The 112,954-nt window shown below is 38.6% G+C and carries 94 protein-coding genes, 1 tRNA gene, 1 other RNA gene and 1 pseudogene; 53 read left to right on the forward strand and 44 right to left on the reverse strand.

Features of this window, described 5'->3' with window-relative positions; genetic code table 11:
• Positions 1–966: 966 nt before the first annotated feature.
• Positions 967–1,329: a hypothetical protein gene (locus BGP15_RS16875; RefSeq protein ID WP_286768317.1), complete on the reverse strand. Its 363-nt coding sequence runs from the start codon at positions 1,327–1,329 to the stop codon at positions 967–969.
• A 235-nt stretch (positions 1,330–1,564) separates the two neighbouring features.
• On the opposite strand from BGP15_RS16875, the gene BGP15_RS16880 reads away from it, so the two are divergent.
• The 6 genes from BGP15_RS16880 to BGP15_RS16905 all read left to right on the forward strand — a co-directional run bounded on the left by BGP15_RS16880 (position 1,565) and on the right by BGP15_RS16905 (position 7,247).
• The gene (locus tag BGP15_RS16880) at positions 1,565–2,185 is read left to right on the forward strand and encodes a recombinase family protein (protein WP_286768316.1); all 621 of its coding nucleotides are present in this window, start codon (positions 1,565–1,567) and stop codon (positions 2,183–2,185) included.
• Positions 2,186–2,464: 279 nt separating this feature from the next.
• Positions 2,465–2,992 (forward strand): hypothetical protein, encoded by a 528-nt coding sequence (locus BGP15_RS16885; RefSeq protein WP_286768315.1) that lies wholly within the window; start codon positions 2,465–2,467, stop codon positions 2,990–2,992.
• Positions 2,993–3,096: 104 nt separating this feature from the next.
• Positions 3,097–3,732, forward strand: coding sequence for a hypothetical protein (locus tag BGP15_RS16890; RefSeq protein WP_286768314.1), 636 nt, complete (start codon positions 3,097–3,099; stop codon positions 3,730–3,732).
• Positions 3,733–3,787: 55 nt separating this feature from the next.
• Complete coding sequence (locus tag BGP15_RS16895; RefSeq protein ID WP_286768313.1) at positions 3,788–4,324, forward strand: hypothetical protein; 537 nt, start codon at positions 3,788–3,790, stop codon at positions 4,322–4,324.
• Between the two features lie 1,151 nt (positions 4,325–5,475).
• On the forward strand, positions 5,476–5,790 hold the full coding sequence (locus BGP15_RS16900) for a hypothetical protein (protein ID WP_146753017.1): 315 nt from the start codon (positions 5,476–5,478) through the stop codon (positions 5,788–5,790).
• 431 nt (positions 5,791–6,221) lie between these two features.
• Positions 6,222–7,247: a hypothetical protein gene (locus BGP15_RS16905; RefSeq protein WP_070570481.1), complete on the forward strand. Its 1,026-nt coding sequence runs from the start codon at positions 6,222–6,224 to the stop codon at positions 7,245–7,247.
• Between the two features lie 130 nt (positions 7,248–7,377).
• Here the strand turns inward: BGP15_RS16905 and BGP15_RS16910 are convergent, their stop codons facing one another.
• Together BGP15_RS16910 and BGP15_RS16915 are read right to left on the reverse strand one after the other, a co-directional pair.
• Positions 7,378–7,830 (reverse strand): SRPBCC family protein, encoded by a 453-nt coding sequence (locus tag BGP15_RS16910; protein WP_070570483.1) that lies wholly within the window; start codon positions 7,828–7,830, stop codon positions 7,378–7,380.
• Between the two features lie 4 nt (positions 7,831–7,834).
• Entirely contained in the window at positions 7,835–8,503 is a 669-nt protein-coding gene (locus tag BGP15_RS16915) for a DinB family protein (protein WP_070570487.1), read from the reverse strand.
• 267 nt (positions 8,504–8,770) lie between these two features.
• On the opposite strand from BGP15_RS16915, the gene BGP15_RS16920 reads away from it, so the two are divergent.
• Positions 8,771–10,756: a glycoside hydrolase family 97 protein gene (locus BGP15_RS16920; RefSeq protein WP_286770215.1), complete on the forward strand. Its 1,986-nt coding sequence runs from the start codon at positions 8,771–8,773 to the stop codon at positions 10,754–10,756.
• A gap of 99 nt (positions 10,757–10,855) precedes the next feature.
• On the opposite strand, the gene BGP15_RS16925 is transcribed toward BGP15_RS16920, so the two are convergent.
• A complete protein-coding gene (locus BGP15_RS16925; protein WP_286770216.1) occupies positions 10,856–13,219 on the reverse strand; it encodes a glycoside hydrolase family 127 protein in 2,364 nt (787 codons plus the stop codon).
• 236 nt (positions 13,220–13,455) lie between these two features.
• Between BGP15_RS16925 and BGP15_RS16930 the strand changes: the two genes are divergently transcribed.
• Together BGP15_RS16930 and BGP15_RS16935 are read left to right on the forward strand one after the other, a co-directional pair.
• Positions 13,456–14,046: an LOG family protein gene (locus tag BGP15_RS16930; protein ID WP_070570493.1), complete on the forward strand. Its 591-nt coding sequence runs from the start codon at positions 13,456–13,458 to the stop codon at positions 14,044–14,046.
• Positions 14,047–14,152: 106 nt separating this feature from the next.
• Entirely contained in the window at positions 14,153–14,281 is a 129-nt protein-coding gene (locus tag BGP15_RS16935) for a hypothetical protein (RefSeq protein ID WP_286727312.1), read from the forward strand.
• Positions 14,282–14,558: 277 nt separating this feature from the next.
• Here BGP15_RS16935 and BGP15_RS16940 read toward each other — a convergent pair whose 3' ends face one another.
• The 9 genes from BGP15_RS16940 to BGP15_RS16980 all read right to left on the reverse strand — a co-directional run bounded on the left by BGP15_RS16940 (position 14,559) and on the right by BGP15_RS16980 (position 24,810).
• The gene (locus BGP15_RS16940) at positions 14,559–15,353 is read right to left on the reverse strand and encodes a (Fe-S)-binding protein (RefSeq protein WP_112374414.1); all 795 of its coding nucleotides are present in this window, start codon (positions 15,351–15,353) and stop codon (positions 14,559–14,561) included.
• A 7-nt stretch (positions 15,354–15,360) separates the two neighbouring features.
• A complete protein-coding gene (locus tag BGP15_RS16945) occupies positions 15,361–16,659 on the reverse strand; it encodes a 4Fe-4S dicluster domain-containing protein (protein ID WP_112374402.1) in 1,299 nt (432 codons plus the stop codon).
• Between the two features lie 193 nt (positions 16,660–16,852).
• Positions 16,853–17,527, reverse strand: a complete 675-nt coding sequence (locus BGP15_RS16950) for a TetR/AcrR family transcriptional regulator (protein ID WP_286770217.1) — start codon at positions 17,525–17,527, stop codon at positions 16,853–16,855.
• 361 nt (positions 17,528–17,888) lie between these two features.
• On the reverse strand, positions 17,889–18,455 hold the full coding sequence (locus BGP15_RS16955) for an OmpH/Skp family outer membrane protein (RefSeq protein WP_286770218.1): 567 nt from the start codon (positions 18,453–18,455) through the stop codon (positions 17,889–17,891).
• Positions 18,456–18,558: 103 nt separating this feature from the next.
• Positions 18,559–19,092: an OmpH/Skp family outer membrane protein gene (locus tag BGP15_RS16960; protein ID WP_046671928.1), complete on the reverse strand. Its 534-nt coding sequence runs from the start codon at positions 19,090–19,092 to the stop codon at positions 18,559–18,561.
• A gap of 419 nt (positions 19,093–19,511) precedes the next feature.
• On the reverse strand, positions 19,512–22,076 hold the full coding sequence (gene bamA / locus BGP15_RS16965) for an outer membrane protein assembly factor BamA (RefSeq protein ID WP_286754281.1): 2,565 nt from the start codon (positions 22,074–22,076) through the stop codon (positions 19,512–19,514).
• Positions 22,077–22,189: 113 nt separating this feature from the next.
• Positions 22,190–22,927, reverse strand: coding sequence for an undecaprenyl pyrophosphate synthase (uppS, locus tag BGP15_RS16970; protein ID WP_046671941.1), 738 nt, complete (start codon positions 22,925–22,927; stop codon positions 22,190–22,192).
• Between the two features lie 289 nt (positions 22,928–23,216).
• Positions 23,217–24,101 (reverse strand): NAD kinase, encoded by an 885-nt coding sequence (locus BGP15_RS16975; protein ID WP_112374400.1) that lies wholly within the window; start codon positions 24,099–24,101, stop codon positions 23,217–23,219.
• Between the two features lie 46 nt (positions 24,102–24,147).
• A complete protein-coding gene (locus tag BGP15_RS16980) occupies positions 24,148–24,810 on the reverse strand; it encodes a CBS domain-containing protein (RefSeq protein ID WP_046671932.1) in 663 nt (220 codons plus the stop codon).
• A 254-nt stretch (positions 24,811–25,064) separates the two neighbouring features.
• Between BGP15_RS16980 and glsA the strand changes: the two genes are divergently transcribed.
• Positions 25,065–25,898: a lyso-glycine lipid O-acyltransferase GlsA gene (gene glsA / locus BGP15_RS16985; RefSeq protein ID WP_046671933.1), complete on the forward strand. Its 834-nt coding sequence runs from the start codon at positions 25,065–25,067 to the stop codon at positions 25,896–25,898.
• Positions 25,899–25,903: 5 nt separating this feature from the next.
• Positions 25,904–26,863, forward strand: coding sequence for a glycine N(alpha)-acyltransferase GlsB (gene glsB / locus BGP15_RS16990; protein WP_046671934.1), 960 nt, complete (start codon positions 25,904–25,906; stop codon positions 26,861–26,863).
• A gap of 61 nt (positions 26,864–26,924) precedes the next feature.
• Here glsB and BGP15_RS16995 read toward each other — a convergent pair whose 3' ends face one another.
• The 4 genes from BGP15_RS16995 to BGP15_RS17010 all read right to left on the reverse strand — a co-directional run bounded on the left by BGP15_RS16995 (position 26,925) and on the right by BGP15_RS17010 (position 31,142).
• The gene (locus BGP15_RS16995; RefSeq protein WP_115047842.1) at positions 26,925–27,665 is read right to left on the reverse strand and encodes an MIP/aquaporin family protein; all 741 of its coding nucleotides are present in this window, start codon (positions 27,663–27,665) and stop codon (positions 26,925–26,927) included.
• Between the two features lie 9 nt (positions 27,666–27,674).
• Complete coding sequence (gene glpK, locus BGP15_RS17000; protein WP_070569218.1) at positions 27,675–29,174, reverse strand: glycerol kinase GlpK; 1,500 nt, start codon at positions 29,172–29,174, stop codon at positions 27,675–27,677.
• A gap of 34 nt (positions 29,175–29,208) precedes the next feature.
• Positions 29,209–30,786, reverse strand: coding sequence for a glycerol-3-phosphate dehydrogenase/oxidase (locus tag BGP15_RS17005; protein ID WP_115047844.1), 1,578 nt, complete (start codon positions 30,784–30,786; stop codon positions 29,209–29,211).
• A 221-nt stretch (positions 30,787–31,007) separates the two neighbouring features.
• Entirely contained in the window at positions 31,008–31,142 is a 135-nt protein-coding gene (locus BGP15_RS17010) for a hypothetical protein (protein ID WP_262511802.1), read from the reverse strand.
• 95 nt (positions 31,143–31,237) lie between these two features.
• On the opposite strand from BGP15_RS17010, the gene BGP15_RS17015 reads away from it, so the two are divergent.
• Positions 31,238–31,744, forward strand: a complete 507-nt coding sequence (locus tag BGP15_RS17015) for a thioredoxin family protein (protein ID WP_236586101.1) — start codon at positions 31,238–31,240, stop codon at positions 31,742–31,744.
• Positions 31,745–32,293: 549 nt separating this feature from the next.
• On the opposite strand, the gene BGP15_RS17020 is transcribed toward BGP15_RS17015, so the two are convergent.
• Complete coding sequence (locus BGP15_RS17020; RefSeq protein ID WP_046675638.1) at positions 32,294–33,685, reverse strand: arginine decarboxylase; 1,392 nt, start codon at positions 33,683–33,685, stop codon at positions 32,294–32,296.
• Positions 33,686–33,793: 108 nt separating this feature from the next.
• Here BGP15_RS17020 and argS point away from each other — a divergent pair, with 108 nt between their 5' ends.
• The 3 genes from argS to BGP15_RS17035 are packed head-to-tail and all read left to right on the forward strand — an operon-like array spanning position 33,794 to position 37,865.
• Positions 33,794–35,578: an arginine--tRNA ligase gene (argS, locus tag BGP15_RS17025; protein WP_286770219.1), complete on the forward strand. Its 1,785-nt coding sequence runs from the start codon at positions 33,794–33,796 to the stop codon at positions 35,576–35,578.
• 4 nt (positions 35,579–35,582) lie between these two features.
• Positions 35,583–36,659, forward strand: a complete 1,077-nt coding sequence (locus tag BGP15_RS17030) for an oxidoreductase (protein WP_286770220.1) — start codon at positions 35,583–35,585, stop codon at positions 36,657–36,659.
• 15 nt (positions 36,660–36,674) lie between these two features.
• Positions 36,675–37,865 (forward strand): BaiN/RdsA family NAD(P)/FAD-dependent oxidoreductase, encoded by a 1,191-nt coding sequence (locus tag BGP15_RS17035; protein WP_286770251.1) that lies wholly within the window; start codon positions 36,675–36,677, stop codon positions 37,863–37,865.
• Positions 37,866–37,875: 10 nt separating this feature from the next.
• Here the strand turns inward: BGP15_RS17035 and BGP15_RS17040 are convergent, their stop codons facing one another.
• Positions 37,876–38,928 carry a helix-turn-helix transcriptional regulator gene (locus BGP15_RS17040; protein ID WP_286770221.1) on the reverse strand — a complete coding sequence of 351 codons (1,053 nt, stop codon included), beginning with the start codon at positions 38,926–38,928 and terminating at the stop codon, positions 37,876–37,878.
• Between the two features lie 151 nt (positions 38,929–39,079).
• Here BGP15_RS17040 and rnpB point away from each other — a divergent pair.
• Together rnpB and BGP15_RS17050 are read left to right on the forward strand one after the other, a co-directional pair.
• Positions 39,080–39,459: RNase P RNA component class A (gene rnpB / locus BGP15_RS17045), an RNA gene on the forward strand.
• Positions 39,460–39,525: 66 nt separating this feature from the next.
• Entirely contained in the window at positions 39,526–40,917 is a 1,392-nt protein-coding gene (locus BGP15_RS17050) for a sigma-54-dependent transcriptional regulator (RefSeq protein ID WP_070569233.1), read from the forward strand.
• A gap of 159 nt (positions 40,918–41,076) precedes the next feature.
• Here the strand turns inward: BGP15_RS17050 and BGP15_RS17055 are convergent, their stop codons facing one another.
• The 4 genes from BGP15_RS17055 to BGP15_RS17070 all read right to left on the reverse strand — a co-directional run bounded on the left by BGP15_RS17055 (position 41,077) and on the right by BGP15_RS17070 (position 46,133).
• Positions 41,077–41,748 (reverse strand): HAD family hydrolase, encoded by a 672-nt coding sequence (locus BGP15_RS17055; protein ID WP_070569236.1) that lies wholly within the window; start codon positions 41,746–41,748, stop codon positions 41,077–41,079.
• A gap of 73 nt (positions 41,749–41,821) precedes the next feature.
• Positions 41,822–43,723 (reverse strand): DUF3857 domain-containing protein, encoded by a 1,902-nt coding sequence (locus BGP15_RS17060; protein ID WP_070569239.1) that lies wholly within the window; start codon positions 43,721–43,723, stop codon positions 41,822–41,824.
• Positions 43,720–45,693: a DUF3858 domain-containing protein gene (locus tag BGP15_RS17065; protein WP_286754288.1), complete on the reverse strand. Its 1,974-nt coding sequence runs from the start codon at positions 45,691–45,693 to the stop codon at positions 43,720–43,722. Before BGP15_RS17065 ends, BGP15_RS17060 begins: the two co-directional genes overlap by 4 nt.
• A gap of 65 nt (positions 45,694–45,758) precedes the next feature.
• A complete protein-coding gene (locus BGP15_RS17070) occupies positions 45,759–46,133 on the reverse strand; it encodes a hypothetical protein (RefSeq protein ID WP_070569242.1) in 375 nt (124 codons plus the stop codon).
• 477 nt (positions 46,134–46,610) lie between these two features.
• On the opposite strand from BGP15_RS17070, the gene BGP15_RS17075 reads away from it, so the two are divergent.
• Positions 46,611–47,135 (forward strand): hypothetical protein, encoded by a 525-nt coding sequence (locus BGP15_RS17075; protein ID WP_053003898.1) that lies wholly within the window; start codon positions 46,611–46,613, stop codon positions 47,133–47,135.
• 103 nt (positions 47,136–47,238) lie between these two features.
• The gene (locus tag BGP15_RS17080) at positions 47,239–48,138 is read left to right on the forward strand and encodes an OmpA/MotB family protein (protein WP_046675648.1); all 900 of its coding nucleotides are present in this window, start codon (positions 47,239–47,241) and stop codon (positions 48,136–48,138) included.
• Between the two features lie 53 nt (positions 48,139–48,191).
• On the opposite strand, the gene BGP15_RS17085 is transcribed toward BGP15_RS17080, so the two are convergent.
• From BGP15_RS17085 to BGP15_RS17095, 3 genes are all read right to left on the reverse strand, one after another.
• The gene (locus BGP15_RS17085) at positions 48,192–48,824 is read right to left on the reverse strand and encodes a gluconate 2-dehydrogenase subunit 3 family protein (RefSeq protein WP_286754289.1); all 633 of its coding nucleotides are present in this window, start codon (positions 48,822–48,824) and stop codon (positions 48,192–48,194) included.
• A 4-nt stretch (positions 48,825–48,828) separates the two neighbouring features.
• Positions 48,829–50,565 carry a GMC family oxidoreductase gene (locus tag BGP15_RS17090; RefSeq protein WP_070569252.1) on the reverse strand — a complete coding sequence of 579 codons (1,737 nt, stop codon included), beginning with the start codon at positions 50,563–50,565 and terminating at the stop codon, positions 48,829–48,831.
• A gap of 287 nt (positions 50,566–50,852) precedes the next feature.
• The gene (locus BGP15_RS17095; protein WP_286770222.1) at positions 50,853–52,448 is read right to left on the reverse strand and encodes an ABC-F family ATP-binding cassette domain-containing protein; all 1,596 of its coding nucleotides are present in this window, start codon (positions 52,446–52,448) and stop codon (positions 50,853–50,855) included.
• 228 nt (positions 52,449–52,676) lie between these two features.
• Here BGP15_RS17095 and BGP15_RS17100 point away from each other — a divergent pair, with 228 nt between their 5' ends.
• Together BGP15_RS17100 and BGP15_RS17105 are read left to right on the forward strand one after the other, a co-directional pair.
• Positions 52,677–54,014: a sigma-54-dependent transcriptional regulator gene (locus tag BGP15_RS17100; RefSeq protein WP_112374412.1), complete on the forward strand. Its 1,338-nt coding sequence runs from the start codon at positions 52,677–52,679 to the stop codon at positions 54,012–54,014.
• The gene (locus BGP15_RS17105) at positions 54,011–55,756 is read left to right on the forward strand and encodes a sensor histidine kinase (RefSeq protein ID WP_112374393.1); all 1,746 of its coding nucleotides are present in this window, start codon (positions 54,011–54,013) and stop codon (positions 55,754–55,756) included. Before BGP15_RS17100 ends, BGP15_RS17105 begins: the two co-directional genes overlap by 4 nt.
• A gap of 97 nt (positions 55,757–55,853) precedes the next feature.
• On the opposite strand, the gene yiaA is transcribed toward BGP15_RS17105, so the two are convergent.
• On the reverse strand, positions 55,854–56,321 hold the full coding sequence (yiaA, locus tag BGP15_RS17110) for an inner membrane protein YiaA (RefSeq protein WP_070569259.1): 468 nt from the start codon (positions 56,319–56,321) through the stop codon (positions 55,854–55,856).
• Positions 56,322–56,462: 141 nt separating this feature from the next.
• Here yiaA and BGP15_RS17115 point away from each other — a divergent pair, with 141 nt between their 5' ends.
• On the forward strand, positions 56,463–57,962 hold the full coding sequence (locus BGP15_RS17115) for a hypothetical protein (protein WP_286770223.1): 1,500 nt from the start codon (positions 56,463–56,465) through the stop codon (positions 57,960–57,962).
• A 4-nt stretch (positions 57,963–57,966) separates the two neighbouring features.
• On the opposite strand, the gene BGP15_RS17120 is transcribed toward BGP15_RS17115, so the two are convergent.
• Positions 57,967–58,590, reverse strand: coding sequence for a murein L,D-transpeptidase catalytic domain-containing protein (locus BGP15_RS17120; RefSeq protein WP_286754292.1), 624 nt, complete (start codon positions 58,588–58,590; stop codon positions 57,967–57,969).
• Positions 58,591–58,651: 61 nt separating this feature from the next.
• A complete protein-coding gene (locus tag BGP15_RS17125) occupies positions 58,652–59,755 on the reverse strand; it encodes a DUF695 domain-containing protein (RefSeq protein ID WP_286754293.1) in 1,104 nt (367 codons plus the stop codon).
• A gap of 235 nt (positions 59,756–59,990) precedes the next feature.
• On the opposite strand from BGP15_RS17125, the gene BGP15_RS17130 reads away from it, so the two are divergent.
• The 10 genes from BGP15_RS17130 (at position 59,991) to BGP15_RS17170 (ending at position 70,526) form a co-directional block, all read left to right on the forward strand.
• On the forward strand, positions 59,991–60,497 hold the full coding sequence (locus BGP15_RS17130) for a BON domain-containing protein (RefSeq protein WP_070569274.1): 507 nt from the start codon (positions 59,991–59,993) through the stop codon (positions 60,495–60,497).
• A 12-nt stretch (positions 60,498–60,509) separates the two neighbouring features.
• Positions 60,510–60,929 carry an SH3 domain-containing protein gene (locus tag BGP15_RS17135; RefSeq protein ID WP_046675658.1) on the forward strand — a complete coding sequence of 140 codons (420 nt, stop codon included), beginning with the start codon at positions 60,510–60,512 and terminating at the stop codon, positions 60,927–60,929.
• Positions 60,930–61,157: 228 nt separating this feature from the next.
• Positions 61,158–61,997, forward strand: coding sequence for a hypothetical protein (locus BGP15_RS17140; protein ID WP_286754294.1), 840 nt, complete (start codon positions 61,158–61,160; stop codon positions 61,995–61,997).
• 239 nt (positions 61,998–62,236) lie between these two features.
• Entirely contained in the window at positions 62,237–63,436 is a 1,200-nt protein-coding gene (tyrS, locus tag BGP15_RS17145; RefSeq protein ID WP_286770224.1) for a tyrosine--tRNA ligase, read from the forward strand.
• 133 nt (positions 63,437–63,569) lie between these two features.
• The gene (locus BGP15_RS17150) at positions 63,570–65,327 is read left to right on the forward strand and encodes an aromatic amino acid hydroxylase (RefSeq protein WP_286770225.1); all 1,758 of its coding nucleotides are present in this window, start codon (positions 63,570–63,572) and stop codon (positions 65,325–65,327) included.
• 81 nt (positions 65,328–65,408) lie between these two features.
• Positions 65,409–65,768 carry an S-adenosylmethionine decarboxylase family protein gene (locus BGP15_RS26995; protein WP_112374385.1) on the forward strand — a complete coding sequence of 120 codons (360 nt, stop codon included), beginning with the start codon at positions 65,409–65,411 and terminating at the stop codon, positions 65,766–65,768.
• 3 nt (positions 65,769–65,771) lie between these two features.
• Positions 65,772–67,190: a hypothetical protein gene (locus tag BGP15_RS17155; RefSeq protein ID WP_286754297.1), complete on the forward strand. Its 1,419-nt coding sequence runs from the start codon at positions 65,772–65,774 to the stop codon at positions 67,188–67,190.
• A 13-nt stretch (positions 67,191–67,203) separates the two neighbouring features.
• Positions 67,204–67,422, forward strand: a complete 219-nt coding sequence (locus tag BGP15_RS17160) for a DUF350 domain-containing protein (RefSeq protein WP_286770226.1) — start codon at positions 67,204–67,206, stop codon at positions 67,420–67,422.
• Positions 67,415–68,932, forward strand: a complete 1,518-nt coding sequence (locus BGP15_RS17165) for a polyamine aminopropyltransferase (RefSeq protein WP_286770227.1) — start codon at positions 67,415–67,417, stop codon at positions 68,930–68,932. Before BGP15_RS17160 ends, BGP15_RS17165 begins: the two co-directional genes overlap by 8 nt.
• Positions 68,933–69,011: 79 nt before the next feature.
• Complete coding sequence (locus BGP15_RS17170; protein ID WP_286754299.1) at positions 69,012–70,526, forward strand: FAD-dependent oxidoreductase; 1,515 nt, start codon at positions 69,012–69,014, stop codon at positions 70,524–70,526.
• Positions 70,527–70,631: 105 nt separating this feature from the next.
• On the opposite strand, the gene BGP15_RS17175 is transcribed toward BGP15_RS17170, so the two are convergent.
• Together BGP15_RS17175 and BGP15_RS17180 are read right to left on the reverse strand one after the other, a co-directional pair.
• Positions 70,632–71,531, reverse strand: coding sequence for a flavin reductase family protein (locus BGP15_RS17175; RefSeq protein ID WP_286770228.1), 900 nt, complete (start codon positions 71,529–71,531; stop codon positions 70,632–70,634).
• Between the two features lie 10 nt (positions 71,532–71,541).
• Positions 71,542–72,516 (reverse strand): fumarylacetoacetate hydrolase family protein, encoded by a 975-nt coding sequence (locus BGP15_RS17180; protein WP_286770229.1) that lies wholly within the window; start codon positions 72,514–72,516, stop codon positions 71,542–71,544.
• A gap of 317 nt (positions 72,517–72,833) precedes the next feature.
• Here BGP15_RS17180 and BGP15_RS17185 point away from each other — a divergent pair, with 317 nt between their 5' ends.
• The 8 genes from BGP15_RS17185 (at position 72,834) to BGP15_RS17220 (ending at position 82,772) form a co-directional block, all read left to right on the forward strand.
• A complete protein-coding gene (locus tag BGP15_RS17185) occupies positions 72,834–73,991 on the forward strand; it encodes a homogentisate 1,2-dioxygenase (RefSeq protein ID WP_286770230.1) in 1,158 nt (385 codons plus the stop codon).
• A gap of 31 nt (positions 73,992–74,022) precedes the next feature.
• Positions 74,023–75,150: a 4-hydroxyphenylpyruvate dioxygenase gene (hppD, locus tag BGP15_RS17190; protein WP_070569291.1), complete on the forward strand. Its 1,128-nt coding sequence runs from the start codon at positions 74,023–74,025 to the stop codon at positions 75,148–75,150.
• A complete protein-coding gene (locus BGP15_RS17195; RefSeq protein WP_286770231.1) occupies positions 75,047–76,402 on the forward strand; it encodes a Glu/Leu/Phe/Val dehydrogenase dimerization domain-containing protein in 1,356 nt (451 codons plus the stop codon). Before hppD ends, BGP15_RS17195 begins: the two co-directional genes overlap by 104 nt.
• A gap of 827 nt (positions 76,403–77,229) precedes the next feature.
• Complete coding sequence (locus tag BGP15_RS17200; RefSeq protein ID WP_286770232.1) at positions 77,230–78,009, forward strand: N-formylglutamate amidohydrolase; 780 nt, start codon at positions 77,230–77,232, stop codon at positions 78,007–78,009.
• Positions 77,999–79,831: a peptidase MATCAP family protein gene (locus tag BGP15_RS17205; RefSeq protein WP_053003900.1), complete on the forward strand. Its 1,833-nt coding sequence runs from the start codon at positions 77,999–78,001 to the stop codon at positions 79,829–79,831. Before BGP15_RS17200 ends, BGP15_RS17205 begins: the two co-directional genes overlap by 11 nt.
• A gap of 13 nt (positions 79,832–79,844) precedes the next feature.
• On the forward strand, positions 79,845–80,849 hold the full coding sequence (locus tag BGP15_RS17210; protein ID WP_286770233.1) for an ATP-grasp domain-containing protein: 1,005 nt from the start codon (positions 79,845–79,847) through the stop codon (positions 80,847–80,849).
• A 129-nt stretch (positions 80,850–80,978) separates the two neighbouring features.
• Complete coding sequence (gene lplA, locus BGP15_RS17215) at positions 80,979–81,962, forward strand: lipoate--protein ligase (protein WP_286770234.1); 984 nt, start codon at positions 80,979–80,981, stop codon at positions 81,960–81,962.
• A 42-nt stretch (positions 81,963–82,004) separates the two neighbouring features.
• Entirely contained in the window at positions 82,005–82,772 is a 768-nt protein-coding gene (locus BGP15_RS17220; RefSeq protein WP_286754304.1) for a methyltransferase domain-containing protein, read from the forward strand.
• Position 82,773: 1 nt separating this feature from the next.
• Here BGP15_RS17220 and ybaK read toward each other — a convergent pair whose 3' ends face one another.
• Both ybaK and BGP15_RS17230 read right to left on the reverse strand, forming a co-directional pair.
• Entirely contained in the window at positions 82,774–83,250 is a 477-nt protein-coding gene (ybaK, locus tag BGP15_RS17225) for a Cys-tRNA(Pro) deacylase (protein WP_112374373.1), read from the reverse strand.
• Positions 83,251–83,262: 12 nt separating this feature from the next.
• Positions 83,263–84,915, reverse strand: coding sequence for a DNA polymerase/3'-5' exonuclease PolX (locus BGP15_RS17230; RefSeq protein WP_286770235.1), 1,653 nt, complete (start codon positions 84,913–84,915; stop codon positions 83,263–83,265).
• A gap of 261 nt (positions 84,916–85,176) precedes the next feature.
• Here BGP15_RS17230 and BGP15_RS17235 point away from each other — a divergent pair, with 261 nt between their 5' ends.
• Entirely contained in the window at positions 85,177–86,301 is a 1,125-nt protein-coding gene (locus tag BGP15_RS17235; RefSeq protein WP_286770236.1) for a lipid II:glycine glycyltransferase FemX, read from the forward strand.
• Between the two features lie 3 nt (positions 86,302–86,304).
• Here BGP15_RS17235 and BGP15_RS17240 read toward each other — a convergent pair whose 3' ends face one another.
• Positions 86,305–87,507: a BamA/TamA family outer membrane protein gene (locus tag BGP15_RS17240; protein ID WP_286770252.1), complete on the reverse strand. Its 1,203-nt coding sequence runs from the start codon at positions 87,505–87,507 to the stop codon at positions 86,305–86,307.
• Positions 87,508–87,849: 342 nt separating this feature from the next.
• On the opposite strand from BGP15_RS17240, the gene BGP15_RS17245 reads away from it, so the two are divergent.
• A complete protein-coding gene (locus tag BGP15_RS17245; RefSeq protein ID WP_286770237.1) occupies positions 87,850–88,278 on the forward strand; it encodes a nuclear transport factor 2 family protein in 429 nt (142 codons plus the stop codon).
• 65 nt (positions 88,279–88,343) lie between these two features.
• On the opposite strand, the gene BGP15_RS17250 is transcribed toward BGP15_RS17245, so the two are convergent.
• From BGP15_RS17250 to BGP15_RS17260, 3 genes are all read right to left on the reverse strand, one after another.
• Positions 88,344–88,417 (reverse strand) — tRNA-Ala (locus BGP15_RS17250).
• Between the two features lie 223 nt (positions 88,418–88,640).
• Positions 88,641–89,393 carry a BlaB/IND/MUS family subclass B1 metallo-beta-lactamase gene (bla, locus tag BGP15_RS17255; RefSeq protein WP_286770238.1) on the reverse strand — a complete coding sequence of 251 codons (753 nt, stop codon included), beginning with the start codon at positions 89,391–89,393 and terminating at the stop codon, positions 88,641–88,643.
• Positions 89,394–89,466: 73 nt separating this feature from the next.
• A complete protein-coding gene (locus BGP15_RS17260; RefSeq protein WP_153846185.1) occupies positions 89,467–89,805 on the reverse strand; it encodes a cupin domain-containing protein in 339 nt (112 codons plus the stop codon).
• Positions 89,806–90,020: 215 nt separating this feature from the next.
• On the opposite strand from BGP15_RS17260, the gene BGP15_RS17265 reads away from it, so the two are divergent.
• Complete coding sequence (locus tag BGP15_RS17265; RefSeq protein ID WP_286770239.1) at positions 90,021–91,934, forward strand: AAA domain-containing protein; 1,914 nt, start codon at positions 90,021–90,023, stop codon at positions 91,932–91,934.
• Between the two features lie 82 nt (positions 91,935–92,016).
• Here BGP15_RS17265 and BGP15_RS17270 read toward each other — a convergent pair whose 3' ends face one another.
• Entirely contained in the window at positions 92,017–93,537 is a 1,521-nt protein-coding gene (locus BGP15_RS17270; protein WP_286770240.1) for an acyl-CoA dehydrogenase family protein, read from the reverse strand.
• 176 nt (positions 93,538–93,713) lie between these two features.
• Entirely contained in the window at positions 93,714–94,580 is an 867-nt protein-coding gene (locus tag BGP15_RS17275) for a helix-turn-helix domain-containing protein (protein ID WP_172462352.1), read from the reverse strand.
• Positions 94,581–94,804: 224 nt separating this feature from the next.
• Here BGP15_RS17275 and BGP15_RS17280 point away from each other — a divergent pair, with 224 nt between their 5' ends.
• On the forward strand, positions 94,805–96,019 hold the full coding sequence (locus BGP15_RS17280) for an exo-beta-N-acetylmuramidase NamZ family protein (RefSeq protein WP_286770241.1): 1,215 nt from the start codon (positions 94,805–94,807) through the stop codon (positions 96,017–96,019).
• 24 nt (positions 96,020–96,043) lie between these two features.
• The gene (locus BGP15_RS17285) at positions 96,044–97,297 is read left to right on the forward strand and encodes an outer membrane protein assembly factor BamB family protein (protein WP_286770242.1); all 1,254 of its coding nucleotides are present in this window, start codon (positions 96,044–96,046) and stop codon (positions 97,295–97,297) included.
• A 33-nt stretch (positions 97,298–97,330) separates the two neighbouring features.
• Here BGP15_RS17285 and BGP15_RS17290 read toward each other — a convergent pair whose 3' ends face one another.
• The gene (locus BGP15_RS17290; RefSeq protein WP_070569339.1) at positions 97,331–97,681 is read right to left on the reverse strand and encodes a DUF2200 domain-containing protein; all 351 of its coding nucleotides are present in this window, start codon (positions 97,679–97,681) and stop codon (positions 97,331–97,333) included.
• A 190-nt stretch (positions 97,682–97,871) separates the two neighbouring features.
• Between BGP15_RS17290 and BGP15_RS17295 the strand changes: the two genes are divergently transcribed.
• Both BGP15_RS17295 and BGP15_RS17300 read left to right on the forward strand, forming a co-directional pair.
• Entirely contained in the window at positions 97,872–98,621 is a 750-nt protein-coding gene (locus BGP15_RS17295; RefSeq protein WP_070569344.1) for a ThiF family adenylyltransferase, read from the forward strand.
• A 118-nt stretch (positions 98,622–98,739) separates the two neighbouring features.
• Positions 98,740–99,432, forward strand: a complete 693-nt coding sequence (locus BGP15_RS17300) for a hypothetical protein (protein ID WP_286770243.1) — start codon at positions 98,740–98,742, stop codon at positions 99,430–99,432.
• Between the two features lie 2 nt (positions 99,433–99,434).
• On the opposite strand, the gene BGP15_RS17305 is transcribed toward BGP15_RS17300, so the two are convergent.
• Positions 99,435–100,196 (reverse strand): response regulator transcription factor, encoded by a 762-nt coding sequence (locus tag BGP15_RS17305; RefSeq protein ID WP_070569349.1) that lies wholly within the window; start codon positions 100,194–100,196, stop codon positions 99,435–99,437.
• 799 nt (positions 100,197–100,995) lie between these two features.
• Here BGP15_RS17305 and BGP15_RS17310 point away from each other — a divergent pair.
• The 3 genes from BGP15_RS17310 to BGP15_RS17320 all read left to right on the forward strand — a co-directional run bounded on the left by BGP15_RS17310 (position 100,996) and on the right by BGP15_RS17320 (position 109,057).
• Complete coding sequence (locus tag BGP15_RS17310; protein WP_286770244.1) at positions 100,996–104,133, forward strand: GH92 family glycosyl hydrolase; 3,138 nt, start codon at positions 100,996–100,998, stop codon at positions 104,131–104,133.
• Between the two features lie 357 nt (positions 104,134–104,490).
• The gene (locus tag BGP15_RS17315; protein ID WP_286770245.1) at positions 104,491–106,776 is read left to right on the forward strand and encodes a GH92 family glycosyl hydrolase; all 2,286 of its coding nucleotides are present in this window, start codon (positions 104,491–104,493) and stop codon (positions 106,774–106,776) included.
• Positions 106,777–106,810: 34 nt separating this feature from the next.
• Positions 106,811–109,057 (forward strand): GH92 family glycosyl hydrolase, encoded by a 2,247-nt coding sequence (locus tag BGP15_RS17320; protein ID WP_286770246.1) that lies wholly within the window; start codon positions 106,811–106,813, stop codon positions 109,055–109,057.
• 87 nt (positions 109,058–109,144) lie between these two features.
• On the opposite strand, the gene BGP15_RS17325 is transcribed toward BGP15_RS17320, so the two are convergent.
• From BGP15_RS17325 to BGP15_RS17335, 3 genes are all read right to left on the reverse strand, one after another.
• Positions 109,145–109,705: a GNAT family N-acetyltransferase gene (locus tag BGP15_RS17325; protein WP_286770247.1), complete on the reverse strand. Its 561-nt coding sequence runs from the start codon at positions 109,703–109,705 to the stop codon at positions 109,145–109,147.
• Positions 109,706–109,819: 114 nt separating this feature from the next.
• Complete coding sequence (locus BGP15_RS17330) at positions 109,820–110,050, reverse strand: hypothetical protein (protein ID WP_286770248.1); 231 nt, start codon at positions 110,048–110,050, stop codon at positions 109,820–109,822.
• 7 nt (positions 110,051–110,057) lie between these two features.
• The gene (locus BGP15_RS17335; RefSeq protein ID WP_046675688.1) at positions 110,058–110,306 is read right to left on the reverse strand and encodes a hypothetical protein; all 249 of its coding nucleotides are present in this window, start codon (positions 110,304–110,306) and stop codon (positions 110,058–110,060) included.
• 513 nt (positions 110,307–110,819) lie between these two features.
• Between BGP15_RS17335 and BGP15_RS17340 the strand changes: the two genes are divergently transcribed.
• From BGP15_RS17340 to BGP15_RS17350, 3 genes and pseudogenes are all read left to right on the forward strand, one after another.
• Positions 110,820–111,131 carry a hypothetical protein gene (locus BGP15_RS17340; protein ID WP_286770249.1) on the forward strand — a complete coding sequence of 104 codons (312 nt, stop codon included), beginning with the start codon at positions 110,820–110,822 and terminating at the stop codon, positions 111,129–111,131.
• 26 nt (positions 111,132–111,157) lie between these two features.
• Complete coding sequence (locus BGP15_RS17345; RefSeq protein WP_139145081.1) at positions 111,158–112,033, forward strand: hypothetical protein; 876 nt, start codon at positions 111,158–111,160, stop codon at positions 112,031–112,033.
• A 141-nt stretch (positions 112,034–112,174) separates the two neighbouring features.
• Positions 112,175–112,915 (forward strand): annotated as a pseudogene (locus BGP15_RS17350) (IS256 family transposase); the annotation flags it as partial.
• Positions 112,916–112,954: the final 39 nt, after the last annotated feature.

The raw sequence follows: 112,954 nt of genomic DNA on the forward strand, positions 1-112,954 counted from the left end.
GAAAAAACAAGTTTTGATGCATTCATTAAAATATGAACGCTAATTGAAGACAAATATGATGGTATTACCACCAAAAGTGGGGAAGAACCAACATCATCGGAATATGCATTGAAGCGATCAATGATTTTCAACCAGGAATTAATGAGCAAACAGAAATAGCAGAAGCTTTATTAATTGATTATTTTAAGACGAGTTTGTATAATACTCATTTTACAAACGGATTGTCATCAAAGTTAAAGACCTTAAAAAATGTATACAAATTAGATTTTGACGCAATTATTGTAGAAATCAACAATGAAAATATTGGTAATTTAAAGGTCTTCTCGAATCATGTTGCACCTGATTATTATCATCAAGCAATACTTGATATTAGGAAACATGAGGGTAGAATATCACTTCTAAATCTAAAGTGAGTTTTATCGGGATAACATCAATATTTACAATATATCTCCATTCAGGATAAGTATTAGGATTTGTAATGAAATAAATTTATCAAAATAGAATTAGCTCAATGCCTCCAACAAATTCTTCAAATCTTGCTCAAAATCATGTGAAAAAAGTATGCTGACCGCACTTAAGGAGACACTATTAAATAGTAGTCTCCTTTTTTATGCTCAAAAATGTTGTCATTCAGAGTGTTAAAAACGACCTGCGCAGTTCGATTTTTTGATGCAAAAATTTTCGTATTTTATTCATATTAGGCTAAAAAGTGAGTATATAGCGTCATTAAGGCGTTTTTTCTACAGTTCGAAATCTCCTTAAGGATTTATTTTTGAGCTTAAGAGTATTCCCAGAGGATACTCACAATCCCATTTTTGGCAAATGGGGCGAGAGAAGTAGGGCTTTGCCCAACTTCTGCTTGCTCCTTTGTATCGTCCTATTATGGGGTTACATTTCGCAAAAACGCTGACTTTCATATGCTGTTTTACAGCGCTCAAAGTATTCAATTAGAATTAACACATGTTGCTAGTCTTTAATTAACCTGCCAACAATATTTTGATCGGTTTCTTCTTGAACAACGATATTACATAGGATTATATCTTTATTATCAAAGACCTGAAAATCGAAAAGTCTGGTAAGAACTTTAAATATTATGCCTTTTTTCTCGAACCGAGCATTTACTCCATGGCCATCTATAAACCTATCTACAGTTAAGCCTAAATAATCACCTGGAATTGGTAAATCAGCAATACTATCTGCGTGATATCCTTCTTCAGTTAGGTCTTCCTCGTACGGTCTTCCATTCCCATTTGGATTGTATTCTTGAAATCTGATCCGGATAGATTTCTGATCTTTGAAATCCAACCCATCCACTGCTTTAATTGCCATAATTTTTTCTTAACAAGTTACAAAACATAAATTATCAAATCAAGTTCATTTAAACCAGAAATTTTTTCCCCACCTATTTAATGATTGGTAATCTGGTTCTGTTAAACGCTGGTTTATTAAGATTATTCGATATCCTAAATTAGCATGATTAATTTTAAAATATATTGTCTCAAAAACTTGTATCAATAAACACTGTTTCATAAATTTATATGACATGAGTTTAATGTAACTAAATATGAAAATTGGGTATGCAAGAGTTTCGACCAGAGATCAAAATTTGAATTTGCAAATTGAAGCTTTGGAAAAGGCAGGTTGCGATAAAATATATAAAGAGAAAATTTCGGGATCGACCAAGAGTCGACCAGAACTTGACAAGATGCTTGAGCATCTACGGAATGATGATGAGTTGTATGTATGGCGATTGGATAGATTAGGCCGAAGCCTAAAGAATATTATTGATTTAGTTTTAGGTTTAAATGACAAAGGGATAATTGTCAAAGGTTTGACCGATGGTGTAGATACCAGCACAAGTAATGGTCGATTGTTTTTAAATATAATGGCTTCGTTTGCAGAATATGAAAGGGAGTTGACAAGAGATCGGACAAATGCAGGCTTACAATCTGCTAGAGCGAGGGGCAGAACCGGAGGAAGACCGAAAGGCTTTACAAAGGAAACAATAAGGAAGTTATTAATTATGCGCCCTCTTTATAAAGATCTGAGTAAAACTCCGGAGGAAATTTACGAACCACTCGGATTGTCTCGAGCAACCTTTTACCGCTATGCTAAAATTCTCGACAAGCATACTAATGATGAAATTAAAAATATGGAAGTTAATAAATATCAAAAAACGGTTTAAAATGAAAGCTATTGACTATTGTAAAAAATACGGTATATCGCAAACTCGGCTCGAATCTTAATTATCTAATATCAATAAATAGCGAATATTGCCTCTCAGAAGAACAGCAAGCGATCTATCCTAATCTTTTTAATAGTAAGAGGAAGGCTCTAAAAAAAATGCTGGTAAACCTAATCCTTGGAACAAAGATGAATTAAAGAACCGACCTTGGATATTAAAAAAGTAACATAAATTTCAATAAACAATGTGAAAAATTAGTTAATTATCTTCTTAACAGCAATGAGTCCATTTAAATACGAATTACAAGAGCTAAGCGAAATTAATACACCTTTTTATACAAGAATTGGCCTACTTAGCGTTCGATTTTCAGAAATTGAAAGTCTAATTACTCATATTATTGAGAAACTTATAAATTCCGATGATGAATTGATTAATCATTTTCTAATCAAAGAAAATTCACTTCACGTCAATTTGGAGCTAATAAAAAAGCTTTCATCTTTTCGACATTATGAAGAGGAAAGAATTTCGGAAATTGTTTCAAAACTAAAACCGTTACAAAGATTAAGAAACAGTTTTATACATGGTGTTTGGCTTGATGTGACAATTGAAAACAATGAAACTTGTATTTATTGCTCAGATCATAGATGGCAATTAACTAAAAGCAGTTCAAATAGAATACAATACTCAAGATATGATAGTAAGCGTTATACGACTCGGGATTTGGATAAAGAACTTATAACAGCTAGTGAAATATTGCTTGAACTAAAAAGACTTTGGCAGGATATTGATGAGGTCAATTATTTTTAAATATTATCATCACGATTCCAAAAAAAATGTTAATCCCGAGTTTACCAAAAAGTTTAGCAAATATTTAATTTTTAAAAAAATCACTAATCTCAAAAAACGATTTTATGAGTAAAAAAATTACAATCATTTTCATGAAATACTTGCAATTTACTATTATTACCGTCCTTCTTTTATTATTTAAAACATCTGTTTACGGACAAAATACCCGTGTTGTTGAGAGCTTTTATAAAATCCCTTTAAATTCAAGTAAATATGATGTAACATCGTTCATGGAATCTGATTTAGTAGATTTCTCAGTAAAAAAAACTTATAAATCTGATGTCTTTTTAGATGGTATTAGAGAAGCTATTAAATATGAAGGTGTAAATTTTGATCAAATTACTTTAATTTTTTATAAAGGAACGCTTTATGATAAAAAGTTAGACATTTTTTATATTGATCCAAAATATAAACATATCGCTGAAAAAGAATACCGAAACATTGATAAACATATAAGATCTTTTTTTAACATACTTAAAAGTGTTGAATCTCAAAGCATTAATTTCGGTGAGCAAGATGGAAATGGTATAACATATTTTGTTAAAAAAGACGGCAATAAATTTACTCGGCAATCTGGTCTTATGTTTAAAAGGTTATTTGATAGTCAAGGTACTTATGGTTACAAGATTGAGTATAATGTGACAGATGTATCGAAAACAGAATATGATATTAACAAATTATCTAAACCGGGGCTAGACTGATTGAGTTTTAACCAACTTTTGCCCTGAATGCTCTCAAAAAACGATAGAAAAAAGTATGAAAGATTATTACCGATTGAGTAAGTCAAAAAAGGAGGAAATAGCTCAAAATTTAATAGACATTATTGATAAAGGAATCCCACCTACATATGACACTAGAATATTTATTGGAAACTGGATCTTAACTGATCGTTCTGAAAAATTCAAAGCTTATTATGATGTATGGGAAATTGTACTGAAAAATTTTCTTCCTAAAACAAAACCAATATTGATTAGAAGTATCTCACGGAAATCTAAAGCAGAATATATTGCTAGTTTCACAAATTCTGTTTACTCTGCTGTTAAGTTCGGACAGGATAAAGGATATTGGATTATTTGTGATACAAAAGAATGTTTACCGTCATCAAAATCAAACAAAGGTAAATATAGATATACTTTTTATCCTTTAAGCCAAGTATTAAAAAAAGCAAAAGAAAATGGAGGTTGGGGATTCTCTGATAGATTATTAAGGGATTATGCCGGAGAGGATGAATACATAATGAAGATAGACTTCTCTGTAATGCAGCTAGTGAAATTTATAGAACACAATTATTAACAATAAATCTCAGAAACGATAAAGTATGAAGCCAAATCTATATAAACTAGAAGATGCCCATGGTATGAGTATTTTACATGTTAAAATTTTGAAGTTCCATCAAACCAACCTTTTTAATTAACTATATTTACGGTTTATTGTTCTAAATACCAATTTGGGAATTAACAAATATTTTATATAAATTTAACTTATAGCACTTGCAGCTAAAACGTATATCAAACCAGTGAGTTATTCGGTGAGCAGGTGAATGAAAGGTTTGTAAATTACTGATAAATAGATTGATGCAGGTAGGGTTCGATTCCCCTACGGAATATCCATTGGAATTACGAGTATTAAGGTTTAAAATATACTAAGTTTTACATTAAATAAGGAAGCAAATAATAAAGAAATCTTCAGCTTAATGCCTCCAACAAATTCTTCAAATCTTGCTCAAAATCATGTGAAAAAAGTATGCTGACCGGCACTTAAGGAGACACTAGTCAATAGTAGTCTCCTTTTTTTATGCAAAAAAATATTGTGAATCAGATCATTGGAGGTCAATTGAGCACAGTTTGATATTTTGATGGGAAATACGAGAACAAGCAATGTAGACGTTCATTAACTTTTCTATTTTTGAGAACTTAAACTCGTCTGAAAAAATTTCATAAATATAGCACAGCTATAGGACGGTTTACGCAGCCGCTGCCTAGGAAAATAGGTCAAGAACAAACGTAAAATAACGGTATATATAGATGCTGGATTACCACTTCCAGTATAGTTCCAGTATTGTTGAAGTATAGTTGATGTAGTCAGGACAGGATACCTTGGCGGTACTAGATTCCTCGCTGATCATTCCTTGAACTTTACTCTGATTAGTCTTATGAGCAATAATGCCCCAGCCCGACCTTTTTGATTGTATGCTTGCTCCATGGTATGCTGACTCATTGTTTAGCACGAACCTATTTTAGAGCTCATAGATTTAAATAGTTTCATTCACCTATACCATAAGCCTAGCTGTATTGCGAATAATAGACTAAAAACCACGAATATTGAACGAACTGCAACAGATAATAAATAACCGTAAAATTAATTAATGGTGTTTTTATTTTTACTTCCATAAAATAAAGACTTGCTTCAAAAGCATGTTATGGTTTAATAAAAAGATAGAAACAATGAAAAAATTAATGATGAGTTTGATGGCTGTTGCACTGCTATCTACAGCCGCTTCTGCAAAGACAACGGAAAAGGCACCGAAAGAAAATGTCAATGCTAAGACAACGACTTACCGTCTTCCTAACACGAATACACTCGTGAAAGTCACCGAAGAGGTCAAAGAAAGCGAAGGAAAATTGACACACTGTATTTTTGTGTTGAGTTTTTATGATTATGACACGGCGCAACTGGTCGGTACACATACTTCAGACACCTATACAAATGGTGGTTGTGGATCTTTCTTTAAAGCATGTAGGGCATTTTGGGGTGTTTAATGCAGTCGATCCCTGTTGGTTTCAACCGGCAGATAGGTTTCGGCGTTTTCGCGCTGTTACAAACGATTAATTTAAGCGGGGTGAAAACCCCGCTTTTTTTTCGCCCTAAATGGTTAGACTGTTAAGTCTTTTTGCTGTGCAGAAAATTCAGTTTTTAACCCGCTTTTTCGCTTATAATACGCTAGGAAGGGTATGCTTTGATGATTTGTGATCAACTACTGGTAGTCTTATCGCGTAAGTTATTACCTTGTTTTTCGTTTAACGAGGTTGAAGCGTTGATTTGAATTGTAAAAATATGCTATAACGGGATGGTACGTGTTGGACTGATGTAAAAAAACATTATCTTAGATTATTATATTTAATTTATCAGATAAAAAAGTGTAGCTAACCTTTTTTAATGATAACCGAATTTGGAACTGAAGAACTTCAATATGCACACTAGAAATTTTTTACTTCTTCTTAGCGCACTAATATGGCTAAGTTGCACAAAAGATCCCATCGAGCCAAACGTAGAGCCCCCAGAGGTGGCACCTTCAGATACCACCAAGAATGAGCCCACTGTTCCGCCTGATAAGTACGAAATTCGGAAAGTACAATTTCAGATGAGCGAGCTTTTCTCTGATGATAATATTGATGAAAAAGTTTTCCTGGGCGGACTTTGGAGTCTCAAAGACACCCTTGAAGGCCCACGGCTAGAAAGCCTGGAAGCAAAAGCGAAAAAAGTAAAATTCCATTTCTTGTCTTACAATGACTTCTCCGTAGATATGGGATTCTTTGAGCCCAGCTATAAAAATGGTCTTGCTTATGCCAATAAGTTTGAAAAGTCGAAACAGGCAAGTAGTATGAACTTTACTTCGAGCAGTTTTGGAGATTACGCCGAAATACAGGGATTTCTCGGTAATTCGAAGGATGTAAAAAAGGCATTATCCCTTGTAAAACATGCCGACTCAACGACGATCAGTAAGCAAAACAGCACGCTTCGTATAGGCAAAGTCAATAAGCTTACAATTTATATTGACCACACAGAGTATTTTGATGCTTATCCGGAATCGGAGGTAGCTGTATTGACCCAAGCAGGTTACTCTCCCTATGTGCTTGCTTCGGTGACTTATGGTACCCATATGATTCTGATGGGTGAAACTGATTCAACACGGGCAGGCCTCAATACGGCAATAGACAAAATACTGGAAAATAAAACACTGGATGATGTAGATACCAAAGTCCTCGATTGCAGCAATCTGCTGATCTACTATCGGGGCGGCGGCAAGAACAGTTTTATTCAGTATCCGAAAGGAGCCAAGGCTATTGGAATAGCACTCCGCGATATGCTCCTTTATGTGAGTCAGACGGAAAATATCTTTAATTATCCACTTACCTATGACTTTATGAGCCTGAAGGACTATAGCACGCTACGGTATTACAATATATTTGACATTCGGGTCAAAAAACAAAAGTAAACGAACGAAAAAAGGCATCGGCAAGATAAAAAAACGGCATCCAGATCTAGGTGCCGTTTTTACTTTTGCCAACAAGCTTCTGACTTGCGAATTGATTTCGCAAAGCTCTTCAATATGCAGGGTATTTCACCTATTCCTTTTCGCTAATATCCTTTAGCCGTTGCAAAGCATTTGGCCAAGCCTCATTAAAGTAATCGATGTATTCGTCGTTTGTATCAACATCTACTTTCAATAATGTTTGTCCTTCGATGTCCGAAAAAGAATAATTTTCTAATGCTCCAGCCCAATCTTCGACAGCTGGTCCGGATAAAATTTCTTGGCCATTGTCTAGGATACCAAGATGCCGAATAGACACATATGAATTTGGAATGTATTCGGCGATTTCTGCTACCATTCCGCCTTTTTCACCATTTTCATCGACGCCGGTAAAATGAATTTTTTGCCCCTTGTCCCAGATGCCTTCGAAATCTGAACTTGGATTGAATGCACTGGTCCATTGTTTATAGGTTTCTTTGTCAAGCATTGTTTTAAAAACCCGCGGCACAGGCGCATGGATCTTAATTTGATAAGTTAATTTCTTCATCTTTCTATTGTTTTGGAAAATTGGGATCGGCTTTTATTTCAGCGATCTGTTTGGTATGACGTGCAGAATGCGCAGCAATAAACATCAGGGCTTGATAACCATCAATTGGACCAGTTGGGGAATCGCTGACATGATTTCTGAGATCTTCCGCATCAGCTTTTTTGATGTAATCAAGCACGGGTTGGCGGGCGGCATTGAAATCAGTCAAAGCGGTGTTCACATTTTTATAAATTCCCTCTGGTTGGAGTTCCTTGGGTGCCTGATATTTGTGACTTCTGTCTGTGAGTGCATTTTTTAGATTGTCGTCGGTCATCTTGATCTCTTTTCTCCTTTCAGGTTGTGGATCTTGATCCAGGCCCTTTTTTGCCATGTCAAATATCATTCGTTCTGAACGAATAATATGCTCAAGGCATTGACTGATCGACCATTTGTCGGGCGCTGGCTTAAATTGGAGCTGCGCTTCGCTTAAACCCGCAACCTGCTTTTCAAGCTCCGCAGTTGTTTGGTTAAAATATTGCAATAGCGAGTCGGTTCCAACATAATCGTGTTTTAAAGCCTGTTTTTTTTCTATCAGCGTAATGTTTTGGTCCTTTTGCTCGAGCAATGACCCTGATTTGGCAGATGATGGAGCCAAGGTAGCAGTTGCTATGCTGGCAAGTGCTATCATGTTCATAATTAGATTCATAGTTTAATACTTTTTAAGATCGTAAAATAAATGTCACTATTTCTTTACAATTATAAGGGATTTTTGTTTGGTATATCTTCTCATAGGACAAGAAAAGCTGCGTTTGCGCCTTCCCAGATTAGACGACGATTCCTATTTGACGCAGTCGATTGCAACCTGATAAAATACGTATTCTGTAATAAGTGTTTTTTGTACATTTATTAAAATAAAACCTTATCTTTAACAGAATAACTAACCGACTATTTGAGTTAATCTATGTTAAATCACAATTATACGCGCTATTTTAAACGTTTACCAGTAAAACGTTATGCTTTGGTATGTATGCTATCTTTGTTGGGGACAATTGCCACAGCACAGCAGACATCGGTATCGAGTCCGGACGGAACTTTGACCGTTAAATTGGATCTGAAAAACGGTCATCTATTTTATCAGGTTGAACTGGAAGGAAAGACAATGTTGGAAGCTTCACCGCTTGGGCTTCAAAGCAAGACGATAAATTTAAGCGATAATTTGCGTCCAATAGCAGAAAAAAGAGGTGAAATTTTGACCAATTATAACGAGCCAAAAATCAAACGCAGTCAGGTACAGTATAAAGCGAATGAATTGCGTTATGTGTTGGAGAATACTTCAAAGCAGCAGATCGAGGTTACTTTCCGTGTTAGCAACAACAATATAGCGTTCCGATATTATGTGCCTCAGGTGGGCGAGCCGGCCAACTTTGCATTGATAAAGGAGAATAGCGGCTTTAAATTTCCACTCGTTACAACAACATTTTTAACAGCCCAAGCTTCCCCGATGATAGGCTGGATGAAAACAAAACCAAGTTACGAAGAGGAGTATCAGGCAGATCAGGCGCTAGGCGTACCTTCGAAGTATGGTGTTGGCTATACTTTTCCTGCGCTCTTTCATGTTGGAGATCGTGGATGGGTACTTGTTTCGGAAACGGGAGTTTCAAGTGCATATTGCGCATCCAAGTTAAGCGAAGGCACGAAGGATGGCCTTTATAGCATTTCTTTTCCGGAGGAAGGGGAGAACAATGGCATTGGACGAGCTGCTCCCACAATTTCATTACCCGGTTATACACCTTGGCGCACACTGACTGTCGGAAGCAGCCTAAAACCCATTGTGGAAACGACCATTCCGTTTGATGTTGTTGAACCGCAGTATCCAGCATCGAAGAAATACGAATTCGGACGGGCGACATGGAGCTGGCTGGAATGGCAGGACGGCAGTATTAATTTTGAAGACCAAAAGAAGTTCATTGACCTTTCGGCTTCAATGGGGTATGAATTTGTATTGATCGACAATTGGTGGGATACAAAGATCGGCCACGAGAAAATTGAACAATTGGTGGCTTATGGGAAGGAGCGGGGCGTAGGTATTTGTCTGTGGTACAATTCGAACGGATTCTGGAACGACGCACCTCAGACGCCAAAAAATAAAATGAATACTTCGATTGCACGTAAAGCCGAGATGCAATGGATGCAGCATGTGGGCATTAAAGGAATCAAAGTCGACTTTTTTGGAGGCGATAAACAAGAAACACTGAAGCTTTACGAAGATATTCTTTCGGATGCAAATGATTATGGATTAACCGTTATATTTCATGGATGTACTTTACCGCGTGGTTGGGAGCGCATGTATCCGAATTTCGTGGGCAGTGAAGCCGTGTTAGCCTCTGAAAATTTGATTTTCACACAACATGCAAATGATACGGAGGCTTTTAATGCGACTTTACATCCCTTTATTCGGAATGCCGTGGCGGCAATGGATTTTGGTCCGGTTTTGCTGAACAAACGTCATAACCGCGAGAATAGCGGCGGTACTATCCGCAAAACGACAGAAACATTTCAATTGGCAACGGCGATTTTATTTCAGACTCCGGTACAAAATTTTGGATTGACACCCAATAATTTACAGGAAATGCCAACCCATGTGATTAATTTTATGAAGCAGGTACCAACTACCTGGGATGAGACTGTTTTTATTGATGGTTATCCAGGTAAATATGTCATACTTGCCCGGAGAAAGAATGATACATGGTATATAGCGGGGATAAATGCCGAGGGCAAAGAAAAAACTGTATCGGTGAATTTGCCCATGTTGAGTACAGATGCGGTACAGCTAATCGACGATAACATTGCCCGGGAGTCAAAACAGAAGCAGATTCGACTTTCTAAAACAAAGTCCATCAAATTGACGTTGCAACCTGAAGGCGCCGTTGTTTTAATCGGAAAATAAATTAAGCGTTCTTCTGACGAACTGAATCACTTTTGATGAACTGAATTATCTAGGCTAAGTGAATCGCGCCTGACTAATGGAAGCTATCTCCCAGATCCATTAGTCAGGACGAAGAGTTCTTATTTCTAGGATCTTGTGACTTGTAAATCCTGCCCCGGCCTTAATTTTCAGTTCTATTTTGGTTTTACCTGCACTCTCCATGGGAAGCTGTATATGTATTGTTTTCATGGTGGATCTCTCATCCTTGTCTTCCAATATACTGATGGTTTTACCATCGATCATTACCTCAGTTACCCTGGATGAGTTGTCTGCCAGCAATTTGATCGCGACCAGTTGGGTCTCTGGCGTTATTTTCATCACATAACTGAACCAGCCTTTTGTATCGCGCCAGCGTGTATCACCGAATGCCCCAGCATTGCTATTTTGCTCGCGAAAAAAGTGATCTGATTCTGGTTGTTGCTCCCCAGCGACTACTTTATCGACCGTTTTGGCCGCTAGCGCTAAGCTTTCCACTTCATCGCGGCGCATTTTGTCCTGTAATGCCAGTAATTCTTTCTGCGTTGCTTGAGGCCAATAGATCATATAACGGGAATCATGAATACCGAAAAAGGGTTCTAGTTCCATTTGAATATCTTTTTTTCCCAAATAGAGATTTGAGAGTGTAAAGTGTAAGGGCTTTGACGCTATTGGTTTTACAAGTTCCGGAATATTGTTCGGTTCTGCTTGAAGAATCGGGAGATCACGTAAAGGGATTTGTTTTCCAGAAGCAATGTGCCCCATTCGGCTGTCGTCGGCTCGAAGTCCCAAAAGATCTTCCTGTCCAGTTCGGGCTCCCAAAACAAGAGGTCCATATAAAATACTATAATAATTGCTTTTATCAGGCAACTGCTCAGTATGTATCCCCATGGGTAATTGAAGGCTGACGATATCGCCCTTTCGCCATGTACGTTTGATCTGGATATGCTCATTTGTGGAACTGAAATTGCGGTAAGGCTTTCCATTGATCAACACATGGGGAGCTGTGATGAGCCAGCTGGGTTTACGAATAAACAAGCTGAATGACGTCGGTTTTTTAGGGTTCATTCGTATGCTTGTTTTGGCTTCTGTCGGGAAGTTCGTTTCTTGAATAACTTCCATATTTTTCTCCTTCCAGTCCAGGCGTGAAGGAATAAATAGATTGACAAATAGGTCATTGTTGCGGTATGCGTAGATCATTTCACCATATTTGGCGTGATTTTCCATCCCTGATCCGACGCAGCACCACATACTTGTCTGCGCTTGAGAATAAACACGATAATGCCCCGGACGAATTTGCGTGAAATAGACTAATCCACCATGTTCGGGGTGTTGTGTCGATAAGATATGGTTGTAAAGAGCACGTTCATAAAAATCGAGGTATTTCCCTTGCGGATCGGTCTGATAGAGCATTTTTGTGAGCCGTAACATATTGTAGGTATTGCAAGTTTCTGGTCCCTCAATGCTATAGAGCATTTTTGAAAAATCTTCCGTTGGGTTAAAATGTTCACTTACACTATTTCCTCCAATAGCAATCGAGCGCTGCTCAACGACATTGTCCCAAAAGTAGCGAACAGCCTCCGCCCATTTTTCGTTGTGAGAAAGGTCAGCGATGCGTTTAAAACCGAGAACTTTTGGAATTTGTGTATTTGCATGCAATCCTGTTAAATGATCTTCATGCGCTAATAAAGGCTCAAGTATGGATTGATGACTGAATTTACGAGCCAACTCGAGATAAGTCTGATCTTGGGTAATTGCAGCAACATCAGCAAAAGTTTCGTTCAGTCCGCCATGTTCACTTCGTAACATTTCCTGTATTTGAGCATCTGAAAGTTGAGCGACCAACTTAAGCGCCCAATCAGTCATTTGAATCAGCATGTCTTTTGCAGATTCATTGCCTGTCAACAAGTAGGCGTCTCGCAGGCCAGCATAGGTTTTGTGTATATTATATAGCGGCACCCATTTTCCATTCAGGTTAAAGCTACCGGCGTTGATTCTACCTTGCTGAATCTCTGTCCAAATAATTTTACCCCCAGGTACTCCGCCTATGTAGCCGTTTCCATTTGCTTCCTGACAACGTTTCAAGTTGCTGAGCATATAATCTAGGCGTTCCTTAATACGAAGGTCTCCTGTAGCGGCATGCATATGTGCGAGAGCAGATAGATAATGCCCTCCGATATGGCCATCTAATCCTGTATTTTCCCAATTGGTATAGGAGTCTTTTTTTAGCGGTAAATTGGCTTCGCGTAAAAAGGGAGCCAGCAATCTGTCCGGGTCCATTTCCAATAAATAATTGATGTCAAGATCTTCAGCATGTTTAAAAATCCCAGGTAACAACCTTACTTCTCTTAAATCGAAATAATTCAATTGAGAAGTTGTTTGGGCAGATAGCGCCAGACTAAATAAGCTTAAGAGAGCACTGTGCAAAAATTTGTTTTTGAAGATCATATGGACTGAAATTATCATTTGTTATTAACAAGATCTGATGAGCTTGTCTGGTTAGCCGTTATGTATAAAAAGACCGGTAAATCAAAGATATTAAATGTGTTATTTATTTTAAGTGTTTTTTTTACATTTATATTTATGTGCGAAAATAATGCGTGTATTTTTTTGTATATTATTGATAGTGAGTTTGTTTTTTTATTAAAAAGAGCTGATCCGTTTATTTTTAACTATACTTGTATATGAAGAAAGTTAATAGTATTGTTATTTTTTGTGCTTCCAGTTTAGGGAATTCGGCCGTGTATGAAGAGCAAGCCTCCTATGTGGGAAAGGTTTTGGCTGAATACGGTATTCGTTTGGTTTATGGTGGTGGAAGGGTTGGCCTAATGGGAGCTGTTGCGAATGGAGCTCTTGCACAGGGAGGTGAGGTAATAGGTGTCATTCCTGATTTTTTAAATTCGAAAGAAAGAGAGCATAGGGGGGTAACAAAACTGATTACTGTAGATACCATGCACGATCGTAAACGGATTATGAGTGATTATGCCGAAGGAGTTATTGCGCTGCCGGGTGGTTTTGGTACCTTGGAAGAACTTTTTGAAATGATTACATGGGCTCAATTGGGTTTACATAAAAAGCCAGTTGGTTTGTTAAACATCAATGGATTTTACAATCATCTCATTCAATTTATTGATCACATGGTCGAAGAGGGCCTTCTTAAGCAGGAAAATCGAGCGATGTTATTGGTGGCTGATACGATTGAGGAGCTGATCGAGAAGATGCAACAGTATGAAGCGCCACTGGTTCCCAAATGGATTGAGAAGGATGAGATTTAGCGATATAATAATATCGTTCAGAATTGACTAAGTCGAAATTAGTTCGAAGGATTATACCTCATATAATCCGAAACAGCTGTCGGAAGCATTCCGACTAGAAGCTTCATTGTTAAATATACCACATCGTATTCAAGTGGTGAACAGTAAGAATTTTAGTGATCAAGTGGTACTCAACCTCACCGAAAGTGCTATCTCTGCGGATAGCTATTTCGGTGGCGGCTATATCATCGCGTAGTGTTCTCTCATTTTTTTTATTATTTAAGAAATGAACAACATTTTTAAAGAAATGAACAACAATGAATTGAACTAGAGGCGATACCTTTGTTATGGCTAGATGTTAGAGTCGGTTGATCAGCATAAAAACAGCGCTGATCTTCGATTCGGGGGAATCCCTTATATTTTAACCGGCTTTGGGATTCCCCTAATTTATGCGTGGACAGGAGATATTCTTCTCCCTACACAAAAGGCCCGATCGTATGATCGGGCCTCTTTTATTTCGTGATTAATATAATTTACAATTGATTTGCTCGGGCAGTGATTTCGGCAATATCCAGCACTTCTATCTCTGATTCTTTTTCTTTTATCTTTACGCCATCTTTTAGCATGGTCATACAGAAAGGACATGCTGCTGCTACAACTTGAGGCTGTGCATCGATGACTTCTTCGATACGTTCGATGTTAATGTCTTTTACTCCAGGCTCTGGTTCTTTAAACATTTGTCCGCCCCCTGCACCGCAGCAAAGTCCATTGCTCTTACAACGTTTCAGTTCGATCAACTGGGCATCCAAGCTTTCCAATACTTTTCTCGGCGCCTCATATACCTCATTGGCACGACCAAGATAACAGGGATCATGATAGGTTATCTTCTTTCCTTTAAATACATTATTATCCGCTGGTTTTAATTTTCCTTCATCAATCAGGTTTTGGATCAATTGTGTATGATGAATGACCTCATAGTTGCCACCAAGAGATGGATACTCATTTTTTAAAGTATTGAAACAGTGCGGGCAAGCAGTTACTATTTTTTTGATTTCATAGCCATTGAGTACTTCGATGTTCATCATGGCCTGCATTTGAAAGAGAAATTCGTTTCCACTTCTTTTGGCAGGATCCCCCGTACAGCTTTCTTCTGTACCTAGGATGGCATATTTTAAACCGACATGTTGTAATATTCTGCAGATATCGCGCGTAATTTTCTGTGCACGTTCGTCAAAACTCCCAGCACAGCCTACCCAAAATAGTATATCTGGAGTTTCTCCTTTAGCCAACAGTTCTGCAACTGTGGGGACTTTTAATTCATTTTCCATCATAAAACTATTGTTGTTGAGTCCAATTGGCACGGTCTAATTGCGCATATTTCCATGGCGCACCATTGTTCTCAATATTTCCAAACATATTGTTAATACTTGCAGGAGCTTGTGATTCTTCCATAACGGCAAAGCGACGTAGTTCAATAATAATATCCAGTGGATTAATATTGACTGGACATTGTTCTACACATGCATTACAGCTTGTACAGGCCCATAACTCTTCTCGACTGATATAAGTATCGATCAGCGATTTTCCGTCATCCTGAAAGCTCCCATTTGTTTTGATATTTGTACCGACTTCCGTCAGTCGGTCCCTTGTATCCATCATGATTTTTCGTGGGGACAGCAGCTTTCCCGTTATATTTGCGGGGCAAGAAGATGTACAACGTCCACATTCCGTACAGGTATAGGCATCCAGTAAGCTCTTCCAGGTTAAATCCTGAACATCTTTGGCTCCAAAACGTGCATTTGCATCTGCTGGTGGTGGAGTGAAACTTGGGTCAAGCATGGCTTTTACCTCGTTGGTTACGGCAGGCATGTTGGATAGTTTGCCTTTCGCATTCAGATTAGAAAAATAGGTGTTCGGAAAAGCTAAAATAATATGAAGATGCTTAGAGTAGGGGAGGTAGTTCAAGAACGCAAGTACACCTAGGATATGAAACCACCAACAAGACCGCTCTATTAAAAATAAAGCTTCCGTCGAAGTTGGAAGGTATGGAAGAAGATAGTGGCTTACCGGAAAGGAACCTACCGATTTAAAATGTGCAAAGCCATAGAGTTGCAATTTAAGATCAGAAGCGTTCATCAGCAGGAAAGCCGACATTAAAAGAATCTCTGTGATTAAAATAATATTTGCATCCGTCTTGGGCCAATGTTTTAATTCCGCGCTATTTAAGCGAGCTACTTTAGCGATATTTCTCCGAATTAAAAAGATGACACAGGAGAGCAGTACAGCGAGGGCGAGCCATTCAAATGCACCAATCAGAAAATTATAAAAACTCCCTAGAAATGAAAAGATACGATGTGTACCAAAAAGCCCGTCTATGACAATCTCCAACATCTCAATATTGATGATGACAAATCCGAGGTACACAAATAAATGCAATACAGCGGGGAAAATGCGCTTAAACATTTTCTTTTGTCCAAAGGCGACGAGGAGCATCATCTTCCAACGCTCTGGTGATCTGTCCGAACGATCTGCCGGTCTACCCAGCTTGATATTACGATAAATCTGTTGTGCATTTTTGCTAAAAAGGAATAATGCTACAGCGAAACAAACCGCAAATATTAGTTGACCTATCATATGCTTGGATCTTGGTTATAAACAAATATACTATATTATTTTGTTATGCTAACATAGTAAAAATAAATCAGAAATAATGCCCTAAGGCGATAATTTATTGGAAATTTTTACGGGGGAAATATAGGCTGTAATGAAAACGTCCAAGAAGGAATTCTTTCTTCTTGGACGTTTTATCTAATTATAATGGAATATTCTATAGCTGAACATCGGAGAATGTCTGTTCTAATATTTTACGAATGGTTTTCTGAATCCGTTCTTTTCCTGCTTCGGTATTGATATCGATACCGCAAAATGTACTGCCCGTAGATTTTGCCTGAAGGCTTAGATAGTAGATTGAACTGACTAAGATCGCCAATGTTGCTCTCAGGTCGTTTTCGGAGTTTTCGAATTTTGAATCGACATGTTTAAATAGTTCCTCGCCAAACATTTCCCTTCTGTCGGCGATATTTTTAAGCGCTTTTGTCTTTTCGCCCAGGCCCCAGTGAATGACTTTTTGCTTCGTTTTATCCTTCAAAAAGGTGTCGAATTGAGATTTAAGCAATTCTTCTATCAAGGAAACGCTGATGGTGCTTGGGTTTGTGACCATTTGCTCTAAGACTCCCTTGTCTCCGATCTGCCAAAAATCTTTTTGTGTCAGGTAAGCTTCCACCAGTTGATCCAGACCGCCAAAATAGTTCCATATCAATGCTTTGTTCAGTCCACATTCCAAAGCAATATTAGGCCCATTCAATGCATGGTATCCTTTCTTCTGAATGACCTTTCCGACAGCTGCGATCATGCGAGCTTTGGTGCGCTCCTTGTCACGAATAGGACCGGAAGTTACCTTTCTTTCTTTTTTAGGATTATCCTCAATTACTTTCTTTTTCATGCGAATAAAATCATTTTAACGACGAAGCTTTCCTGAGTACCTCATATTCGTCAGTTAATGAACAAATTTGAGCCCATGAAGTTTTCATTAGGGTAGATATGTTTGTTTTCCGAACCAATATCTACAATTTAGCTGGTAAATGCAAGAAAATCAAGCAGCAGATTTTTATTTGCACTATAATTTGACTGATCCGATAAGCATTTTAGTTTATCTTATTTTTTGGCAATAGGTTGGGTGGATATTTGCTGCTGTTAGCAGTGTACGCTGATTGCGATACACTGGCCTTACGGAAAATAGATAGGCAATAAAAAAGGGATTATCTCTAAAGATAATCCCTTTTTTATTGCCTTGTATTGCTGGCTTATTTTCTTGTTGGAGCAGCAGGAGCAGCTGTAGCTGAAATACCTAATTTTGTTTTAACAGCAGCAGTTAAATCCTCTCCACCTTGGAAATAAGGAATATTTGTGCTTGAAATATCAAATACATATGCCATTCCCTTTTCTTTTGAAACAGCGCTTACAGCATCACCAACTTTTCTATGAATAGGTGCAATTAGCTCTTCTTCTTTCTTGTTCAAGTCTTCTTGAGCAGCTTGTTGTGCTGTTTGGATACGCGCTTGGATATCTTGTAGTTCTTGACCTATTTTGTTGATTTCTGGATCAACAGTTTCTTTGTTTGCTTCACTTCTGTTACGCAATTTATCGTTCGCATCTTTTTGTTTTGTTTGATAAATAGCCACCATATCTTGAATTTCTTTGGTTTTGCCGTCGCTTAATGTTTTCAATTGACCTTCGGCTGCTTTAAATTCCGAAGTGGACTGAATAATTTCAGCAAAATTGATATGACCAATCTTTTGTTGCGCATTTGCGAATTGAGTTGAGAAAAATACTGCCACTAAAGCAACCGCACCTTTTAATAAATTTTTCATGCTTTTCATTTTAATCTAATGAGCCATCTTTATGGCAATCTTTTAGTTTTCTAATTAATTACTACTATTGTTATTTGTGTTCACAATGATAATAAACTCCCGCTTAGTTTGCAAGACTCGGATTGGGTTTATATCCTAATTTTGTAATGACATCATTACTTTTATTCAATTTTGGATTGGCATAGAGAAAAGTCGACTCATTGCCCTTGTCCATAATAAAATCAATTCCCTGCGCAGAAGCAACGTCTTGGATAGCTTTTGCTACACGATCTTGAATAGGCTTCATCAGTTGAGTACGTCTTTTAAAGAGGTCGCCTTCAAATCCAAACTTTTGTTTTTGATAGTCTTTTACTTCTTTTTCTCTTGTCACAATTTCATCCTCACGACGACGGCGCATATCTTCATTTAATAAAACCTGATCCTTTTGATAAGCCTGATATAGTTTCTCAATCTCAGCATATTTCTGATCCACTTCTTCCTGCCATTGCTTCGATAGATCATCCAGCTGTTTCTGTGCAGTCGTATATTCAGGAATATGTTTTAGGATATATTCTGAATCAGCATATGCAAGTTGTTGGGCAAATGTCGCTGTAGCACTCACGACTACAAAAGCTATAACTAACAATATTTTTTTCATATTTCCTGTAAGTTTTTATAGACTATACTTTTTATTATTTAACACTAATTTACCTTATGACTTCAGATAATCCCAAAAGTTTAATTCGAGAAAACCGCTCTACGTAAATTTACGGCTCAAAAATAAGAAAAAAGAAGCAATCTAACAGATATTTCTCGGGTTTAACACTATTTAACTTGTTGAAGAATGCTCCAATGCTAGCTGCCTGAGTGCTGTTTATGGCTTCTTTTTTTCGGTGATCATAACCGCACTCAATATAAGAAAATTTAGAAGATTTTGCTGTAGATTTTATCTGATAGGATATATAAAATCGGATAGCCTATGAAAGCCTAAATTGTTTTAAAATAAAAAAAGCTATCTGCAATTGTATGCGATAGCTTTTTTATGAATTTATACCCATGGACTGGGGTCAAGAGCGGTTAGAATCCACCCATATTTTGCATAATACTAAACGTAAAGTTTTGTTTCCATGTACTGCTTGGTAAACCCGGGATTGGGTCAAATGCATGACCGTAATCTATTCCTAGCATACCAAAAATTGGTAAGAAGATACGGGCACCAACACCTGCAGAACGACGTACTTTAAATGGATTGTATTCAGTGAACTTGTTCCAGGTATTGGCCGCTTCAGCAAAAGCTAATACGTAAACTGTTGCCTGATCATTTAACATAACCGGGTGACGCAATTCCATTTGATATTTCGTATAGATCGGACTACCTGAATTTCGTGCCACATTCACATTTTGTGTTCCTTCAGGAATGATTACACCATTTGCATAACCACGTAATGCAACAATCTCAGATCCTTGTAGGTAATCAAACCCTTGCATACCATCCCCACCGACTTTGAAACGCTCGAAAGTCGATATTTCAGTTTTGTTGGAGTATTTACCCAAGAAACCAAATTGAGCTTGAGCTTTGAAAACAAGTTTACCAACGATTTTTGCATACCATTGTGAGTCAAATTTCCATTTGTGATACTCTGTCCAACGGTAGCGTTCTTGCGGTGAACCATTTTTATAATCAATGTTGTTGAACAATGAATATGGAGGCGTCAATTGCACCGAGAACTTGATGTTTGAACCTGAAGTAGGGTAGATCGGCGCATCGATCGAATTACGGCTAAACTCTTGCGTCAAGTTGATGTTATAGGCCGTACCATTATCAAATAGGAAGTAATTTCCATAGTTCTGAAGCTTATAACGTTGGAATGACAAGGATGTATTCGCCTGGAACCAGTTATCTGGCCATTGTAAGCGTTTACCTAAAGTTGCGGTAATACCCGTCATCCAAATACGGTTCAACTCGGAATCCTTAACAATTTGCTCGCCTGTATAGTAGTTAAATCCACCATACGATGAACTCGAAGTATAGGCACTCAAACCGAAATAAATTGGTTTTTTACCACCCAGCCAAGGCTCGGAGAAGGAGAAGCTATACGATTGATAACGCTTACCTGAAGTTTGACCACGCACACTCAACTTCTGTCCATCTCCACGTGGTAGCGGTTTCCAGGAACTTTTGTCAAAGAAATTGCTGGTAGAGAAGTTGTTGAATGTTAAACCTAAGGTACCGATGATCTGACCTGCACCATAACCACCCGAAAGCTCGACCTGATCCGAAGGTTTTTCAGTAACATTATAAACAATGTCTACTGTACCATCCGCATAATTTAAATTTGTCGGTACTGGGTTTGTTTTTTGCTCATCAAAATTTCCTAGCTGCGCAATCTCACGCACACTGCGCATAATTTGTTCTTTTGAGAATTTTTGACCTGGTTTTGTATAAATAGAACGCAATACAACACGGTCGTTGGTTACATCATTACCTTTAACAATAACGTTATTGATGGTATATTGAGCACCTTCATATACACGTAAATTTAAATCGATGGTATCGTTGTAAATACGTGTTTGCTCAGGGTCTACCGAAAACGTAAGATAACCATCGTTCATATAGATTGAAGAGATGTCATCTGCATTTCGACCACCACCTAACAATTTGGCGTTTAACTTTTCTTCCGAAAAGACATCACCACGTTTAACCCCTAAAATTTTATTCAGTAGGGTATCCGAATATTTGGCATTACCTGTCCAAACAATATTACCTACATAATATTTAGGACCTTCATAGATGTCAAAATTAACCAGCACATTTTTTTCACCATCGCGAATAACCGTATCTTTCAAGATCGTGGCATCACGATAGCCTTTGGCGGCCATTTTCTTGATTAGGTTTTCTTTACCTTCTTTGTATTTTTCTTCCTTGAACTTTCCAGGACCGAAAATGCGATACCACATTTTTTGCTTGATGGGCTTGGCCATTTTTCTCAATTCTTGTTGAGAAAAATGTTCATTCCCTGTAAACGTCATTTTTTTGACTCTTACCTTATGTTTTTTATCCACATCGGCAATAAGTATTTCATTATTAGCCTGTGCCGAATCTTTCACTGTTTTTAGGGTGATCTCCGGATATAAAAAAGCCTTTTCTTTTAAGAACCGTTGAATCGTAGCACGTGTGGTGTTCATCAAGTTTTCGTTGACAATTTTACCGGTGTTGCTATTTAAACGTTTGCGAACTTCTTCGGTCTGACTTTTACTTAGGCCATTAATATCAATACGCGTTAAACGAGGACGTTCTACTACACGGATGGTCAAAAATATATTTTCACCTTCAATTTTATCTGCCCATAATTCGACATCATCAAAAAGGCCTTGAGCCATCATATCCTTTACTACTTTTGCAGTTGCCTCACTTGGAACTTCCAAATATTGACCTACTGACAATTTAGATATTGTAATTAATACATTTTTATCCAAAAATTGTGTTCCAGTTATATCAATAGCGCTAATTACATAGTTTTTAGGATTGAGATAGCTGATTTTTTCTGGGTCATTTAAATTGAACGCACCTTTGTCTTGTCCGTAGACAAGCTGCATTGATGAGAGGCCAAAAAATAGTATTACGGGTAGTATACGCTTCATTTATCTATAATTATTGGCGCTAAAGTACACCAATCGTTTGTTAATTTTTGTTAATTAAGAAAATTTAACCAGCTTGCTTTTATTCAAATCAGTGGTCAAATTTAATAAAATCTTTATAACTGTTCACTTGTTTTTCCAAACCTTCTTTCGCGTTGCTGGTAATCGACGATGGATTTAAATAAATCTTCTTTCGTAAACTCAGGCCACATCTTATCAAGGAAGCATAATTCTGAATAGGCAATTTGCCAAAGTAGGAAGTTGCTTATTCTCAATTCTCCGCTGGTACGTATCAACAGGTCAGGATCGGGGAGGTTTTGTGTATAGAGGTTTGCAGCGAATAACTCATCGTTGATTTCTTCCGCATGGAGTTTTCCGTCTTTTACTTGTTGGGCTAGATTCCGGGCGGCATCTACAATTTCTTGTCGGGAACTGTAACTCAACGCTAATGTCAATGTACAGTGTGTATTTTCTTTCGTTGCTTCTATGGTTTCCTGTAGCTTCTTTTGTGCATTGGAAGGTAGTTTGGTGATATCACCAATGACATTCAAACGGACGCCATTCTCCTGAAAAGTTTTGATTTCTTTTTTAAGGGAAGTAACCAATAGCTCCATGAGTGCCATTACCTCGAGCTTAGGCCTATTCCAGTTTTCTGCAGAAAATGCATAAAGTGTCAGAAATTTAATATTTGCTTTTACACATCCTTCTAATGCTTCTCGTACTGCTTTTACACCATTTTGATGCCCAAATACGCGAAGTTTCCCTTTCTGTTTTGCCCAACGGCCGTTGCCATCCATGATGATGGCTATATGCTGTGGCAATTTAATACTATCTATCTGATCTAAAAAACTCATTTTTGCTGTTTTCAATAAAATGAACACCTTAGGCATCAATGCTATTTTGGCGTTTTAAAACCTACTTTTGGTTTCCTGTATTGCTACCAATGATTATTGTTTGTTTAACGTACTTTTCATTGATTAATTATCGCACTTGGATTTCTATTCCGGATGTTCTTATTCCGTCTTTCTTTATTTCTTCCAAATATCGATTTTTAATTGGAAATTTAGAAGGACAATATGTAGAAAGATTGTTTTGTGTGTTTCTCTTCATACAAAGCGAGCTTGTGCGAAGTGAATTGATAGCCTAATAATTTCTGACATCGATGCCCCAAAGTAATTTTTCCCGCAGCGTACTGAAAAAGCTTTCATGGGGGAGTCTAATCAGATTAATAGTAAATGGAGCCTGTTTAATGGTTAATTTTACAGATGTATCAATAGACTCGTTTTTGGAATCACAGCTTAAGATGTATTGATTGCTTCGACTCTCTATTTCCAATTCAAGGGTAAACTGATTCGAGATGACAATGGGTCTCACATTGAGATTGTGCGGAGAGATGGGGGTAATGACAAAATTGCCACTTTCCGGCATAATAATAGGTCCGCCGCAACTCAATGAATAGGCTGTGGATCCGGTAGGTGTAGCGATAATTAGTCCATCTGCCCAGTATGAATTCAGTAGTTCGCCATTGATGCGTGCATTGACCGTAATCATGGCCGAGCTGTCGTAACGAAATACGGTGATATCATTAAGGGCATAATGATTGCCTTCAAACAAGTTAAGCTGTTCAGATTCTACAGAGAGCAGCACGCGCTTCTGTATGGTAAAACGCTGGTTCAGTATATCCTCGATGGCATCCTCAAAATCATTTTTATTGATGGACGCTAAAAAGCCGAGGCGTCCAAAGTTTATTCCTGCAATTGGAATTCCGGAATCTTTAATCAGGGAAACAGCAGATAACATGGTTCCATCTCCGCCTAGACTCAACATGATGTCAATATGATCTTTTATTTCTTGATAGGTATTGTATGTTGAGAAGTTAAAGGCGCATTCAAATTGTGATTGCAGAAATTCATGAAATGGATTATATACCCAGATCTCAATATTTTTATCGACAAGATATTCAAATAAGTGTTTCACATGTGGTATAACAGAGGGTTGAAACTCTCTTCCATATATTGCGATTCTCATATTGTTTTCAATTTATGGGGCAAAGATGAGAAAAAACTAATCTTAATCAAATGTTAATATAATTCATAAGCTGCTGATAACGGTCGGCAGTGTCGTCAAATGCAGCTATGGTATTATGGGTTTCAAGAATTAAATAGTTGTGTCTTAGGAATGAATTCAGTAAGGCATTGATGTTTGACTTGTCGACTTTAAGGGTAACTTCAATGTTGTCACTTTCCAAATTTATTTTAGTTGCGCAATTGAGGATTCTGCAATTGTCACTTTCAACAAGGTGCGCAATCTGTGAAAGTGAAAAATCGTGTAGGCCAGTCGCCAACACAATAATAGCACCAGATTCATTTTGTGATTGAATTGAACTTATTGCCTTTAATATATCCAATTGCGTTGACACACCAATATATTTGTTGTCTTGATCTAAAATAGGAATGATTGTGCTATTATATACCGTTATCATCACCAGGGCATCATAGGGGTGTTGATTGAACTTCAGCTGTATGGGGGCCGTATTTATTTTTATGGAAGAAAGGGGAGCATCTTCATCTTCCGCATCCAATAAGATGGTTTCATTAACCAGGCCAATATAGTCGTCACCATTTAAAACGACTAATTCTTTACAAAGCATATCTTGCAGCTTCTCTAGCGCTTGTTGTATTGAATCAGCATTTTGAATACTGAAATCAGCATTTGAAAGAAATTGACTTATTAGCATACTCAAACTTAATAAAAAAACTAGGTGAAAAGAAATTTTACAGGATCAGATTTATACTTAATTCGTTGATTGCTTGTAATACCTAAAACAGGAAGCACAGAGAACGAATACATTATTGCAAATAAGTACAATTTTAAAGTTTAAAATTGTACTTTTATTACCATTCTGTTATTATTTTTGTCAACGAATTGGGATAGGCCTAAAAACTGGGCTTAAACGGAGGTGAAGTATTTTTAATTGGAACAGTAAGATTGATGATCACAAGCGAGAGTAAAAAGTTTATTGATATACGTGAAGTTATTCACAAAAAAAATGCGGGCCTTGCTAAATGGATTCCGTCTTTTTTACTTAATTATTTAAAAAGGACAATTCATGAAGACGAGATAAATGATATTATGACGCGCTTTGCGGATCTTCAGGGCCTGGATTTTGTTGATGCATTGATCAACGATTTGGATGTCAAGGTCAATTTGTATGGGGCAGAAAATATTCCAGTATCGGATCCGGTTATTTTCGCGTCCAATCATCCTTTGGGCGGATTGGATGGTATTGCATTTATGCACGCTATAGGTAAATATAGACGCGATGTGAAGTTTTTAGTTAATGATATTCTTCTAAATATAGGTAATTTGCGGCCTTTGTTTGTCGGTGTAAATAAGTTGGGGGGGCAAGGGAAACAGGCCATTTCTGCGATTGAGGAGGCTTATGGTGCGGATGATGCGCTATTGGTATTCCCTGCAGGTTTGGTTTCCAGAAAACAGAACGATGGTCGTATAGAAGATCTCGAATGGAAAAAAAGTTTTATTAGCAAAGCAAAAAAATATAAAAAAGATGTCATTCCGGTGTTGATTGACGGTAAAAACTCTAAGTTTTTTTATAATTTTGCAAGGCTTAGACAGAAATTGGGTCTCAAGGTAAACATTGAAATGTTATATTTACCTGATGAAATGTTTGCTCAACGCGGACATACCGTCAATATTATAGTAGGAGAAAGAATCCCTTATACAGCGTTTGATCAATCAAAAAACGAAAAAACTTGGGCTGAGGAAGTGAAAAGAAGGGTTTATGGATTGGCTCAAGAAAAATAGAATTTATGCAAGAAATTATACCTCCAGTTGATAGAGAATTATTGAAGACCGAATTGAATAAAGAAGTCTTCTTACGATATACCAACAATGGAAATAACGAGATATACTTAATCAACTATCATAATTCGCCAAATGTCATGCGTGAAATTGGGCGTTTGCGGGAGTTGACTTTTCGTGGCGCAGGGGGAGGTACAGGACTTTCAATTGATATCGATGAAAATGATACATGCGAAGATTGTTACGATCAGTTGATCGCATGGAATCCCGAAGATGAAGAGGTGGTTGCCGGTTATAGGGTAATCAAATGTGCTGAGGCTGGTGAAGTAAATGGTATACCCAATTTATCAACAGCACATTATTTTCAGTTTTCCGAATTATTTACGAATGAATATCTACCTTACACCATAGAGTTGGGGCGGTCGTTTGTACAGCCTAAGTACCAACCAGCCATCGACAATAGAAAAGGAATTTTTTCATTGGACAATCTTTGGGACGGTTTAGGGGCTTTGGTGATGCTTAACCCTGAAATTAAATACCTCTTTGGTAAAGTGACCATGTATCCACATTATAATAAAGATGCACGGGATATGTTGCTTTATTTTATGGACTATTATTTTCCTGACCATGATAAATTGGTTCTTCCTCTTCCGGAATTGGAAATCAAAAATGATTACGATCGCTTTGTCGGCGTATTTGATGGGCTGGATTATAAAGAAGGATATAAGGTGTTAAATAGCCATGTGAGAGCATTGGGAGAGAATATTCCACCGTTGATCAATACCTATATGAACCTATCGCCTACGATGAAATCATTTGGCACTGCACGTAATGATGAGTTTGGTACGGTAGAAGAAAAAGGTATTTTGATTGTAATTGATGATGTGTATCCCGTGAAGAAGGAACGCCATATGAATACGTTTGATCGGGATCGTGAATACGGTCATAGAAAACCCAAGCGTGGATAATAAAATAAAAGGGATTCAATTTTTGAATCCCTTTTATTTTGTTCGTGCAGCGCGACCTTGATTAGGCCGGTTTTATACAGGTATACAGTGCAAAGGCTAAAATGGCGCCCAAGATCGGTCCTAGGATTGGAATCCAGGCATAAGACCAGTCGGAGCTACCTTTTCCTTTGATTGGCCAAAGCGCATGAAATAAGCGCGGGCCAAAATCCCGGGCAGGATTGATGGCATATCCCGTAGTTCCGCCTAGGGAGAGACCGATGGCCCACACGAGGAATGCAACGGGTATCGCACCAAGGGAGCCCATGCCAATGGGAGCTGTTTTTCCGTCAATGGTGACATCTTGACCTGTTATGAAGAAAATTACAAAAATCAACACAAAGGTTCCGATAATTTCACTTGCTAGATTTGTTGATGTATTTCGGATGTTGGGTATAGTAGCGAAAACACCAAGTTTGGTCGTTGGGTCTGCTGTTGCATCGAAATGGTCTTTGTGCATGATGTAGGTCAACATCGCGCCACAGAAACCACCGGCAATTTGTGCGAGAATATAGCCAGGTACTTCCATCCAAGGGAGGCCATGATTAAGGGCTACGGCAATGGTTACCGCAGGATTGAGATGGGCTCCGGTATATGGGCCGGCAAAAACAACACCTACATACACTGCAAGTGCCCATGCGGTCGTGATTACAATCCACCCTCCATTTTCTCCTTTTGTGCCTTTTAAGATAACGTTGGCCACAACCCCATTGCCTAAAAGAAGGAGAAGGGTGGTGCCGATAAATTCTGCTAAATAATGGTTCATGCTTGTCGGTTAGTTTTCGGTCCAGTATTGTAATGCTTTGACTCCCTTGGTCCAGAGCTTAATAATCTTTTTTGTTTGCTCTTCTTGCTCTGCTTCAGGTTCAAATATACGATCCTGTGCCCAAAACTTAGAAATCTCATCCTCATTTTTCCAGAATCCCACGGCCAGTCCGGCGAGGTATGCTGCCCCCAAAGCTGTAGTTTCTGTAATTTTGGGGCGTACAACTTTGCTGTTTAGTACATTGGCCTGAATCTGCATAAGTAGATTATTTGCTGTTGCACCGCCGTCTACACGCAATTCTTTGATCGGTATGCCGCTATCAGCTTCCATGGCTTGCAGCACATCACGAGTCTGCAGGGAAATTGCCTCTAGCGAGGCGCGTGCAATATGACCATTGGTTGTTGCACGCGTAAGGCCAAATAGTGTACCTTGTGCACGAGCGTTCCAGTATGGAGCCCCCAGTCCGGCGAATGTAGGGATAAATGTGACACCGCCATTATCTTTTTCTGTCAGCGCTAATTGCTCTATGTCTGCCGATTTGTAGATGATGTTGAGATTGTCGCGTAGCCATTGGACCAGTGCGCCGCCGATAAATATGCTCCCCTCTAAGGCATATTCTGTTTTTCCGTTGATTTTCCAGGCGACAGTCGTTAAAAGGTTGTTCTTTGAACGGATTGGTTTATCCCCGATGTTCATTAACATAAAACATCCAGTGCCGTACGTGTTTTTGACCATTCCCTTTTCAATACATTGCTGTCCGAACAGTGCCGCCTGCTGGTCGCCAGCAATTCCAGCTATCTTGACTTTGTGTGCAAAAATGGTTGTCCGTGATTCCCCATATATTTCACTGCTTTCTTTTACTTCGGGCAGCATGGCGGCGGGGATGTCAAATAATTCGAGTAGCTCCTTATCCCATTCCATGCTATGAATATTAAAGAGTAAGGTGCGGGAAGCGTTTGTTACATCCGTAATGTGAGCATCGCCCCGGGTGAGGTTCCAGACGAGCCAAGTGTCAATAGTTCCACAGATTAATTCCCCGTTTTGTGCTTTTTCCCGGGCACCTTCTACGTTATCCAGAATCCATTTTATTTTGGTTGCAGAAAAGTAAGGATCTAATATTAGGCCTGTTTTTTCCTGGATCATCTCATGTTTTCCAGAGCTACGCAACTCGTCGCAATAATCTGCTGTGCGTTTATCTTGCCATACAATGGCATTGTAGATGGGTTTTCCTGTTTCTTTTTCCCAAACGACCACAGTTTCCCGTTGATTGGTAATGCCAATGGCGGCAATATTTTTGCCGTTTAACCCTGCTTTTGTGGTTGCTTCTGCAGTGACACCTGCCTGTGTTGACCAGATTTCATGTGGATCGTGTTCAACCCATCCTGGTTGTGGGAATATTTGCGTAAATTCCTTCTGGGCAATGGAGACTATATTTCTGTCTTTATCAAAAATGATAGCTCTGGAGCTGGTGGTACCTTGATCCATTGCCAAGATGTATTGTTGTTCCATAATTGAGTAATTGAGTATTGCTGGTTATTTTGTATTACTTTAAGATATAATTTTTTGCAACATTTTGAAAATGCGTTATTTGATCATTTTGCCAATCTTCATCTTTTTCCAGTTCCTGGGCGAGTATTTTTGCGACATCAGGTGCAGCTTCAATTGCAGCTTTCGCATCAAGAAATAGCATCCGTACCCGACGGGATAGCACATCTTCCACAGTCCTGGCAAGTTCATTGCGTGCTGCCCAAACAACTTCGGCCTTTTTGAACTCAAGATGTGGGATTAACTTTTCGTTCCATTCGGGATTTTCCTGAGCCAATGCATTGATCATTTCTTGGTCGGCACCGTAAATATACATATGATTGCTTCTGTCGGACGTTGGAATGGCGCTATAGATCTTTTGTGTGGCAGACCGGCTTTCTTTTTGAGGTAAACAACCAATTTTTATCGCTTTGTCTAGGGTATCTTGGCCCATTCGACGGAATGTTGTCCACTTTCCGCCAGTTAAAGTCAGTAATTTGGAGTCGCTAACAATAACCTTGTGGCTTCGTGAGATCTCTTTGGTTTTGTTTGAGTTACCTGTAGGGGCTGCCAGTGGACGGAGGCCGGCGAATACAGCCAATGCATCCGCTCTTGTTGGTTGTTTTGTCAAGTAACGTCCCGCCGTTTTCAGAATAAAATCGATCTCCTGCTCCAAAGCTACCGGTTCAAGGCTATGCTCGTCTATCGGTGTATCCGTTGTTCCCACAATGACTCGATTATGCCAAGGTACTAGAAAAAGGACCCGTCCATCATCCGTTTTTGGAATCATAATGGCATCGTCGCCTGGGAGAAATGACTTGTCAAATACAAGGTGAACACCCTGGCTGGGGCGTACCATTTGTTTCGCTTCAGGTCTATCCATTTTTAAGATATCATCGACAAATATTCCTGTAGCATTGATAACAGCTTTGCCTTGTATGGTGAAAACTTCACCAGTTTCGGTATCATTGGCGATGACACCGTTTATTCGTCCATCGCTGTCTTTGGTGAGGTTATTGACCCTTACATAATTTAGGGCGACTCCGCCCATTTGTATACAGGTCTGCGCAACGTTGAGCGCAAGCCTGGAGTCGTCAAATTGTCCGTCTTGATATACCACGCCACCATATAGCCCTTTAGGTCGTACAGTGCTTATGCGATTGAGCGTTTCTTCTTTATTGATATGAATGGATTTTCCCAAGCTTAATTTACCTGCCAGAAGGTCATATATTTTCATTCCAATGGTGTAAAATGGGCCATCGAACCAGCTGTAGTTTGGAATGATAAACGATTGGTTTTTAACAAGGTGTGGAGCATTTTTTTGGAGTAAACCTCTTTCATGAAGCGCTTCTTTAACCAATGAGATGTCGCCTTGAGCCAAGTAGCGTACACCACCGTGAACAAGCTTTGTTGCTTTGCTTGAAGTGCCTTTTGCAAAATCAACCTGCTCCAATAAAATTGTTTTGAACCCTCGGCTTAAGGCATCTAATGCAACACCTAATCCGCTGGCACCGCCGCCTATGACGATAACATCCCACGCGCTCGTATCCCTTATTTTTTCTATCAGTTTTGACCTGTTGAATTCTTGGTGTTTCATTTTGTTTCGTTTTGGATTTTTGTAGTGAATCTTCTGTGCTTCTTTTACTACTTCCTTTACACTAAGTTATGCTATATTTGTTAAATTTTAAAGGAAATTAAATAATATTTATGTTAAGGTCAGGTGTTTGTTTTTGTTTTGTTTTGTTTTTATTTTAGCAAAAGGAAGTCTTTTTGGTTTTTACGGGTGATAGGGTATAGCATATCAACAGGTTGCCTTTTTTACTTCTCCCCAATGGCGGTATTTTGAATGACACCCCTATTCTGATCACCTAAGGTCATGTATATAGGGCTTAATCGCGTTTTTATGAATCCGCTGAAATACGGTCCGTTGTAGTCCTGGGTGTTTTTTTTCATGGTCAATAGCTATATCATGTTTAACGATTATGTGCTGCTTATGTTTTGGTTTGGGGAAATGATTTTGTAATTTTAGATTCGTATTTAATTTATTTATGATGAGAAATATAAGATTATTACTGTGTGGAGCTATTGTGTTTTTGGGGACGGTACTCGTACAGTCCAAAGCGTTCTCACAGCAGCTTGCTACAGCTCAGGATCTTTCGAAGCCTTACAATCCAGATGCCAATGCACAGAATGATATTGATCAGCTATTGGTTCAAGCAAAGAAAGAAAAGAAAAACATCGTCATTCAAGCCGGTGGGAATTGGTGTGTCTGGTGTTTAAGATTTAATGAATATATCCATAAAACGGCAAGTGTCGACAAGTTGTTAAAGAGTCATTTCCTCTATTATCACCTCAATTATTCAAAGGAAAATAAAAATGAAGCTGTGTTTCAAAAGTATGCCCCTGAAGGCAATAAACTAGGTTATCCATTTTTTATTATTTTGGATAGAAATGGAAAAACATTGCATGTACAGGAGAGTGGTAGTCTGGAAAAAGGAAAGGGCTATGATGAAGAAAAAGTGCTTAATTTCTTTAAAACTTGGGTTGCAAAATAGCAATTATCGACTTTGGGATTTCTAGTCGCGCTAAAGGAAAATACCCAGCAATCCTTTCCTAAACGACGATACATTCTGAAAGATCAGTAGCTTTCCTTCGTACCTGCTTCGTATCTGCTTCGGATCATCAATAGATCTTGTACAGATGCTGTACAGATATTGTCCAGTCTCCAAACAGGAAAGGTCTGTACACTACTAGGTCAACAGTCGTAACGGAATTGGGCAGCTCCGAACGTGGTCCGAAGCAGGTACGAACACGATATGAATAAAAGCCAGCTGTCTTATACTGAAATAGGTTTACATCTACCGAACAGCTTACTATATAGATTTTACAATCTATTTTTTTCTACTGGATATGGTTGTCATTGTCTGTGATTTTGCCTTTAATTTACGCCCGATTGTAAATAATGGCGGATAGGCTGAAAATAAAAAGGTCTCGTTCCTAGAAACGAGACCTTTTTATTTTGGCTTAAAATAGCTCTTTTTTACGAGGATATTGTTTTGATCCCCCAATGACGAGCGTGCTTACTCTTGGTAGAATATAATATCTTATTGGTAGCCTAACAATTTCATTACTTGTTTGGAGTTTTGCTCCTCACCGAACACCTCGTAGTTGAATGTTTCATCTCTATTGCGGCGTACAAGTACATGTTTGGGTGAAGGAAGTAAGCAGTGGTGGATGCCTCCATATCCGCTTAATACATCTTGATAGGCGCCTGTATGAAAGAAGCCCAGGTATTGAACCTTACGGGTCTTCGGCATAAATACCGAGTTCATATGCGCCTCCTGATTGTAATAATCCTGTCCATCGCATGTGATGCCACCTAAATTGACGCGTTCATATTCTGAATCCCAGTTATTTATCGGCAATAGAATGTATTTTTGATTCAATGCCCATACATCCGGCAAATTTGTAATGAATGAACCATCAATCATAAACCAACGTTCGCGATCGTTTTGTTGCTTGCGCCCCAAAACTTTATAGAGGATACCTGATGCTTCAGCAACAGTGTATTTGCCAAATTCAGTAATAATGTCTGGTTCCATCACTTCATGGTGAGCACAGATTTGTTTGATACGGTTGACGATCTCATTGACCATATATTCGTAATCAAAGTCGTGTACCAATGAATCCTTAAATGGCATGCCACCACCGATATCTAGGGTATCTAAATCCGGGTTTACTTTCTTGAATTTACAATATAAAGTAACGTATTTCTCTAATTCGTTCCAGTAATACGGGGTGTCCGAGATACCTGAATTAATGAAAAAATGGAGCAACTTTACTTTAAAGTTTGGATTGTCGGCGATCTTGTTGTTATAGAATTCAACGACGTCTTCCTGGCGAATCCCTAGGCGAGATGTATAGAATTGAGAATCTGGTTGCTCTTCGGAAGCAACGCGGATACCTAAAGCACAAGGCTCATCCAATTCGATTTCATCATCATAAAGGTTAAACTCCTCTTTGTTATCCAGCACCGGTATAATGTTTTTATATCCATCGTGGATCATATCAACAATATATTGTTTGTACTGGTAGGTTTTGAACCCATTACAGATCACTGTAATGTCTTTTGTTACTGTGCCCTGTCTTTCCAATGAATCGATCATCGGCATATCAAATGCAGATGAAGTTTCCAGGTGGATATCATTTTTCAAAGCTTCCTCTACGATGTGCTTGAAATGGGATGACTTGGTACAATAACAATATTTGTAAGATCCGCGATAGTTGTGTTTCAGAATTGCGGTCTGAAAGAGGATTTTCGCTTGCTGAATTTTTTTGCTGACGATAGGCAAATAGGTAAAACGTAACGGCGTACCGTACGTTTCTATCATTTCCATTAAATTCAAATCGTGGAAATACAATTCGTCGTCGATGATTTCGAATCCGTCTTGCGGAAAACCAACACTTAAGTCAAGAAATTCCTGATAGCTCTGCATTTTTTATTATTTTTGCAAAGATATACTTTAATGGTGAATACCTAAATAAGGAATGTTATTTATTTCCAATTCACTATCAGGAAGTTGTAAAAATTACAAAATCATTAAATGGCAAATTCTATTCAAAAGCGACTTGTTGAAGTCACTGTACAGGCAGTAAAAGAGCTTTACAATGCAGATATTTTAGAAACTCAAATTGCTTTACAAGCTACCCGAAAGGAGTTTGAGGGACAAATTACAATCGTAACTTTTCCCGTAACGCGCTTTTCGAAATCTTCTCCGGAACAAACCGGAAAGGAAATTGGTGCTTATTTGCAACAGCATATCGCTGAAATATCAGATTTCAATGTGATAAAAGGCTTTTTGAATATTGTTCTTTCCGATGCTTACTGGATCACGTTGTTGAATCAGAGCATAACGGCGAAGGACTTTGCTGTATTTCCTGCGAACGGGAAAAAATTGATGGTGGAATACTCTTCTCCAAATACCAATAAACCACTGCACTTGGGACATATCCGTAATAACTTATTAGGATATGCTGTTGCGGAAATCCTAAAAGCGTATGGTTATGATGTGATCAAAGCAAATTTGGTGAACGATCGTGGTATCCATATCTGTAAGTCCATGTTGGCCTGGCAGAAATTTGGTAACGGTGAAACACCCGAGTCTACTGGACTTAAAGGCGACCACCTTGTTGGAAAATATTACGTTGTCTTTGACAAAGAATATAAAAAGGAAATCGAGGCATTGAAAGCTGAGGGGCAAACCGAAGAGGAAGCAAAGAAAAATGCACCTTTGATGAAGGAGGCACAAGCGATGTTGCAACAATGGGAAGCCGGTAATGAAGAGGTGATCTCCCTTTGGAAAACCATGAACAGTTGGGTGTACGCGGGGTTTGAAAAGACCTACAAACAATTAGGCGTCGATTTTGATAAATACTATTATGAATCCAATACATACTTGTTGGGTAAAGATATTATCCAGGAAGGTTTAGATAAAGGGGTTTTCTTTAAAAAAGAGGATAACTCCGTATGGATTGATCTAACAGACGAAGGATTGGATCAGAAGCTTGTGCTTCGTGGCGACGGTACTTCGGTCTATATTACACAAGATTTGGGGACAGCACAATTGAAATATGATGAATTCAAAATGAATGATTCTATTTATGTTGTCGGTAACGAACAGGATTACCATTTCAAGGTATTGTTTTTAATCTTAAAAAAACTAGGTAAAGCCTGGGCTGACGGATTGTTCCATTTATCGTATGGGATGGTCGACCTTCCTTCAGGTAAAATGAAATCGCGGGAGGGAACAGTTGTTGATGCGGATGATTTAATGGCTGAAATGCTTAAAACTGCACAGGTACGTACTGAGGAGCTTGGCAAGACTGGCGGATTGGACGAGGAATCAAAAGCTGCTCTTTACGATACGATCGGAATGGGAGCATTGAAATATTTTCTATTGAAAGTGGATCCTAAAAAACGTCTTTTGTTTGATCCAAATGAGTCTGTCGATTTTCAAGGTCATACAGGGCCGTTTATTCAATACACTCATGCGCGTATCAAATCTGTTTTAAGTAAAGCTGAATTCGATTTTGACAGTGCTGTGTCTGTACCGGCGACGATTTCCTCTTACGAGCGAGATCTAATTCAGCAATTAGGTGCGTTTCCAGAGGTTATTGAAGCTTCTGCGCAAGAGTTCAGCCCTGCGCAATTGGCAAACTATATCTATGAAGTAGCCAAGTTCTACAATAAATTCTATCATGAAGAAACGATATTGAAAGCGGAAGATCCTGATGTAAAGAACTTTAGATTGCATCTTTCGGCTTCTGCGGCAAAGGTTATCGCCAAAGGGATGAACTTATTGGGTATTCATGTACCTGAAAGAATGTAATGCTATGAAAAAAATTCGCGTAGGACTTATTGGTTTTGGAATTTCAGGTCAGGTTTTTCACGCTCCCGTGATGCGTTCGATAGCTGAACTGGATCTTGTTAAAGTGACCGCCCGGAAAGCAGATCAGCAAAGTTTGCTAAAGGAACGCTATCCACAGGCAGCAATTGCTTTGTCGGCAGATGATATTTTTAATGATACAACTATTGATTTAGTCGTGGTTGCGACTTCCAATGACATGCATTATCCTTTTGCAAAACGTGCTTTGGAAGCAGGAAAACACGTTATTGTCGAGAAACCATTTACGAACAATGTAGATCAGGCCGATGAGCTTATCGCGCTGGCTAAGGAGAAAAATCTGATTTTGGCGCCTTATCACAATTTAAGATTCAACTCCGATTATCGAACGTTAAAGAAAGTAATTCAAAGTGGACGATTGGGAAGAATTGTAAATCTGGAAGCTAGGTTTGATCGTTTCCGCAATTACTTGAGACCAAATGCGTGGCGTGAAGAGCATTTACCGGGTTCGGGGATATTCTACGATTTGGGCTCGCATCTTATCGATCAAACTTTACAATTGTTTGGAAGACCAGATGCTGTTTTTGCAGATTTAGCTATTCAACGGGATCATGCGAAAACCATTGACAATTTCGACTGCTTATTGTACTATGATGACTTACGGGTATCGCTGAAAGGGTCTATGCTTACAAAAGAACCTACACCTCGATATCGTGTCTTTGGCATGAACGGAAATTTTGTAAAATATGGTGTCGATCCACAGGAAGCTTTACTGCGCGATGGTAAATTTCCCGATGAAGATCCAACCTGGGGACAAGAAGATCCAAGTCTATACGGCAAGCTCAATATTGTTGAACAGGGGAATGATATTGAAGAAATGATTCCTTCTGAAATAGGTTCTTATCCTGATTTTTATCAGAACGTTGCGGATAGCATATTGGGAAAAACTACCTTAATCGCATCGGCGGAACAAGCGCGGGATGTCATTAAAATTATTGAATTGGGGTATCAGAGTCAATTGGAACGAAGAGTTGTTTCTGTTGAAAATACATTGATTGCTTATTAGAGTGTTGCTGTGAGTATACTATACGATGCCATCATTATTGGGGGGGGAGCCTGCGGATTGATGTGTGCAGCCCAAGCAGGGCTAATTGGGAAGAAGACCTTGGTCCTTGAAAGAAACGATAAGGTCGGTGCGAAGATCCTGATTTCCGGAGGTGGGCGCTGTAATTATACAAATATTGGTAGCAGTCCCGCTAATTTCATTTCTGAAAATCCAGATTTTTTGCACGGTATATTCAAACAATGGACCGTGGACGATACCATTACATTTTTTGAACAATATGGTATCGTGGGACATGAAAAAACACTGGGACAGTTGTTTCCAGAGACCAATAAAGCAAAAGATATCGTTGCTGTATTTTCTAAAATTTTATACGAGACAGGGCAGGATATAGCCTTGAATACCTTGGTCAAATCTGTAGAAAAAAACGATAATGGCTTTGTGGTAACAGTAGAAAATTCAAAAGGTGAGTCCCGATACCATGCCCATAAAGTGGTTGTTTCTTCCGGTGGGCTTCCGGTGCAAAAGCTTGGGGCCTCAGACTTTGGAGTACGCTTAGCTAAACAATTTGGTTTGAATGTAGTCGGTACAGCGCCTGCATTAGTCCCTTTGACGATAACTGGAAAAGATGCGGATTGGTATAGTTCTCTGGCTGGAAATTCGGTATTCTCGAAAGTGTCTGTTGCCGGAATGTCTTTTGAAGAGAATATTCTCTTTACACACTGGGGATTAAGCGGACCTGCAATTCTTCAAATATCAAGTTATTGGCGGCCTGGACAGGAGATTACGATTGATCTCTTGCCTAATTTTAATTTGGATAATCTGATTAAACAGGAGCGACAATACGGTGGGAAACGACTTGTTTCACAATTGCTAAACGATTATTTCAGCAGGAAATTGGTCGACGCCCTTGGGAAATTTTTGGCCTTGGATACCAAAATCGCCTCACTGAGTAAAGCTGATGCGAAGTTGATTGTCGATACGATCCATCGCTTCAAGGTAAAACCTGCGGGAGATAAGGGGTATGATAAAGCTGAGGTCATGCGTGGAGGAGTTTCAACGGAAGAGCTTCACTCCAAAAGCTTAATGTCTAAAAAAGTTGAAGGCCTTTATTTCGGAGGGGAGACTGTTGATATTACAGGATGGCTTGGCGGCTATAATTTCCAATGGGCTTGGGCTAGTGGTTATGCCATCGCCCAAGACATTTAGGCGTGAAATATTATTCATTTCGTGAATTTAACGCCTTATCGACAGATTTCTCAGCATAGAGTTCTGCGGCAGCTGTCAAGCGCTGTTTTATTCTCGTTTGTAAATTTCTTGGCGAGAGTACTTTAATGGATTCGCCAAAACCTAAAATTTCTCTTTCCAGTTCAAAGTTAAGTACAACATCGATGCGAATTAAGATTGAGCCATCCTCCTTTTTGTCTAAAATCTGCTGTGAAGGATGTAAGGGTTTTGTTGCTACATAAGGTGCATTTTTTGCATTGACTTGCAATATCACCCGGTGGCCGCGGTCTTTTTGTGTCTTCGTTACGCCTATGGTATCCGAAAAGTAACGTTCGAAATCGACCCCTGTATATTCCTTGTATGAATTTTTGCCCATTTCCTCGATGGTATTGATTCGATCAAGCGCCAGCGTCATTAATCCTTCATTCTTTTTATGCTGACCAATTAGAAACCATCGATTCCGATATTCTTTTAAGAGATAAGGGGAGAAGACCAGATCCTGCTGTTGTGTTGCTTTGAACGATTGGTAGCTGATCAGGAGTGGTGTTTTTTCACGAATGGCTTGATGCAGCGGGCTGATAAAAGAAAGGCCTTTTAGCAGGTTGTTACTTTCCATTTGTATAATGGAAGGTGAATTGTCCTTTTTGGTATGGATGCTATCTTCAAGCCGTGCAACAATATCGCTCATTTCATCAAAACTGGAGAAACCGCTCACATGCTTAAGTACTTCTACTGCCTCCTTCATTTTTTGCATGTCACCGACGGAAATCGGTGAATTGCTAATGCTATAGTTGGGATCTTCATAGGTGTAGAATTTTCGGTGCAACACCACAATAGGCGCATTGTAGCCAAGTTTATTGCTACGCATGAGTTGAATATCACCTTGTATGGTACGTTTACTTATCCCATTTTCGATTCCTTCAAATTCATAAAGTGCATCGGAAACCTTTTCCATGAGATCTTCCAAGGTCCATTTACGATGTCGCAAGCGAAGGCAATGGTCAATCGTTTTATAACGTATGAGGGCTAGTTTATTGAGTGCCATGTTTTTTTTGTTAGATTGAAAATACAAAAACTTTCTTTATCTACGCAAGGTAATTGCGTAGATTTTTGTGCCTGTGATGCTAAATGAATGGTCTTTTCGAAATTGAAAAGAAATTCGGGTTTATCCGAGTAAAATAGCTACTTTTGCGCAGAAGCAAACTGGTTCTATCGCTGCTCTTTTTTGAGAGGAGAGGAAAGTCCGGGCAACATAGAGCAACACGCTTCCTAACGGGAAGGCTGTTATGAGAATAGCAGACAGAAAGTGCCACAGAAAATATACCGCTTTTCGGAGTAAGGGTGAAAACGTAAGGTAAGAGCTTACGGTCTTGTATGGTGACATATATTACGGTAAACCTCGTGTGTTGAAAGACCAAATAGGTTGCGAAATTCGAAGGCTGCTCGTCTTCTTTCAATGTATTGGAATTCGTAATGGGTAGGTTGATTGAGTTTGTCAGCGATGGCAAATCTAGATAAATGATAGAAATTCCACTTCGGTGGTCTACAGAACCCGGCTTACAAGGTTTGCTTCTTTTTGCTAATTGCCAAAAAAAACTTATATTGATTCCCGTAATTGAAAAAATAGCATAACTCTCGATTTATGAGTACAATTTTAATCATTGATGATGAGCGCGCCATCAGAAGTTCGTTGCGTGATATCTTGGAATATGAAGATTATACGATTTTAGATGTCGACAATGGCCGGGATGGATTAGATATTTTAAAAAAGGAAAAAATAGATCTTGTTCTCTGCGATATCAAGATGAATACGATGGATGGGATGGAAGTTTTGGCGGAAGCACACCAAAGCAGCCCGGATATCCCTTTTATTATGATCTCAGGACATGGTACGATTGAAACAGCTGTTGAAGCGGCGAAAAAAGGAGCATTTGACTTTTTAGAAAAACCGCTGGACCTGAACAGATTATTGATCACCGTTCGGAATGCACTGGATAAAAGTTCCCTAGTCACCGAAACCAAAGTACTGAAACGAAAAGTTAGCAGTTCGAAAACTAAAGATATATTGGGTGAGTCTGGGGCAATCAAACGTATTAAAGAGACAATTGATCGCGTAGCACCGACAGAAGCGCGTGTATTGATAACTGGAGCAAATGGTTCGGGAAAGGAGCTTGTGGCACGTTGGCTGCATGAGAAATCGAATCGTGCGCAGGGACCGCTTATTGAAGTGAACTGTGCTGCGATACCTTCCGAATTAATCGAATCAGAATTATTTGGCCATGAAAAAGGATCCTTCACTTCAGCTATTAAACAGCGTATCGGAAAATTTGAACAAGCGAGTGGTGGAACATTGTTCTTGGATGAGATCGGAGACATGAGCCTATCCGCTCAAGCTAAAGTGTTAAGGGCATTACAGGAACATAAAATCACCAGAGTGGGTGGCGATAAAGAAATTGACGTCAATGTCAGGGTAGTAGCCGCTACCAATAAAGATCTCTTGAAGGAAATTGAGGATGGCAATTTTAGAATGGACTTGTATCACCGCCTGTCGGTAATCTTGATTCATGTACCTGCTTTGATCGACCGTGTGGATGATATTCCCCTGCTTTCAACAAATTTTTGTGAAGAAATCTGTATGGAATATGGGATACCTGTGAAGGAAATTACGACTGCGGCCATGCGGGAATTGAGCCATCTTCCCTGGACAGGTAATATTCGGGAATTGCGCAATATGATTGAACGTTTAATTATTTTGAGTGATCGATCTATTACAGATAAAGATGTTGTCGCATTTGCTAATCCTTCTCGTGAACCGGTAAACGGTATAGCGCATGAAAAAGGCGCAACGAATTATGGTTTAGATATGGACTCCTTTGATTCGTTTCAAGATTATAAAGATCATGCGGAGAAAGAATTTATAAAATATAAATTGGAAAAAAATAATTGGAACGTCTCCAAGACGGCCGACGATTTAGATATTCAACGTAGCCATCTGTATAGTAAAATAGAGAAGTTTGGTCTAAAAAGAGATTAATCACTTCGTGAAAATTTAGTCTAGCAGCGGTGAACGAAAATTGCAGCTCGCTTGGGCAAACCGATAAAAAAAGAGATTCCTTAAGGAATCTCTTTTTTTATCGGTAGAGAGGAGACAGCTGAAGTCCTCGGGCTAAGTGTCGGCACACACTCAACCAAGTTATAATTCTTGTGTTTTTAAAATGGCCTTTACATTGGCAACAGATATTTCTGTATAATTATTTATATAATCATCACTTGCAGGCAATTCTTCTTTTTTATGGGTTGAAAGTACGGCAACAACTTTCATTTCAGCATTTTTCGCTGCGGTAATACCAGAAAAAGAATCTTCAAAAACAATACAGCGGTCAACAGGAATTTGCAGGTTTTCTGCAGATTTTAGGTAAACCTCAGGATGTGGCTTATGTAGTTTCACATCTTCGCTGCTCAGTGTGGACGAGAAGAGCTGGCGTATATTCAATTCGTCCAGAATTAAATCCATATTCTCTCGTGGAGCTGATGTCGCCACAGCAAGCTTAAAACCGTTATTCTTTAATTCTGTCAGAAATTCAATCAGGCCCTTAATAGGGGCAACGTGCTCTTTATAAATGACTCTAAAAAGCTGCTCTTTTTCAAATTCAAGGGTCCGCAGTTCCTCAGGGGATATCGGACGTTGAAAGAAATGTTGCATAATGTAACTATTATGCTTACCATACATATGCTGCTCAAATTCCTCTTCTGTCGCCTGTTGTACATTGTGGTTTTTAAAAAAAGCTCTAAAAGCTTCCGCATGGAAAGGGTTGGTGTGGCTGATAACACCGTCCATGTCAAATATCGCTGCGTATTCTGTCATTGAGCTAATATACAATAATTGCCTTATTTGATCGATTTTACTCCTTCATATTCTGGTAAATATTTTCTTCCGACTAGAGAAAGCTTAGATTAAAGCGTCCCTTGTCGCAGCTGCTTACCTCATTATGAAATTGGAAAAAGTCTTCATAAGTACTGGCAGGATAACTGCCTTCAAAAAGTTCCAGTTTTCTGTAGGTGAACAGTTTATTGTCTTTTATTTCTGACCTAAATTCATATTTTCCAAATGGTTTCTCAATAATTTTCTTCTCAGAAGTTATGTTTTTGAGCATATTTTCTGGAAGGGCAATGCTAATGCTATCGATATCGGCGTAGCCTCTTTCAATGAAAATATCTTCCGTTCTATTTCTACTTTCGGCAATGCTGGAATGTGTATTGAATAAATTAGGCTGGATCAAAAGTTTATTACCATTTTTCACCGCATAGTTTTTAATAAAAATATTCAGGTTCTCCTCGATAAATGGATTTTCCTCCTTATGTTCAATATAGTTTACCTGATTAAAATTGATATTGTCTATATTATAGTATTCCGTGAGGAGCTTATTCTTATCATTATTGCTGGCTAAAAGCACGTCCATATGGTTCTCATATTGGGCTCCGTAGAATTTGGTGTTTAAGGTCCCCTGGATGCTTCCGTCTTCCGAAAGTTTTAGGTCGGCATAGCGCAATTGAAGGTTGGTGGAGTTAATGTATTTCGGTGTATGCATGATAACTCCGCCATTTTCGGTACAGGCAACGACATCTCTATCGTCGGTAAAGTCGCTAAGAAAACCAAATGGAAGGTTTTGGCTCGTGCATTCCAGCCAGGTCGTATCATTTTTGAATGGAATACATAGAATGACGTGATTACCGTCCTGGGCATTTGCAAAGGTTTTGTGGAAACTTTCTTTGCGTCTGCCTGCTTCGACAATACAGTAATAGGAAGGGATATTGACGGCCGACAACATGCTTCGCATGTAATTGGCCAGTGCTTTACAATCACCATAACCTAAGCGGTCAACCTCAGAAGCGGGAAAGGGCTCCAAGCCCCCAATACCGATTTGGATGCTGATGTAACGTGTATTTTTTTGTAAGTAATTGTATAGAATCTTTGCTTTGTCCTTATCTGAGCTTGCGTCTTTTGTTAATGCAATAAATTTTTGTTTAGACGCTTCCGTCAAATCGTCTTTTTTGTTCAATAGGCTGTTGGATACCCATTGGCCAAATTCTTTCCAGTCCCCGAAATTTCCTGTCTTACCATAATAAATAAAATTTTTGGGAACGATGAGTACGTTTGTTCTTTTCAGGCTAGGGTTGGGGCTATAAGATTCCTCTTTTTTTGCCGCGATCTGTTCAGCATTCCATGTTTTACTTTCCGTTTTGTCATTTTTCTCTTCTTTGATACTTCCTTTATAATTCGTTGTTTCAATTCGACATTCTGTGCCTATTGGTGCAATAAATTGAAAGCTGCTTTTTTCTACAGATACATTATTGGACACTTCAGGAGTCCAAGATGGAATGATCAAGTTTTGTTTACTCCTAACCTCGTATTGGTATTCGACGGTATAGGGATAGCTATGGTAGTCAGGTACAAATAGTTTTACCCGGGAATCGGCAAACATCGTACTATTGTCCACAGCGCTAATATCTTTGAAATCTTTCGTTGCAATTTTCTTTTGCAATATTCCCATTTCATTATAGATAGCCCCTTTAAGACTCTTGATCTCGGTAGATTTATTATAATATACTGGGAGCGTGGCATACCGGTCTCCATTTTTATTATACACTGTTATGGCACAGGTTATGGTGGTGATGACTTGTTCGGGAGATTTTATTTCTACCACCGTTTTATCATTGCGCACCGTAGCGACAGCCCTGCTCTTTAATGTACTTGGAATATTGGCGACGTCGTAGTTATCTTGCCCAATTGCGAGGATCGGAAGCAGGAAGTATAGTAAGTTGATGAATACGATTTTCATTTTTTACCGATTAATTTTATGTCTAGCTTTTGTTGTTGAATAATACGTGAATACAATTCTTTGAGCGAAAAATACTCATCGACTGAAAAGATGGGTTTGTTGAACGCGAGGCTCTGTAGTATTTCAAGTTGATTGCCATTGACCTGCGTTACATATCTATATTTTGCAGTTGACTCCGGGAGCGCTAACGATGCATTCTGAGGCTTCTCAGCAATTTCATAATGATCAGGAATGGTCAATTTAACGGAGTACAATGTTTTGGATTTAAAACCCATATCAACCGGATAAGTTCTTTCCTGTGCTTTAAAGGGGTTGTAGGAAATCCTGTCAATAATATTTGGAGCCAATACGAGTATGTCTTGTTCCATTTGTTTGGAGACATCTAGGATAACATCAAATTCTTCTATCAATAGTTGATCGATATCCTCCAGGTTTTGAATACTTGATTTTGTTAACGTGATATTGGGCATTTCTTCGTCTAGTTTTTCCCAGTATTCCTCCAAAGAGTTGAATTTGGCAATATGTTGCCGCTTTAGGAGTGCTTTGTTACCGCTACTGCTTATGGTGAGTTTTCCCTTGATTTTAAATTGGTCATTCAGAGACCCTTCCAAGATATAGTTTACATCGGAAGATTCTTGAGCCGTAAGTGGAAACCAATCGGAACTTTTTTTGGAGTAGATGATTCTTCCCCGTTCATTTAAGCATTGTAAAGGGAGCTGTCCAAAAGGTAAATATAAATTGGAGGCATCGAGTTTATACTTTACACCGTCTATATCCACGCAAGCGATGACGTAATCAAAGTCCGATAATACCGGGAATAGGCCATTGGGTGTACCATTTCGACGTGTTGATAAAATAATAGGATAGGCTTCCAGATCTGCCGCCAATAAAGCAGTTACCAGTGCTAAATTGATGTCGCCAATATTCCCGGTTCGTTTTTCCAGTGCTTTTTCAATACCAGTTTCAGCATATTTACCTAAATAATTATTCCATTTTATTTGTTTGTTGATATAGTTATATATCTTTTTTGCTTTTTCTAATTTGGTGTCAGTGGGCGATAGAATTGTTGCTAAATTGGCTTTGAATAAGTCTGTTTTTTTTAATTGACCTCCAAAAGTCTTTTCATTCATGAGGTCTGTATCGACGTCCTTCCAGGTTTTGCTAAATGTCTTCTTGCTGCCTGTGCTCGGATAAAAGATCGATTCAAGCTCATAATAGATCGCAGATTTGAAATTGGTTGGCGAAGTCATGTAATCCTCTTCCATAAATGCCGGAATGTTCTTCATGGTATAGGTCAATTTTGAACAATCCATTCGCAGCCCATCCAGGAAAATAAATTCTTTCAGTGCTTCGGCTTTTTGATCGCTAAGCTTGTAGGGGCCGCGTAAAACTACATTGTAGGCGAAGGAAGCGGGAATAATTGCGATATATTGGCTTTGTATTTTGGGGATATCATCTTGGAATTCCCATGTCTTGAAATTAAATAAATCCTGCTCCAGCGTCCGATAAGACACTTCAATAATAGATCCTTCTTTAATATTCGGAAGGGTGAACTTATTAAGATCCAGATAGGCTGAGTAATTTTCCTTGAAAACTTTTTTATTTTCAAGCTCTGTTTTCTCGATCCTACCATTTTCTAAATTATACGTAACAGCCTTTAGTTCGTCAAAATAGTCACGGACGTAACTCCCGCGTTTATACGAAGGAATTTCAAAATTAGCTTTTTTAAACCCTTCTTTGTTATTGATCCGGATAATTACATGGTATTCATGTTGAAGTTTTACGCGATTATCATAATCATCAACAAAGACAGAGCTCCGTCCAAACTCATTGAGCACGATTGCATTGGCATTGCTATCCAGATCTGTTCGTGAAAAATCTGAAATAGAAACTTTACCAAAGTCAAAAGTCTGGGCTATACTATTTGTATAAATAGAAAATATTAAAAATAGCGTTAAAAACTGGCGCATAACTATAGGTGTAATAATTCACGAATATAAGTTTTTAGCCAAAATTAAACGATACTTCCGGATAATTATTTATCTAGTTGCAAAAGATTATTAATGATTTCGGTGATGTTATCGACCTCTTCACCATCTTCCAGCATAGAGAATGCAAGATAGGTGGCGTAGATTTCAGGACTGAATTTTACGTGCTTATCAGCGATAAACCGGTCGATCTGTTCTTCATTGCATTCAAAATGAATACTTTGTAATTCATTGAAAAGATTGGTTGAGATGGTCTGATGATTTTCACCACAGGCAAATCCTGCAATAATATGGAATAGAAACTTATCGGTTATTTCGTCATCTTCCTTTTTAAACATAGCACGAATATGCTTATAATCGAATTTAGTTTTTGCGCTATTCACAATAGTGTCCCAAATCTGATACTCTGCTTTAGTCTCCATAGCTCGCTTTAAATTTATATTGGTATAAGCAATATAGCAAAAATAATTTGATTTTTGGCAAGGATAATGAAACTTAGTGGTCTATTCAAATAACCGCAATTAGCGGTCTATCTGTAGGCATAAAATTCAGCAGATCCTCAGGTAAAGGAGGGGATATCGATTATGATGAAGAGCTTATGCCTGCAATAAGGTGTAAACTATTTCCCCTAAAAAGCAGCCTAATATCACACCAAATAGAATTGACAAAATCACCTTTAACCAGACTGGGCTTGTTTCTAAAATCAGTTTCATGGAGCAAAATTGCTTTAAAAATATACTTTAATAAAGAATTTTCTCTTTTTTAAGGCTAGCTGTGGCGATACGATGACATGAATTTTGGCCTTTATGGTATGATAATTGAAAATTAATAGTTGGATTCGATTTTTTTAGTAATTTAAGTCGGAAATTGAAATTGTTGAAATAGCCTGATTTATAATTATGATAACACGAATAGTATTGACAATTGTTCTTTTCACTTTAACAAAAGTTGGGCTTGGCCAGCAGGTGAATATGGAGAAAATTCGAAAAGAATATGCGGAGGCCGTGAAGGACGAGGATCTGTGTGAACATAATTTGGAGACATTGACCGAAGGGGCCAAATCGCCGACAGAGAAAGCCTATCTAGCCGCCTATCAAATACTGTTAGCGAAACATATCGGCAATCCATTTAAGAAAGTTGGGCAATTCAAAGAGGGGAAAAAGCATTTGGAAGAAGTGATTAAGGAAAATCCAAACCATATTGAAGCGCGGTTTATACGTTGGAGCGTACAGGTGCATGCGCCTTCTTTTTTGGGCTACAACAATAATATCCTTGAGGATAAAAATTTCCTGGTTAAAAACCTTTATAAATTACCCAATGAAGAGGCTAAATCCATTATTTATAATTATCTCAAAGGCGCCAATCCTTATCTTAAAGGTGGGCAAGTATTTAGCGCTACAGAGTTGAAGGAGCTAGCCCAATAGGACGTTAAAGGTTGTTAATTTGACAAGACTGTGGGGTATTTTGGCTAGAATATTGCGTATCTTGCTATATGAATTAGTTCAACATCTACAAAAAGAGTATATCATGAAGAATTTAGTTTTTCCAATGACTGTATTAACGGCCAGTTTGTTTGTTGTCGGATGTGGTGTCAGCAAAAAGCAATATGCTGGTTTACAGTCCGACTATAGTAAATTGCAAACGGAGCACAGTCAATTGACCAAGCAATATCAGGATGGACAACTTCAATTAGCTGAAGGCCGGACGCGAATCAAGAGCTTAGAAGATCAGTTGGCTTCTGAACGTCAAAATAATGCGGACCTCCGATCAGCTTATGCTGCTTTGCAGAAATCGCTCGATAACAGTATTAATCAGAATTCACAGGGAAATATTAATATTTCTAAGCTGGTTGATGAAATTAACGCTTCAAATAAATACATTAAGCATCTCGTTGAGACGAAAAACAAATCCGATTCCTTGAATCTGGTATTGACCAATAATTTGACAAGATCACTTAGCCGTGAGGAACTGCAGGAAGTTGATGTACAGGTATTAAAAGGGGTCGTTTATATCTCACTTGCTGATAACATGCTTTACAAATCCGGTAGCTATGAAATTAATGATAGAGCCGATCAGACGTTAAGCAAAATTGCGAAAATTATCCAGGATTATAGAGATTATGAAGTTTTGATTGAAGGTAATACCGATACGGATCCAATTTCTAAACCTAATATTCGGAATAACTGGGATTTAAGTACCCTGAGAGCCTCTTCTGTGGTACAGGCTTTACAAAATAAATATGGTGTGGATCCTAAGCGTTTAACTGCAGGTGGTAGAGGAGAATATAATCCAATTGCAGATAATACGACCGCGCTAGGTAAGCAACGGAATCGAAGAACGCAGATTATTATAACCCCTAAATTGGATCAATTTATGGAGTTGATTGATAAGGCCCCGGAGGCTACCGAGGTACCATCGGCACAATAGATTTTAATTAGGTAAATAAAAAAATCCTTTCCAAAATGGAAAGGATTTTTTTATTATCCAAAGAATTTACTTGGATCAAAGCCGTGTTCTTTTAATACATCATCTGGTACACCATTCCAGACTCCAGGTTTATTTCCGGCATAGCCAATATCTTTTACACCCATTTCACTGGTGTAAAATCCTGAAGAAGTCAGGTTGCGCATCAATGAAAAGAAGGCGGCACCTTGTTTCATTTCCGGCCTTGCCAAATCAGGGTAGGCGATATCATCCACCAACGCAAGTTGATCTTTTGCGCTACATTTGATAAATACTGTTCCGTAACGCTTTTTGGACTGGAGGTCGAGCCAACGAAGTCCGCCGCGCATCGGGATTTTATTATCAGGCAAATCTTTTACAATAAATTCGATAAAATCGGGTACTCCCGCTTCCGAAGCGCTTCCTGAAATATTGTCCTTAGGAATAATAATGTCAGCCAAAACAGTGATTGTCGCCATTTCATGTTCGTCGAAAAACTTTTCGGCGTATAATTGTTCTGTGCGTTCATATTCAAAATCCTGGACTCCAGGTAATTTTTTGCCATTGTCTGCTGCTGCATTTTTAGCATCTTTTGAATTGCAGGCTGCGGTTAAAAGACCAGATCCAGCTGCAATTAATCCTAATGCTCTTAAAGATTCTCTTCTATTCATGCTTTTAACCGTTTAATTTTTTCTTTTCTTGAAGTATATATTCTGCTGTTCGCATCGATAAAGCGAGTATTGTCCAGGTCAGGTTTTTGTCACCTTGTTGAACAAATGGTCCCGCATCGACGACATAGAGATTTTTACAATCGTGGGCTTGTCCCCATTTGTTCAATACGGAGGTTTTCGGGTCATTTCCCATTCTTGTGGTACCGCCTTCATGAATAATTTTTCCTGGAGCTTCTAGCCCGTACAATGTATCTGCTCCGGGTATTTTAGAAGTGATGACAGCGCCCATTTCGTGCATAATAGACTGAAATGTCTCTTGCATGTGCTTGGCTTGCGCGATTTCTTCATTGGCCCATTTGTAGTTGAAACGTAGTACAGGAATTCCGAATTTGTCGACTTTATCGGGGTCAATTTCACAATAATTGTCTTTTCTTGCCAATGCCGTTCCGCGTCCTGCCATGCCGACATTTGCACCATAATAGCTGCGGAAATCTTCTTTTAATGCAGTACCATAACCGCCTTTGGCCTTTGACTTTCCAGCTGAATTTTTTGCATGGTCATTTACTTTCGGTACCCAATTCAAAAATCCATAAGATGGCATATGTAAACCACCGCCGTATTCGATGTGGTAACCTCTAGGGAAGTTCAATTTGGCATTATCTTCCCACCATGGTGAATAAATATGGACACTTCCAACGCCATCTTCATTATAACGCTTCCGGTCGAGTAGCTGTGGTAAAAAGCCCGATAAGCTGGCTCCCGTAGAATCGTGGAGATATTTTCCAACTAAACCGCTGCTATTACCAACACCACCAGGATGTGATTTTGATTTGGAGTTTAACATGATCCGCGCACTTTCACAGGCACTAGCACCCAAAATAACGGTTTTCCCCTTAACGGTATATTCCTGCAAATCCTTGGTGTTAACATAAGAAACACCAACTGCAATTCCTTCATCATTTGTAATGACTTCTCTTACCATTGCATTGTCTATCACCTTCAGGTTACCCGTTTTCATCGCTGGAATAACCAGACAAGATGAAGAGGAAAAGTCTCCATAAACTTTACATGCACGACCACATTGCCCACAGTAGAAACAGGTACCTCGATCTTTAATATCTTTTGATACTTCGGTTAATACCGCCCCTCTTCCTGGAATCACTGGAACTCCAGCTTTTTTTGCACCTTTTGCAATATATAGTTCGTTTAAGCGTGGCTTAGGTGGTTTCATAAAAATACCATCGGGTTCGTTATGAATACCTTCTGCCGTGCCATATATTCCGATCATTCGATCTACACGGTCATAAAATGGCTTAACCTCTTCATAAGTAATAGGCCATTCATCCGTTACTCCATCCTTTGGCTTGAAATCGTCAGGTCCCATACGCAATGAAATTCGACCCCAGTGGTTGGTTCTGCCGCCCAGCATGCGTGCTCTAAACCATTCAAATTCAGTTCCCGCTACTTTGCTGTAGGGTTCGCCTTCGATTTGCCAGCCACCAAAGGCTGCGTCAAAATCCCCGAATGGTCTTGTGGTACCCGCACCTCTTCTTGGGGATTCCCAAGGCCAGCGTAGTTGTAACGAATCTTTTGCTGGGTCATAAAAAGGACCTGCTTCCAGCATCAATACTTTAAGCCCCGCATGTGCAAGTATATAACCTGCCATACCACCACCTGCGCCGGAACCAACTACGATGGCGTCAAATAATTCGGGATTTTCTTTAATTTGATAATCTGACATAATTAAATGAAGTAATTAATTGAGAGGCCTGTGCGATACATTTGCCTGAAGGCTTACTATGTAAATGTGGAGGTTCAATTAATTTAATGGTTATTGTTTCATGTTTAAAATCATCGTGAATATATCGATAAAAATTTGTTTTTTTTAATTTAATTTATCGATTTAGCAGATTTTAAATAAAGAATATGGGATTGTTACAAAAAATACTCTGTTTTATTAAAATTTTATGGCGAGCGATACTAAATATTCCGTGTATTTCGTTGCAGCGAAATACACGGCGTTATCTTTTAGAGGTTTTTTAATTTGATGACTTTGTTTATATGGATTTCTTGTAGAAACACTTCATCGTGTGAAATGACGAGTAGGGTACCTTTATAAAGCTGAATCGCTCTGGTTAGCATCAGTATATTTTGAAGATCTAAATTGTTTGTAGGCTCATCAAGGATAATCAAATCGGGAGACTGTTGCTGGATGGTGAGACAGCATACTATCAGACGCATTTTTTCACCGCCACTCAATAGTTGGCAGGGCTTGTCCCAATCGTCTTTTCCAAATAAGAACCGATTGAGTCTAATTTTGATTTCATGTTCAGGTAGCGCGGCGGTATTGAATTGCTGCGCTTGCTCATAAATACTTAAATGTGGAGATAATATGGAATACGTCTGATCTAAATAGATTGCGCGAAATGATTGCCGCTCAATTTTTCCTTGTTCAGGCATTAGTTGGTTGAGAAGGAGTTTAACTAATGTTGTTTTCCCAGATCCGTTCGGGCCTTGGAGTGCGATACGATCCCCACTGAATAATTGAACGTTTATATTATCTTTCCAAAGCTGCTTTGCGTCATAGCTGAAATTGATGTTTTCGGCCTTGATCATACTTTTTCCTGTTGGAAAATTACTGTTTCCCAAATCTATTTTAATTTCATCCAATGCGGATTGTGAACCACGAAGTTCCTGTAGATCCGATCTGATATCTCCAATTTTGTCCTGGTGTACATTTTTAATTTTGGCGGTACTCTTTTCAGCATCATTACGTAACGTATTCATCATTATGCGAGCTACACCTGCCTTCTCCTGCTTTTTTTGACCACGGTTGTTTAGTCTGTTTTGGCGCTCGATTGTTTCTCTTTCTTTCTCTTTTGCGATTTTGATCGCTCTTTCCTTGTGGTGGATATCGTGTTGCAACGCATGGCGTTCGATCTCCTTTTGAGCCTCGTAAAAGGTATAATTACCCCCATATCGCTTGATGCCATTTGGGACCATTTCAGCCATGTCATCCAGTAAATTAAGCAGGGTTCTATCGTGGCTGACAACGACTATAGTATTTTTGCTTGATTGAATCCAATCGTATAGTTGTGTTCTGCTGTCCATATCCAAATGGTTGCTCGGTTCATCAAGAAGAATAAGCTCGGATCGATGAATCTGGATTCCGGACAATAAAACTTTTGTTTTTTGTCCACCACTAAGGGAAGACATTTGCTGAGCCAATTGTATGTTGGGCAGATCCCATTGTTTGAAAGCCTCTTGGCAACGTTCTTCCAAAGCCCAGTCATCTTGAAGTCTATTGAAATTTTCCTCAGACGCATCACCGGCCAATATGGCATAAAGAGCATTCAATTTTTTATCGATTCTAAGTGCTTCAGCCACCGTCTTATGCTCGAATTGTCCAACAACCTGAGGGACATAATAGGTGCTAGCGCTATTATGTATGCTCCCACTGGTCGGCGATAATTCTTTGGCAATCAGTTGTAGTGCCGTTGATTTTCCAACGCCGTTATGACCGATCAGTGCGATTTTCTCTTGCGCGTTTATGTGCAGATTTATGTTCTCAAACAATAAATCTTTATTTGGATGTATATAGGAAAGTTGTTGTAATGAAAGCATGTTGAAATTCTTTAAATGTTAGAAAAGACCATTTGGACGGGTATCGTCAATGGATGGTATTTATTTCGTTCTAAAGAATTTTAATCTTACATGCAGTTTTAACGATGTTGAGCGCTACAAATATAGCGTTTTTATTTTGATGTCGGGAAAGTTTTTGAGGAATAGTCAAATTGTTTATTTTTCTACTATTTGCTTGGGACAAATTGTACTTTTGAAAAAACGAATATTGTGAATAGAGTTCTCCTTATAGATGACGAAGAGAAGCTTCGGAAATTGCTGGCCAAAATTATTAGCCTGGAAGGTTTTGATGTGATCGAGGCTGCTGACATTAAATCGGGGTTAAAAAAGCTTGAAGTCAGTGATGTAGATGTTGTACTTTGTGATGTGAAGCTACCTGATGGTAATGGAGTTGAAACGGCTAAATTAATTAAAGAGCGGTATCCAATTGTAGAGATTATCTTATTGACGGCATACGGGAATATTCCGGATGGCGTTCGGGCGATAAAAAATGGTGCTTTTGAATACATTACGAAAGGAGATGACAATAATCGCATTATACCGTTGCTTTATAAAGCCTGTGAAAAGGTTGCATTAGCTAGAAGGGTGGAGCAGTTAGAAAAACGATTAGGCGACCGACTTTCTTTTGATAAGATTATTGGGAAATCCAGTGCAATAAAAGCGGCCATCGGCATGGCACAAAAAGTTGCTGTTACAAATACAACGGTCTTGCTAACGGGCGAGACCGGCACAGGTAAGGAGGTTTTTGCACAGGCAATCCATCAGGCGAGTTCAAGAAGAGATCGTAGTTTTGTGGCGATTAATTGTGCCGCATTTACAAAAGATTTGCTGGAAAATGAGTTGTTTGGCCATAAATCCGGTGCTTTCACTGGTGCGACTAAGGATCAACGTGGTTTGTTTGAAGAAGCGCATTTGGGGACTATTTTTCTGGATGAAGTCGGGGAGATGGCTTTGGAACTTCAAGCTAAAATTCTTCGTGTTTTGGAAACTGGCGAGTTTTTAAAAGTTGGGGACTCCAAACCAACGAAAGTGGATGTGCGCATCATAGCAGCAACCAACAGAAATCTCGAAACCGAAATTGCATCAGACCATTTCAGGAGTGATCTATTTTATAGGCTTTCTGTTTTCACGATTGAATTACCGCCATTGCGCGAGCGCATTGAAGATATAGCGACATTGGCGCAATACTACGCTGATATCTTTGCTTTAAAATCCAACTTGAAACCGTTGCAGATGACCCCTGAGTTTGTGCAGGCTTTGGAAGGCAACTTATGGCGGGGAAATATCCGTGAACTGAAAAATGTGATTGAACGCAGTGTGATTTTGAGTGAGGGTGGCGTATTAGGTGTGGAGAGCCTTCCTTTTGGTGAACGTGAGTATAGGGAAGGGGCAAACGTCTTGTCAAATTTTGCAATGTCCAACATGGAGAGGCAGCATATACAACGTGTATTAAAACATACGAATGGAAATAAAGCTGAAGCAGCTCGATTGTTAGAAATCGGCATCGCTACTTTGTATCGAAAAATTGAAGAATATCGAATCCAATGAAACTTAAAGCAAAGCTGACATTCGGGGTAGGATTTTTATTTTCTATGATCTTGCTGCTTGCGATAGTGAGTGGGTATTATGTTTATCGATTAAAAAAAGATACCAATAATATTTTAGTCGACAATTATAATACGCTGCATTATTCCAGAAATATGTTGCTGGCTTTGGAAGACCTTCATACGAATGGGAAGAGCATGGCGCTATTTGAAGATAATTTAAGACTCCAGAAGCGCAATGTAACCGAGCCTGGAGAACGGGCGGTGACCGAACGTATAGATCAACACTTTTTGAGTTTAAAGAAACAGGTGAAAGATGCAACAATTGCTGCTGACCTGCACAAAGATATATTTCAGTTAATGTATCTTAATATGCAGGCGATTGAACACAAAAATAATATTGCCAATGCAACAGCTGAAAAAGCAATTTTGGCCATCTCCATTGTGGGTGCGCTTTGTTTTATGATGGCATTTGTATTGCTTGTGAACCTCCCTCTAGCCATTGCTGGCCCAATTGTACAATTAACTGATAGTATTAAACAAATTGCTGCTGGGAACTATAAAAGGAGACTTCACTTTAAGCGAAAGGATGAATTTGGAGAAGTGGCGCATTCGTTCAATACAATGGCTCAAAAGCTCGAGGAATATACAGAAAGTAAATTGGGTAAGATCTTGCAGCATAAAAAGAGAATTGAAGCGCTTATCGATAATATGCATGATGCAGTTATAGGGGTAGATGAAGAAAAAAGAGTGCTTTTTGCAAATGAACCCGCGTGTTTGCTTTCGGGGTTAAAGCACGCCGCATTTGAGGGAAAAAAATTAGCGGAAATAGCATCTTCCAATGATTTACTTAATAAGCTTCTCGATAAGATTGACTCTTTAAATCAGAAATCTGAGCGTCTGGATTTAGTTCAGATCTTTGCCTATGGAAAAGAAAACTACTTTGAATTGGAGGTCATAGACATTAATGTTGTACCAACAGGAGAGGAGAGTACGCATTTTATTGGACAATTTATTTTGTTGAAGAATGTGACAAGTTTTAAGGAACGTGATGTAGCGAAAACAAATTTCATTGGAACGGTATCTCATGAATTGAAGACACCAATCGCATCAATACGTATGGGGATCCAATTGCTCGAAAATAAGCGGATAGGAACGCTGAATGAAGAACAAAAAGACCTGCTTGAGGGAATTGCTGACGATACAGAGCGGCTCCTAAAAATTACAGGGGAACTTTTGGATATTGGGCAGGTGGAGAGCGGCACCATTCAGATGAAGCTGAATCCTGCGGCTATCGGACCGATTATAGATTATGCGCTGTTAGCCAACCGGTCAATGCTTGACCAAAAGCAAATTCACATAGCGCTTGAACTGGAGGAGGATCTTCCGATGGTTTTTATTGATAATGAAAAGACGGCATGGGTATTGACGAATTTGTTGTCCAATGCAATTCGTTATTCAGATAAGGGAGGGACAATTTCTCTTGCTGTAAAAAGAATAGGAGCAAGGGTGCTTTTGCGTGTTGAAGATCAGGGACAGGGAATTCCCGTACAATATTTAGCGAAGATTTTTGATCGCTATTTCCGAGTTCCAGGGAGTACAAAGGGGGGGACAGGTTTGGGATTGAGCATAAGCAAAGAATTTATCGAAAGCATGGGGGGAGAGATTGATGTGCAAAGTGTTTTTGGAACTGGAAGTATATTTTTCGTTTACCTTCCTATTGCGTCGCTTAAACAATCCACTTAGAAAAAGGAAGAGTCAATGAAATGCTCTTCCTTTTTTGCTTAAGAGGGATTTAAAGATCCTGCAGCTTGCTAGGCAGAGGCTGCAGGATAGGCACCCGCTAAAGTTTTATTTCATTGTCATCGATCAGTTTTGCATCACGTGTGTTTTTTTGAACGGCGATAGCTGAAAAAATACTCAATGAGAAGGACATGGCATAGAATCCTTTTTCACTTAGGAGCAGATCCGCATTCCATAAGCCTACGGTTAATAGCACGACGGCGGCAATTGTTGCAAACCAACTTAAACCATAATATAACTCGGTAACTGCTAGTCCTTCTGCTTTATCTCTTACACTTTTTTGAACGGAGATAACGGCAAATAGCGCAAATAGTAAAATTGTAAAATAATACCCTTTTTCATTTAATGCCATTGTTGCATTCCATAAACCTACACAATAGCCAACGGTACCAACCAATAGTGCGGTCCATGAAGCTCCGATAAAGGCGCCTGTTGGTTTAAAGGGGTTTCTTTTGTTTAAATTTCTTTCAGCTTTTTTTTCTTCAATCATGTTTTTTAGCGGTTCCATAATTTTCTTGTTTTAGTTTTAATTTGTTGTTGTTTTATGATTCAAATATCCACAGTAGCTGATTATTTTAAAAATTGATTTTATAAGAATACTGACGATATAATTTTGTTTAATATATTTGTTTAATTCTAAATTTAAGCTATGGCAGACGCGATATCAGATTTGATGTTATTATTGAATAAAGATGATATTAAGGATTTTAAAGCCTTTTTGAAACGAAAGAACAAGCGTAATGATGTGAAAAATATCAAGCTACTTGAGATTATAGAAACTGATGATATAAATAAGCTGAAAAAGTTATATGACCCCATTAAAAATCGGGATGCTTATCACGCGTTGAGAAAGAGGCTTCATGATAGTCTTTTGTTTTTTCTTTCAAATAAGGTTTTTGAACGAGACAACAGTGGGGCTCACGAGGCGTTGCGATTATTTGTTGTGGGGCGTTTTCTATTGGAAAGCGAGTTCATCAAGATTGGATTTAAATGCCTTCAACGGGCTGAGGAAAAGGCTCTTGTTCTTGAACAGTTTAGCTTGCTGAATGAAATCTTGCAAATCAGACTACAATATGCCCATTTAGATTTGACTGTCAATTTGGAATTGCTCATCGATCGTTTTACCGAAAATCAGCAAAAGTTGCAGCGGGAGGCTAAATTTCAGATAGCTTATGCACTATTACGTTCTGAACTGCAGGCTATTCATTTGAAAGCAAAAATAATTGATCTCAATAAGTTGATTTTGAGTACGCTGAGCAAGTACCGTATTTCTTTGGATGATCTCTTATCATTTAAATCACTCTATCAACTTCTGTACATTGCAAATGAGTATGCCGCAATACATCAAAACTATACACTGGTTCGTTCTTTTTTAAAAACAGCAGACAATTTTTTAATGAAGTATGATGAACAATCGGCGCATCACGTATTTTATTATCTTCATATTTTGTACTATCTGGCCAATTTTAATTTGAGGAATGGATTTTTCAACGAAAGCATGGTGTATTTAGAACGCTTGAAAGAAGTTTTATGCCAAGGAAACGCGGTTTTTCGAGCCCAGTTTCAGTTGCGGTGCTATTTGTTGATGGCATTGAATTTCCATTACCTCGGCGATGGAATAAAAGGTCTTTCCGTATTAAGGGCGGGGATTAAACAAGCGCCAGCAAAATCAAACGAGGTTGATCTTGCAGATTTACAGTTGTGTTTAGTGATGTTTTTAACGCAATTTGAAGATAAAACAGCATTGATTGAGCTTCGACAGTTGATTCGAACAGATGCTTGGTACGAGAAGAAAATGGGCATGTTGTGGACGATCCGGAAGAGTCTGCTTGAAATTCTGATCCATATCCAATTCAAACATATCGATTTGGCAACCTTGAAATTAAAAAGCTTTGTCGGTAGGTATAAAAAATACTTACTGAATGTAAAGGAAAATAGAGTGATTGATTTTGTTAAATTGGTGGAGAAATATCTTTTAAATCCTACAATTATTCAAGTGAAATCCTTTCGGGAAGCTGTTGAAGCTCTGGTAAAAAATGAGGAAAATAAGGATTTGTTTGTTATGGGCTTTCTTGCTTGGCTAAAGGCTCTCGTTATGTCTCAAAATCCTTATCAGGTTTTATTGCGTTTGATGAAAGAAGATATATAGATAATTAGTAATAGATATGTAAGATGATCTGTTTCTTTGAGGAATCAATTAGGTCCTGTAGTCTTTTGTAGAATTCGACGTTTACCATAGGGCATCCTTCACTGAGACATACTGGATCAACTTGTTCATCGTAGGGCATGCGGTCATATTTGTGTAGAACGATGTCTCTAGCATATGCATTGCTATTGGAGCTATCTAAGCCATATAATTTATACGCCTTTCCAAATTTCCCATTATACGAGCTGCCGATAGCATAGCTACCTAGCGACGTCGCATGAGAGTTATCCGTGTTGCTGAATTGCAAATGGTTCTTTTTTCCGGTTTCGGAACCGGATCCATGGGCCACCAGGCCCTGATCAAGAATCCGGTCTGTTGTTAGATCGACGACAAAAAAACGATTTCTTCCCGAGGGTCTTCTCATATCCAAGAGAAAGGATATGTCACTATTGTACGTTTTGTTGTTTGTGATGCGTTTTTTTACTTCCTTTATTGCCATCGTATAGCGGAAAGAGTCTGAAGGGGCATTTTCTTCCTTATCAACAACGGCCAAAAGCGTGTTCCTTTGAATGGTTTTGTATGTGATAAGGCCAATGCCAAGGATAATAATCAAAAGAATGATTTTATTCATATAAATAAAGCATAATTCATCAAGTACTTTTGTTAGAACTTATGTCAGTTGTGCAAGAAGCCTATTCTATTTGTTTATAAAATCGTTCGAAGGTTTTCCAGTATTTATCTTTGTAGATGCTATAATCAATTTGAAGAATTTCCCTGTATTGTTCGATTAATCGATCAATCGTTCGTGAGGCTTTTCGGAATTCTGTACAAGCTAAGTAAATTTCCCTTAGACTATCGGCGGTTTCTCTACCGATATTAAGAAATCCAATATCATTTGGAAGACTGTTCATTAATTCTTCTTCAAATTTATCCATTAAATCGTAGATTTCCTGATCGGGCATACCATTGGTTGCCGTTCCGTCATAGCTAATCTTTAATGTAACTATCCAGGGGTGAGAAGCTTTTCCATCCCAGTCTAATAAGGTCGTATTTATGATGGCAAATATGGGTAAGTCATTCTCCAGGGTGCCCTCAAAAGCGGTGTATGTATCATCTGCAGTTAGGTGTCTAACGTCGGTATATTTTTCCACAAATTCCTTTTCCCGCCAGATCAAATAGTCTTTTAATTTAAGTAGTGGAATCAGCTCTTCTGCTGCAAGCTCTTTTGAGGTTACATTTAGGTTGTCTATGGCTATAATCGAGTTCAATTCACCAATGTAATTGTCGAGAAATATTTCTATCCCATGGGAAATATTGGCTTTATGCTCTTCCGTATAATCGGGGTGAACAATAACAATATCAACTTCATCCGGATGGTATTTATGTTGAATGGGGTAAAAAAACATATCCTTGATGTCAAAAGTGAAGCCATACATCGTGATTTTGAATTTTTCCATATCCGCAATAGCGGGTTTTAATGCGGTAAATTTCCAATGCGCTAATGCTGGGGCAGAAGCGATCAGATGTTCTACGAACGCAATGTTTTTGATGGCACCGTCTGGGGTGATCACAAGTTCTGCAGTGTTATTGTCGTACATTCCCGTTAGGAAATATAGCTCCTTACGAAGAGCATCGATCTTCGGCGAAAGTTTGCTGAAAAAATGCTGATCAATTTGTTCTCCAGCCTTGACGATTTGAAAAAATGCCTGTTCGTTTTTTTTAAACCAATCCCAAAAATCCGTTATACTGTCCTTTTTATTTTCTTTTTTACCAAAAATAGTGTTCAAAAATCCCATAATTAATAGCTGTTTGATTGAATAATCAACGTGCGTATCTGTTACTCAAAGCGTTTTTTATAACCGTAGCGGAGAAAATGATCCGAATGAAACCATCATGAATACCTCTGCTCCTAAATTTAATTATATAATTACGATCCGGCAAGGGAATTTAAGTTTAAAAAAAAATGAACAAACAATTGTGTAGGGAGTTTGTTAGGATTATTGTTGGAATTAATAAATTAAAATTGGTCTTATGAAATTGAGCAAATTAACATTTTGTCTATTGGCAACTACGGTTGTACTTTCCTTCACGGCATGCAAATCAGGTTTGTCTGATGATAAGTTGGAAGAAAAGATCGAAAATGCACTCACGGGGCGTAAAACAGTCGACGTTGAAGTTGAAAAAGGGAAAGTTATCTTAAGTGGTACAGTTGCTTCCGAAGAAGAAAAGCAACAAGTGGAATCGATTGCTAAAACAGCAGGTGATAAAGACGTCAAGTCTATTCAAAACAATATTATCGTTAGCGCACCAGTGTCTTCAACGCCAGCTCCTATTGAGGTATCCAATAATGATGCGGTACTTGGCGCAGCAGTGAATACGTTTATGAAGGATTTTCCTACAGTACAGGCCAGTGTAAAGGACGGTGTGATCGCAGTTACAGGTACTTTGGAGCAAGCTAAGATAATTACTTTAAAACAAGGTTTGGATAACTTAAATCCCAAAAAAGTAGATTTAAGCGGTATTGTTGTCAAAAAATAAACTAGTGAAATTATGTCATTGCAGGAAAAATATAAGGTTCTTTTAGATACGGCACAGTCTTCAGGTGTAAATGACTTGAACTATGCCGAAATGGATGGCGTATTACAAATTCGTGGTACCGCACCAACAGCAGATGTGAAAAATAAGCTCTGGGAAATCTACGGTAATATAGATCCTAATTTCCAAACCGGAGATGTGGTCTTAAATGTAGATGTGGCTACAGAAGTGCCCGGAAGCCAGGTGAAAGTTATAACAGAAAATAGCAATTTGAACATTCGAAAAGGTCCCGGTACAGACCAGCCTATCGTGGGAAAAGCTGCTAAAGGAGAAATCATCACATTGATTAGTAAGGCTAATGATCAATGGTGGTTGGTCAGAACCAAAGATAATGAAGAAGGGTATTGTTATGCACAATATTTAGAGTCTGTTTAGTTCTCGAATGTTATTCATACGATGGGTACCAGTACGAATTGGTTTTGAAAAAAGGGGAGTTATTGATAAATAACTCCCCTTTTTTCATTTCACGATTAAGCTTGTCTGTTCTGCAATATGAGGGTACTACAACATCTATCGTATTGGGGAATTGTTTGGAAAATCAACTGTACTTTAATTTTTGGTGTAATAATTGTATTACTATAATTGCAACAATTTTATTACATTATGTCGAAATCACGTTTTATCCTATTATTATGCTTGTTTTTAGCTGTTCAGTTGGGAGTTGCGCAAGAGTATGTTCGCTTGGACAAAGATCGTTATCAATTGCATTTGTCGGAATATCCAAAGGATACCATCCGGATACTAGAAAAAGGTAAGGAGACGAAATTGAAACAGGGTAAATATATTCTGCAGAAGAATCAATTTATGGGACTTTCCAATGCATTTATTACCATTAATCAGGATGGCATTGTCGACGGTGATTTTAAAATTGAAAAAGATGGGCGTACCGGTGATGTTATCGTACGGCATGGTGTGCTGGAGCAAATGAATGTGAGATCTGCTGCCTTGCCAGACTTTCAATATATGATAACGGATAGTTCAAGTGTGCAGCGTAATTTTAAGAATGGGAAAATCAGTCAGGAAAAGACGGTATTCTACCGAGCTGCCAATAGGGGCAAAAAAGTGACAAAAGTCTTTTTTGATAATTATTACACGGTTGAAAATGATTTTGACCATACCAGAGCCGACTATCGATTAGACAATACGTTGATGTACAGTGCCAAATTGAATTGTGGTGGTCAGGTACAGGAATCAAAGTCATTTGATGCCAATGGTCAATTACTAAAACATACCTATCGGAAAGCTAAAATTGATTACACGGATCTATATCAGAATAATAATCTTGTTGAGCGGAAATATAGCGTTAATAACTGCTTTTACCATGAGTATTTTAAGAATTCATTGTTAGTGCAAAAGGTCGTGGAGAAAAAGGATAAAGGGAATACAGAAAAGTATGTTTATAATGGAGCGGGAAAATTGATGGGTAAAAATACGGGTGGATAATTTAAAAATGCATATCCAAGCAAGTGTGGATGCGAATATTTTTGAATTTAAAAAATATAGCGCTACCTTTGTCAAACAATGAAGAAAATGAACAACATATTACGTCTTCCATTTTTCTTTAATTATTATCGCCCGATAATCGTTCGGGACCCCTATGCCTATTAAATTAAGAAATTCAATTATTATTTATAGCTAAGCCCGAACATAACGTTCGGGCTTTTTTTATTTTATATCACACCATGTTAAAAGAGTTAGCAGAAAATATCGAGATTATTTTACCGAAGGAGGGACTTGCATCGAAGTTGAAGGAGGCTGAAGAAAAGAACCGACCACTGATTATAAAACTTGGTTTTGATCCAACAGCTCCGGATCTTCATTTAGGGCACGCTGTTGTGTTAAAGAAACTACGGCAGTTTCAGGAACTGGGGCACGAAATCGTGATCCTCGTTGGTAGTTTTACAGCCTGTATCGGCGATCCTACAGGAAAAAATAAATCCCGTAAGCCTTTGTGCCAGGATGCGATCGCTCACAATGCGGCAACCTACATTGCGCAACTGTCTAAAATTATTGATGTTTCAAAAGCGAAAATTGTTTTTAATGGAGACTGGTTGGATCAATTAAATTTTGCAGCTGTTATCCAGCTGGTATCGAAAGTCACTGTTGCACAGTTGATGCAACGACATGATTTTAATAAGCGTTTTAACGAAAACCAATCAATAGCCATGCATGAATTGCTTTACCCGATATTGCAGGGCTTTGACTCCGTACATGTCAATAGCGATATCGAAATGGGGGGAACGGACCAGCTATTCAATTGCGCGATGGGCCGGCAGCTGCAGGAATCATTTGGACAGGATCCGCAAATCGTGCTGTGTATGCCGTTATTGCGCGGGCTGGATGGAAAAGAAAAAATGAGTAAATCATTAAACAACACGATTGGTCTTTTGGATGAACCGAATGAAATGTTTGGTAAAACCATGTCTATTCCTGATCATTTAATTCCGGAATATATTGACTTGACTACTGATTTCAATCAGGAAACCAAACTTAGCATGAAAACCCGTATTGAAATGGGGGAAAATCCAATGGAAATTAAGAAACTTATTGCACAGAATCTAGTTGCTCAATACCATGGCGACGAGTTTGCTACCAGTGCTGTTGATTATTTTGTCAGGCAATTTCAGCGCAAGAAATTGGAAGAAAAGGTCTTTGAGGAGGTATCGGGTCAACTATTGCGCGACCAGTTTGGTGAACAAGTTAAGCTGGTCGATCTATGTCATTTCCTAAAGGGGGGAACAAAGTCAGCTATGCGAAGATTGATTATAGGCGGTGCGGTGCAGATTGATACGACAAAACAGCTGAATGCGGAGCTAATGGTTGACTTGAACCTGTGTTTTAAAATTAAATTAGGAAAAAGAACTTATTTTAAAGTTATTTAGTAAGGTTTTTGAGGGTATACTTTTGTAATATTTTGCTAAAAGCCGTAAATTAACGTAAAGATTCTTTCTTAAACCATAAATAATTTCTACCTTCATATAGGAGTCTCATACTTTATTTTCATACCAATTATAGATGGAAACATATAATAACATTGTTTTGGAGCGGTTGCCCAAACATTTGAAACGCTATGTAGTAGCCCAACGATATGAACGTTACACCGCGCTGGATCAAGCATTGTGGCGTTATGTCATGCGTCAGAATTATTCTTTTTTAAAAGATGTAGCCTATTACCCCTATATTCCTGGATTGAAGAAAGCGGGATTATCCATTGCGACCATCCCGAACCTACAGGACATGAACGATAGTCTAAAATTAATTGGCTGGGGGGCAGTGACAGTGGATGGATTTATTCCGCCGGCTGCTTTTATGGAATTTCAGGCCCATCGCGTACTTGTTATTGCTGCAGACATACGTCAATTGGAACATATCGAATATACACCGGCACCAGACATTATTCACGAATCTTCTGGACATGCACCTATAATCGGTGAGCCAGATTATGCGACCTACTTGCAGTATTTTGGGGAGGTTGGTACAAAGGCACTTTCTTCGGGGAAAGATTTTGAACTCTACGAAGCTATTCGTCACCTATCTATTTTAAAAGAACACGCTACAACAACGGCGGCTGAGTTGGCGGAAGCAGAGAAAAATTTGCAGATCATTCAAGATAATATGGGCGAGCCTTCGGAGATGGCATTGTTGAGCAGGTTGCATTGGTGGACTGTGGAATACGGACTTATTGGAGATCTTCATAACCCCAAAATTTATGGAGCTGGTTTACTGTCTTCCATTGGAGAAAGCGCAAGCTGCATGCAGGAAGATGTGCCTAAGTTGGCGTATGGTTTAAATGCAATCGAATATCCTTATGATATTACCAAACCACAACCACAGCTATTTGTTACACCGGATTTTGAACACCTAAAGCTCGTATTGGATAAATTTGCTGATACCATGGCTTTTCGCGTAGGGGGCAAACAGAGCCTTGACAAGGCAATAGACTGTAAAGCTGTTTGCACTGTGGAATATAGTTCCGGTTTGCAGGTGTCGGGCGTTTTTAAGTTGGCCAACGCGGATAAAAATCTCTCTTATATTCAAACACAAGGACCTACAGCTTTGGCTGTAGCGGGTAAACAACTTGAAGGCCATGGTATAAATTATCATAGCGAAGGGTTTGGCTCTCCGGTGGGACACTTGCTAAATGCCGATCGTAACTTAGCCGATTTTGATGAAACAACATTGATTCAATATGGTATAGCGGAAGGGCGGCAGTGTTCGTTAAATTTTGCTTCTGGGATTATTGTATCAGGAATTGTTCATCAGATTGTACGTCAATTGGGCAAAATTGTTTTGATTTCATTTACAGGATGTGAGGTTTACCGTAACGATAGGGAAGAGGTGTATTTTAAGCCTGAATGGGGGACATATGATATGGCTGTCGGAGCGGAAATAGTATCTGTATTTGCAGGCGCTGCAGATAAAGATGCCTATGATGCGCTGGAAGAGCATTTGGATCAGAATCTATCTACAATACCTACCGAAACGGAAGATGTAAAACTAGTGAATTGTCATGCTGCGATACGGAATTTGCGGGACAACGGTTTTGATCAGAAAGTATGGCAGGAGATTTTCAGTCAATTGGGACCGGAAAATGCCGATCACTGGTTAGGTTTGGTTGAATTATTTGAAATTGCCTGGGCTAATGATGAAGAGCAATTATCTACTCAGGCCGAACAGAGGCTCTTGGAATTTATTACCCTATATCCAAATTTGAAAAAACTGATTGATGATGGATTACGTGTTGCTAAGGAGGAAGATTTAAATAATCACTAGGTTAGATGATTGTGGATTATTATCGTAAATCATGTAAAACTTTCTATATTTGCGGAAACAAAATTAACCGCATTATTTTTAATGAATGATAAGTATACTCCCGGGAGACACTTGCTTTTGACTTTGCAAGTTGAGGACGTATTGTTATTAACTAGTTTGGATCCATTTTTGGAGTTTACGAAAGATCAGATTAAGGTCAATCATTTAAACATTGTTGGCACTTCGACGCATACTTTTCAGGGGGGAGGATTTACAGCTGCAATTTGCTTAATGGAATCACATATATGTATCCATACGTGGCCTGAGTTTGGACAACTCACATTGGATATTTATTTGTGCAACTATCTGAAAGATAATAGTGATAAAGTCTTTCGATTAGGCCGTCTTTTCAAGGACTATTTTAATGCCATTGTTATTAACGAAACAGTCGTAGATAGATAGTATATGGAAGTTGTTTGTGCTGACTGTGGCCATGTTCATAAATTTATTGTGGATGTATCGGATTTCTCTGGTTTTGTATGTGTCAACTGCCATAGTTATTTTAAAGGTACAACACTGGCAACGCTGACGTTTGTCAAAAAGTTTGAAGTTCCCAAAATCTTGCAATGGGCTAAATTGAATGAATCCATTCAATTTAAACGGATGAATTATAGGATTATAACCAAAATTCTTAGACTTACGACAACAGGGGCTTATGGCAATGAATATGTAGGATTAAATAATGGTAATAAAAATCCGATTTATTTAGCCGATGGTGTTGATTATACAAGTGTTCTACATGCTATTTCCAAGAAAAAGGTGATCGTTACCCCCGATAGCCTTTGTAAATTCGAGAGAGGAAATTATGATTTAACATATACAGATCGCCAGCGCGTCATCTATGCCGAAGGTTTTGTGTTTGAAGATTTAGATGCTGAATCTACTGTCAAGACCTATCTTCGAACGATAGATGAAGATCGTTTTATTTCAGAGGAGTTTATAGACGATGATATCGAATACTATCAAGGTTCTTATATTGACGAGAAGTCATACTTTAGTCTATTTGATTTTTATAAAGATTATAAATTCAAAAGTGACCTTGTAGGGCGACAGTTTGAGAAACTTGGGGTTATTTTGGTCTTATTACTAGCATCCATCTTTCTTGCATTAAATTTTAAACAGATCGGAAGTGATGTCTATACTTTTGATGAAACGTTTAAGGTAAAGAAAGCCAGTAGCGAATTTATAGGGACATCTTTTGAATTAAAAGGAGAGGTTTCAAAAACATTGCTGCTTGAAGGTATATCTGAATCTAAAAATTATCCTCTTTTTCTGGAGATTAAGCTGGTAAATGAAAAAACAAATGCAGTGATCCAAACAAATTCTTTTGTACATGAATATAATGATATTAATTATGCGAGAGGATTGACTGTAGATTTTTGTCGTGTGGAGCCCGGTATTTATCATCTTGTTTTCGTAACATCGTTATCCAATGCTTCCCGAGATATGGCGCTTGATGTCGAGCTCTCTGAGGATTATAAATTAACTTATGGAGGTACAAGCTACATTCTCCTGATCTCCTTTTTGGTAGGAGCGATTATTTTATTGTGGGTCTACCGCTATTGGTCCTCAGAATTAAAAAATAAAGATTTTTTTATAAGACTTGATCACGTAAATCTTTTTAGTATTTTAAAATTTAGAGGTTTAGGGTTTGTTTTATTCATTTTTGTTGCCGCGTTTACTGTAATAACAGTCCTTGTTAATTCGTCGACCAGTTGTAAAACAACAATCAGCACAAATACATTGGAGGATCATACCTATACGGGTTCTAGAGGACATTACTACCGATCATATTATGATGAAGACGGTTCTGGTCATAAATAAAAACAATATAAACATGAATTACGAATTATTTTATAAAGGAGTAGCAGCTTCATTAATCTACTCAATTGTGGGGATAGCTGTATTGTTGTTGGCTTATTGGCTTATTGAGCGTTTAACCCCGGAAAAATCCTGGGAGGAAATTGTACAGAACAAAAATATGGCCTTGGCGATTGTTTTTGCTGCATTTATTTTAGGAATATCTATAATTATAGCTGCAGCAATACATGGGTAAGAGAAATAATCTGCCCATATTTCTTTTATTGGCAGTGTTTATCATTGCGACTTGTGGTCTGATCTATGAGCTGGTTGCTGGCGCATTGGCGAGCTACCTATTGGGAGATTCTGTTAAGCAATTTTCATTTATAATTGGTACATACCTGTTTTCAATGGGGGTGGGATCGTTTTTGGCAAAGTATATTACCAAAAATTTATTTGATCGATTTATCGATATTGAATTGATGATCGGACTTATTGGTGGTTGCAGTTCGGTCGTTTTGTTTTTGATGTTCCAGCAGATCGAACATTTTCAGTTTGTGCTCTATTTCTTCGTGTTTCTGACAGGCTGCCTCTGTGGAATGGAAATCCCACTGCTCATGAATATTTTGAAGGATAGAATACAGTTTAGAGATTTAGTTTCCAATGTTTTTGCCTTCGATTACATTGGCGCTTTGATCGCTTCGGTTTTATTTCCTATACTGCTTATCCCAAAGCTTGGCGTTATGGGTACATCGTTATTTTTTGGTATTATCAATATCTTGGTTGGTGTATTTTTATCGTTCTACCTTTCAAAAAAATTGAAAAATCCAATTTGGATAAAGATAAAATCTGTTTCTTGTTTGGGATTGCTATCCATCGTTTTTTTTTATTCAGATGATCTGTTGAAGTATTCCGAAAGCCAATTATATGGGAATAATATTATTTACAAACATTCTACGCCCTATCAGCGTATAGTCTTGACAGAAAATAGAGGTGATTATCAGTTGTTCCTAAACAATAATCTACAATTTAATACGAAAGATGAATATCGTTATCATGAAGTATTGGTGCATCCAGCCATGTCCATGGCTAAAGATGTTTCCAGTGTTTTAGTTTTTGGAGGAGGGGATGGGCTTGCTGTCAGGGAAATCTTAAAATATCATGAAGTCAAAAAGGTAACGTTGGTCGATTTAGATGAAGGAATGACAAGATTATTTAAGACGAATGAGTTGTTGGTTCGGTATAATCAAGGTTCGCTAAACGATCCTCGGGTAACTGTCATCAATCAGGATGCTTTTATATGGGCCAAGTCGGCAAAGGATAAATATGATGTCATGATTATTGATTTTCCAGACCCTTCTAATTATAGTTTAGGGAAGTTGTTCACCAACAGCTTCTATCAAACGTTGGCAGCTCTAATGACAGATAACACCATGGTCTCGGTACAGACAACTTCGCCCTATTTCGCTCCCAAATCTTATTGGTGTATACATGAGACCATCGGTTCGGTTTTTCCGAATAATATTGCATATCATACTTATGTACCGTCATTTGGAGAGTGGGGTTTTTGTTTATTCGCTATGAATATGCAGCAACGCTTTACTCAATTACGTCGCCGTGTAGATAAAGTTCGTTATTATAATTATAAGGTTGAAGAATTGACAAATTTTCCAGCTGATATGCGTACAACGGAAAAGGTAGAAATAAATCGATTGGATAATCAAATTTTAGTGCGGTATTTTGATGAGGAATGGGGTAAAATCTAATCAATCAAGGCGAGGATTTCTCAAAGCTACAGTTTTATTGGCGCTCGGTGCTCAATTCTTACAGGCCTGTCGAACGAAAATGAACCATATTTTTCTGCAGCTAACGGGAACCAATCATATTTTGGGGCACCGGCTTCGATTTCCGGATTTCCCCGCTTCGACCGAGGTAATGGAAGTACCCATCCTGATTGTGGGTGGCGGCATAGCTGGGCTTTCAGCTGCTTATCGTCTACAACAGAAGGGCTATTCTGATTTCATCCTTTTGGATTTAGAAGATGAGGTTGGAGGAAATGCCCGGAATGGTCAGAATGCACATAGTGCTTATCCTTTGGGTGCACATTATCTTCCTATTCCCAATGCCTCCAATAGGGAACTGCTTCAATTTTTGGAAGAATCGGGAATTATAAAAGAATGGACTAGCACAGGCAAGCCCATTTTTGATGAAGAACAGCTTTCGTTTGCACCGCATGAAAGACTGTTTATTCATAATGTATGGCAGGAGGGAATTGTGCCCAGCTATGGGATTTCGGATGCTGAATCCGCAGAACTTGCGCGGTTCTTTCGGCAAATGCAAGATTTCAAAAAGTTGAAAGGTGCCGATGGTAAATATGTATTTGATATTCCCATGCGTAATGCTTCACAGACCCATGATCGAACGGTTCTTGATGGGCAGGATATGCTATCTTGGCTGAAAAGTCAGGGATATCATACCGAAGCTCTTCTGGAATATGTAAATTATTGTTGCCGAGATGACTATGGTACTGGAATAAAGTGTACTTCTGCATTTGCAGGGATACATTATTTTGCAAGTCGCAAGCACGATTGGGACGACTATCAGGATCTGGTGTTGACTTGGCAAGAGGGAAATGGGCGGCTGGCCTCTCATCTCAAAAAATATGTCAAAGGAAAAGTCTTGAATAAGAATATGGCCTTTCGGATTGACTTCAAAGCCGAGAAAGTAGAAGTTTCTGTATATGACGTAGCTAAAGCAATTACGAAAGTTATAAAAGCAGACCGTATTATAAATTGCTGTCCCCAATTCGTCAACCAGTATTTGTTACCGAATAGAACTTCAATAACTAGGGAATTTCATTATGCGCCCTGGATTGTAGCTACGATTGTCTTGCGTCGCTTTCCTTTCACTGATGGTGTACCTCTTTCTTGGGAGAATATCATCTATAAGGGGCATGGTTTAGGATACGTTTACGATCAGCATCAAAGCCTAAAGCAATTCAATAGTCCATTTGTAATTAGTTATTATCACAGTTTAGGAGATGGCGATTTAAAACAAAATAGAAAGCAGTTATTTGCTTGGACGGATCAACAATGGAAGAGCTTTATTTTAACTGATCTTGAAAAAGCTCACTATGGAATAGAGAAGGAGATTATTAGTATGGAAATATTTAGACATGGGCATGGTATGATTAGCCCAGTCAAGGGATTTTTGACTTCACAAGCGCGTACTGAACTAGCAAAATCGATTGAGGGCAAAGTATACTTTGCACACTCCGATTTAAGCGGAATTTCGATTTTTGAGGAAGCTTTTTATCAAGGTTTAGATGCCGTAGATCAGCTGATTGCCGATTTTAGTTAAGTGCGCATTATGACAAATCTAATTGTCTGTTGAGTTTTCACTTTCCATATGTTTATTACAACACAAGGAAAGTGAAATATCTTTATATTCTAAGATACTTTAATATTATCCCATTAATAAGATTTGCCACGCTTCATGAAGTTTGCCTGCATCTAATAGTTGGGCAGCGTATTCGTGAACTTTTTGCGTGAATTTTGATGGGCTATCTTCGAAGTTTAGCTTCAGATAGTTGAAGTATTTATCTTCTTGCTGTGGGTCTTTTAATGTTGGTTGTGTTTCAACATTAGCCAGCAAGCCCAGGTGATTTCCGGTCAATACAGTCGAAAATCTAATTTTTTCTGGAAGTTGATCTATGCCAATTCCTAGGCTACGGAGTGGCTTCGGTACAATAAATAGGTTTTCGTCGGTTACACGACAATACCAATCACCACCGAGCCTTGCTACCAAATCCAAATCTTTTTGTTGAATGGTATTGTTCTCGCCCAATAAGTGTTTATGAACATGCATATAGAGGATCTCGGCGACAACGAGATTGCCAGCTCCTGGCTCATCGCTTAATGCGACAACTTCTCTGACCCGGCATTCCAGCTGGACTGGGGATTCGGCTACACGGGGCGGCGCCACTTGAATAGAGGCGATAGGCGTAAAACCCGACTTATCAAATTCATTTATTTCCTTGGCATATTCGGTGCTGGCAAGGGATTGTTGCTGGACCATAGCGTAGTTAACGATATTGATGACAACTTCATTAACCTCCTGGATATTATCCAATGTATGTTTGGTACTACCATCACGCATCCTTCGCAATGGAGAGAAAACACAGATGGGCGGCTGATGGGACATCAGGTTGAAATAGCTGAAGGGGCTTAAATTTATGTTTCCATTGCTATCGATCGTGCTTGCAAAACAAATTGGCCGCGGTGCAACAGCGTATTTAATTAAATTATCTATAATCGCTTTGTCTTTAACAGATTCAAAGGTGATGGTTTCAAAGGAAGAGGTCATATCCGTATATTTATGAGTGGTATAATACAATAGAATTGGAAAGTTTTCCGAGCGCCGTGATTTCGAGTTCAATCTCATCGCCAAGGTTGAGCCACTGGTCTTTATGATTAGGATCCGCTATGCGTGCGGTACCATTGAGCTCAAGAAAGCAACCTGTTCCGACTGTTCCAGAGCCGATTGTATCACCGGGGTAAAGTTGTACACCATAGGAAACCCGCTCAATAATTTCTGCAAAAGTCCAGTGCATGCTCGCAAAATTGCCCGCTGAGACTTGCGTGCCGTTTACTTTACAAGTCATATTGAGCGCATAACAGTCGCCAGTATGTCCTGCTGCAGGTTGAACTTTATAAGGTTCCAATTCATCCTTAGTCACCAAGTAAGGTCCAATTGCTGTTGCAAAATCTTTGCCCTTGGCAGGGCCCAAACTCAATTTCATTTCCTCCATTTGAAGTTTTCTGGCACTAAAATCATTCATAATCATATAGCCTGCAATATACTCATCCGCCTGCGCAGCGGGAATATTTATTCCCGGTTTATTGATGACTATTGCAATTTCTAGTTCAAAATCCAGTTGATTTAAATGCAGGGGCATGCATCGAACGGGGCCAGGTCCTTGTATGGACTGATGGTTGGAGAAATAGAAAACAGGAAATTCATCAAATTCAGGGATCATATCCAGCCCGCGGTTTCTTCTCGAGGTTGCGACATGCTGTCGAAATGCGTAAGCATCACGAAAAGATGCTGGCTGCGGCACGGGTGCGATGAGTTGGATGTCATCTAGTAGATGATAGGGCCTGTTTATAGCGCCGCGGCGCAAAGCTGTTTCAAGGATTTGTAGCTGATTCATGGTATCTTCGCCACCTTTGAGGAAGTCCGACATCGTTGTGGGAAGGTTTTGATCGATGACTGAGCAACTATAAAAGCGGTCGTCTATAACAATGCCCAATTCTTGTTGACCATTTTTAGTGCTAGTGACAATTCTCATATATGAAGTGTTCTATTTGGTTATTCAATGTTGTTAGCATTCGACACAAATATATTGTATAAGATTTGAAAAAAATATTTCTTCTCTTGAAAACAGAAAAATATTCTTACCTTTATTAAAGCATTATAAACTATAAAAAATGATCAATCGTGGTGTACATCGCTTTGCGTCCTCCATGCCCTATGTTGCTTTTAATAAAGCAATCATAGCTGATATCGTTTTTGCACAATACTAATCTTCTCTCTTACTACTTGTCGATAGTTCTATTGGCAATTTGGATATTCATTTGATTTTATAACCGTTTAAATCGTAGAATTATGCCATTTTATGTTAAACAAGGGCAAATTCCAATGCAGCGACATACTGTTTTTAGAAAGCCCGATAACACGCTTTATGCCGAGGAATTAGTATCCACACATGGTTTTTCCAGTCTTTATTCCTTAGTGTACCATTGTCATCCACCCACACTCGTTAAACAAATCAGCGAACCTTATGATGTGTCTCCCCGGATTGCCCGCGACAAACATCTTAAACATACCAGTCTAAAGGGATTTCAGGTACAGGCAAAAGATGACTACCTCGAAAGCAGGACCCCTGTGTTGGTTAATCAGGACTTACATATATCCTTAGCCGCTCCCCGTCGGTCGATGGATGACTATTTTTATAAAAATAGCCAGGCAGATGAGATTGTCTTCATCCATCAGGGGATGGGAAAACTCAGGACTGGATATGGGAGTATCTCCTTCAAGTATGGAGATTATTTGGTAATCCCCCGAGGAACGATTTATCAAATGGAATTTGAACAGGAAGATAATCGGCTGTTTATTGTTGAATCATTTTCTCCTGTACGTACGCCCAAACGTTATCGCAATGAATTTGGTCAATTGATGGAACATGCGCCCTTTTTTGAGCGGGACATTCGGGTACCTCAAAATTTGGAAACTTTTGATGAACTGGGTGACTTTGAAGTGAAGATCAAGAAACAAGGGATGATTTATCCGTATGTTTATGGGAGCCATCCATTTGATTTTGTTGGCTGGGATGGCTATCATTTTCCATGGGCATTTTCGATTCATGATTTCATGCCGATAACAGGCAAATTGCATCAACCGCCACCCGTTCACCAGACCTTTGAAACAGACAATTTCGTATTATGCAGTTTTTGCCCTCGTATGTATGATTACCATCCGCATTCGATTCCAGCACCATATAACCATAGTAATGTAGATTCAGATGAAGTCCTATATTATGTGGATGGCGATTTTATGAGTCGAAAATCTGTGGAAAGGGGACAGATAACGTTACATCCAGGTGGTATACCACATGGACCTCATCCAGGGACGGTGGAAAAAAGCATTGGGCAAGTGAAAACCGAGGAGTTGGCCGTGATGATCGATCCTTTTCGACCACTGATGTTGACCCAAGAAGCACTCGATATAGAAGATTCAGATTATTATAAATCTTGGATGAGTTAGGAAAAATAAACGAATAACCTTTATATAAATTATGGCAAATACATTTGCAGAAAAGATTGCCCAAGCGCAAGATTTTCTACCGATTAATGGCACAGATTATATTGAATTTTATGTTGGCAATGCCAAACAGGCTGCACATTATTACAAAACAGCTTTTGGTTTCCAGTCGGATGCCTATGCCGGACCGGAGACAGGTGTTCGAGACCGTGTATCCTACGTGTTAAAACAAAATAAAATACGTTTAGTGCTTACCACGGCATTGAAATCTGACCATCCTATAACAGCGCATGTTAAAAAACATGGTGATGGTGTCAAAATATTGGCTCTTTGGGTCGATGATGCACGAAAATCATTTGAAGAAACAACAAATAGGGGAGCGAAAGTCTATCAGGAACCACAACTTCTGAAGGATGAAAATGGAGAAGTTTGGACAGCAGGCATTTATACCTATGGCGAAACAGTTCACATGTTTGTTGAACGCCGCAATTATTCTGGTCCATTTATGCCAGGATATGAAAAATGGGAAAGCGATTACAATCCAACGGAAACCGGACTGCTTTATGTTGATCATTGCGTAGGTAATGTCGGATGGAATAAGATGAATGAAACCGTAAAATGGTATCAGGATGTAATGGGCTTTGTCAATATTTTATCTTTTGATGACAAGCAGATTAATACAGAATATTCTGCTTTGATGAGTAAAGTGATGAGCAACGGAAATGGCTTTGTGAAGTTTCCGATCAATGAGCCTGCCGAAGGAAAGAAAAAATCGCAGATAGAAGAATACCTTGAGTTTTATGAGGGTGAAGGTGTACAACATGCGGCTCTGGCAACCAAAGATATTGTGGCAACCGTGCGGGAACTTAAAGCAAGGGGAGTAGAATTTTTGGGTGCTCCTCCCGAAGCATACTACGATATGTTGCCCGAGCGAGTTGGAAAAATTGATGAAGAGATACGGATCATCCAAGAACTGGGCATTCTAGTTGATCGTGATGAAGAAGGTTATTTGCTACAAATTTTTACAAAACCGGTAGAGGATAGACCAACTTTATTTTATGAAATCATCCAACGTAAGGGGGCACAAAGTTTTGGCGCAGGAAATTTTAAGGCTCTTTTTGAAGCAATTGAACGTGAACAAGAACGCCGAGGAAACTTATAGCAGTATGGAAGGGATGAAGGAATTATTGGGCGCTTTTGAGCATAAAAGCCCTGAAATTGTTTTCGAATGGAAAGATAGTGAAACTGATGCCAGGGGATGGATTGTTATTAATTCCTTACGTGGAGGTGCCGCCGGCGGAGGTACCCGAATGCGGGCTGGATTGGACAGGCATGAGGTAGAATCTTTGGCAAAAACAATGGAGGTCAAATTTACGGTATCTGGACCTGCAATAGGGGGCGCAAAATCTGGAATTGATTTCGATCCACACGACCCAAGGAAAAATGAAGTGTTGGAACGTTGGTTTAAAGTTGTCACACCGCTATTGAAAAACTACTATGGAACCGGTGGAGATCTGAATATCGATGAAATTCATGATGTCATTCCGTTAACGGAAGAATATGGACTATGGCACCCTCAAGAAGGGATTTTGAATGGTCACTTTAAGGTGAATGAAAGCAACCGTATTCATCAAATTGGGCAATTGCGTTATGGGGTCTCCAAAGTATTGGAGGATAGTTCCTACAGTCCGGATCTGAAGCGTAAGTACAAAGTGGCAGATATGATCACGGGTTATGGGGTGTCAGAGTCAATTCGTCATTATTATCAACTTTTTGGTGAAAATTGCTTTGGGAAGCGAGCGGTAATTCAAGGTTGGGGTAATGTTGCTGCCGCAGCGGCATTTTATCTGTCTAAACTTGGTGTAAAAATAGTTGGTATAATTGATCGCGTCGGCGGACTTATCAATCCGGAAGGATTTGGAGAGGAAGATATTACCCGTTTGCTTTTAGAACGCAAAGGCAATGAGCTTTGTTCTCCGGATTTGATTTCTTTCGATCAGATACAGAAAGAAATATGGAGTCTGGAAACAGATATTTTTGTGCCTGCTGCGGCCTCCCGTTTAGTGTCAAAAGATCAGATCCAACAGCTGATAAATCATGGGCTTGAGGTGATCGCGTCAGGTGCCAATGTACCATTTGCAGATCAGGAGATATTTTATGGTCCTGTGATGGAATTCGCAGATCAGCATGTTGCGGTTATACCAGACTTTATTGCCAATTGTGGTATGGCGAGAGTATTTGCTTATTTAATGCAACGGAATATCGAAATCAGTGATGATGCAATTTTTTCGGATGTTTCCAGCGTAATTTTTGAAGCACTAAAGAAAATTAGATCGGTTTCTTCTGAAAAGACTCATATTTCATCGAGAGCATATGAAATTGCATTAAAACAGTTGGTAGAAGCCGGGAATTAACCGTAAGAGGCTAAATTCTAATTTGCTTTTGCCGCAACACTATAAAAAAAAACACTTGAAGCGGGGAACTTCAAGTGTTTTTAACTAACCAATTATTAACCTAAATTTATGAATGCTTAAAACAGTGCAATACCTATGCCAAAACTTATTTTCTTAGCATGAACATATTGTCATTTTTTTGTTATTAAAATTTCTGCCTGAAATTCGATTTTTTTGAAGTTTAGTTGAGAGATCAAAACAGCGTAGACTAAAAAAACTCGTTGTACAGTTTTCAAAAACTGATGCTCTCAATGATTTCTTTTGTTTTGTATTTGTCTTAACGTGTTGATAAACAAAAACTCCTGAAGCGGGGAGCAACAGGAGTTTTCCTAACCAATTATTAACCTAAATTTATGAAAAGTACCTATATAACGTAGTAAGTTCAAAAAATGTTTCAGCTGATTGTGTATTTTTTTAATTTTTAACATTTTTTGACTATTTACTGTTGAATTTCAATAAAGTGTACTACTATTTATTTTGTTTTCTTTTTAGGGGAAATAAAAAACCTGTTAGCGGGGACTAACAGGTTTTTTATAAACTAACTAAATTATTAACCTAAATTTATGAAACTATTGAACAATATTCAAGAAAGATGCCAATGTGCTGAATCCGTTGGCTGTTTAACGATTTTTAACAGCTGCTTTTCGGACAAGAAGGGGAGCCTCTAATTCTGCAAGACAATCCATTTAATTTTCAAACCTTTTATTGCTCATAAGCGTTTATCTAAGCAAAAGGGGCAGCAATCCATGCTGTCTATTTGACGCAAACTGTTTAAAAAAAAAAGGTACATGTCTTTAACATATCGCTATCAATTTGAAAATGACGATAGCCCATTTTGGGCTTTTGCCATTCATGATGGCCATCAGGTCGATGCGCATTTGATGCCCTACATGAATATTGCAGAAGAGGAACGATTACGCGAAGAGGATCCTTATACAGCTATTTTGGCGGAATTACCTTGTAATCGATTTGTATCTGGAACTTCCAGGTTTCAATTGGATCTTAATCGAAAACGAGAAGATGCTATTTATCTTTTGCCTGAGCAATCTTGGGGGATACAGGTATGGCGAACAGATCTACCCAATGAACTAAAAGATCAGCTGTATGCTGCCTATGATAGCATGTATGAGGAAATAAGCCAAGCGATCCAGCGTACGATTGATCGTTATGGCTATTTTATCGTGTATGATATTCATAGTTATAATATGCGTCGCGGGGGACCTCAAACTAGTGTGAATAATGCCACCGATCCTCAAATCAACATTGGGACACAACATAATCACGAAAAATGGCGAATGCTGACTGATCAGGTATTGGAAGTACTAAAGACTGGAAAAGATGGACAAGTTTACGACGTACGCGAGAATGTGAAATTTAAAGGCGGATTCCTTTCTGCGTATTTGAATGATAAGTTTGCCGATAAGGGCTGTATTTTTTCTATCGAATTTCGGAAAGACTTCATGGACGAATGGACCGGAGAAGTATTTCCGCAAAAGCTTCAGGAGTATAAGCAACTTCTCTTGCACAGCATTGGAACACTGGAAAATTATTTTGCCTATGAAAGATAATGCGAAACAACTTGCTGGCATTTTAAAAATGATCAAAAATAAGGAGGTTTTCCACGTACAGATTCCCCCAAAAAACAAACTGGTCTTTAATCAAGTTGTTCCTTATCTGTTTTTATACAGACAGTTTTTCAGTCAAGACCCTATGCTGGCAGAGTTGGTTAAATCAGAACCAGCTTATTTTAGGGTAAGAGATCCGCAGATGAATGTTTCTGAATGGATCGCTCCAATCCTCAATCAACTTGTCGAAGAGTTTGGTGCTTGTTTGATTATTGAAGCTTGGGCCGCAGATCCGGCACAGGAGGAAGATATCCAAATTCATATTGCGCGGAAAAATGTACAGGCTATCGCTCAGTATCTAGGCAAGCAACTGCTCACAGAAGAATCGATTTCCAACGTGGAAATACTGACAGATTCCAAAACAAATGCAACGCAAAGTTTATCTCCTTCGAGCGTACAGTTGGATAACCTGAACACCAATATATTTTATATGGGGCTGGAGATAAAACCGAAATACCTTTTAGGGATAAATCAGCAAATTTTACCGATTGATCTGCGTCATTTCCGTGAGGCCATATCCAGGAGTCTGTCGAAAACATTCTTTGAATTCATTCGCATACATACCTTATCTAAACCTACGGCATTTAAAATAAGCCAGCCTAAAAAGATGCTTCCTTTAGCTTGGGAGATTGATCAGAAATTAGCGCGGGAAAGCCAACGATTTGATTTTTTATTATTGGTTACGCCAACAAATTCGTATGATGCCTGGCAGCAATTCAAGAAAGGAAATTACCGAAAAACCCCTGTTTTTCGATATAGACCCATGCCCATTGATCCAGATATTATCAAGAGAAACCTCTATAACTTGCATATCGAAGATTTATTTGATCCTTCCATTGCTTATTTGTTTCGTGATAAACGCAAGGAGCTTGATCAGATGATGACCATGCTGAGTGAGCGGGGAAAAGAAGGATTTTTGTTGGGCAGCATGCAGGTCTTTGGTACTGTCAATGAAAAATTACTAGAAAAGGCACAAGCAATTTTGACAATTACAACAACGGATCGAGAAGTGAGAACGAAAGAAGAGGACATTGTCTATGCCGAGGAATTTGCCAAGCTTGCCCAGGAAGAATTCGATTATCTGAAAAACCAAGATCCAAGCTTTGGCACCACAGTGAGGCTACGGGATGATATTTATGGTGTGATGGTCAATCAAGGTGTACTCAATATAAGTAAGCAGTATAGTTTGCCGCGGAATAGGGTCAAGGCACTGATTCAACATGAGGTCGGTACACATATCGTTACGTACTATAACGGCAAGCAACAGCCGTTCAGTCTCTTTCGATTAGGAGTTCCCGGTTATGAAAAACTTCAGGAAGGCCTCGCCGTACTTGCTGAATATTTGGTAGGGGGCCTGACAAATAATAGACTACGTATTCTGGCAGGCCGAGTTATCGCTGTCCATCAGATGCAGCAAGGCGGTTCATTTATTGATACATTTTCCGTCTTGGTAGACAAGTATCAATTTTTGCCAGAAACAGCTTTTCAAATGACGATGAGGGTCTATCGAAGTGGCGGGCTTACCAAAGATGCATTATACTTGAGTGGTTTAATCGAATTGACCAATTATATCAAGAGTGGACGAGATCTATCCCTATTGACGATGGGTAAAATCCGCGAAGATTATATACCAATCGTAGAAGAACTTATGTTAAAGGGGGTATTGAAAGCCCCGACCCTAATCCCAAGGTATCTAATGGATCCATACAAGGATGCCTTGTTACATCTCAAAAAAAGTAATGGAATATTTCAAATGATTCAGTAATCAGATATTTTATATGAAGATAGCATTCGTGATCAACCAAACCCATAAAGAAACTGCTCGTTTCACGACAACCCTTTTGGCGTTGAAGGCCCATCAAATGGGGCATGAAATTTATTATATTGGCTTGGCCGATTTCTACTATGAGTCAGCCTATATTGCCGCCCATGTACGAAAAGTACTTCCTGATCAGATGCTTACTTCTGCTAATCAACTCATGGAGGTATTGCGCACAACGGAGAAAACTAGAATGATTTTGGAAGATATGGATGTGGTCTGGCTACGATTTGACCCAGTCCTGGATATGGTTAACCGACCTTGGGCTGCAGCATCGGCCCTACAATTTGCCGCTCTCCTAAAAGAAAAAGGTGTATGGGTTATCAATGATCCAGATAGCCTTAGTCGGGCTAGTAATAAGTTGTATCTTGAGGGATTTGATGAATCTATTCGACCGAAAACAATTGTAACCCGAAATTATACCGATGTCATTGAGTTTTTTGAACAACAGAATAAACTTATTATTTTAAAACCCTTGAAGGGCTCCGGCGGTAAAAACGTGTTTTTAATCAATAAAGATAATCAGCAAAACCTCAAGCAAACGGTAGAGGCTATTGCCCGGGATGGTTATGTGATTGGCCAGGAATATCTTCCGGAAGCTTCCCGCGGTGATATCAGATTCTTTTTATTAAATGGAGAACCTATTTCGATCAATGGTAAATATGCTGCTGTTCATCGTGTACAACAAGGGGACGAGATTCGGAGCAATGTGCATCAAGGCGCAAAGACCCAAGCAGCCATTATTTCACCGGAGTTATTGGTTATGGTCGATAAGATCCGAGATAAATTAGTTCAAGACGGAATGTATTTTGTCGGTTTGGATGTGGTGGGAGATCGTATTATGGAAATCAATGTATTTAGTCCGGGGGCATTATGCCAGACGGAAGAAATTGTAAAAGAGGATTTTTCGGCGCTTATTATAAAAAAAATAGCGGAGAGGGTTGCTTTCAGGGAACGAGGTTGATGAGAGTTGACTTTAGGAAGACTGTGTTGTAGAAATCCGATGGAGTATTGTAATGGCGATTTTCAGTAATTATGAATTTGAAATGAATTACATGGATTAAATTCTTGTTATTTTTGAAAAAAGAAAAATATGCTGATTATCGATTCTCCATCCCACAACGCCTATTTTAACATCGCTTCAGAGGAATATTTATTGGGTAAATTTCCTAAAGAGGATATTTTTTTACTCTATGTAAATGACCCTTCAATTATCGTGGGTAAATTTCAGAATACCCTGGCCGAAATCAATCTTGATTATGTCAACGAGCATCAGATTAAGGTCGTGCGACGAATGTCTGGGGGTGGTGCCGTTTATCATGATGCTGGGAACTTAAATTTTTCTTTTCATACCTTATTGGGAGATCATGATTTTATGGATTTTTCAACCTTTACAAAGCCGATTGTAACTATTTTGAACAAATTAGATATCCCTGCAAAATTAGAAGGAAGAAATGACCTCCTGGTAGATGGGAAGAAGTTTAGTGGAAATGCCAAGCTTGCAAAAAATGGGAAGATGATCCAACATGGTACGATATTGATTGATTCGCAGATGCAGGTATTAAGCGATGCTTTAAAGGTCAATCCATTGAAGTTTGTAGATAAGGCGGTAAAATCGAATCGCGCACGTGTCACAAACTTAATTGAATATCTACCTGCTGGTTTTACGACTGGAGATTTTAAGGAATTGTTGATTGAAGAAATAAAATTTGAGAATCCGACAGCCAAAATGATTGAGTTTACCGCTTTGGATATTAAAAATATAGAAAAATTGGTTGAAGAGAAGTATGAAACATGGGATTGGAACTTCGGTTTTTCACCAAATTATAACTTTAAAAAAGCAATTAAGATCCCTGCAGGATTCATCGAGTTGCATTTGGATGTACATAAAGGCTATATTGAAAGGGCTAAAATTTTCGGTGATTTTTTTGCATCCCGATCAATTCATGAACTTGAAAATTTATTGATTGGTGAAAAGCATGAAGTAGGAGAGATTGATACCTTACTGAAATCAATTGATTTGACGACATATTTTGGAAAAGTTGAACCCGCAGAAATTCTTACCTTGTTTAAATAGAAAATGTAGTATTGCCCTATACGGGTGTTAATTAATAAATATATGCCTTGGAATCCAGATATATACAATCAATTTAAAGATGTCCGTTTTAAACCATTTTATGATTTATCTGAACTAATTACTACCGATAAAATGGAACATGCCGTCGATTTAGGTTGCGGTACAGGTGAACAGACAGCTATCTTAAGCGAAAAATTCTCTCAAGCGACCTTTCTTGGGATAGATTCTTCTGCGGAAATGCTTTCCAAAAGCCATCAGTTGGAAACGGAACGTCTGAAATTTAGGCAAAGTTCCGTCGAGACCTTCCTTGCAGAGCCAAAAACCTGGGATCTTATATTCAGTAATGCTGCTTTACAATGGCTGGAAGATCATCAGGTTCTTTTTCCTCAAATTATTTCTAAGCTTAATGTTGGTGGGCAATTGGCGATACAAATGCCTTATCAGCCCGAAAACATACTCAATAAAATTTTATTTGAATTGGCGACGGAAGAACCCTATCGATCCTATTTAAGGGGCTGGAATAGACCTTCTTCGGTATTGGATATTGATACTTATGCGCAATTGTTATTTGATAATGGCCTGGATCAATTAAACCTTTCTCTTCGTGTATATCCGCTCGTTGCTGCTAATGCAGATATGCTTTACAATTTTATCGCTGGGTCTGCTTTGATCCCTTACATGGAACAGTTGGAGGAAGATAAGAAGTCTATATTTGTAACTGAATTTAAAACACGCATCAAAAAGCAATTTACTAAATTTCCAGCGATATATCCTTTCAAGCGCATTTTATTATATGGGCGTAAAAGGTAATTTAGATGTCGATAAGATCCGACCAATGGGCATCTGTGATCGTCGCCAGGTCTGTTGGGGCTAAAATAATCTGAAGCCCCTTTTTTCCCGCGCTTACCGAAATCGCTGTCTCCAATTGTGCGGCCTCTTCAATAAAGGTTGGGAACTGTTTTTTCATGCCAATAGGTGAACAGCCACCGCGAATATAGCCGGTCACCATTAAAAGGTCTTTCATTGGGAGCATTTCGCAGTTTTTATTCCCAGAGGCCTTCGCTATTTTTTTTAGGTCGAGTTGTGCATTTCCGGGAACTACGGCGACAATATATGGATCTTTGTTACCTTTTAATACCAAGGTTTTATAAAGGGTCTCGGGCGACAAACCTAGGGTTTCGGCGACATGCGCAGCACTGACGTCCTGTTCGTCAACCTCATATGCTCTGAGTTCATACGTTATTTTTGCTGTGTCCAACAGGCGAACAGCATTTGTTTTACTCGACATTCCCTTGCCTTCTTATTTCTTATTAAAATAGTTCGTTATAGCATCTAGCGCGTATGCATTCAAACAGTTACTTGCTTGCAGACCACCCTTTTGCGCCACCAATACACCATATTGCATATCGTGTAATCCCTCGGTACGATGGGCATCGGGATTGATGGAAAGTAAAACTCCTTTTTCCACTGCATAACGGTGCCATCTCCAATCCAGATCTAATCGTAAAGGATTTGCATTTATCTCAATGACAACGCCATTTGCCGCACAAGCATCGATGACTCGTTTAAAATCTAACGGATATCCGGCTCTACTTAATAATAGTCTTCCTGTTGGATGGCCTAAGATTGTTGTATACGGATTTTCGATCGCTTTGATTAGTCTTGTTGTCGCTTTGTCTTCGTCCATTTTCAGATTGGAGTGGACAGAGGCAACAACGAAGTCAAACTTAGCCAATACCTCATCGGGATAGTCTAATGAACCGTCACCTAGAATATCGGATTCAATTCCCCTGAAAATCTTGAATGGGGCCAGTTTTTCATTTAGTATAGCAATTTCATTCCATTGTTGTTCCAATCGCTCAATGGAGAGACCGTTGGCATAGACTGCAGTTCGCGAGTGATCGCATATACCCAAATATTCAAGCCCCAGTACATCTTTACAATGTACGGCCATTTGCTCGAGGCTATGTACGCCGTCACTATAGGTGGAGTGATTGTGGAGTGTTCCCCTGAGATCTTTGTATTGAATCAGTTTTGGCAATGTATGATTTTGGGCCTGCGCTATTTCATTCAGTCCCTCCCGCAATTCGGGCTCAATATAATCTAAACCTAAGTTGCGGTAAATTGCTTCCTCACTGGAAAGTGAAGGGAGATCTGGTAGAATATTAAACAGGAGGTCGAGGTGTGCAGTGGATCCTGTACTAAGAATTAGGTCGCGATAAAAATCATTGATATTACTACTGAATACTTTGAAAGTAAACCCCAATTCATCGGTCAGTTCTATGGAATTTTCTGTTTTTTCCACTAAAGTAAATCCATCAAGGACTTTCTCTACGTTATCTATACTCTCTGATATTAAAAGATCTACGGTACTCAAAACCTCGCATTTTCTTCTGAAATCTCCAGTATAGGACAGTAGGGAAGAAGGAAAATGCAATTTCAATTCGTTGAAAAATTTTTCTGCCAGCGGAAGCGCTTTCGCATATAAAAACCATCCTTTGTTGGAAATAGAAAACTCAATGGATTTTTTGATGTCTTCCTGCGTTTTAAGACCAAACCCTTTTGCCTCTACAAGACGGTTTTCATTACAGGCGTAAAGTAATTCGCCTACACTTTCAATCTCGAGTTCTTTCCAGATAATTTGAATCTTTTTAGGGCCAAGGCCCTTAATAGTTAACATTTCAGTAATACCGGACGGTGTGTTCTCAATAAGCTCCTCAAGCTCTTTAAATGTTCCTGTGGCTGCGACCTCTTTGGCTTTTTCAGCCGTGCTTTTTCCTATTCCAGGTTGTGCACTTAATTCTTCGAGACTGGCCTCTTCAATACGGAAAGGTAGCTTGTCTAACTTAAAAGAAGCACTTGCAATGGATTTTGTTCGAAAAGGATTTTCGTTGTGAAGCTCCATCAATTGGCTACATAATTTGAAAATTTTTGAGATCGCTTTATTGTCCATCGTGTTTGAATTGTTGAGCTACAAATATCTTAAATTTTAGGCCAAAATAACAATTCAGATACGGATATTATAGCGTTAAATAATGTAAAAAAGCTACTTTAAAGGGCTGTTTTTCTCTATTTCTTGAAATTAACAACAAAGTGACAAATGCATGTCCGCTTAACCAAACATTTTGGCTATGTTTGCCGTTTTTGGGTGTTAAAATTGGAGTTATTTTGTGACTATCCTTTAAAAAACATCCCTATTCAATAGTAAATTAACATGATAGCAGACATTAGTGACAAAGAAATCAGTGGACTTTATAAAACAGGTATTATTCAACAAACGGCTTATTGGTCTGCCGTAAAAAAAATGCAGGGGGTACAATCCAAGGCATTTAATTTTAAATCCAAACAATCTGACCTCTATGTAGGAGTCGAAGACGATACCTATTTTATCGGTGATCTATTAATTATTATGCAAGCCATAGATCAGGAACATAGCATAGCCTATGTACCTTATGGACCTGAGATTGAGCCTTCAGATGAAAACCAGGGCTATTTTTTAGAACAGTTATCGGAGAGTTTACGTTCCCATATGCCACCAAATTGTATAATGATACGCTATGATCTATCCTGGGAATCACATTGGGCTAAAGAGGATGATTGTTATGATCTTCATGGTAATTGGCTAGGTGTGCCGGAGAAACGTATTCAAGAAATGCGTTTTAATTTTAATACAGAAAACTGGAACTTTCATAAAGCCAATACAGACATACTCCCTTCAAATACGATTTTTATGGATCTTAGAAAGGGGGAGGATATGTTGCTTGGAAATATGAAATCTAAGACGAGATATAATATCAATTTAGCAGAGCGAAAAGGAGTACGTGTGCGTTCGCTGGGACTTGAAAGTTTGGAGATTTGGTATGAGCTTTATAGGCAGACAGCTCTACGAAACAACTTTTTCTTACATGATATCAGTTATTTTAAGATCGTTCTTTCTGCAAGGGCAAGTGATACATTATCTCCCGCAGATGTCTATCTTTTAGTGGCTGAAGTGGATAACCAGCCTTTGGCCGCTATGTTTTTGGTGATTGCGGCAAATCGGGGGACTTATCTATATGGAGCTTCTGCTTCCGAAAATCGTAATTATATGGCGACCTATGCTTTGCAATGGCGCGCGATGCAGCTTGCGAAAGAAAAAGGTTGTACAGAATATGATTTTTTTGGGGTATCACCACAGGCAGATCCTTCACATCCTTTATATGGTCTTTATCGTTTCAAAACAGGATTTGGTGGTGAAATCTACCACCGTATGGGCTGTTGGGATTATCCCTTGGATAATAGGAAATATCAGTATTATGCTTCAATGGAGTTTAAAAATCAGCGCTATCATTTGAGTTAGTAATTAAAATACCTCACCCAAGGTGAGTCTAACACCGCGGTGGTTCTTACTGATACCATAGTCGATGCCGATGTTGGTGCCCGAGTTTTTGTTAAACTTAATTCGCGCACCTGCACCAGTGCCGACGTTCCAGTCCTCGAACATGGAATTCTTTGGTCCATTTAATGTCGTAAAATTCATAAATGCTACGAATCCAAATAAGCCGTTTTGAGTGATATCACGACGATATTCCGTTTCTAAGTAATAAAGTGATTTGCCACGAAAACGGCTAACTGGAAAGCCTCTTCCCGAACTATTGTATGGATCCCATCCCAAATTAGGAAGATCGAGATAGGGTGCTTTACTATTAAATACGGTCCAGAAGAAACTCCTTATGGCAATCATATTTTGTCGGTTTCGGTCTTGGGTGAGCCTATGGTATCGTCTAACTTCAAGAAATAGCGATTTCCAATTCTGATCACTACCTAAAAATGTCGGATTTATACGGAACTGTAAATTGGCATAGTTACCCGACCAAGTATTGATCGAATTGGCCCGTGTATCGTAAATTAAATTGAAGCTTACTCCTGAAGACATGGTATTGTCTTTTAAATCTGTTCCATAAGGGTAGGACGTGTAGTCTTCGAGCTTGGTGTTGCTCGTAGACTTAATATTCATTCTATAATCTAAATCATAACCGATTCCCATAAAAAGTCCCCCATGAATTCTTTTTAATGCGTGTTGGTATAAACGAAAGTAGGTGTAGTCTAAATTAATCTGCTGATCGCCATGATGCTCTTTGCCAATTCCCCAAGTTTCGTGCGGGTATTTTAGTAGTCGGATATCGCCATCGATCACCCATGTATTCTCTTTTAACCAGATGTAAGAACGTATTGGCAGGCCAAATCGTTTACCAAAATTTGTGTAAGGGGTAAATGTCATCTTGGACATATAGGTATCGGAACGATCTCCTAAATAAAATCCTGCTGTGGTACTTGTAATTAACGCGTGCCCTCCTCCCGGAACATTTGTCGAAAACGGTAAAAAGGAAAAATAGATTTTCTTTCCTGTACTATCGACTGTTTGGGGGGGCTTGATATTTAATATTTCTTTTCCAATATCAATCAGGTCCCGTTGTCTACTTGTATCGGCGAGATGTTTGGTGGTTTCTATTTCATTGACAGGACGTTGTGCATATACAGTGTCGCCAAGTACAAATAGAACCATCAAAATAGAACATTTAATATAAAAAAAATATACGCTATTGTAGTGTGTCATGAAAGAATGCAATCTAATAGGAAATAGACAGAATAACAATATTCAAACCAATAATTTATTCATTCTGTCACGTTTTGGCTATACAGCGAATTGATTGGAAATTTCATTCACCTAAAAAAAAATAGCATTTACCGATTTTAATGTAATGTTAATCTAAATGTAATGAAATCAATATATGAGTTGTCTTAACTTTGAATCAGAAAATAAATAAAAAAAGTACGCAACAAATTTATAGCGTAAGCGACAATAAAATAAGAAAATATACTAATACATTATAAAATTGAAAAAGATATGAAAACTTTAGTAAAAACATTTGTAGCAGCGGCAATGATTGCAATCTCTACTTGCTCAATGGCTTCAGTTAAACCAGAAGAACGCAATTTAATTACTGCTGATTTAGCCATCGATGAGTACGTCGGTGCAATGACCGAAGGTCAAGTAGCTAATTTGGACAAGCTTTTTACCGCTGATTTTGACCAAAAAATTTGTGGTAAACAAGATTTGAAACATAGCCGTCTTGAGATGATTGAGTTTTTGAAAAAACAAAAAGGAATCAAGATGAACTGCAGGACTACAACACAGATCGTTGAAGAATTACCTGATTACGCCATTGCTAAAGTTACCATGCAATTTGATGGTTTTGCTAAAACAGATTTGATCACACTGGTTAAAGAAAATGGAACCTGGAAAATTTCTAAATCAGTAAACTCTTATAAATAAGAATTTGTTGTCAAAATTGGTCAATTAAAAATAAAAAAAGGGTACTTCTAAGTACCCTTTTTTTGTGGAGCATATCAGATTCGAACTGATCACCTCTTCACTGCCAGCGAAGCGCTCTAGCCAAATGAGCTAATGCCCCTGCTTTATTTGGTGTCGCTAAGATAGTACTTTTTTGGATAAACAAAGTCCCTTTTTTATTTTTATTCTTTTTTTTTCACTGCATGTCATCCAGATGTTTTTTTGATGACACAAATACGCGCGAGTTAAAAACGCTATTTTTCTATTTTGGGTATCTTAAGGTTTTTTTTATCTCGTTGAAAGCAAGAGAGTTTACTGGCTTACTGGAGGGTATGAAAAATGTATTAGAGTCCTCCAGTAAGCAGAGCTTCGGTTCTTTTTATCTGACCTTTATCTTTCCAGGCATCATGCCCAGGAATAACCCTATTAATGTCGGGATATTTTGCCAATAACCTCGCTAGGGATGGCTTCCAGGATTTTATATCCCCATCTGCCGTAAATCCTAGGTCTTGGGCTTCGGAGCTTTTTATAAAACAACCACCGTCTAGAATCTTATATTCGGGAAACCAGACAACAACATTGTCCATGGAGTGTCCGGCACCAAAAAAGTTCAGAACAAAAGATTGTCCGCCAACGCTGTAGGTTTTATTGGTGGAAACAAGATGAGTGGCTTGGGCTTTGTGATTTGCCTTTAGCAGGTCGTTCGTCATTTTTGTTGCGTAAGTTGGAATTCCAATGCGGTTGTAATAGGCAAAGCCACCTGCCCGGTCTTCGTGCCAGTGTGTCGCGTAAACGGCAATGACGGGTAAATTATGTCTCTGTTTGATACTGTCCAATAAGGGCTGATATTGGGTGGAATCCCATGGTGTATCAAAGAGGATAACGCCTTTTTTTGTAATTAGGTATACGGCATTAGCTGCATATTTGGTCCCTTCAAATGTATTAAAGGTCGTGTAAAGATACAGTTGCGGATTTATCTTCTCTATTAAAAGAGGTTTTTCTTGCGCTTGTAGAGATGGTGAAAGACCGAGTAAACCAATGCTCAGGCATACACCAGCAAATGTTGCTCGAATATGAGGTGAAAAAAGTGAGATCATATTTTTGAATGTTATTGCATTAACGTTAGAACAAAATGATTATTATTTTTTCAAGACCGTATTAATATATTTTTTAGGTCGACTGAACAAAGTCTTCGCGATAAGGAGTGAAGGAATCGATTAGTTCACCTTCCTCAAGACATTCACATCCATGGATCAATTGTGAATAGATGATACAAGAATCACCTGCAGTCAGGATGCGATCAACACCATCAATATGGTATCGGAATTTTCCCGCACTAACATAAGAAATCTGTGTGTGGGGGTGTTGATGAAGTGCACCGATGGCCCCTTTTTTAAAACGAACTTTCATGAGCATGAGTTCATCATTAAAAACGAGTATCTTTCGCATAACGCCTTCGCCTAAGTCTGTCCATTGCTGTTCGCTATCGTGTAAGAATATTTCGCTCATCTAATTGTTGATTTATGGATGTTTCGATTAGAAAACGCTCTGTTTTTCAATTATAACAAAAAAAAATGAATTTACGGCTAGATCCATTGCTTCCTTAGAAGGATATCGATTTGCTTTACAAAATTTGGAAAAGGATGAGATGAAATTAAAAACCAAATGGTCCAAATACGTGAAAAAACAGTTATTTTGTGCCTGAGCAATATATATATGACACGATGAATTATTTCGACGAGCTTATTACTTTATTACAAGAAGAGCAGCAATTTGATAAATTACAACATGAAAATTTGTTGTTGAAAAGTAGTTTGAATGAACGAAGAATGCAAGGTGTCACCTGGTTTCCGATTCAGATAACGGATACGGAGCTTGGAAGAGGAGACTATTTGTCCGTTAACTTAAACCGAACAAATCATTATGAGGTCGAACATAAGTTTCGCTTTGGTATGCCAGTTTGTCTGTTTTCAAATCACGATCCCGACCGAGATCGAATAGAGGGCATCATATCTTCGGTCAATAGGGACGGGATGCGAATTTCATTTCGTGTCGATGAACTTCCAGAATGGAGCAGAAGAGGGAAGCTTGGTGTTGATTTGTTATTTGATGAGTATTCTTATCGGGAAATGTTCAATGCATTGGAGAAAGGAAAGGAATTGAGCCGTGATGCAAAGCAAGGTAGCTTTGTGAGAAGATTAATCGGTGAAGAGGTCATTCCGATTGCTTCTATTGGAGAATTCTTTGAGCATCCCAGCTTAAATATGGGGCAAAATAAAGCGATCCAACAGCTATTGGAAGCAAGTACCGTGGCTCTTTTGCATGGGCCGCCGGGGACAGGGAAAACAACAACATTGGTTCAGGCCGTGCAGGCACTCCTAAAACAATACAACAAGCAAGTATTGGTTGTTGCCCCGAGCAATACGGCCGTTGATCTGCTAACCGAACGTTTAGACGCTGCTGGCATTACAGTAACAAGAATAGGTAATCCTGTTAAGGTTTCGGAGCATCTTCAAGAATTGACACTCGATGCAAAGATTGATCGACATCCCGCAAATAGGGATATTAAAACACTTCAAAAACAAGTGCGGACGTATACAGAGATGGCTCAAAAATATAAACGTAATTTTGGAAAGGCTGAGCGGGAGCAAAGAAAAGCATTGTTTGATGAGGCCCATCGAATCAGAAAAGATGTCGATAAAATTCAAGATTTTATCAGTGCAGATGTTTTGGATAAATCGCAGGTAATCACTGCAACTTTGGTTGGATCAAATCATGAGGTTATCCGCAATCGTAGCTATGAAACAGTCATTATTGATGAGGCCGCACAAGCATTAGAGCCTGCTTGCTGGATCCCGATATTAAAGGCACATCGGCTTATTTTGGCCGGTGATCATAATCAATTACCTCCAACAGTAAAATCGAGTAAGGGATCTAACCATGGCCTGAGTCATACATTATTTGAAAAATTGGTAGACCGTAATCCACAATTAGTTTCTTTGCTAGATGTGCAGTATCGCATGAATGAACAAATTATGCATTACCCATCTGTAGCCTTATATAATGGTTCGTTAAGAGCAGATAGTACCGTGGCACAGTGGAGCTTAGCAGTGGATACTGAACCGGTGTTATTTATTGATACAGCAGGAGCGGGATTTGAAGAAACGGAAAGTGACGGCGCAATCTTCAATATGGGCGAAGCTCATTTTATTAAAGCTCATCTAAACGACCATATTGGGGCTTGGAAAGCTTCCCCGACCCTAAATGAAAGCCTGAGCATCGGGGTGATTGCACCTTATCGAAAACAGGCTACTTTCCTGAAGGAAGTATTGGAAGGGGAAGACGAGCTGCGACCTTTTAATGACTTGATTAAAATACAGACAATAGACAGTTTTCAGGGACAAGAGAAGGATGTTATTTATATCAGTTTGACCAGAAGTAACGCTGAACAGCAGATTGGTTTTTTGTCTGATGTTCGCCGGATGAATGTGGCAATGACTAGAGCTAAGAAGAAATTGGTTGTTATTGGAGATAGTGCTACAATAGGTTCACATCCGTTTTACCGAGAATTTATTGCCTATACCGAGTCGATAGGGCACTATCATAGTGTGTGGGAATGGGATATTTCAGCAATATAACGCAGGAGGCCACTTCATAGGAAGTGGCCTCCTGCGTTTATTGAAACTTACTGACTAGTTTGATTCCTGTAATCTCTCCTGATTAAGAAGTGAACTTCATCCAATCCGTGTTCTCGTCATAGTTCATAAGTGGTTCGGCATTATTGTTATTTGATAATTGGCCTACCAACATATAAATATCCATACTTACGTGTTGACGTGTTATTTCAGTCATCTTATCATTGAACCCGGCATTGTTAATTTGTAAAACATACTGAAAACAAATGACGCGGGCGATTATCTTTCCAAGTGTAACCAGTTCACGTTGTTTCGGCTGTAGCGGAAAGTCAAAATTCAAGATTGATGAGAAAAATGGTGCTGCAAATTCAGTTGAGCTATATTTTTTTAAGAAAGATAATAAGTTGCTTTCTTTGGTTTTGCGCATAAGTTTACCGATCGCTTCAGCAACTTGAGAATATAGCATTTCATTTGATCCCTCAAAGATTTGAAAAGGTCTACTGTCTATGAGGCCACGACCGGCAACATGGTCTAACCTGTAGCCATTTGCACCGGATAATTGCACACATATTTGCGCGGCTTCATGCATTAAGTCTGTCACAAATGCTTTCAAACTATTGGCATCTACACCATAGGCTGAAAGGTCATTATGGATAGAGCTGATCGAGACACTGTATGAACACATTGCAGAACACAAGGTAAATGCAGCCTGTATGCGCGACAACTGAAATTTAACAGCGTCTAATTCATTTAAACTAATACCTGCTACACGGCGTTCGGAACAATGTGTCATGGCCTCATCCAACATTCGTTTTATAAAACCCATGCCCATTCCTGGGAACTGTAATCTGCTGCGGTGGAGGGTATCTAACATCAATTTAATTCCTGTACTTTCCGGATTTAGTTTATGATCCGCGGGAACATTGATATCAATGTTGTTGACACCATAAGGAATTGCATAGAGACCAAGGCTATTGTATTTCTTTGTTACAACAATCTTTTGTTCTTCGACGGCGTTCTCTGTGACAAAGAAATCTATATCCCGCACCAGTTCTCCATTTTCATTTTTCTTGCGTGCCGTCACGAGCCAAAAGTCTGCAGCTCCAGTAAGACCTTGCCAGTGTTTTTCGCCTTTTATATAGTACTTATCGTCCCTTTGTTCGTAAGATGTTCGCATATTGAGTGCGTCACTGCCGTAACCCTGTTCGGTAATCATTAGTCCTCCCATTGCCTGATTTTCCAAAAATTGATGGAATACCCTCTCTTGAAGTAAGGTGTTGCCGTATTTGGCAAAAGGTTCCAAAAATAGTGCAATATTAATCCCGAAGATTAGCGATAACGATAGTGATTCATAAGAAGCTGCCGCCAGTACACCCAAACATTCTTTTACATGAAGACCACGACCACCGTGATGTTCGGGGATAGCAACCGACAATGGTTGCATTTTCATGATCTCTTTTAAAAACTCAGGCGGAAGCCCACGCGTTAAACTGAGCGAGTTGTAATCGTACTCCTTATTAAATAAGCTTGACAGCCTAGTTTTAAAATCTGCAATAAACAAATCGAAATCCTGGGTTATATTGTTGTCTTCTGAAACCTTAAGCATCTTTAAATATGTAATTAAATGATGGAACAATGTAAATTGAAACATCGAGAATAAAGAGTGCTAACGAACTGAAATTCTCTTTTGCTTCAATGACTTACACAAAAATAACTGCAATCAATTTGATTTTCTTGTGTACTTCAGTATAAAAGATAGGACAAATCGTGCATGTTAAAAATTTAAGTTGCTCTGTTTCGATAAGAAGTAGGAGAGACGCCAACTATTTTTTTGAAAAGTCGTGAGAAGTAAGACGGGTCAGAAAAATCCAATTCATAACAGATATCTGCAATGCTTTTAGTGGATTCAAACAGCAGAAATTGACTGTGCATAATCAGTACTTCTAGAATAAGTTCTTTGGAAGATTTTTTAAATACTGAAAATACACAGCGATTAAGGTAGTTTGTAGATACTGCAAGTTTGTCGGCGTAGAATGAAATATTTTTTTGCTTTTTGAAGTTTTTGTGCACAAGCTGTTTGAACATCATTGCAATTTCCTGCCGACGATTGAGGGCTTGATTGGAGGACGAAAGTTTGATGATTTTTAAAATTGCCGATTTTAACAAATTTTCAAACAGTTCTCGATAAGGGAATTCCGAAAGTAGTTCATTATAAAGTAATCTAAAAAGCTCCTGAAGATCACTACTATCTTGTGCAGTTAAGTTAAGTAAGGGCGAGATGTTAAAGATATTCAAAATCTCCTGTTCCCTGAATATGGACGTCATCGCATTGTCGTTGATCAAGACGCAATGCCCTTTCGAAGATTTATCGACAGACTTTATTGTTGAAATATTACCATAATTGCTGATAAGAATTGCTGGAGCCTGAACGACATATTCTTTGGCACCGATCTGATGTTTAAAATAACCTTCAGTTATATGGACGAGGAGGTTATAGCCCAAGAAAATAGGCGGAGTAGGGAATTTAATGTAAGGGGCGATTTCACTGAGCTGAAATATCTTGATCGGCGATTGTTGGTAGCGAAGGTGCTCCAAACTACCTGTCATAAAACGATCTACAAATTCGCCCGCGTTTACCTGCTTTTCCATTATCAATTATTAGTATAAAATTTAGTATGCCACAGCTTTTGAATGTCACCTATTGTTTCATGTGCAAATCACGCTCCCAATAATATTCCAAAGGTAGCTGGATAAAACTTGTTTATCAATTTTAACAAATGATTTGCTAAAATAAAGCTTTATCCTTAGTTTAGTTTTTGCAATCGGATAAATAGCTTGATGCTCAGGGGCTATATTTTAATAGTATAAACCAAATGAATATGAAACCAGTGCTTATTTCTATCTTGATTCTATTCCTATTCAGAAATGCAACTGCGCAGATCTCGTTGAATTATTGTAATGATCGTATACAAACTGGAGCAGAACGAACCGAGCGTTACCTTCCTTATTTAATGAATAAACGCATTGCGATATTGGGCAATCCATCTACGGTTATTAAAGGGCGGCACCTTGTTGATAGTCTGCTTGCGCGCGGGGTTCAGATTGTGAGAATCTTTGGGCCTGAGCATGGATTTCGAGGGAATGCAAGTAATGGAACTGAAGTGGGGGATGAAGTCGATCCGACAACTAAAATTCCTATTGTCTCTTTATACGGGAATAAGAAAAAGCCAACAGCGAAGGATCTAAAAGATATCGATCTGTTTATTTATGATGTGCAGGATATGGGGGTGAGGTTTTATACCAACATTAATACCCTTCGGGATATTATGGAGGCTTGCGCCGAAAATGATAAGGAGCTCTTGATCTTAGACAGGCCCAATCCCAATGCTTATCTAATTGACGGTCCTATTTTGGAGGAAGAGTATAAGTCGGGTATTGGGCAATTCCCTGTTCCTATTGCGCATGGGATGACTACTGCTGAATTTGCCCAGATGATCAACGGAGAAGGTTGGATGAATACTAAAAAGAAGTGTAAATTGAAGATTATTCCTGTAGCAGATTATGATCATAGTATGCTTTATAAGCTACCAGTCAATCCTTCGCCCAATTTAAATACGGAACAAAGCATACTCTTATATCCAAGTACCTGTCTTTTTGAAGGTGTAAAAGTAAATCATGGTAGAGGCACCGATTATCCCTTTGTTGTGATCGGTAGCCCAATCTATAAGGGTACATATGATTTCTCATTTGTCCCCGTCAGTAAAAAAGGGATGAGTGAATCGCCTCTGTTTATGAATGAAGAATGTTATGGAATAGACCTGCGTAAATATGATCTGCAGCAGCTTGTCGATAGCAAAAAAATAAACCTATCCTGGATGATAGCGCTTTATCGGAATTCTCCGGAAAAAGATAAGTTTTTTGATCAATCATTTTCGAAACAGATTGGCAGTATCGAAAAGCTCGTCGGCGTAGGTTTATTTCGGAAGCAAATTGAAGCCGGTGTTTCGGAAGAAGAAATCCGAAAAAGCTGGGAGCCGGGCCTAAGTAATTATAGAAAAACTAGGGAAAAATACCTTATCTATCAATAATATAACCTGAATAGAAGTACAGCGATGTTTGGACTAAAATATGATTGGCGCCCAATTATTATCCTATTTATTGCAGTGGGATGTTTTTGTCAATTACGGGCGCAGCATCTGGCTAGAGACCTAGATCGCCAAAATTATACAGCACAATCCAACATTAGGTTAAATCCCGCGTTGAAATGGAAATTCAAAACAGAGGGAAGGCTGTTTTCTTCGCCCGTCGTTTGGAAGGATATCGTTTTTGTCGGGTCTTGCGACAGTAATCTTTACGCATTGAATAAAACGAGCGGTAATATACTTTGGAAGTATAAAACTACCGGTGAAATTCGGTCGACTGTTGCTCTTGATGGCGGAATAGTGTATTTTTTAAGCACTGATGGCTACTTGTATGCCCTGGATGCCCAAACAGGTCGAAAATTATGGCAGTTTTCAACCGATGGTGAAAAGAGTTATGATATATGGGACTATTTCCTCTCATCTCCTGCGGTTGCAGATGGTGTAGTTTATTTTGGATCTGGGGATCATCATGTCTATGCCGTAGATGCTAAATCGGGAAAACTTGTTTGGAAATTCCTGACTGGGGGCATTGTGCATGCAGCCCCAACGCTGACACAAGAACGTGTTTTCATTGGTAGTTTTGATGGTTATTTTTATTGTTTGAAAAAAGATGGTACCCTACATTGGAAGTTTAAAACGGTTGGTGAACGTTATTTTCCAAAAGGCGAGATTCAGTTCCATGCAGCAGTCGCAGACAGTACAGTCTATTTTGGTGCTCGTGACTTTAATGTATATGCGCTTAATACCGCGAATGGAAGTGGCTTTTGGGTATACCATCAACCGGGGAGCTGGACGAGTGTTCCTAGTATTTTTGACGATAAGCTTGTCGTAACCATGTCGGATTCCTATAGTATACTTGTTTTAAATAGAATGGACGGCGTGAAAATAGTTGAACCTAAAGTGCCTTTAAATACATTTAGCAGTGCCACTATCGTAGGTAATGAGGCCTTTTTTGGAACGCTGGATGGTGTAATTTATAGATTGGATATAAAAAACGGAGGGGTTGTGCCTATTTTTCAAACGGAGTCAAGTAAAAAGAATAGGCAATTGTTTATAAATGATGAAAATGTGCTGCGCGCCGATCTGCAACAAAAATATGAGGATGATATTACAAGACTGTTTGCAGACTACCTGCAGATGGGAAGTATCTTTTCAACAATATGGATCGATGAAAATCGGCTTTATTTTAATTCCGCTGATGGTGCCGTCTATGCATTGGAATAATAAGTACGCGCTATTTACGAATCGTAGCAGGGCTTACTTTCTTAAAATTTTTTCCATGGGTTTCCCTTTGGCCAGTTCATCAATTAATTTATCGAGATAGCGAACTTTCTGAACCAGCGGATCTTCAATATCTTCAATGCGATAGCCGCAGATTACACCCGTGATCTTCGAAACGTTCGGGTTTAAGCTTGGTGCTTGTTTAAAGAAATGTTCAAAGTCAGTTTTATTTTCAACTACTTGCTGTAGCGATATGGGACTATAGCCGGTTAACCAGAAAATGATTTCGTCAACCTCTTCTTTTGTGCGTCCTTTTCTTTCGGCTTTTTGTATATAAAGCGGGTATACACCAGCAAATGACATGCGATATATTCTTGTATTATCCATTTTTACACGTTGATTTTATTAAAGGTATTCATTTTGAATCAAAATAAAAACAAAAGATAGGTGGCTAAATTAAGCAAAATCGCCGCTAATTTGTACTACGCAACTATGAAATTTACTTAGCAATTTCTTTAATAATAATATAAATTATAATTCTATCTTTATGTGATACAAAATTATTGAGAGATTATATATGGATTTGAGGTATATTCGAAATAACATACATATTAAAGAAGAGGATCAACAACATATCAAAGACTTTCCGGTGTTAATAGGAGGTTGTGGAATAGGAAGTTACATTGCCGAGTGCTTATTGCGTATGGGTTTCGAAAATTTGACAATTGCCGATGGAGATGTTGTCGAATTGACAAATTTAAACAGACAAAATTATACAAACAAGGATATTGGTATTAAGAAAGTATTTGCTTTGCAGGAACGTTTGCATTCAATTAACCCGCAAGCCAAAATAACAGTGTTTTCTGAATTTATTAACCAAGATAATTTATATAATATCGATATTAATCATAAGGTTGCCATTAATGCGTTGGATTTTTCTTCTGATATTCCTTTTGTCTTTGACCAGTATATGGCAAAACGAAATATACCGGTAGTACATCCTTATAATTTGGGCTGGGCAGGATTTTTAACGGTTCTTCCTCCTGAAGGCCTTAATCTTCATTCATTGGAAAAGGCCCACAAGACATTTGAATTAAATGTCGGTAAATTTATTGTTGACAGTTTAAAAACAAAAGGAATGGAAACGAAATGGTTTGAGGAATTTTTGGCAGAATATGGTAAAATCGCGCTGACGTCTTCTCCTCCGCAATTATCATTAGGTTTGTATTTATTATCGGGAATGGTTAGTCATATTGTATTTAATTTAGCGACATCTAAACCTGTAAAATTCTTTCCAGATTCCTATTATTTATCAATGATTGGTTGAACTTAATATAGTTGAAAAAAACATTCGTTTCATTACACTTTTGTGTAGTAAATTTGTCTCTGTGGGAATTTAAACGAAAAGTCTTTATTTTTATAATTGCATATCGAATAACATTTGCATGAACTGGACGCCTGAAAACTATTATTTTACCAAGCTTAATAAAAACGAACTTCCTGAACTTATTCATTTTTATTTAGTAACGACTCAGCAGCATTACAAACTGGATAGTTATTCCGAAGAGGAATATGCGTTTGACTTTGAGTCATTGATAGGAGAGGATCAGATTTTTTTTGATCGTTCCATTTATTATGTGCTTCGAAGTAAGCTTGATAACTGTATTCAGGCATCCATTAGAATTACATTTTGGGATAAGGAAACGAGTTTGCCGATTCAAAAATTATTTGATATCGAGACAGAAAGTTTGTTAATTCCAGATGTAAAGAATTTTTGGCACATTGGACGTTTCGTAATTTCTGGAAAGATAATAGGTAATCGCATTAATATTCTGAAAAAGATGCTTTTTGACGCATTCTATGGTCCGTACAGCCTTGGTAGTGGATTGGTTATAGCTGAATGTGATCGAAAAGTGGTCAATACACTTCGAAAATTGGAGATAGAATCTTTTCAACTTGGTGATCCAATCATCTACCTATATTCTGAGACATTACCGATCTATATTAAATCGGAATGGCTGGAGACTTTTATTGAAAAAAATAAATATTCCCAGTTTAGTATAGGAAATCATGCCGATATTCAAAAATTTGTTGAGATGTCAAAACTAATGCAATTATGTTCAAAAAATAATGAATAAGATTAAAAAAGAGATAGTTCAATGGCTAATGCTGTAGCCTCTGTAATACTTTTGACTTTCAGTTTTGAAAATATCTGTTTTTTATGAAATTTTACCGTATCAATCGATACATAAAGTCGATCTGCTATTTGATCCATAGTAAGACCCTGTGCGGAAAAAAGAAGAATGTCCTTTTCACGGGGTTTCAATTTAATGCGCGGAGTTTCTACCCAAATATCTTTATCCAAGTCATATTCAAACTGTTTTCCGTCCTCATCAGATTTAAATCTAATGTTTCCTGAGTTAGCATGTGAGGACATAGAAACTAAGCATAGGGCGATCCAGGGGTTAGAAAACTTATCCAGGAGCAGAGGTTTTAGTTTATGGTTTACTAACAGTGGCTTATTTCCCGGTTGTTTTAAATGAAAATCATAAGATATGGAGTATTTTAAGCGATCTTCGGCATCTAAATTTCCAAAAAAGTCAAAACCAACGTCATTGATCTTTTTTAATAAATGTAAATCACTTTCAGGTACATTATTAACATAGTGATAATACCCTTCTCGCATGACTTCCCCAGGCGTGCTTCCACACAGAAAGATTGGATTATCAGACACAAATAGAAAGCTTTTCTTTGAATAGTCAATTAAATATATACTCTGATAGGTTAATCTGCTTAAGGACTTGGCAAAATTTATAAAGGCTTCGACAATCTCATAATCATCTTTGCTAAAGTCGTCTTTAACTTGTACCGGCTTGAAAAAATCTTCAATCTTAATTTTCATAGTGTAAAATACAAAGATGATCCGCAATCGCTTTTGAATACCACGTAAAATCGATGTTGTCCTGGCGTGCAAGTTACAAAAATAAGGACGTAATCTCAATTTATACGCTAATAATAGACTTTTTTTACCTTCCTATCCTTACCTCGTAATCATTGTCAACGTTTATAGTTGAACTTGTTCAAACATTGCATCTCTATCCAGCAATGAAATAAGTTTCTACACAAATGGGTAGAATATCGTTTATAATGATAATACAAAAGATAATACTCTTATCTTTAAGGTTTCAAAGCAAATAATTGTATAAATATAACTTATTAGATCCAAATAGCCAATAGTAATTATTGCTTTACTTGAGTTTTGACAAAGTTTTAATCCTAAAATAATGGACTCTAGGCAAATATTGCAATGAGAAAACTTCTATTAAGTTTTTTTATCATAAATAATCTGTAGAAACACTTTTCTAAATAAAGGCAATTTTTCCCCGAAAACTAGAAAATGCGGTGGATATTGCGCAAACTACAAATTGACCTAACTTTCCTCTCTAAGAATCAGAACCTTTCATTTTCGCTAACTTGTGTCAATAAATTTATTTTATTTCTTTCTTTTTATATGTATATACATTTTGCTGTTTTTCATTTGATATTTGTTTTTTTTGTAGTAATATTGTGCATAAAGTTTTGCTTTTAAACGTTTTTGTAAGTTATTAATGTATGTACAATGTAATGTGTTTTGTGAATTGTTTTGTGCAGTTTATGAGGAAAGCAACTGATGTAATTAAAAATTATAAAATCTGATACTTATGAAATTACGTTTCTCACTTTCTTTTGTCGCCGGTCTGTTGTTCATGTGTGCTCAATCTGTTGTTGGCCAGGAGCACACAATATGGCAATTGGGAAATTCAGACGGTTCAAGCAGCGAATTTGCCTTGTCCCCGAATGGATATAAGAAATTTTTGGAACATGATTTCGGTTATGAAGACAATGCGTTTATTATCGGTCAATCTTCTTTAACAAGGGATTTACCCTATGTATTGCCCGGTCCGGCCAATGAATGGGGCGGGACTGGAGGAACCTCTGGTCTGAGAACACATTTTTTGAATTTATACTATGTGTTAAACAATAGTATAAAAAATGGTCAGTGTACACTTCAGGTTAAATTGGCCAATAGTGACCCTAAAAATAAACCTACACTACAGATCGTAATCAATGGCAAGCCCTATAATTTTGAGGTGGAGGGGGGGGCAGGAAATGGTGAGCCGTTAGAGAATCCTTTAAAATCTGGAAATTCTACGATAAATATACCATTACCAGCTGATCTCATTAAGAAAGGCGGAAATCAGATTACCATGACTGTCATAAAGGGAGGATGGGTTGAATTTGATTCCTTTAAACTGCTGGGGCCACAGCAAGTAAAGCTAATAGCCAATCGTTCTGTAATTGTTAAAAATGTACAGCAAGCTGAATTTGAGATCTTAAATGCAGGGAAACCCGTCCAAAATATGCTGGTTGATCTCTTGAAATTGAAAGATGATGAACAGTTGAAAGTAGTCTTAGATGGAAAGAAAATTTATGAGAAAACACTTGAAAAAGGTGCAGCGAAATTGGAAATACCAATGCCTTATGTCGCTAAGGATATATGGAGTAAGTATGAAATTTATAGTAATGGGCAATTAATACAGTCTTCAACAATCAAGCGGGGCCCAAAAAGACTAGGCGGAGTTTCAGATTATGTGAACACGATGATGGGTGCAGCACATTCCAGATGGATGATAGCCCCGGGACCATGGATGCCTTTTGGCATGGTAAAGATAAGTCCAGATAACCAAAATATTGGCTGGCAGGCAGGTTATGAACCTTCTATCGAATCTATTGGTACTTTTAGCCATATCCATGAATGGACAATGGCTGGATTGGGTACATTTCCGACAGCAGGTCAATTGAAGACTCGGGTCGGAGATCAGTACAGTAAAAATTCAGGATATCGATCAGCAATAGATAAAACCAGCGAAAAGGCTCCATTGGGATATTATGCTGTTCATCTCCTTGATCACGATATCGACGTAAAATTGACGGCTGGTACGCGTTCGAGTTTTCAACAATATACCTATCATAAGTCGGATACAGGACGTATCATGATTGATCTCAAGGTTAATGGAGAATATGATTATAAAATTAAAGATTTCTCGCTGAAAAAGGTTTCTGACTATAAGGTTGTGGGATACAGTAATCAATTATCTGAAAACGTTTGGTCCACTGATGCAAAACAGGATTATGTCGTATACTTTGTGATGGAGTTTGATAAACCTATCATAAACTATGGCACATGGCATAACGATCGGTTGACTGAACGGGCTGATTTGGTTGCTGATAGCGCTCAATTTGCGGGAATGTACGTGGAATTTGATGTGCATAAAGATAAGGCTGTACAGCTGCGCACAGGGATTTCTTATGTGAGCTTAGCCAATGCGGAGGAGAATCTAAAAACGGAACTGTCGGAGCCATTCGGATGGTCGATTGATCGGGTCGTGGAAAATCAACATAAAGTTTGGGATGAACTTTTAAGTAGATTGGCGATAAAGTCTTCAGACTATTTTGAAAAAGAGAAATTCTATACTAATATGTATCGCACTTTGGCAAGCCGAAATACATTTAGTGATGTGAATGGTCAATGGAGGTCTTCGGATGAAGTGATACGGACTTTAGCCCATAAAGGAGATCTCGCTTTAGGCTGTGATGCTTTCTGGAATACCTTTTGGAATTTAAATCAGTTTTGGAACTTGGTTACGCCGGAATGGTCCAATAAATGGGTCAGATCGCAACTTGCGATGTATGACGCAAATGGCTGGTTGGCGAAAGGACCGGCTGGAATGGAGTATATTCCCGTCATGGTTGCAGAACATGAAATACCGTTAATTGTTGGGGCATACCAGATGGGGATTAGAGACTACGATACTGAAAAGGCATTTGAAGCTGTTAAAAAAATGCAGACAACAAGTCCATTGAAATTTGAAGGTGGTTTTGCAGGTAATCGTGATTTGGATGTCTATTTAAAATATAAGTACGTTCCTTATGATTTGGGCCGGTTTTCCAATTCAATGGAATATAGTTTTGACGACTGGACAGTTGGGCAGTTCGCAAAATCGTTAGGAAAGGAGCAGGAGTACAACTATTTTAATGATCGCGGAAAATGGTGGAGAAACGCGATAGATGTCAGTAGTGGCTATGCCCGGATGAAGGATTCAAAAGGAGAATGGTATAAAGATTTTGATCCTTTTAAATCGGGAGCTAACCATCATTATGTAGAAGGAAATGCATGGCAACTGACCTTTTTTGTGCCACAGGATATTCCTGGGTTAGCTAAAATGATCGGACAGGATGTGTTTTTAAAACGATTGGAATGGGGATTTCCGGAAAGTGAGAAATGGCGCTACAATGGTCCTAATGATCAATATTGGGATTATCCTGTTGTTCAGGGAAATCAGCAATCGATGCATTTTGCCTATATTTTTAATTGGTTGAATAAGCCTTGGTTGACGCAAAAATGGAGTCGCTCCATAGGTGAACGCTATTATGGCCAAGGGGTTTCAAATGCTTATTTGGGAGATGAAGACCAAGGGCAAATGAGTGCTTGGTATATTATGAATGCTATTGGTTTATTTCAGATAGATGGCGGGACAAGAGTCAAGCCAATTTATGAAATTGGAAGCCCTCTCTTTGAGGAAGTGAAGATTAAATTGGGCGGTAAATACGGTAGAGGTGAACAATTTATTATCAAAGCGAAAAATGCAAATAAGAAAAATATGTATATACAACGTGCTACATTAAATGGAAAACCGCTTAATACGTTTTATTTTGATGCTTCGGAACTTCTGAAAGGAGGTGAGCTTGTTTTAGAAATGGGCGCTACACCGAATAAGCAATGGGGACTGTATCAATAAAAATATATTTATTGCTGGGCCAAACCTGATGCGCATTGAATAATAACAATGATTTGTTAAAATTTGGTTAAACCATTCGGCCTAACATAAGAAACTCGTTTTTGATGACGTTATATCAGTAGTTTCATAATTTAGGTTAATAATTGGTTAGTTAGTAAAAGCCTGAAGTTCCCCACTTCAGGCTTTTGTTGTTATTGACCATCATAAATCTCTTTGCTTAATATGTATAGTTTTGCTAAATCCTATTAACAAACGTAAAATCATCGATATAACGACAAGTACGATTTGTAAATCTTTGCGATTATCTGTAGTATTGTAGGTACACGCTAAAATGCGCGGCCTATGGTGTTTGCTTGAATGAAAGCAATTAACAATGTCGTCTATCAAGATTATATGATCAAATCTATTCGTTTTTTACTTTTAGGATTATTTCTTTGGGAGAACGTTTCTGCCCAAAAGCTTCCTACAGACTATGTCAACCCGTTTATTGGTACCAGTAATTATGGAACAACTAATCCGGGTGCTCAGGTTCCCAACGGCTTGATGAATGTTTCTCCGTTTAATGTAATGGGATCATCACTTAATGCATTTGATAAGGATGCAAGATGGTGGTCTACTCCCTATGAACATAGCAATAGTTATTTTACAGGTTTTTCTCATGTTAATTTAAGTGGGGTAGGATGTCCAGATATGGGAAGTCTGTTGTTGATGCCAACTTCGGGGAAATTGGAGGTTGATTATCATCAATATGGGAGTACCTATACACAAGAGGTTGCCCATCCGGGATATTATAGCAATATATTAAAGAAATACGGTATCAAGACAGAAGTTTCAGCGACAACCCGTGTAGGTGTGTCGAAATTTACTTTTCCAAAAGGACAGGCAAATATCCTACTTAATCTAGGCGAAGGTTTAACAAATGAAACGGGAGCAACAGTTCGTTATGTAAGTGACACCGAAATAGAAGGGTCTAAGTTGCTGGGCTCTTTTTGTTACACGAACAATCAGGCTGTTTATCCCATCTTCTTTGTTATGCGTGTCAATAAAAAACCGTCAAAAAGAGGATATTGGAAATTCCAGCGTGCCGGAGAAAAATGGGAAAACGATTGGAATAAAGATGCCGGAAAATATAAAATTTTTACGGGCTATACCGATCAGCTTTCAGGCGATGATCTTGGTGCGTATTTTAGTTTTGACGTCAAAGAAAATGAAAGCTTAGAAGTACAGCTGGCCGTATCATTTGTGAGTGTTGAAAATGCGCGTAAAAATCTAGACGCTGAGCAAGCAGACTTTAGCTTTGAAAAAACGCAAAAGCACGCAGCTTCACTTTGGAATAATGCATTGTCAAAGATACAGGTCGAAGGTGGTACAGAGGACCAAAAAACAGTGTTCTATACGGCATTATATCATGCTATGATTCATCCAAATATCTTGCAGGATGTAAATGGAGAATATCCGGCAATGGAAACCCGGAAGACGCTCGTTGCAGATCACAATCGTTACACCGTGTTTTCGCTATGGGATACGTACCGAAATGTTCAGCCTCTAATGTCACTGGTTTATCCTGATAAGCAGGTGGGTATGATACGTTCCATGATCGATATTTATAAGGAAAGCGGTTGGATGCCCAAATGGGAGTTGTATAGTCGAGAAAGCTATACCATGGATGGCGATCCGGCAGTTCCAGTGATCGTTGATGCATGGATGAAAGGCATTCGGGATTTTGACGTTAATACAGCTTACAAAGCGTTTCTGAAATCGGCTACGACTACGGATTCGACAAATAAAATTAGACCAGACAATGCGGACTATGTGAAGTATGGGTATGTTCCACTGCGCGATTCATTCGATAATTCGGTATCTCATGCCATTGAATATTATGTTGCCGATTGGAACCTAGCCCAACTGGCCGCCTCATTGGGGAAAACTAAAGATGCTCAGCTTTTTGCTAAGCGAGCACAGGGGTATAAACACTATTATTCTCCGGAGTATGGGACTTTCAGGCCTATTCTTCCTAACGGCGAGTTTTTAAGTCCATTTAGCCCATTGATGGGCGCCAATTTTGAACCAAATCATGGTTTCCATGAAGGTAACGCTTGGAACTATAGCTTTGCCATACCATTTGATATACCTGGTTTGGTGAAATTGATGGGCGGAAAGCAAAAATTTGTGGATAGACTGCAGGCAACGTTTGATAAAGGGTATTTTGATGTTACCAACGAACCAGATATGCTGTATCCACATGTGTTTTCGGAAATCAAAGGAGAAGAATGGCGTACCCAAAAGCTGGTTAAGGAAATTTTAGAAAAACATTTTACGAATAGCCCTGGGGGTATACCGGGAAATGACGATACGGGAACAATGTCCACATGGGCGTTAATGAACATGATCGGCATCTATCCTTTTTGTCCAGGTAGACCAGATTATACTGTTGTAACACCTGTATTCGACAAAGTGACCATTCAACTCGATAAAAAATATTATCCAAATGGCGACAAAGTGACAATAAGACGTCAAAAAGAGGGTGCCGGAGATTATATAAAAAAGATCTTTATCGATGGAAAACCATTCAATGGATTTAAAATCAACCATCAGACTTTGGTCAATAGCAAGGATATTCTAATCGTTACTGGAAATAGATAATTAGGCAAACTAAATTGAAAAACTGATCTACACGATGAAATATATTAATTACGCGGTCTGTGCAGGCCTTTTGTCCTTAATGGGTTGCGCTTCACTAAAAAACTCCGATGAGACTTCTTATGCTGGGTATGTAAATCCTTTTATCGGAACGGATTTTACGGGGAATACATATCCTGGAGCACAGTCACCTTTTGGAATGGTACAGCTTAGTCCAGATAATGGACTGCCTGGCTGGGACCGTATTTCCGGATACTTTTATCCTGACAGTACGATTGCTGGTTTTAGCCATACACATTTAAGTGGAACCGGAGCCGGCGACTTGTACGACATATCTTATATGCCGGTTACCTTACCTTATCATGAAGCCCCGGCTCCCTTAGGTATACATTCCAAATTTTCGCATAAAGACGAAAAGGCTCACGCCGGATACTATCAGGTAAAACTTACTGATTACGATATAAATGTAGAGCTGACAGCAACGGCACGCTGCGGTATTCAACGTTATACGTTTCCAAAAGCCGAGTCTGCAGTATTTTTAGACTTAAAGAAAGCAATGAATTGGGATGCTACAACAGATTCACACATCGAAGTGGTTGATTCTGTTACTATCCGTGGTTACCGTTTTTCGGAGGGCTGGGCAAGAGGCCAACGCGTTTATTTTGAAACTCGGTTTTCTAAGCCTTTTATGGCCGTTCATATCGATAGTTCAGCAATATTATCCAGTGCTGATACAACGGCAAAAAGTGCAAAACGTATTGGTACAGCATTCAAAGCACGTTTTGATTTCAAGACAGCAGCTGGAGAACAAGTGACTTTAAGTACGGCCCTTTCGGGAGTAAGTATGGAAGGCGCTTCAAAGAACTTAAAAGCAGAAGTTCCAAATGATGATTTTGATTATTATTTAAAAGAGGCCGAACAAAATTGGAACCATGAATTGGGGCGGGTAGCAATCGAGACCAAAGACAAAGAGGAACAGGTTAAATTCTATACAGCACTATACCATTCGATGTTGGCACCGACAATTTTCAGTGATGTTGATGGTGCTTACATGGGGGCGGACCGGAAGGTACATCAGGCTGAAGGTTGGACCAATTATAGCACGTTCTCACTTTGGGACACCTATAGAGCTTCGCATCCATTATTTACCTATATAGACCCTAGTCGAGTAAATGATATGATTAAGTCCTTCATTGCCTTTTATGAACAGCATGGCCGACTACCGGTATGGAATATTTATGGGAGTGAAACGGATATGATGATTGGCAATCATGCCATTCCTGTCATTGTAGATGCATATTTAAAAGGAATTGGTGATTTTGATGCAACAAAAGCGTTAGAAGCCTGTGTTGCCACAGCTAATATTGATAATTACCGGGGTATAGGTCTTTATAAAAAATTAGGCTATGTGCCCTATGACGTAAAAGATGAATACAATGCCGAAAACTGGTCCTTATCACGAACACTTGAATATGCCTATGACGATCATTGTATCGCAATGATGGCCGATAAGATGGAAAGGAAAGATATTGCAGGAGCGTTTTTTGCGAGAGCTCAAAATTATAAAAATGTGTATAATCCGGCTACTTCATTTATGCAACCTCGAGATAGCCATGGTAAATTTATTACCCCGTTTGATGCGGAGGAATATAGTGCACATATCTGTGAAAGTAATGCATGGCAATATTTTTGGTCTGTACAACATGATATTCCTGGATTGATTAAACTTGTTGGTGGGCAAGAGCGCTTTGGACAGAAGCTAGATAGCATGTTTACATTTCATCCTTCCGACACCAGCAAGCTGCCAATTTTTAGTACAGGAATGATTGGGCAGTATGCACATGGTAACGAGCCGAGCCATCATGCACTCTATTTATTTAATGCGGTTGGACAGCCTTGGAAAACGCAGCAATATGCAGCCGAGGTAATGAACAAACTTTACTTGAATACACCTTCGGGATTAAGTGGAAATGATGACTGCGGGCAGATGTCGGCTTGGTATGTATTCAGCGCATTGGGATTTTATCCTGTAGATCCCATAAGTGGAAAGTACGAAATTGGTACACCTTTATTTGAAAAAGCTGAATTGAAGTTGTCCAATGGAAAGAAATTTACCGTGAAAGCTAACCATGTCAGTAAAGCCAATATTTATATCCAAGCCATTACGATTGATGGTAAGCCTCTTGAAACAAGTTATATCACACACGAACAAATTATGTCCGGAGCGACATTGGTGTTAGAAATGGGCGAAAAACCGGGACCGATATGGTACAAAAATAAATAGGATCTATAAGTATATGGAGATTCATATGTGAAGCTCCCAAATAATTAAGAGAAGCCTCCAAATGAATATTAATCGATTTGGGGGCTTTTATTTTGTTGGCAGAATTAAGTTTTTGTAGAAATATGTCGTGCTACACAATGTTCCATTCGGGAAGAGCGCATAATTTGGGATATCGCCGACTTTCGTCCAGCCACATTTTTGATACATAATATAAGCCGGGCTATCGGTTACAGTATCTAGTACCAATAGTGTCTTATTTAGATCAATGGCTATATTTTCAATGTGTTGAAGTAAATTTTGTGCAATGCCCATTCTTCGAAAGTCAGTATGGACTAACATTTTGGCTACATCTGCACGATGTATTTGATTTGAGGGGAGGTCGATTTGGAGTTGAACGGTTCCTGCGATTCGATGCGTAGAAGCATCTTTTGCAATAATCAATATTGTTTTTTGCTGCTTGACCTTGTTCAGTACTTCAGTCCAAAATCTTTTTGCCTGCTCAACTGTTAGATCTTCCATAAAGCCTACAGAGGCACCTCCTTGGACAACATTAAAAGTCAGGTCTACTAATTCAGAAATTAAGGTAATGCTGGATTCGTTGACTTCTTCAACGACAAAATCTGTATTGGAAATAGGTGAGGAACTCATGTGTTTGATCGAGGATGAGATATAGAAAAGGAATTGATCGCTGTGTTATGTAAGAAAAGACATTCTGCTAATGATCGGCTTGGCTCTTCTGGTGAGAATTATAGTTAAAAATCGTTACTCGTTGCGGGTGAATGCATAATAGATGACGTATAACCAACCGAGTATCCCATGAATTAAAGCCCATAGTATGGATTTGTTGCGATCCCATGAGGTGACAACGGCAATGACAGAACCCAGCCCAATACCCGATTGGGTGATCGTCTTTGTCGTTGATTTACTTATCTCTTGGCCAAATACAATATCCGAGATGAAAAGAAAGAATATGAATAATGCGAGGTGTTTCATGATGGCTTTATTGAGCTCCTCTTATTTTGAGTTCTTCATTGATTTCTTTTATTCTTTTAAAATTGAGAATAACAATAGGAGATAAGGCGAAGGGAATCGCCATTAGTGCGCTGAATCCTTTGTTAATTGACGTATAGATCCCCATGCCTAATAGGATAAAGAGCATGGTGGTGAGCATCCATGTAATTACCAGCGCATTTTTTTTGTTGGTTTGAAGCTCTTCGTCAGTCATTCCGTTTAAAGGTCTGTTATTCATATTTCGGTGGTTTATAGTCTCTAAGTTCCGTAATTCTTTTTAAGAAACAAAGAATTTTGCCTTAAATGATGTGTGATTCTTAAATAAATATAGCTTTTTTTTCTGATTTTTTAAAAAATGATTAATTAAATCGCTAAAATAGTAGGTTTCGAAGGACCTTTTTTACAATAATGCAGTATAAGGTGATTTTTATGGATTCCGTGTTTGAAAGAGTAGGCTTTTCATCTCTCAAAGAAATAAATAGTTTGTGCAAAGTAAGGATAAGCGTATTGCTTTTTAGCGAGCAGGTTGTACGGAAAATAACGAATCTTAAAACAACGACCACGAATATTAAACGAGACGGATAGACTGGTTTAAAAAACTGTTATTTGTAAAAAAATTAAGAAATGAGAATGCTAGCTTTAATCTTTATGCTATTTACCATGTGTTCCTGTAGGGGTAATTTGGATTTGGGGTACAACGAGAAAATGGCTAAGCTCTTTCATAACTGTCGAGAAAAAATGGATGAGAGCTATGAATGAGGCACGCGCTTTGAGTAGTTACATCAAAGGATTAAAATGCGAAGCCTCTCAACTGAAATACAGTAAAACTGCCGAAAGTTTTCACATCGCTTCAGTTGGTTACATGACAGAGATCGTTGATGGATATGGTATTTTATTAATTAAATATATTGATGAACAGAAAAAAGGGACTCGGAAAAGTCTGTTGCGGGAGATTACTGATGAAAAAGAGAAAATTGCAGCCTTAGCTGAGTCGTGTTTAGGACATCAAATAGCCTTCATGAATCAAGCTGGAATAAAAGTAGATAGTCAAACAGGAAAGTAGTTGAAATATATTTTAATTTTATAACCATGTTAATACGAAAAAATATGTGGTATTTGCTTATCATTTTACCTATGATGGCATTGTCCTGTAAGAGCAAAATAGCTGCGCATCAGTCAATACCCCCGTATTCATTAGCTGATACTGTGAAACCCGATTGGTATCGCGAATACTATGGTCGGGTTGTAATGATCGACAATGATTTTGTAACGCAGAAAGATGGCAATTATTTAGTAGATCTTCCTTTGCAGATCGTTCCGGATTCCACTTACGTTTTCTTTTTGAGTACTAAAATTCCAGTGGAGTTACTAAAAAAATCCAATGAATTCTATCCCGATCTTCAACATTTTGTACTGATTGTTCCCGATTGGAAGTTTTATGGTGAAGTCGCCGAAGAAGCTTCGAAAAATGGGATGTGTATAGAACCTGCGACAACCAATTTTTATTATTCCATAAAAAGAGAGGACGGTATGGTTAAAGTCGACAGTCTCCGGCTTTCTGGTCTTGATAACCCTAGATTAGATTTTGTTAAACCAATTTCAGCTAAAGGCATGCTTACAATTTATCGAAGAGACAGTTACGGATCGGTTTGTTGCCCGCGTGACCCGAAATGGGATAATGCAGACAAGGATGAGCTTTTCCTACGTGATTTTGAACACCGCAGTCACCTGAAAGTAACTAAAGGGCGGTATGTGCAGATGGAAGGTAAAGAAGGCGAAAAAAGTATCTATTATACCTTACCGGGATTATCTTCAGCACAGCGATTGGAATTTTTAGCAAATAAATATGCGCAATGGATTGCCAATAAGGATACGGGGACAAGGACGATTATACCACAGTTATTTGCACCACAAATTATACCGATGGTAACTGAGGGCTTTAACAAAATGAAAGAATTACCATAAAGTCAAAAATAGTGCGATTTGGTTCTTTCCGGAAGAGCATGTTGTTTTTTTTGATGGAGATAAAGGAGACTGTAACGTAAACTGTGTCAGAGGAATAATTCAATAAGATTATTTATATTCAATTATTCAAACGACACGGTCATGAAAGAAAAAGACCCATTCGACTTTGAGCGCTTCAAGGCAGAAGCCATGCAAGGTCTTTACGAAGGTAAAAGTTTGTCTCCCAATGATGGCGTCCTAGCGCCGTTAATGAAGCATCTGTTGGAATCGATGATGGATGGAGAACTGGAAAACCACTTGAACGAAGAGAAAGCTTCGGGCAATAGCAATCGTCGAAATGGCAAGACAAAAAAGACAGTCCGAGGTCTCAATACCGGAACTTTTGAGCTGGAGACAGGTCGGGATAGATCGGGAACGTTCGAGCCTAAAGTAGTACCTAAGAGACAATTAATCATCACTGAACAGCTTGAGGGACATGTGTTGAGCATGTATGCCAAAGGAATGAGCACACGGGCGATAAGCGAGTTTATACGCGAAATGTATGCAATGGAGATCTCTGCCACAGAAATATCGCGTATTACAGAAAGCGTGCTTCCAGCGGTAAATGAGTGGCGTAGCAGGCCTCTTGAAGCTGTTTATCCCTTTGTATTCCTAGACTGTATGCACATCAAGGTTCGCCAGAATGGAACTGTTGAATCGAGGGCTATCTATAATATCCTGGGAGTTGGTATGGATGGTAGAAAAGATCTGATTGGTCTTTATAGCTCAGAAAATGAGGGAGCTAAGTTCTGGCTTTCAGTTCTTACAGATTTAAAGCAACGTGGCGTTGAAGACATCCTTATTGCTTGTATTGATGGTCTAAAAGGGTTCCCTGAGGCCATATGTCACTTCGCATTAGAATGCCTCCACTAGTTCGCATCA

This window comes from Sphingobacterium sp. 40-24, from assembly GCF_001899705.1.
Lineage (GTDB): Bacteria > Bacteroidota > Bacteroidia > Sphingobacteriales > Sphingobacteriaceae > Sphingobacterium > Sphingobacterium multivorum.

Coding starts and splice junctions, on each gene's coding strand:
- BGP15_RS17200 (WP_286770232.1), top strand. CDS start 77,230: ATGTCTTTAACATATCGCTATCAATTTGAAAATGACGATAGCCCATTT.
- BGP15_RS16920 (WP_286770215.1), top strand. CDS start 8,771: ATGTTAAATCACAATTATACGCGCTATTTTAAACGTTTACCAGTAAAA.
- BGP15_RS16910 (WP_070570483.1), bottom strand. CDS start 7,830: ATGAAGAAATTAACTTATCAAATTAAGATCCATGCGCCTGTGCCGCGG.
- BGP15_RS16940 (WP_112374414.1), bottom strand. CDS start 15,353: ATGGAAAATGAATTAAAAGTCCCCACAGTTGCAGAACTGTTGGCTAAA.
- BGP15_RS17175 (WP_286770228.1), bottom strand. CDS start 71,531: ATGACCTCTTCCTTTGAAACCATCACCTTTGAATCTGTTAAAGACAAA.
- BGP15_RS16975 (WP_112374400.1), bottom strand. CDS start 24,101: ATGAGAATCGCAATATATGGAAGAGAGTTTCAACCCTCTGTTATACCA.
- BGP15_RS17090 (WP_070569252.1), bottom strand. CDS start 50,565: ATGTCAGATTATCAAATTAAAGAAAATCCCGAATTATTTGACGCCATC.
- BGP15_RS17140 (WP_286754294.1), top strand. CDS start 61,158: ATGTCGAAATCACGTTTTATCCTATTATTATGCTTGTTTTTAGCTGTT.
- BGP15_RS17325 (WP_286770247.1), bottom strand. CDS start 109,705: ATGAGTTCCTCACCTATTTCCAATACAGATTTTGTCGTTGAAGAAGTC.
- BGP15_RS17030 (WP_286770220.1), top strand. CDS start 35,583: ATGAAAAAAATTCGCGTAGGACTTATTGGTTTTGGAATTTCAGGTCAG.
- BGP15_RS17300 (WP_286770243.1), top strand. CDS start 98,740: ATGAACTGGACGCCTGAAAACTATTATTTTACCAAGCTTAATAAAAAC.
- BGP15_RS17345 (WP_139145081.1), top strand. CDS start 111,158: ATGTTAATACGAAAAAATATGTGGTATTTGCTTATCATTTTACCTATG.
- BGP15_RS16930 (WP_070570493.1), top strand. CDS start 13,456: ATGAAGAAAGTTAATAGTATTGTTATTTTTTGTGCTTCCAGTTTAGGG.
- BGP15_RS17260 (WP_153846185.1), bottom strand. CDS start 89,805: ATGAGCGAAATATTCTTACACGATAGCGAACAGCAATGGACAGACTTA.
- BGP15_RS17275 (WP_172462352.1), bottom strand. CDS start 94,580: ATGGAAAAGCAGGTAAACGCGGGCGAATTTGTAGATCGTTTTATGACA.
- hppD (WP_070569291.1), top strand. CDS start 74,023: ATGGCAAATACATTTGCAGAAAAGATTGCCCAAGCGCAAGATTTTCTA.
- BGP15_RS16995 (WP_115047842.1), bottom strand. CDS start 27,665: ATGAACCATTATTTAGCAGAATTTATCGGCACCACCCTTCTCCTTCTT.
- BGP15_RS17135 (WP_046675658.1), top strand. CDS start 60,510: ATGTCATTGCAGGAAAAATATAAGGTTCTTTTAGATACGGCACAGTCT.
- BGP15_RS17085 (WP_286754289.1), bottom strand. CDS start 48,824: ATGAATAGAAGAGAATCTTTAAGAGCATTAGGATTAATTGCAGCTGGA.
- BGP15_RS16875 (WP_286768317.1), bottom strand. CDS start 1,329: ATGGCAATTAAAGCAGTGGATGGGTTGGATTTCAAAGATCAGAAATCT.
- BGP15_RS16895 (WP_286768313.1), top strand. CDS start 3,788: ATGAAAGATTATTACCGATTGAGTAAGTCAAAAAAGGAGGAAATAGCT.
- BGP15_RS17075 (WP_053003898.1), top strand. CDS start 46,611: ATGATAACACGAATAGTATTGACAATTGTTCTTTTCACTTTAACAAAA.
- BGP15_RS16885 (WP_286768315.1), top strand. CDS start 2,465: ATGAGTCCATTTAAATACGAATTACAAGAGCTAAGCGAAATTAATACA.
- uppS (WP_046671941.1), bottom strand. CDS start 22,927: ATGAGTTTTTTAGATCAGATAGATAGTATTAAATTGCCACAGCATATA.
- BGP15_RS17095 (WP_286770222.1), bottom strand. CDS start 52,448: ATGCTTTCATTACAACAACTTTCCTATATACATCCAAATAAAGATTTA.
- BGP15_RS26995 (WP_112374385.1), top strand. CDS start 65,409: ATGAATGATAAGTATACTCCCGGGAGACACTTGCTTTTGACTTTGCAA.
- BGP15_RS17185 (WP_286770230.1), top strand. CDS start 72,834: ATGCCATTTTATGTTAAACAAGGGCAAATTCCAATGCAGCGACATACT.
- BGP15_RS17170 (WP_286754299.1), top strand. CDS start 69,012: ATGAACCATATTTTTCTGCAGCTAACGGGAACCAATCATATTTTGGGG.
- BGP15_RS17065 (WP_286754288.1), bottom strand. CDS start 45,693: ATGCGCCAGTTTTTAACGCTATTTTTAATATTTTCTATTTATACAAAT.
- BGP15_RS17230 (WP_286770235.1), bottom strand. CDS start 84,915: ATGGACAATAAAGCGATCTCAAAAATTTTCAAATTATGTAGCCAATTG.
- BGP15_RS17335 (WP_046675688.1), bottom strand. CDS start 110,306: ATGAATAACAGACCTTTAAACGGAATGACTGACGAAGAGCTTCAAACC.
- BGP15_RS17125 (WP_286754293.1), bottom strand. CDS start 59,755: ATGGGATTTTTGAACACTATTTTTGGTAAAAAAGAAAATAAAAAGGAC.
- BGP15_RS17340 (WP_286770249.1), top strand. CDS start 110,820: ATGAATGAGGCACGCGCTTTGAGTAGTTACATCAAAGGATTAAAATGC.
- BGP15_RS17165 (WP_286770227.1), top strand. CDS start 67,415: ATGGGTAAGAGAAATAATCTGCCCATATTTCTTTTATTGGCAGTGTTT.
- BGP15_RS17160 (WP_286770226.1), top strand. CDS start 67,204: ATGAATTACGAATTATTTTATAAAGGAGTAGCAGCTTCATTAATCTAC.
- BGP15_RS17310 (WP_286770244.1), top strand. CDS start 100,996: ATGAAATTACGTTTCTCACTTTCTTTTGTCGCCGGTCTGTTGTTCATG.
- glsA (WP_046671933.1), top strand. CDS start 25,065: ATGATCACAAGCGAGAGTAAAAAGTTTATTGATATACGTGAAGTTATT.
- BGP15_RS17265 (WP_286770239.1), top strand. CDS start 90,021: ATGAATTATTTCGACGAGCTTATTACTTTATTACAAGAAGAGCAGCAA.
- BGP15_RS17320 (WP_286770246.1), top strand. CDS start 106,811: ATGAAATATATTAATTACGCGGTCTGTGCAGGCCTTTTGTCCTTAATG.
- BGP15_RS16905 (WP_070570481.1), top strand. CDS start 6,222: ATGCACACTAGAAATTTTTTACTTCTTCTTAGCGCACTAATATGGCTA.
- BGP15_RS17195 (WP_286770231.1), top strand. CDS start 75,047: ATGAAATCATCCAACGTAAGGGGGCACAAAGTTTTGGCGCAGGAAATT.
- BGP15_RS17130 (WP_070569274.1), top strand. CDS start 59,991: ATGAAATTGAGCAAATTAACATTTTGTCTATTGGCAACTACGGTTGTA.
- BGP15_RS17120 (WP_286754292.1), bottom strand. CDS start 58,590: ATGAATAAAATCATTCTTTTGATTATTATCCTTGGCATTGGCCTTATC.
- BGP15_RS17205 (WP_053003900.1), top strand. CDS start 77,999: ATGAAAGATAATGCGAAACAACTTGCTGGCATTTTAAAAATGATCAAA.
- BGP15_RS17150 (WP_286770225.1), top strand. CDS start 63,570: ATGGAAACATATAATAACATTGTTTTGGAGCGGTTGCCCAAACATTTG.
- BGP15_RS17285 (WP_286770242.1), top strand. CDS start 96,044: ATGTTTGGACTAAAATATGATTGGCGCCCAATTATTATCCTATTTATT.
- BGP15_RS17070 (WP_070569242.1), bottom strand. CDS start 46,133: ATGGAGACTAAAGCAGAGTATCAGATTTGGGACACTATTGTGAATAGC.
- BGP15_RS17060 (WP_070569239.1), bottom strand. CDS start 43,723: ATGAAAATCGTATTCATCAACTTACTATACTTCCTGCTTCCGATCCTC.
- tyrS (WP_286770224.1), top strand. CDS start 62,237: ATGTTAAAAGAGTTAGCAGAAAATATCGAGATTATTTTACCGAAGGAG.
- BGP15_RS16925 (WP_286770216.1), bottom strand. CDS start 13,219: ATGATCTTCAAAAACAAATTTTTGCACAGTGCTCTCTTAAGCTTATTT.
- BGP15_RS17295 (WP_070569344.1), top strand. CDS start 97,872: ATGGATTTGAGGTATATTCGAAATAACATACATATTAAAGAAGAGGAT.
- BGP15_RS17270 (WP_286770240.1), bottom strand. CDS start 93,537: ATGCTTAAGGTTTCAGAAGACAACAATATAACCCAGGATTTCGATTTG.
- BGP15_RS16945 (WP_112374402.1), bottom strand. CDS start 16,659: ATGATAGGTCAACTAATATTTGCGGTTTGTTTCGCTGTAGCATTATTC.
- BGP15_RS16900 (WP_146753017.1), top strand. CDS start 5,476: ATGAAAAAATTAATGATGAGTTTGATGGCTGTTGCACTGCTATCTACA.
- bla (WP_286770238.1), bottom strand. CDS start 89,393: ATGATCTCACTTTTTTCACCTCATATTCGAGCAACATTTGCTGGTGTA.
- glsB (WP_046671934.1), top strand. CDS start 25,904: ATGCAAGAAATTATACCTCCAGTTGATAGAGAATTATTGAAGACCGAA.
- BGP15_RS16880 (WP_286768316.1), top strand. CDS start 1,565: ATGAAAATTGGGTATGCAAGAGTTTCGACCAGAGATCAAAATTTGAAT.
- BGP15_RS17245 (WP_286770237.1), top strand. CDS start 87,850: ATGAAAACTTTAGTAAAAACATTTGTAGCAGCGGCAATGATTGCAATC.
- BGP15_RS16960 (WP_046671928.1), bottom strand. CDS start 19,092: ATGAAAAAAATATTGTTAGTTATAGCTTTTGTAGTCGTGAGTGCTACA.
- BGP15_RS17155 (WP_286754297.1), top strand. CDS start 65,772: ATGGAAGTTGTTTGTGCTGACTGTGGCCATGTTCATAAATTTATTGTG.
- BGP15_RS17315 (WP_286770245.1), top strand. CDS start 104,491: ATGAAAGCAATTAACAATGTCGTCTATCAAGATTATATGATCAAATCT.
- BGP15_RS17050 (WP_070569233.1), top strand. CDS start 39,526: ATGAGTACAATTTTAATCATTGATGATGAGCGCGCCATCAGAAGTTCG.
- yiaA (WP_070569259.1), bottom strand. CDS start 56,321: ATGGAACCGCTAAAAAACATGATTGAAGAAAAAAAAGCTGAAAGAAAT.
- glpK (WP_070569218.1), bottom strand. CDS start 29,174: ATGGAACAACAATACATCTTGGCAATGGATCAAGGTACCACCAGCTCC.
- BGP15_RS16950 (WP_286770217.1), bottom strand. CDS start 17,527: ATGAAAAAGAAAGTAATTGAGGATAATCCTAAAAAAGAAAGAAAGGTA.
- BGP15_RS17220 (WP_286754304.1), top strand. CDS start 82,005: ATGCCTTGGAATCCAGATATATACAATCAATTTAAAGATGTCCGTTTT.
- BGP15_RS16955 (WP_286770218.1), bottom strand. CDS start 18,455: ATGAAAAATTTATTAAAAGGTGCGGTTGCTTTAGTGGCAGTATTTTTC.
- BGP15_RS17005 (WP_115047844.1), bottom strand. CDS start 30,786: ATGAAACACCAAGAATTCAACAGGTCAAAACTGATAGAAAAAATAAGG.
- BGP15_RS17240 (WP_286770252.1), bottom strand. CDS start 87,507: ATGGTTCTATTTGTACTTGGCGACACTGTATATGCACAACGTCCTGTC.
- BGP15_RS17210 (WP_286770233.1), top strand. CDS start 79,845: ATGAAGATAGCATTCGTGATCAACCAAACCCATAAAGAAACTGCTCGT.
- BGP15_RS17235 (WP_286770236.1), top strand. CDS start 85,177: ATGATAGCAGACATTAGTGACAAAGAAATCAGTGGACTTTATAAAACA.
- BGP15_RS17040 (WP_286770221.1), bottom strand. CDS start 38,928: ATGGCACTCAATAAACTAGCCCTCATACGTTATAAAACGATTGACCAT.
- bamA (WP_286754281.1), bottom strand. CDS start 22,076: ATGAAGCGTATACTACCCGTAATACTATTTTTTGGCCTCTCATCAATG.
- BGP15_RS17055 (WP_070569236.1), bottom strand. CDS start 41,748: ATGACAGAATACGCAGCGATATTTGACATGGACGGTGTTATCAGCCAC.
- lplA (WP_286770234.1), top strand. CDS start 80,979: ATGCTGATTATCGATTCTCCATCCCACAACGCCTATTTTAACATCGCT.
- BGP15_RS17010 (WP_262511802.1), bottom strand. CDS start 31,142: ATGAAAAAAAACACCCAGGACTACAACGGACCGTATTTCAGCGGATTC.
- BGP15_RS17180 (WP_286770229.1), bottom strand. CDS start 72,516: ATGAGAATTGTCACTAGCACTAAAAATGGTCAACAAGAATTGGGCATT.
- BGP15_RS17330 (WP_286770248.1), bottom strand. CDS start 110,050: ATGAAACACCTCGCATTATTCATATTCTTTCTTTTCATCTCGGATATT.
- BGP15_RS17080 (WP_046675648.1), top strand. CDS start 47,239: ATGAAGAATTTAGTTTTTCCAATGACTGTATTAACGGCCAGTTTGTTT.
- BGP15_RS17105 (WP_112374393.1), top strand. CDS start 54,011: ATGAAACTTAAAGCAAAGCTGACATTCGGGGTAGGATTTTTATTTTCT.
- ybaK (WP_112374373.1), bottom strand. CDS start 83,250: ATGTCGAGTAAAACAAATGCTGTTCGCCTGTTGGACACAGCAAAAATA.
- BGP15_RS17280 (WP_286770241.1), top strand. CDS start 94,805: ATGAATATGAAACCAGTGCTTATTTCTATCTTGATTCTATTCCTATTC.
- BGP15_RS17015 (WP_236586101.1), top strand. CDS start 31,238: ATGATGAGAAATATAAGATTATTACTGTGTGGAGCTATTGTGTTTTTG.
- BGP15_RS16890 (WP_286768314.1), top strand. CDS start 3,097: ATGAGTAAAAAAATTACAATCATTTTCATGAAATACTTGCAATTTACT.
- BGP15_RS16980 (WP_046671932.1), bottom strand. CDS start 24,810: ATGCTAATAAGTCAATTTCTTTCAAATGCTGATTTCAGTATTCAAAAT.
- argS (WP_286770219.1), top strand. CDS start 33,794: ATGGCAAATTCTATTCAAAAGCGACTTGTTGAAGTCACTGTACAGGCA.
- BGP15_RS17020 (WP_046675638.1), bottom strand. CDS start 33,685: ATGCAGAGCTATCAGGAATTTCTTGACTTAAGTGTTGGTTTTCCGCAA.
- BGP15_RS16915 (WP_070570487.1), bottom strand. CDS start 8,503: ATGAACATGATAGCACTTGCCAGCATAGCAACTGCTACCTTGGCTCCA.
- BGP15_RS17290 (WP_070569339.1), bottom strand. CDS start 97,681: ATGGATAATACAAGAATATATCGCATGTCATTTGCTGGTGTATACCCG.
- BGP15_RS17305 (WP_070569349.1), bottom strand. CDS start 100,196: ATGAAAATTAAGATTGAAGATTTTTTCAAGCCGGTACAAGTTAAAGAC.
- BGP15_RS17115 (WP_286770223.1), top strand. CDS start 56,463: ATGGCAGACGCGATATCAGATTTGATGTTATTATTGAATAAAGATGAT.